The sequence below is a fragment of the Actinomadura hibisca NBRC 15177 genome (genome assembly GCF_001552635.1).
Classification (GTDB): Bacteria; Actinomycetota; Actinomycetes; order Streptosporangiales; family Streptosporangiaceae; genus Spirillospora; species Spirillospora hibisca.
Genome location: NZ_BCRO01000045.1, coordinates 1 through 111314 on the forward strand (window position 1 = coordinate 1; position 111314 = coordinate 111314).

A 111314-nucleotide genomic window follows, 5' to 3' on the forward strand; every position below is an offset into this window, starting at 1 on the left:
ACTCTGTCCCCCGCGCGCCCCTGGCAAGGGGCTCTGCCCCCTGCACCCCCGTTCCCGGTGGCCGGGGTTGTCGGTCAGGTTCGGGCGTGGGGTCGGGCATGGGGGTGTGCGGCTGGGGGGGCTTTGCTTCTGGGGGGGACGCTCTACCGCGGGCGGGAAGGGGCTTGCTGGGGGCCGCCCGCGGTGGAGCGTGGTGTTCGTGTGCCCTTCGGGCGGGGCCGGAGGGGCGCGTGAACGTCGCTACATCTTGCGCAGTACCGCCACCACCCGGCCCAGCACCGACGCCTCGTCGCCCGCGATCGGCTCGTAGGCCGAGTTCGCCGGCATCAGCCAGATGTGGCCGTCCTTGCGCTTGAAGGTCTTGACGGTCGCCTCGCCGTCGATCATGGCGGCGACGATGTCGCCCTGCTCGGCGACCGGCTGCTGGCGGACGACCACCCAGTCGCCGTCGGCGATGGCGGCCTCGATCATCGAGTCGCCGGACACCTTCAGCAGGAAGTGGGTGCCCTCGCCGACCAGCTGCTTGGGCAGCGTGAAGACGTCCTCGACCGCCTCCTCGGCCAGGATCGGGCCGCCGGCCGCGATCCGGCCCACCAGGGGGACGTAGGCGGGGGCCGCGTGCGCGGGGGGCTGCTCCTGGCCGGGGTACGGCTCGTCCTCGGTGCGCACGGGGGTCGCGCCGGGGACGCGCACCTCCACCGCGCGGGGGCGGTTCGGGTCGCGGCGCAGGAAGCCCTTGCGCTGCAGGGCGCGGAGCTGGTGCGACACGCTGGAGGTGCTCGTCAGGCCGACGGCCTCGCCGATCTCGCGCATCGAGGGCGGGTAGCCGCGCCGCTGCACCGAGTCGCGGATGACCTCCAGCACCATGCGCTGCCGTTGGGTCAGGCCGCTCTCGTCGCTCGGGCCGTCGGGCAACTCCCGGACCTTGCTCATCGCTCGTCGCCTCCCGGCGCTCGGTCGGTCACTCCTTGTCATGGAACGGTATCGCGTCCGGAGCCGATGATCAAACAATTGTTCGAAGAATGTCCTCGCAATTCGGCGCGGCGCGCGCTAGACATCGTACAGGTGTTCGATCGAAAATTCATTCGAGCATCAATGATCGGTGAGGGGGCTCGGTATGGCGGTGCCACGGCGGCGGCAGGTCGCACGGCACGGGGCGGCCGGAGTGCGGTCGGGGATTCGGTGCGGGGTGCAGGGCGGGCCGCGTTTTGTTGATCGTCCTCGGGAGGGACGGGCCGTCGCGCCCCCGCCGCCGGGTGGGGTGCGGCTGACGCGGCGTGGGCGTGTCGTCCTTGTTTCGTTCGTTGCGGGGGTTCTGCTCGTTCTGCTGTGGTTGACGGTGGGGGGCGGTGCTGGAGCGCAGGACCGGGGGACGCCCTCGGGGGGTGGCGGGCATAGGGTGGAGTACGTCGTGGTCGAGCCCGGACAGACGCTCTGGGAGATCGCCGTGCGGGCGTCGGGCGACGGGGATCCCCGGCTCACCGTGCAGCGCATCATCGACCTCAACGGCCTCTCCGGACCCGTCGTCCAGCCCGGTCAGCGGTTGCGGTTGCCCGCGCGCTGACCTGCGGCGGGACGCCGACACGCCCGGGTTGTGACGCGTATTGCTCCCTGTGACCAGGGTCTACGCGCGTGTCGCGCGTTCCAGGTTGCGAAGGCATTCGCCGCCCCTTACGGTTGACCACAACATCTAGTAGTCACACCGATGTCATTCACCACAAGTTGTGTTCTTGTGGCGCTGTTCCGTAGGTGTGGCTGGTTCTGTCAGGGAGGTCGGACCGCGTGCACTGCCCGTTCTGCCGCAACCCTGACAGCAGGGTGATCGACAGCCGCTCCACCGACGACGGGGCCGCCATCAGGCGGCGGCGGTCGTGTCCGGAGTGCGGCAAGCGGTTCACCACGCAGGAGAACGTGCTCCTCATGGTCGCCAAGCGCAGCGGCGTTACGGAGCCGTTCTCCCGGGAAAAGATCATTGCCGGGGTGCGCAGGGCCTGTCAGGGCCGCCCGGTCGACGAGGACGCGCTGGCCAAGCTCGGGCAGCGGGTCGAGGAGGCCCTCCGGGCGACCGGATCGGCCGAGATCCCCTCGCACGAGGTGGGACTGGCGATCCTCGGGCCGCTCGGCGAGCTCGACGAGGTCGCCTACCTGCGATTCGCTTCGGTCTACCGGAGCTTCGAGTCGCTGGACGACTTCGCGCGGGAGATCGAGCAACTGCGTCAGGCGGGTTCCTCGGGGGAGCCCGCCCGGCCCCGGTAGGGGCGATAACAGCGAGTGCACTGGTAAGGCCCCCGGCCGGGATGACCCGGCCGGCGGGCGAGGTTGTCCTGGACAGGGCCCGGCGGGAGGGCCCGATGGAGGGGGAAGGCGATGACGGAGACGGTGAGCGGCTCGGCCCGGCGCGGCAAGGGGGGCCGCAAGGGGCTGAAGATGGAGCGGATCTTCACCACGCCCGGTGTGCATCCCTACGACGAGATCCGTTGGGAGCGTCGTGACGTCGTCATGACGAACTGGCGCGACGGCTCGGTCAACTTCGAGCAGCGCGGCGTGGAGTTCCCCGACTTCTGGTCGGTCAACGCCACCAACATCGTGACGTCCAAGTACTTCCGCGGGGCGGTCGGCACGCCCGCGCGCGAGTGGAGCCTGAAGCAGCTCATCGACCGCGTGGTCAAGATGTACGTCGGCACCGGGCTGCGGGAGGGCTACTTCGCCTCCGACGCCGACGCCGAGGTCTTCGAGCACGAGCTGACCTACGCGCTGGCGCACCAGATGTTCAGCTTCAACTCGCCGGTGTGGTTCAACGTCGGGACCAAGTCGCCGCAGCAGGTGTCGGCGTGTTTCATCCTGTCGGTGGACGACACGATGGAGTCGATCCTCGACTGGTACAAGGAAGAGGGCGTCATCTTCAAGGGCGGCTCGGGGGCCGGCCTGAACCTGTCGCGCATCCGCTCGTCCAAGGAGCTGCTGTCGTCGGGCGGCACCGCCAGCGGCCCGGTGTCGTTCATGCGCGGCGCCGACGCCTCCGCCGGGACGATCAAGTCGGGCGGCGCGACCCGCCGGGCCGCCAAGATGGTCGTGCTGGACGTGGACCACCCGGACGTGGCCGAGTTCATCGAGACCAAGGCGCGCGAAGAGGACAAGATCCGCGCGCTGCGCGACGCCGGGTTCGACATGGACCTCGGCGGCAAGGACATCGGCAGCGTCCAGTACCAGAACGCCAACAACTCGGTCCGGGTGTCCGACGAGTTCATGCGCGCGGTGGAGGCCGACGGGGAGTTCGGCCTGCGCGCCCGCATGACCGGCGACATCGTCGAGACCGTCCGCGCCAAGGACCTGTTCCGGCTGATGGCCAAGGCGGCCTGGGAGTGCGCCGACCCGGGCATCCAGTACGACGACACCATCAACGACTGGCACACCAACCCCGAGACCGGCCGCATCACCGCGTCCAACCCGTGCTCGGAGTACATGTCGCTGGACAACTCCTCCTGCAACCTGGCCAGCATCAACCTGCTGAAGTTCCTGGGCGAGGACAACGTCTTCGACGTGGCCCGGTTCGTGCGGCTGACCGAGCTGATCATCACGGCGATGGACATCTCCATCACCTTCGCCGACTTCCCGACCGAGAAGATCGCGCAGACCACCCGCGACTACCGGCAGCTCGGCATCGGCTACGCCAACCTCGGCGCGCTGCTGATGGCCACCGGCCACGCCTACGACTCCGAGGGCGGCCGGTCGCTGGCGGCGGCCATCACCTCGCTGATGACCGGCGTCGCCTACCGCCGCTCGGCCGAGCTCGCCGGCGTCGTCGGCCCGTACGTCGGCTACGCCCGCAACGCCGACGCCCACAAGCGCGTCATGCGCAAGCACGCCGCGGCCAACGACGAGATCCGCACGCTGGACACGATGGACAAGTCGCTGCACGTCGCGGCCACCAAGCAGTGGGCCGAGTGCCTGAAGGCCGGCGAGAAGCACGGCTACCGCAACGCCCAGGCGTCGCTGCTGGCCCCGACCGGCACCATCGGCCTGATGATGGACTGCGACACCACCGGCATCGAGCCCGACCTCGCGCTGATGAAGTTCAAGAAGCTGGTCGGCGGCGGCTCCATGCAGATCGTCAACCACACGGTGCCGCGCGCCCTGGACCAGCTCGGCTACCAGCAGGAGCAGGTCGAGGCGATCGTCGAGTACATCGCCGAGCACGGCCACGTCGTCGACGCGCCGGGCCTGCGCCCCGAGCACTACGAGGTGTTCGACTGCGCGATGGGCGAGCGCGCCATCAGCCCGATGGGCCACGTCCGGATGATGGCGGCGGTGCAGCCGTTCCTGTCGGGCGCCATCTCCAAGACCGTCAACATGCCCGAGCAGGCCACCATCGAGGACATCGAGAAGGTCTACTACGAGGGCTGGAAGCTCGGCCTGAAGGCCCTGGCGATCTACCGCGACAACTGCAAGGTCGGCCAGCCGCTGTCGGCGGCGGGCAAGAAGGCCGAGGCCAAGCCGGCGGCGGCCCCGGTCGCCGCGCCGGCCGAGCAGGCCCGCCCGGTCCGCAAGCGCCTGCCCAAGCAGCGCCCGGCCACCGTCACCCGCTTCTCGGTGGCGGGCGCCGAGGGCTACATGACCGCCTCGTCCTACCCCGACGACGGCCTGGGCGAGGTCTTCCTCAAGCTCGGCAAGCAGGGCTCCACCCTGGCCGGCGTGATGGACGCCTTCTCCATGGCCATCTCCATCAGCCTCCAGTACGGGGTGCCGCTGGAGACCTGGGTGGAGAAGTTCACCAACATGCGGTTCGAGCCCGCCGGCATGACCGACGACCCCGACATCCGCATGGCGACCTCGGTGATGGACTACATCTTCCGCCGCCTGGCGCTGGACCACCTGCCCTACGAGGAGCGCGCGGGCCTCGGCATCTTCACCGCCGAGGAGCGCGCGATGCAGGCCAACGGCGGCGACCCCGCCACCCTGCACGCCGAGGCCGAGGAGGTCGTGGAGACCCTGGCCCAGACCGCCGAGATCACCTCCGGCGCCGCCGCACCGCAGGCCGTCGAGGCGCCCCGGCCCGCCGAGGCGCACTCCTCGATGGAGGTCATCGAGAGCCGCCAGGGCCGCACCGCCGACGCGCCGCTGTGCCTGACCTGCGGCACCAAGATGCGCCCGGCGGGCAGCTGCTACGTCTGCGAGGGCTGCGGCTCCACCAGCGGCTGCAGCTGACAACGAACGCTTCCGGGGCGTGAGCCCCGGGCGTGAGAGCACGGGACAGGGGCCCGGTGCCGGTCGGAAGACCGGTGCCGGGCCCCTGTCGTATCCGCGTGACGGTACCTGGGACGGTCTTGGCTCATCCGTGCGGGGAACTCATCGTCGCTGGTTCCCTCAGCAGGATCTCGCTGGCTGGGCGTGCCGCAAGGCTCGTCCGGTGATGGGGCCGGTCGGTTCGGGAAGCGCGGGATCGGATGGTGTCGGGTGAGGTGGGGCGCGGGTGGTGCTCTTTTCGTGGAGTGGGGTTGGTTTTTCTGGGTTTTTTGCTGCGGATCGTTCGAGGCAGAACGGCTTGAGGGTTGCGTCTCTCGGATAAGGGCTCGGCTTGTATCAGATCTTCTTTATTTGTTTCCGGAGAGTTAAGTCGCCGCCTTGATCTGGGTTGAGGTCGTGCTGGGGTGGGAATCTTTCGAGTAAGAATCCATCCACACTTCAGGTGGGGAAATGCGGCGGCGGTACGGCCTGCCGGGGAGTCTGGGGCATCCCTCTTTAGCGGCCGGTGTTCTTCCTGCTCGTTCGGGCTCCGGGTGAGGTAGCCCGCGTCGTCGGCGGTCTCTGGCTTCACTTCGTGAACGGTCGGTGGCTGCCTGTTCGGTGGCGTGAGCCATCTTTTGTTTTCACATGGCCTTGCCTTTTGGCGGCCGTTTTGAAAGGGCCCCTCTTGGGTCTTCGTGCTGCCCCGGCCGTCGTGCTGGGTGTTCTTGTCCTGCTTGTTTCGTTCGCCGTTCCAGTTCTGGGCGCTCCTGGTGCGGTGGTCGTCGCTGAGAGCGTTGTCGCGCCTCGCACCCTGGACCTCACCATCGACTCGCCTGCGCTGGGGGAGCGGCGCAAGGTCCGGCTGCTGACGCCGCGCGGGTGGTCGCGTGGTGCTTCCCGTACCTGGCCGGTGCTCTGGCTCCTGCACGGCGGTGTGGACGACTACACCGCCTGGACCCGTGAGACCGATGTCGCGCAGCTCACCGCTGCGTCCGATGTTCTCGTCGTCATGCCGGACGGTGGCCGGTGCGGCAACTACTCCGACTGGTGGAACTACGGGCGTGGTGGGTCCCCGGGCTGGGAGACCTTCCACATGAGCGAGGTCCGGCGCATCCTTGAGCGCGACTACCGGGCCGGTAGCGCGCGGGTCATCGCCGGGAACTCCATGGGCGGGCTCGGTGCCATGGCTTATGCGGCGCGGTTCCCCGGCATGTTCCGGGCGGCGGCCTCGTTCAGCGGCTACGTGCACACTCTGTACGGGCACCAGGTCGGGGACGACTCCACCGGGTGGGGGCCGTCGTTCGCCTGTCCCGGTACCGATTGGCGACGCGTCTGGGGCGACCCCGATGACCAGGCCGCGATCTGGCACGCGCACAACCCCTACGACCTCGCCGACCGGCTGCGCGGGGTGCGGCTATGGGTGGCCAGTGGGGATGGGCGGGCCGGTTCGCTCGGAGGACTGCCGTTCACTGATCCGGTGGAGGCGGGTACCTATGAGCACGCGCAAGCTTTGCTCGGGCGGTTGAACTCGCTGGGCATTCCGGTGACCGCGCGGCTCTACCAGGGCCAGCACCAGTGGCCTTACTGGGAACGCGAACTCCACCGGGCCTATCCCATGCTCCTGGACGCGCTCGGGCGCTGATCGTCGAAGTGCGCTGTGGTTCGGGCATTCTGGCTGTTGAGGACAGTCGGAGGGGGAGCGGGATGAGTGATCTCGATGTGCGGCCCACGCCGGTGCAGTGCGGTGGGCGCGAGGACGTGTCGGGCGGGCCGGTGCACGAACTGTTGAAGCCCCGGCTCACCGATCTGGGCGCTGGGATGGTGGTGCGGCGGCTGCTGCCCACGCTGGGGCGTCGCATGGTCGGTGCGTGGTGCTTCGTCGATCACTACGGGCCCGACGACATCGCCGAGCAGCCCGGTATGCAGGTCCCGCCCCATCCCCACATCGGGTTGCAGACTGTGAGCTGGCTCCATGAGGGGGAGGTCCTGCACCGCGACAGCCTGGGCAGTCTTCAGACCGTGCGGCCCCGTCAGCTCGGGCTGATGACCTCCGGACGGGCCATCTCGCACTCGGAGGAGTCGCCGCGCGAACATGCCCGCTTGTTGCACGGTGCGCAGTTGTGGGTCGCGCTTCCGGACGCGCACCGGCACACCGACCCGGCGTTCGAGTTCCACGCCGATCTGCCCGTCGTCACCGGTGGCGGTTTGAGCGCCACCGTCATCATGGGTGAGATGGACGGCGCGGTCTCGCCGGGCACGGCCTACACCCCGATCGTCGGTGCCGACCTCACTCTGGATGGTGACGTCCGTGTGCCGGTGGAGCCCGACTTCGAGTACGCCGTTCTCACCATGTCCGGGATTGTGGAAGTGGACGGGGTTCGGTTGGAGCCTGCGTCCATGTTGTATCTCGGGTGTGGCCGTCGGGAGTTGCGGATGCGTTCGGACGGTCCTAGCGAGCTGATGTTGCTGGGTGGCGAGCCGTTCGAGGAGAAGCTCGTCATGTGGTGGAACTTCGTCGGGCGTACTAGCGAGGAGATTTCGCAGGCGCGTGCCGACTGGATGGACGGCGCGCGCTTCGGGGCCGTGCACGGCTATGACGGTCCGCGCACGCCCGCCCCGACGCTGCCCGACCTGCCGCTCAAGCCGCGCGGTCGTACCCGGTAACGGTGTGGCGCGTCCCGTCCGCGGCGGCCTCGCGGATGGTGTCCAGGAGGCGGTGGAGTTTTACAGCGTGCGCGAAGTCGGCCACCGTTTGCCCGCCGGTGTGTAGGTCGTGGGCGAACGCCTCGTACAGCAGGCGTACGTTCTGGGCCGACTGCTCGGCAGAGGGGGCGGGTGTCCGTAGCTCTTGCCAATCGCTTTCGCCCAAGCGCGCGCCTAGCAGGCGTGGTTCGCCGATCTGGATCTGGGCCGCGCGCAGGTCGTGCGCGTCGGTGACGACGGCCAGGTCGCCCTCGGTGCCGGAGAACTCCAGTCGGGTGCGGGAGTTGCTGGCCTTGCCGTTGGCCAGGTGGATCGAGGCGACCGCGTTGTTTGTGAGTGTTGCGCTGACCAGGACTTGAGCCGGGGAGGTGGGACGGACCAGTTCGTCGGTCTCGGCGATGGTGAGGTTCGGTCCTGGCGGGCCAAGGATCGCTGACAGGGCGGTGAGGTCGCCTGCCAGGAAGTTCAGGACGTCCAGGCTGTGCCCGCCGGTGACCTCCAGCAGGCCCGCGCCGTTGGCCCGGTCGAAGGTGTAGGCGGCCTCGGCGGGGATCGTGCCGCCCGCGCCGCGCGCGATCGCCGCGTACAGCGTCGCCGAGGTGATCTCGCCCAGGTAGCCGTCGGTGATCAGGCCGCGGGCGTGGCGGACGGCGGGGGAGTGGCGGGCCTGGAGCCCGATCGCGGTGCGGACCCCGGCTGCTCGGGCCTTCTCGGTCAGGTTCTCGGCTTCGGCGGTGGTCAGCGCCAGGGGCCATTCCGCCAGCACGTGCTTGCCCGCGTCCAGGGCCGCGTCGATCAGTTCGGCGTGGTGCGGCACCTTCACCGTCACCACGACCAGGTCGACGTCGGGGTGCGCGGCCAGCGCGTGCGGGTCGGTGAAGGCGTGCTCGGCGCCGAACCTCCGGGCCGCCTCACGGGCGCTGTCGGGCCGTCGCGTGCCGACCGCCGTCAGCGCGTAGTCGGGCAAGGCGTGCAGGGCGGGGACGTGGGCTGCGGCTGCCCAGCCGCGCTCGGGGTTCGCGCCGATGATGCCGACGCGGACGGGGGTGCGCATGGAGACCTCCGAGGGATAAGCGGACTGGTTTCGTCCGTTTGAGGACCGTAGTTCAAGCGGACGCTATTCGTCCACTTAATCCGGAGGGTGGTCGTCCGTTTGTTAGGCTGCCCCGCATGACCGCCCCGCCCCGCGCCGTGGACCGCCTCCTGGCCGGCCGCCGTCCGCGCGCCGACGCCCGCCGCAACGTCGAGCGCCTGGTCGCCGCCGCCCGCCAGACCGCGGCCGAGGTCGGCGGCGAGGTCACCGCGCACGAGATCGCCCGCCGCGCCGGGGTCGGCGTCGGCACCTTCTACCGGAACGCGGGCTCGCTGGAGGCGCTGCTGGAGGCGGTCCTCGAAGAGATCATCGGCGAGATCCTGGCCGAGGCCGACCACGCGCTGGCCGATCCCGACCCGTGGGAGGGGCTGTGCCGCTTCGCCGCCTCCTACGCCCGCCTCCGCAACGAGCTGTGCGACATCAACGAGGCCCTCGGCGACGCCCTCGGCCAGGCACGCGGCGAGCTGCGCGACCGCATCGGCCGCGTGGTCGTCCGCGCCCAGGACGCCGGAGCCGTGCGCGCCGACGTGACCTGGCAGGACGTCGCGTTCCTCCTGGTGTCGGTCAGCACCGGCCCGCACACCCTCGGCCTGCGCGCCGGGGACCGCCAGTGGGAGCGGAACCTGCGGATCGTCCTGGACGGCCTGCGCACCACCGCCCCGGGCGAGCTGCCCGGCGAGCCACCGGCCGTCCCCGATCAGGCACCCGAGCCCTCGCTCCGTCGTTAGGCAGGCGACGAGCGCGCCCCGGTTGTCGCACCGCGGGACGATGAGTCATAGGTTGGTCAGGTCGGACGAGGAAGGGGAGCGGTATGTCGATGCAGAAGGGCTCCAACACGCCGGTGCCGGTGTCGGCGCTGCGCGTGGAACTGGGCTGGCAGGGTGGTCCGGGGGTGCCCGACGCCGACGCCTCGGCGCTGCTGCTGGCCCAGACCGGCAAGGTGCGCGGTGACGACGACTTCGTCTTCTACAACCAGCCCGCGCACCGGTCGGGCGCGGTCCGGTACGAGGGCAAGCAGCAGGGGCCCGCCGTCCGGGACGTGCTGGCGGTCGAGCTCGACCGCGTGGAGTCCGACATCGAGCGCATCGTGGTCGCCGCGTCCGCCGACGGCGGCACGTTCGGGCAGTTCACCGGGTTGTACGTGCGGCTGGTCGACATGCAGGGCGGCGAGGTCGCCCGCTTCGACAGCCCCGGCGCCACCACCGAGACCGCCTTCGTCCTCGGCGAGCTGTACCGCAGGCAGGGGACGTGGAAGTTCCGCGCCGTCGGCCAGGGCTACGACACGGGGCTGGCCGGGCTCGCCACCGACTACGGCATCAGCGTGGACGACGCGCCCGCTCCGCCGCCGCCCGCGCCCCAGCACCAGGCGCCGCCGCCTCCGACCCCGCAGTACCAGGCCCCGCCGCCCCCGCCGCAGCAGACCCCGCCGCCCTCCCCGCAGTATCCGCCGCCGCCGGGCCAGCACACCCCGCCTCCGCCGCCCGGCCAGTACACCCCGCCTCCGCCTCCGGGACAGTACGCGCCGCCGCCCCCGCCCGGGCAGTTCACCCCGCCCCCGCCGCCCGGCCAGTACCCGCCGCCGCCCGGCCAGTACGCCCCGCCGCCCCCGCCGCCGGGCCAGTACGCCCCGCCCGGCCAGCAGCAGTACGCGCCGCCCGGCCAGTACCAGCCGCCCGGCCAGCCGCCGCAGCCGCAGGGCGGCAAGATCTCGCTGACCAAGAACTCGCCGTCGGTGTCGCTCACCAAGCACGGCGCGACCTCGGGCAACATGCGGGTCAACCTCAACTGGACCGCCCGCGAGGGCGTCGCCAAGGGCCGTCTCGGCAAGCGCCGCCGCGGCGTGGACCTCGACCTCGACCTGTGCTGCCTGTGGGAGCTGCAGGACGGCCGCAAGGGCATCATCCACGCGCTCGGCGACATGGGCGCGCTGGACCGCGCGCCGTTCATCCAGCTCGACAAGGACGACCGCACCGGCGCGATCGAGTCCGGCGAGAACATGACCATCAACCTGGACCACACCGCCGACTTCAAGCGCATCCTGGTGTTCGCCGAGATCTACGACGGCGCCGACGACTTCCGCGGCCTGGACGCGATCGCCACCCTGTACCCGGTCGGGTCGCCGCCCATCGACATGCGCATGGACGACTGCTCCGACGCCTCCCGCGACGCGGTGCTCGCGCTGATCGAGAACGTCGGCGGCGAGCTGACGGTCCGTCGCGAGGGCCGGTTCGTCCTGCCGCCGCCCGGCCGCCCCCGCTGGGGCAAGATGGCGGTGGACCAGGCCTACGGCTGGAACCTGGAGTGGGTGGCCTCGCGCGGCAAGGACTGACCACCCGCTTGGTGTGATCTTGCTCTTGCCGGAGCGCGGACGGCCGGGATAGGACGGTGCCATGAGCACCCAGCCGCAGGCCCCCTACCCGGCCGTGCCCGCCCCGCGCTTCGACGTGCCCGGCACCGAGGCGACCGAGCGGGCCCGCGCGTTCGCCGACACCATGACGCTGCGCCGCACCGTCCGCGACTTCGCCCCGGCGCCGGTGCCCGAGCGGGTGATCGACGAGGCGGTCCGGGCCGCCGCCACCGCTCCGTCTGGGGCCAACCTCCAGCCCTGGCGGTTCGTGGTCATCACCGACCCGGAGCGCAAGCGGCGACTGCGCGAGGCGGCCGAGGCCGAGGAGCGCGAGTTCTACGAGCGGCGCGCCTCGCCGGAGTGGCTGGAGGCGCTCGCGCCGCTGGGCACCGACTGGCGCAAGCCGTTCCTGGAGGACGCGCCCGCCGTCATCGTGGTGTTCGAGGTGCACAAGGGCCCGCACACGCCCCGCCCCTACTACGTGAAGGAGTCGGTGGGCATCGCGGTCGGGTTCCTGCTGGCGGCGCTGCACCAGGCGGGCCTCGCCACGCTCACCCACACCCCGAGCCCGATGCGGTTCCTGAACGAGGTGTGCGAGCGCCCCCAGGAGGAGCGCGCCTACGTGGTGATCCCGGTCGGCTACCCGGCCGACGACGCGATGGTGCCCGACATCACCCGCAAGCCGGTCGAGGAGGTCGTCGTCCGGTTGTGAACGGCGACCTCCCCGGTGGGAGCGTCAGCCCTTGAGCAGGGTGTCGGCCAGCTTCTTGTCGCGCGCCACGCGCACCAGCGCCGCCGCGAACCTCGCCAGGTCCTTCTCAGGGACCTCGTCGGCCAGCTTCTTGGGGTTGGCGGGCAGGCCGAGACGCTCGGCGCCCTTGAGCGTCTGCGCGTCGAAGTAGGGGCGCAACCACGGCCACATCGCCTGCGCCTCCCGGCAGAAGATGTCCACGCCGGTCGGGCCGATGCCGGGGAACTCCTTCAGCAGCGCGGCGGCGCGCTCGCGGTCGCGTTCGGCCTGGATGGGCAGCCGCCGCAGGTCACCGCCGTACTTGTCCTGCACCATCTCGGCCATGTCGCCGAGCCGCGTCGCGGTGCTCTCGTCGTAGCGCACGTAGTGGGCGCGGCCGAGCGCGTCCACCCGCTGCTGCCAGGTGAGACGGTCCAGGCCGCGCGCGGTGCCGCCGCCCGCCTCGAACAGTTCCCGCGCCGCCGCCATCGCGATGTCGGACGAGATGCGGGTGCTGAGCAGGTTGGCGAGGACCAGCAGCTTGAACAGCGCCGCGGGCTGGTCCTTCAGGGGGATCCCGGCCTCCTCGGCGTAGGTCCGGCCCGCCTCGCGCAGCAGTCTCCTGACGACAGTGCCCATGCCACCCACCTCCCGTTGGTCGCGATCTACCCACGGGGGCGTGGTTGACTCCGGGCGAGGAGGGGATCAGAGCAGGCTGAGTTGGCCTTCCCCGGCCATCGGGTCGCGGTGTCTCTTCAGGTGCCGCCACCGGGGCAGGTCGTCCAGGTACGACCACGACATGCGGTGGTGCGGGGTGGGCCCGTGCTCCTCCAGCGCCTTCTGGTGGACGGGCGAGGGGTAGCCCGCGGCCTCGGCGAACCCGTAGCCGGGGAACCCGGCGTCCAGCCCGGCCATCAGCCGGTCGCGGTGCACCTTGGCCAGCACCGACGCGGCCGCCACCGTCACCGAGCGCAGGTCGGCCTTGATCTCGCAGCGCACCCGCCAGGGGCGGCCCAGGAAGTCGTGCTTGCCGTCGAGGATCACCACGTCGGGCGGCTCGGGCAGCGCCTCCAGCGCGCGCACGGCCGCGCGGCGCAGCGCCGCCGACATGCCCAGTTCGTCGATCTCGGCGGGGGAGGCCGCGCCGATGGCGTGCCCGGTCAGCCAGCCCGGCAGGACCTCGGCGAACGCCTCGCGCCGCCGCTCCGACAACATCTTGGAGTCGGTGAGGCCCTCCGGCGGCGGCGACAGGTCGGTCACCGCCGCGCATACCACGACCGGACCGGCCCAGGCGCCGCGCCCGACCTCGTCCACGCCGGCGATGCGCGGGAGGCGGCCGGGTGTGGCCAGGGCGGTGCGCAACTCGTCCTCGATGGCGTATCCCGCGACGCGCGGGATCTCAGAGGCGGCGGCGTCGGGGCCCGGGGCCAGGCCGGGCAGGGCGTCGGTCAACGGGTCTCCTGGGCGAGGCGGGCGGTCGCGGCCGGCCCCCGTCCTCGCGGAGGCGTCCGGCCCCGTCGATGGTAGGGCGCGGTGGGCGGCCGTCGCTCACAACCAGCCGTTGTGCCGGGCGGTCCCGACGGCCTCCATCCGGTTGCGCGTGCCGGTCTTGCCGATCGCCGACGACAGGTAGTTGCGGACGGTGCTCTCCGACAGGTGCAGCCGTCCGGCGATGTCGGCGACGGTCGCGCCGTCCGCCGCGGCCGTCAGGACGTCGCGCTCGCGCTCGGTGAGCGGGTTGGGGCCCACCGACAGCGCGGCGGTGGCCAGCGCGGGGTCCACGACCCGCTCCCCGGCCAGCACCCGCCGGACGGCCGCCACCAGGTCCTCGATCGGGCCGTCCTTGACCAGGAAGCCCCCGGCCCCGGCGTCCATCGCGCGGCGCAGGTAGCCGGGGCGGCCGAACGTCGTCACGATCAGCACCTTGCACGAGGGCAGCTCCCGGCGCAGGTCGGCGGCCACGTCCAGGCCGCTGCGGCCGGGCAGTTCGATGTCCAGCACCGCGACGTCGGGCCGGACCGCCAGCGCGGTCTCCAGCACCGCCGAGCCGTCGCCGGTCTGGGCGACCACCTCGATGTCGTCTTCCAGGCCGAGCAGCAGCGCCAGCGCGCCGCGCATCATGCCCTGGTCTTCGGCGAGCAGGACTCGGATCACGCCTGTCATTGTCCCGGCCCCAGCGCGGCGGTCAGCACGAAGCCGCCGCCGGGCGCGGGCCCGGCCTCCAGCGTCCCGCCCGCCTCGGCCATCCGCTCGGTGAGGCCGTGCAGGCCGTGCCCGGGGGACGGCGGCGGCGCGGCGGCCCCGTCGTCGCGGACCTCCAGGACGGCGCCCCCGCCGCCGGCCCGCAGCGTGATCGTGCAGGTGCGGGCGCCGCTGTGCCGGATGACGTTGGTGACGCCCTCGCGCACGGCCCAGCCCAGCGGCATGTCCTGCTCGGGCGGCGGGGGCGGCCCGGAGCGGCGGATCACCGGTTCGATCCCGGCGTCGGCCAGCGCCGTGCGGGCCGCCTCCAGTTCGGCGTCCAGGCCCCGGCCCCGGTAGCCCGCCACCGCCTGCCGCACCTCGCCGAGCGCCTGCCGCCCGACGGTCTCGATGTCGGCGGCCTGCCGGGCGGCCGTCTCCGGGTCGCGCGCGGCGATGATCCGCACGGCCTGCGCCTTCACCACCATCAGCGACAACGTGTGCCCCAGCAGGTCGTGCAGGTCGCGGGAGAAGCGCAGCCGCTCCCGGGTGACGGCGGCCTCGGCCAGCTCCTCGCGGGCGGCCCGCAGCAGCCCGATCACCGCGAACAGCCGCAGGACGACCGCGGTGACCAGGGCGGCGGTGGCGGTGCCGTACCCGATGCCGAGGATCGTGTCGCCCTCGGCGCCGCGCGCCCACAACGTCAGTACCGTCGCCAGCGACACCCCGCCGATGATCAGCAGCAGCGGGGCCTCCGGACCCCGGCCACGCTGGCGGGCGTGCCCGGCGACCGTCCCGGCGGCGATGCCCGCCATGACGAACAGCGCGTCCCACTCCTGCCACCACGCCAGCGCCGCCGCGGCCGCCGTGAGCGCGGCCAGCAGCGCCACCGGCACCCGGAACGGCACCCGCGCGTCGAACGCCGTCCACACCGTCGCCAGGTACAGGACCGCGAACAGCACGAGCGCCGCCACGCACGCCGCCACCGGATGGGAGCGTCCGTGCAGGAGGTCGGCCACCGGCCAGCCGAGGACCGCCAGCCAGAGGGAGAAACCGGCGGGCTCGGGACCGTCGCCGCCGATCCGGTCCAGGGCGATCTCGGGACGGCGCCGCTCGACGGGGCGGATCATCGGTCGCTCTCCTCGGTCACGGGCCCACGCCATGCCGGTCGCGGAGCGCGGGACCCGGCGGCGGCTGGACCGTTCCGGATCGTTCGGTGATCCCGTGGTTCGTCACCGCGTCGTCGTCGTTCACGTCCCCGACGTTACGAAGCCGGGCGGGGGTCGCGGCAGGGCCGAACATCCGCGTTCGGGCAGGACAAATGTACTTTCCGGGGATTTTGGAAACATTCTTACCGACTTGTACGAGTCAACGAACCCGGCCCGGGGAGTCCCGTTCACGCGGGTCCTGCGCTTTACTCGGCAGTGATGGCATTGTTCGGCGGCTCCCGCTCCCGCCCGGCGGTGGCGACCGCGGCGCGGGATCTGTTCGAGCGCCTGCGGGTGCGGTACTTCCAGATCGTGCCGGGGCTGCGGTTCCTGGGCGGGCTGGTGCTGGTGGCCGCCGTGCTGGCGGTGGTGGTCGCGCTGGACGGGCCGGTCCCGGCGGCCGCGGCCTTCACCCTGGTCCTGCTGGTCGTGGCCCACCTGACGTTGCGGTCCCCGGCCGGGATGGCGGTCGTCACGATGATCGTGTGCTGGCTGGCGGCGGCGGTGCCGCTCGGCCGCCTGTACCCGCACGAGGGCGCGGGGCCGTGGCATCTGAGCGAGGCGCTGCTGCTGGCGGTTCTCGCGCTGCCGGTGGCGTCCGTGGCACTGCGGTTGCGCGGCTACGCGCCCTGGCGCACGGTGCTGCTCGCGCTGACGGCGGCGGCCGCGGCGGCGGTGGTGACCGCGCAGACGCTGCCCGCCGCCAACGTCGCGACCGCGTGGGCGGCGGCGCTGGCGGTGCTGGCCTACCGGTGGGTGCAGTCGCGGCGCTCGGTGACGGCCCAGGCGTACGAGACCGGGTGGGTCCAGGAGCAGGCGAGCCCGAAGGGGGACGGCATGACGGTGCCCGGCAGGCCCGAGGGCCGCGACCGGCGCGAGGGCGATCCGGCCGCCGCCCCGTCCGTGGTCCAGGCCGTCCCGGAGCAGCGCGCCGCGGGCGAGGCCGCCGAAGCCGAGGCCGAGGGCACGCCGCGGATCTCGGTGGCCGAGGCGCTGGCCGAGCTGGAGTCGATGATCGGCCTGGAGCCGGTCAAGCGGCAGGTCCGCTCGATCGCCGCCTCCATCGAGGCCGCGCACCTGCGGGCCGCCGCCGGGGTGCCGACCGAGAAGCCGATGCGCCACTTCGTGTTCGTCGGCCCGTCGGGCACCGGCAAGACCACCGTGGCCCGCGTCCTCGCCCAGATCTTCTACGCGTTCGGGCTGCTGCCCACGCCGGGCGTGGTGGAGGCGCACCGCGCCGACCTGGTCGGCGAGTTCCTCGGCGCGACCGCGATCAAGACCAACCGGCTCGTCGACTCCGCGCTCGGCGGGGTGTTGTTCGTCGACGAGGCGTACGGGCTGAACAACGCGGGCGAGGGCCAGCCCGACCGGTTCGGCAACGAGGCCGTGCAGACCCTGCTGAAGCGCGCCGAGGACGACCGCGACAACCTGGTCATCATCCTGGCCGGGTACGAGGCGCAGACGGACGAGCTGCTGGACTCCAACCCGGGCCTCGCCTCCCGGTTCGGCACCCGGGTGCACTTCCCGTCCTACCGGCCCGACGAACTGCTGCGCATCGCCGAGTACCACGCCGGACGCCGCGACGACCGGCTGGACGAGGCGGCCCGCCGCCGCCTGGCCGACCGGTTCGCCGAGGTGGAGCGGCGCGGCATCGTGGACGAGCTGGGCAACGGCCGCTTCGTCCGCTCGCTGACCGAGGCCGCCGCGCGCGCCCGCGACGTGCGCGTCGTCGGCGCACCCGACCCGCCCACCGCCGACGACCTGGTCACCCTGCGCGCCGAGGACATCGACACCGCCTTCGCCGAGGTCACCGAGCGCTACCGGGGCTACGCCGAGACCCCCACGCTGGACGAGGCGCTGGGCGCGCTGGAGTCGATGATCGGCCTCGCGCCCGTCAAGCGGCAGGTCCGCGAGATCGCCGCGCAGCTCCAGGTGGCGCGGCTGCGCCAGGAGCAGGGCCTGTTGACGCGCCCGCCGACCCGGCACCTGGTGTTCACCGGCCCGCCCGGCACCGGCAAGACGACCGTGGCGCGGGTATTGGGCGGCGTCTTCGCCGCCTACGGCCTGCTCGCGCGCCCGCACGTCGTGGAGGCCCAGCGCGCCGACCTGGTGGGTGAGCACCTGGGCGCGACCGCGCTGAAGACCAACAAGGTGATCGACTCGGCGCTCGGCGGGGTGTTGTTCGTCGACGAGGCCTACGCGCTGACCAACCCCGGCTACTCGGGCGGCGACGCGTTCGGCGCGGAGGCGGTGCAGACCCTGCTCAAGCGCGCCGAGGACGACCGCGACCGCCTGGTGGTGGTGCTGGCGGGCTACCCCGCCGACATGGAGCGCTTCCTGTCCAGCAACCCGGGTCTGGCCTCCCGGTTCGACGTGCGGGTGGACTTCCCGTCCTACGGGCCCGACGAATTGCTCCAGATCGCGCAGATCATCGCGGCCGAGAGCGGCGACCGGTGGGAGGAACAGGCCCTGGACGACCTGGCGCTGGTGTTCCAGCACGTGGTGGGCCAGGGCCGCGTCGACGAGCTGGGCAACGGCCGGTTCGCGCGCTCCCTGTACGAGAAGGCGTGCGCCTGCCGCGCGCTGCGCGCCGCCGAACTGGGCCGCGCCGCCACGCCCGCCGACCTGACGACCCTGACCGCCGCCGACGTCCGCGACGCCTTCGCGGACCTGTCCCACCGCCTGGGCTGAACTGTCGGACGGTTGCGCTTGAATAGGCCCATGCCCTCGGTGACCTGGCCCCAAGTCCTCGCCTGGCGCACGCGCCGCCAGCACGTCGAGACCCCCGGCGACGCGCCCACCGCCGACGTGGTGCGCCGCCTCGCCGGAGTGCAGGCGCAGGTGGCGTCCGCCGCCGAGATGGCGGTTGCGGTGCGGCAGGAGAAGCCGCAGGGCGACGTGCCCGACGCCCTCTGGCGGGACGGGACGCTGGTCAAGACCTGGGCGGTGCGCGGCACGCTGCACCTGCTGCCGGCCGACGAGGCGGGCGCGTACATGCGGCTGTGCGCGCAGGCGCGCCACTGGGAGAAGCCGAGCTGGCAGAAGACCTTCGGCGCGACCCCCGCCGACCTGGAGGCGATCGCCGCCGCCGCGACGGCGGCGCTGGCGACGGGCGAGGCCCTGACCCGCGAGGAGCTGACCGGCGCGATCGTGGCGGAGACCGGCTCCACCCACCTGGCCGAGGTGCTGGGCTCGGGCTGGGGCACCCTGCTGAAGCCGCTGGCCTGGTGGGGCGTGCTGCGCTACGGGCCGTCGCAGGGCAGCAAGGTGACGTTCACGGCCCCCGACTACGACGTGCCCGACGTGGCGTCGGCGGCCCGCACGGTGATCCGCGCGTACCTGGGAGCGCACGGCCCGGCGACGCCGGAGATGTTCGACACCTGGCTGATGCGCAAGGCCAACCGCAAGAAGGACGTGAAGGAGTGGTTCGCGTCCCTCGCCGACGAGCTGACCCCGGTCTCGGTGGACGGCGTCGAGATGTACACGCTGACCGAGCACCTGGACGAACTGCTGGACACCACGCCGACAAGCTCGGTACGCCTGCTGGGGGCGTTCGACCAGTACGTCCTGGGCGCGGGCACAGGTGAGACCAACCTGCTCCCTGCGGACCGCCGCAAGGAAGTGAGCCGGACGGCAGGCTGGATCTCCCCGGTAGTGCTGCACGAGGGCCGCGTGGCGGGCGTCTGGGAACCCAAGGACGGCGACGTGTCGGTGACGCCGTTCGAGGAGATCCCACCCGCCCCGTTGGCCGCCGAGATCGACCGCCTACGCCCTCTGTTGGCCTGACCGGCCCGCCGCGCTGCCTCCCCGGGCCGAGGACGCCGGTTGCCCGCGCTCTTACGGAAGGCGGGCAACCGGCGGGTGGTGTTGCCGTCATTTCAGGCGGCGGGTGATCGGGCGGGGGAGGGGATCCCTGCGGGGTTGGGGGCGGGTGGGCCAGTGGGTGGGGCGCCAGTCCTTGCCGTCGCGGCTGTCGGCCGTCCACAGGCCCGTGAGGCCGAAGAATGCCAGCGTGCTGAGAAACGCCAGCACGAACAACACGTCCATGCGTTGACAGTGCGCTTGATCAGGGGAGGTTCATAGGGCCATACGGGATGTGTCGTCGTGGACCATCAGCGGAAGCGCACGTGTTGGCCGGGGCGTAGCTGGGCTGCTTGGGGGATCGACGCGGCGGTCAGCACAGCGATCACCGGGTAGCCGCCGGTGGCGGGGTGGTCGGCCAGGAACAGGATCGGCAGCCCGTTCGGCGGGACCTGGATCGCGCCCGTCACCATGCCCTCGCTGCCAAGTTCGCCCTCGCGCGCCCGTGGCAGTGGCGGTCCCTGGAGGCGGACGCCCACCCGGTTGCTCTCGCCGGACACCTCGTACGGCCCGGACGTCAGCTTCCCCAGGGCCTCGGCCGCGAACCAGTCGTCGCGTGGGCCCGGCACGATCCGCAGCGTTGGTACCTCGGGCAGCGGCGCGACCGGCGCGACGTCCACCAAGAGGTCGGCGAGGCCGGTGACCGGGCCGATAGGCAGGCGGTCACCGGGTGACAGCGGTGCCGGGCCGAGGCCCGACAGCAAGTCGGTGGAGCGGCTGCCCAGCACCGGTTCGACGGCCACGCCACCGCGCACGGCCACGTAGCTGCGCAGGCCGCTCGACGGCGCGCCCAGCTCCACCAGGCCGCCCGCCGGGACGTGGCAGGGCGCGTTCGGACCGTGCGGGCGGCCGCCGATCCGCACTGTGAGAGGCGCGCCCGTCACCGCGATCCATGCGGCCTGATCGAAGCGGAACGCGGCCCCGCCGAACGTCACCTCGATGGCCGCGCGCTCCTCGGGGTTGCCGACCAGCCGGTTCGCCAGCCGGAACGCGCGCACGTCGGCGGCCCCCGACCCCGGCACCCCCAGATGCGCGAGCCCCGGGCGGCCCAGGTCCTGCACGGTCGCCAGCGGGCCGGGTCGCACCACCTCGATCACGGGGCGGCCACCGTGAACCGCACCCGCGCCCCGGGCCGCAGCGGCGACGGCGGGTCGCGCGTCACGTCCCACATCGTCGCCGACGTGCGGCCCAGCAGCCGCCACCCGCCCGGCGACCGCGACGGGTACACCGCCGCGTACGGCCCCGCGATCGCCACCGCCCCGGCGGGCACCGCCGTGCGCGGCGACTCCCGGCGCGGCACGTGCAGCGCCTCGTCCAGCCCCGTCAGGTACCCGAACCCGGGGGAGAAGCCCAGGTAGGCGACGGTGTACTCGGCCGCCGAGTGCCGCCTGACCACCTCCTCGGGCGTCAACCCCGCGATCTCGGCGACCTCGGCCAGGTCCGCGCCGTCGTAGACGACGGGGATCTCGACCGGGTCCGCGGCGGCGGCGGTCGCGTCCGGCAGCGGCAGTTCCGGCAGGCGGGTAGCCAGCCGTCCCAGGTCGCACACGGCCGGGTCGGCGGTCACCAGCACGGTGTGCTCGCCCGGCACGACGTCGACGATCCCCGCCAGGCCCGCCGCGCGGATCGCCGCGTCCAGCCGGTGCGCGGTGGCCAGGTCGCCGGTCTCCACCAGCAGCCCCGCCTCCCCGGCGCGGTGCACCTTCATGCGAACGGCTCCGCTTCGACCCCGGCCTCCGCCAGCGCGGCGCGCACCGAACGCGCCAGCTCCACCGCGCCCGGGGTGTCGCCGTGCACGCAGATCGACCGTGCGTCGAGGGCGACCTCGGTGCCGTCGGCCGCCGTCACGGTCTTGTCCACCGCCATCCGCACGGCGCGGCGCGCCACCGCTTCCGGGTCGTGCAGCACCGCGCCCGGCTCCCGCCGCGACACCAGCGTTCCGGTTGAGGTGTAGGCGCGGTCGGCGTAGCACTCGGCGATGATCGTCAGGCCGTCCGCGACCTCGTACACCGCCGAGCCCGGCAACGTCAGCACCGGCAGCGTCGCGTCGTAGGCGCGCACCGCCGCCACGACCGCGCGGGCCTGCACCGCGTCGCGCACGATCCGGTTGTACAGCGCGCCGTGCGGCTTGACGTAGGCGACGCGGCCGCCCTCGGCGCGGGCGACGCCGTCCAGCGCCGCGATCTGGTACAGCACCTCGGCGGTCAGCTCCTCGGGCGCCACGTCCATCTCCCGGCGGCCGAAACCGGCCAGGTCCCGGTAGGACACCTGCGCGCCGATCGTGACGCCGCGCCCCACCGCCGCCGCGCACACCCGCCGCAACGTCAGCGGGTCCCCGGCGTGGAAACCGCACGCCACGTTCGCGCTGGTGACCACCTCCAGCAGCGCCGCGTCGTCGCCCAGCCGCCACACGCCGAAGCCCTCACCGAGGTCGGCGTTGATGTCGATGACCGCCATGGCACCAACAACTATCAGGGCAGCGGCGGCACCGCGTCGGCGCGGTCGGTGATGAACATCCGGCCGGGCGCGTGCGTGATCGCGAAGTCCGGGCGCGCCGCCAGCGCCACCGCCTGCGCCGTGAGGCCGCACGCCCAGAAGACCGGCACGTCGCCGGGCGCGAACTCCACCGGGTCGCCGAAGTCGGGACGGTCGAGGTCGGCGATCCCCAGCTCGGCCGGATCGCCGATGTGCACCGGCGGCCCGTGCGTGGCGGGGTACCGGGCGCTGACCTGGATCGCGGTCTCCACCATCTCCGGGGGCATCGGCCGCATCGACACCACCAGCGGCCCCGCCAGCCGTCCCGCCGGGACGCACTCCCGGTTGGTGTAGTACATCGACACGTTGCGGCCCTGCCCGATGTGCCGCACCGGCACCCCGGCCGCCGCGAGCGCCGCCTCGAAGCTGAAGCTGCACCCGATCAGGAAGGAGACCAGGTCCTCGCGCCAGTATTCGGTCGCGTCCGGCACCTCCGCGATCAGCTCGCCGTGCTCGTGCAGGTGGTAGGCGGGCAGGTCGGTGCGCAGATCGGCGGACGCGGCGACCTCGCGCGGGTGCGGGTCGCCGGGCTCGGTGGCCTCCAGCAGCGGGCACGCCTGGGGGTTGCGCTGCGCGAACAGCAGCACGTCGAACGCCAGCTCGTTCGGCACCGCCAGCAGGTTGGCCTGCGCATAGCCCCGGCACCAGCCGCCGGTCGTCTGGGCCAGCGCGCCCGTCCGGAACAGCGCGCGGGCCTGGGTCGGGGTCAGGACGGGCGGCTGGTCGAAGGACTCCTCGGGCAGGCTCATGCGTTCCCCGCTCGTTCGGCAGGCCGGTGGGACGCGCCGGTTATGCCCGCCCGGGGACGTTTTCCACGCGTCCGCCTAGACGATCTCCTCGTGCACGTCCTCGACCTCGCCGCGCGGCGCCCACGCCTGGTACACGCCCCGGTCGAACGGCTCCAGCCCGAGCCGCTCGGCGACCGGCGCCTTCCCGCCGGTGTACTCCACCCGCAACCAGGTCTCGTGCTCGCCCAGCACCACGAACGGCTGCCCGCGCCAGGTGCAGTAGGTGCTGATGTAGGCCAGGCGCTCGATCTCGCCGATCGGCACCACGCGCACGTACCGGTCCTTGACGGCCTCGGCGAACCCGTCGGCGGGGCCCGGCCGGTACAGCCGGACCTGCGCGCCGTCCGGGCTCGCCTCGTAGTCGGCCCCCTGCCAGCGCGCGTAGAACCCGTGCCGGATGCTCATCCCCGTCCCTCCGCCCGCGGCAGCCGGATGCGCCACCGTCGCAGGTCGGCGTCGTACTCGGCGACCAGCGACACCGCGCCGGCCCGGTCCACCCGGTACAGGCCCGACCCGTGTGGCAGCCGCTGGCTGTTGATCTTGAATTCGGGGATCGACGGCCCCTCGCCGGGCGCGTAGCCCGATCCCGGGAACGGCGCCTTCTCGATGACCCAGCCGCCCGGGATGATCTCCATGCTCCACTCGTCGATGCCGCCCAGCGGCGTCCGGAACAGCGCGGGCTTCAACGCCGGCCACCGGATCACGTGCAGCGCCTCGTCGGCGGGGCTGAACGGCGAGCCCTCGTAGACCAGCCCCAGCACGCGGACCAGCTGCTCGGGGGTGGTCAGCTCGGCGACGTCCTGGGCCCGGTGCACGTACCCGGCGACGCGGTCGTACCCGCCGTCCAGGTAGTGCGGCACGTGCTCGGGCCGCACGACCTTCTGCATGACCACGGCGTCGATCGCCGAGGGCTTCTGGGTGGCGCTGGGGGCGACCGCGTCGGGCCGCCGCTGCGCGGGCGCGGGAGCCTTGGGCGCGGCCTGCGGGGTCCGGGCGGCGGGACGGCGCTGCGCGGGCCGCTGCACGGTGCGGCGCGGGGGCCGCGCGACGGCCGGGCGCTCCGGCGACGCCACCGCGCCGGCGGGCTCGGGCTTGCTCTCGGGCTCGGGCGCGGCCGGACGGGCGTGGGCCCCGACGCTGCCGTTGGCGGGCGTCTGGTCCGCCAGGTACCCGAGCAGGAGGTCGGAGTCCAGGTAGGCCCCGCTGGGAAGGCCCGGATTGACGGCGAGCCGCCATTCGGCGTTGGGCCACGTGCGCGCGAGGTCCAGCAGGGACGCGGGGCGGTGGTGGACCGCCTGGCCGCGCAGGGACTGCTCCATGGCCTCGGGCGAGGTGAAGGCCAGCACGAACGTGCCGTCGCCGAACATCGCGGTGGCGTAGGCGGGCGTGCCGTCGGCCCCGGGCGCGCCGGGGGAGGGCAGGCACAGGGTGGTGCGGGCGAGGAGCTGGAGGTATTCGCGCTGGTCACCGCGTTCGCGGGCGGCGGTGAGGGAGGCTTCCAGGTCCGCGCCGGAGGCGGCGTGCTGCTCGGCCTCGGGGATGGCGACGGGGATGCCCAGGGCGGGCAGGGCGAGGCCGCCGCCGCTGGTGCGCCCGGCCTGGTAGACCAGCTCCAGCGGCGAGCCGGTGCCGTAGACGTCGCGGAACGCGCCCGCCATGCGGGCCGCGAGCCGTCCGCACGCCTCGGTCTGCGCGTCCGAGGCGCGGTCGGCGCTGACGGGCATGGAGATGCGGTCCCACCAGTTGTGCCGCTGCTCCTCGTCCGGCTCGTGCCAGCCCAGCGCGGCCAGCCGCCGCTGCTGGCGGCCGTTGAGGGGCCGGGGGAGGAACTCGCTGCCGACGGCCTCGGCGTCCAGGAAGCCGGGGGAGCGCATCGCCTGCACGTACGGCAGGCCGCCGGCTCCCTGCACGATGAGGAACGACCGGACCGGGAGCCGCATCAGCTCGACGGCCAGCCGTTCGGCGAAGTCGTTCCAGTCCAATGGGGCCCCAACCCTCGCGTGCGTGGCGGTTCTGATTAACCAGACGGTAGCGCCCCGGCGGGACTCGTCGTGCCCGGCCCGGCGCTCAGTCGGCGCGCGGGGCGGGCGCGGCGTCGGCGCGCACGGACGTCCAGGAACCGTCGATCGCGTCGTACACGGCGACGGGGGTCTCCGCGCCGTCGTCCCAGTGCCACAGCCGGGCGCCGTGCGGGGGCCGGACGGCCGGGACCGCATCGGGCTCGGGAACGGTGTCCGGGCTCACCGGAGCGGCCAGCGGCAGGGCGGGCACGGCCTCGCGCGCGTCCGCCCGCTCGAAGGAGGGCCGCCCGGCGGGCGGTTCGCCGAAGAACTCCGAGTGCCCGGCGGCGGCCACGGGCGGCGCCACGATCTGCTCGGGCGCTTCGACGGGGCGGGGCGCCGCGGCGGGGATGTCGCCGTAGGGGAGGGACGGGGGGAACGGTGGCACGCTCGGCTCGGACGGCCCGGGGGTGGGGGCGACCGGCGTCTCGGCGGCACCGGGGGGCACGTCGCCGTAGGGCGGGGGCGCGGACGGCCCCGTTGGCTCGGGCGGCGGCGCAGCAGCGGGCTCCCCGGCCTGGAAGGGCGGTACGGGCGGCAGCGGTCCCGCAGGCTCAGGCAGTGGCGGGGCAGTGGGCTCCGTGGCCTGGAAGGGCGGTACGGGCGGCAGGAACTCCGCGGCCGGTACGGGTGACGTGGGCTCTACGGGCGGCACCGGGGGTGCGGGCTCCGCAGCGGGCATGGGCGGCGTGGGTTCCGCCGACGGCGGGGGCGGCGTGGGCTCCGCCGTCTGCACCGGCGGCAAAGGCAGGTCGGGCAGGGGCGGCGGGCCGGAGGAGGTGTCGTGGCCGTTCATCGAGGCCGCCGACGGCGTGTCGAACGGCGCGAACGTCGTCGTCACCGTCGGGTCGCCCGCGTGGTGGCCGTTCGGCGACGGCGGCGCGCCCGCCGCCAGCGCCCGCAGCCCCGACTCGCGCTGCTGCGCCTCCAGCCGCGTCACGGCCGCCAGGTCCAGGTGCACCTCGCTCGCCAGGCCGGGGTTGACCGCCAGCTGCCAGGACGGGTCCGGCCACGACGAGCGCAGCCGCGCGAACGTCGTGGGCACCGACGGGCCGGGCCGCGAGCGCATCAGGGCCTGCGGGGAGGTGAAGACCGTGATGTAGGTGCCCGAGCCGATCGTGGTCGTGGGCAGCGCCGCGTCGGCCACCGCCGGCAGCACCAGGTCGGCGGTCAGCAGCAGCTCGAAGTAGGTGGTGTGGTCGCCGCGCTGCTTGGCGTCGGCCAGCCGCGGCTCCAGGTCGTCGGGGAGGGCGGGGACGGCGGGGGCCGCGGGCAGCGGGGCCTCGGCGGGGACGGGCCCGTCCGGCGCGAGCGGGGGCGTGGGGCGGCTGCGGGTGACGCGGGAGGCGTCGGCGATCTCCAGGCCGAAGTCGAGCAGCTCGATCAGGCCCGTGCCGTGCCGGTGGAACGACTCGTACACCAGGTCGGCGGGCCGCCGCACGCCCTGCACGTCGCGCAGCGCGGTCACCATCACCTCGGCCAGGCGGCCGTGCTCGGCGCCGGAGGCGAGGTCGGGCAGCTCGGTCCACCAGTTGCGCGGCGCGGGGTCGGCGGGCGGGCGCCAGCCGGCCTCGCTCATGACCTCCTCGTCGGCGAGGGTGAGCAGCAGCGGGCCGTCGAGGAAGTTGTTGCTGACCGCCTCGGCGTACAGCCGGTCGGGCTCGCGCATCGCCTGGACGTAGTGCCGGCTCTCGTCGCGCTCGCGCACGATGAGGATGGTGTCCCGTTCGAGACCCGCCAGCTCGCGCCCCAGCCGACGGGCGAACTCGGACCACTCCAACAAGATCACTCCCTATGTCCGGGGCGGCCCCCGGACCCCCGCGCGCACCCATGCCCGAGATCCCGATGATTGTCGCCCCGGACGCCTTCTGGCAAACCGGGCGTCACTGTGGTGGCGGTTCGTGACGCAGCACACGCAGCGCCGCGCGCAGCTCGTGCGGATCGTCGCCCGCGCGGTCCAGGACGGCGATCAGCTTGTGCAGGATGTCGTGCCGCTCGTAGCCCACGTCCAGCAGCGCCTGGGCGGTCTCCCACAGCTGCGGCGGGTCGCCGTCCCAGAGCCGCGCGGCCAGCCGCTCGTGGGCGTCCAGGTGCGCCGGGTCGGCGCCGGGGTGCTCGAACTCCAGCATGACGCGCCGGTCGGCGGGGTCGGCCGGGTCCAGCGCGGACAGGTCGATCGAGCCGTGCCGCCCCGACACCCGGTGGGTGCCCGACAGGAACGGCAGCGCGAACGCGCGGCGCGGCAGGGCCTCCAGCTCGCCGTCGGGCAGCAGCCGGTCGACCAGCTCGCGGTCCAGGCCGAACGCCGCCGGGTCGCGGTAGGCGCCCGCGAACTTGCCGGTGGCGTCCCACACCGCGTCCAGCGTGGCGCGCACGCCCTCCTCGGGCAGCCCGGTGCGCTTGCCCGCCCAGCGCACCCACGCGGCCAGCACGTGCGGGACGGCCTCCTGCTCGGTCGGCGACAGCAGCACCTTGCGCGGCAGCCAGTCCAGCAGGAACATCTCCGCCTTGATCGGGCTGACCCGCAGCGGGCGGCCGAAGTCGTGCGCGCACCCGTAGTCGATGATCCGGTCCACGCAGCGGATGGCGGCCGACCGGTCCGACAGCCCCTCGGCCTCGTCGGAGGCCAGGAAGCGCGTGGCGATCATGGCACGCCGCTCGCGGCCGTACAGCACGGGCTGCGGGACGCGCCCGCCCGGCGGCAGCGCCCGCACCCGCGACCGCACGAACGCGTGGTAGGAGCCGAAGTTCTCGTTGACCGGCGGGTCGTCGGTGGCGTTGGTGTGCTCCAGCGCGCGCTGGAGCATCGCGCGGGTGTCGCGCGGGTCGAGCTGCTCGAACCGCATCAGCGGGTTGTCGGCTCCGTCGCGGCGGCAGTGGTCGAGCAGCTTGTCCACCCGCGAGGAGACCCACGCGTCGCGGACCATCCCGCAGGCGGGGGGACGGGCGGAGCGCCCCGGGCCGGGCGCCGGGACCGTCCCGGCCTTGGTGCGGTCGACCAGCACCACCAGGGCGTGCCGGTCGGCGCCGCCGTAGGTGTAGGTGCACACGACCGAGTCCTGGTCGCCGTAGACGTCGCGGGAGACGTAGCACTCCCCGGCGGTGACCATGCCGACCCGGCCGGCCCAGCCGGGCCGCGCGACGCCGCGCTCCATCAGCTCCAGCGCGGCCTCCTCGGCGCGCACCGCCTGCCGCCGGGTGCCCAGACCGGCCATTCCGGTCAGCAGCGCCAGCGCGGCCGGGGTGCCGGCCCGCGCGGCGTGGTCGATCAGCGACTCGCCGATGACCTCCTCCACGTCGCCGCCCGCCACGCGGTGCCCCCACCAGGAGCCCAGGATCTCGCTGACGATCAGTTCGGCGTCCAGCGGGCTGCGCACCGCCAGCAGCTCGCGGGCGTGCCGCAACATCCCGTCGAAGATCGCGGTGACCTCGCCGGACGCGGGCGGCCGACCCCCCGCCGGATCGCCGGAGGGGCGGCGGCTGCTGCGGGAACTCACGCCCTATAGCTTCGCAGATCCGGCGGGGCGCGTTGTCCAGGACGCGGGCGGCGGCCGAAAGGGGACGCGCCGGAATCCGTCGCGCGCCGTTCCGGACCGGACCGATTTCGGGGGATGCGTTCCGGAAAGCACCGGATTCAGCCGTCCACCGCGCCCGCCCCACCCCCGGCCGCCCGGGACGGCCGGGCCGCCGGGGCGCCGATCCGGCCCGAGGGCGGCTCGGACTTGACCATCCCCACCAGATGCTCGCGGGCCATGCGTTCGACCAGCGCGGGGGTGGGATCGAGGCCGAGATGGGTCGCGCACGCCTGCACGTCGGCGACGCAGCGCTCGACGGTGTCGGCGGAGAAGATCACGAACTCGGCGGTGAGGCGGCGCGCCAGTACGGCGCGCGTCTCGTGGAAAGCGTCGGGACGGTTGCCTTGGCGGTGGCTGGCGAGTGCGGGCATGGTGCACACCTTCCGCGTTCGAAAGGTTCCGGCGGACGGGGGTGAACCGCCGGCTCGGGGAGAGGACGACGGCGCACAGGAACCGGAAGGAGACGTACCGCAATCACCGAGCTGCCCAACCTCGCCCCGATGCCCATTCCAACGTGTATCCGGGGAGAGTCAACCCTTTCCCGGGGGAGGATTCACAGACTCCGCGCCGTGAGCGTCCGGTGACGCTTCCACGCCGTCCAGCCAGGCAGGCTGGTGCCGCGCCGCCCAATCGCGCGGCACCAGCCCCGTACGCATCCCGGTGAGCGCGCCGCGATCGCGCGACGCCTCCCACAGGTGCCCCGCCGTCACCACCAGCACCACCAGGAACAACCAGTCGTGCACGAAGGTCGCGCCGGTCCGCCACCGGTCGGCGAACGGGCCGGGGAACGTCAGCATCGCGCCGGTGCCGAGCATCACCAGCACGGCCCCCGCCGTGAACGCCGCGTTCAGCTTCTGCCCGGCGTTGAACTTGCCCACCGGGACCACCCCGCGCCCCGCGCGCACCGCCCGCCGGTCGCGCCGCCGCAACCACGCCCAGTCGTGCGGCCCGAACCGGTTCAGCCGCCCGAGATCGGCCCGGAACGCCCGCGACGCCAGCCCCAGCACGATCGGCACCGGCAGCGCGAACCCGCACCACACGTGCACGGTCCGCACCAGAGCGCGCCGCCCCACCAGCGCCGACAGCGGCGGGAAGTACAGCAGCGCCGCCGTCCCCAGCGCCACCAGCATCAGCAGCGCCGTGGCGTGGTGCACCCACCGCTCGGCGCGGCCGAACCGCTCGACCACCTCACGTGGGCTCATCGGACCGCCCGTTCGACCGCCCGACCCACGCGTCCACGTCGTACCCCTGCCGCTCCCAGTAGCCGGGCACCACCCGGTCGGTGACCTCGACGCCGCCGAGCCACTTCAGCGACTTGTAGCCGTACATCGGCGCGACGAACAACCGCACCGGCCCGCCATGATCATGGGTGACCGGCTTGCCGAGCATCTCGGTCGCCACCAGGACGTCCCGCCGCCGCGCCTGCTCCAGCGTCAGCGACTCGGTGTACTCCCCGTCGAACGACCGGAACCGCACCGCCTTCGCCCCGGGCTTCACCCCGACCGCCGCCAGCAGATCCGGCAGCGCCACCCCGGCCCACATCACGTCGGGCACCCGCCACCCGGTCACGCACTGGAAATCGCGCGTGATCCGCGTCTGCGGCAGCGCGGCCAGATCCGCCGCCCCGAACGCCCGCGGCTTGTCCACCAACCCGTGCACGGTGATCCTGTGCTCGGCCAGGGTGCGCTTCCGCACCGACGACACCACCGAGTAGTAACGGAACCCGCCCGCCGCAGGCAGCACGTCCCCCAACGGCGCGACCGGCGCCAGCGCCTTGTTCACGCCCTCCTGAGCCGACGCGCCCACCGCGATCCCGGCCGCGCCCAGCCCGAGCATCCCGAGCACCACCCGCCGCCCGACCGGCGCTCCACGTTCCTCGTCCACCCTCCCATTCGAGCACCGCACGGCCCGCCCCGCCATGCCACAGGCCCCCGCGTAAGACAACCGTCAGATCTAAGCTGTCGCGCATGCCCACCGTGCACCTGGCCCAACGCCCCGAAGCCGACGCCCTCCTGGGCCGCAGCCCCCTGGCCGCCCTGATCGGCATGCTGCTCGACCAGCAGATCCGCAGGGTGAACTCGGCTGCGGCCTGACACGGGAGACGAAGCCTGCTGGAGGGACGGGGACTCGCCGCCGCGACCGCTACGGTGGTGGAGCGCTGCGGCTCAGACGGAGACGGGGAGCGGCGCGATCATAGGAATGAGGGATGATGCCGATCTCGCTGCCGATCGACGCCGGCGCCAACGCACTGCTGAACCGGAGTCCGCTGGCACTGTCGATCGCGATACTGCTCGATCAGCAGATTCCCCTCGAACGGGCCTTCGCCGCCCCTGTCGAACTTGAGCGGCGGCTCGGGAGCGACCTCGACGCCGAAGTGATCGCGGACTACGCCCCTGAGGCTTTCGTCAAGCTGTTCGGGGACAAGCCTGCCCTGCACCGCTTCCCCAAGTCGATGGCCGCCCGTGTGCAGTCGCTCTGCCGCGCCATGGTCGAGTGGTACGACGGCGACGCCGAAGCCGTCTGGCAGGGTGCCGCCTCCGGGCAGGAGCTGTACAGCCGTGTCGCAGAGTTGCCGGGCTTCGGCGCCCAGAAGGCGCAGATCTTCGTTGCCCTCCTCGGTAAGGGCTTGGGCGTGCAGCCGCCAGGCTGGCGGGAGGCGGCCGGCGCCTACGGAGAGGAAGGCTCCCACCGGTCGGTCGCCGACATCGTTGACGAAGAGTCGCTGGCCAGGGTCCGTGCGTACAAGCAGCAGATGAAGGCAGCGGCCAAGGCCTAGAATCTTGGTCGCTGTCGCCGGCCCTACTGGATGGTGACCTTCATCTTGATCAGAAGGACATGCATTCATGTCAGCTTTGCGACAGCAAGGTTCCTAAGCGCCGGTGGTGTTTCAGCTACAGACGGTCGACGAGTTCCTGCACCGCATTGATGCAATTGTCGAGGTACTCCCGGTCGACGCGGACGCGCTTGCCCATGACGTCTAGCTTGCCGGGGCGCTGCGCGTAGAGCGGACAGCCCCGGGCGAACGCGACGACACCCGCCGTCTGGAAGTCGCGGATGTGCACCACACCTTGGTCGACATTTTCGAAAGTGAACATCTCCGGATTAGCTTCCAGGAGGCGGTCCACGTCGCTGTCGATCGACCGCAAGACGGCGGAGTAGGCCGAGGCCGGACCCATGTACTGGGTGAGGCGGTTCTTTGCGATGACATGCACCTTCGGCAGTTCGCGCCCGCCGTCTTGGAGTCGCGTGGCGAAGGCGTACGTGGAGTAGATCTCCGATGGGAGCTTGAGTCCGTAGACAAGCGAGAAGGCGTTCTGGATGGCGCGGCGCGATGAGTCATCCGCCATAACGGGCAGGACGAGGCGGTCGGCGCAGGACAGTGCGATCTGCGTGTAGATCGAGAAGGACGGGTTCGAGTCGATGAAGATGACGTCGTAGTGGTCCTTGAGTGGGTCGATCAGATCGCGTAGCCAGTCGATCACGGCTAGCCAGGCGTTCGTCCCGGGTAGCTGCGTACTGGCGAGTGTCGAGATTGCGTTGGACTGGAGCTCCAGCAGTGGATCCCCCGCGATGAGGTCGACGTTCTTCGGGATGAGGGGGTTCGCCTCGTGCGGGGTGCAGATGAAGTCCGTAGCCGAGACGGTCGGCATCGTGAATGGCGACGGCAGGCGGCGCTCGAAGTAGCCACCGAGCGTGCGGCGGGGGATTTCGCCCTGCTGAGCCAGGAGCTTGAAGCTCCCGTCGTTGGTGAGGCCACCGAGGAGCAGTTCGGAGAGATTGGCTTGCGGGCACACGTCGACCGCGAGGATCCTCTCGCCCGGATGCTGTTCGGCGTAGAAGGTAAGGCTCTGGAAAGCGAGGCTCGTCTTTCCGGTGCCACCTTTGTTGTTCCAGTAGGCATAGACAGTCATGGAGTCACCATCATCCGTAGTTGCGTCCAATGCGTACGAGGCACAGTACTCCATGGACATCATTGCGTCCAATATGGACGCACGTGGGGGCATCTCCGTCCCCGGGCATTCTGGCTGGGTGTATGACGCTTTCGCCTTTAGTGTCCCAATTATCCCCAGAGGTGCCCCATGCTGCCTCTCGGGTCGTCGCAGTTTGGAGTCGACTTGACACGTGCGTCGGTGTCTTCCTTGAACATGTATCCGCGTGAGTGTTGTGACCAGCAGATCCCCATGGAGTGGGCGTTTGCGGGGCCCTACACGATCGTGCAGCGGTTGGGGAGTGACGAGCTGGACGCGCACGAGATCGCCGCCTACGACCCCGATAAGTTCGCCGTGCTCCTGTCGGAGAAGCCCGCCGTGCATCGTTACCCCGGGTCCATGGCCAAGCGTGTGCAGCAGCTCTGTCAGGCGCTGGTGGACGACTATGACGGGGACGCCGCCGCTCTCTGGAGTGAGGTCGGCTCCGGCAAGGAGCTGTTGCGGCGGTTGAACGCGTTGCCCGGGTTCGGCAAGCAGAAGGCCCAGATCTTCCTGGCGCTGCTCGGCAAGCAGTACGGCGTGTGCCCCGAGGGGTGGCGCGAGGCCGCGGGCGCGTACGGGGAGGAGGGTTCGTATCGTTCGGTCGCCGACATCACCGGGCCCGAGTCGCTGGCCCAGGTCCGCGCGTTCAAGCAGGAGCAGAAGGCCGCCGCGAAGGCCAAGAAGATCGCCTCCTGAGGGCCGCCCCGACCGCCACGCCCGGATCCCGGGCCGCTTTACCTTCTTTTTGCCGAGGGATTCGGGCAGGCCGTCGCGGCATTGCCGGTGACCGGAAACAGGGGTGTCCGGTGGGGCGCCTTCTGGCCGCCGTGCCTGCGGCGTAGCATCTCCTGCCTGCCGTGGGCACGGTCCCTCCGACCGCCCGCGCGGCGGCGTCCGAATCGGCGCCGCCGCTGGGGTCGGTGTGACAAGGATGCTCATCAGGGCTTCCGTCCACGGCTTCTCATCGGGATGATGAGAACCTGACTCGACCGGTGTTGTGATGGAGGCGGGAGCGCTAGCCTGCTCCCATTCACGCAAAGTGATGAGAACTTGCCGCGCGGTACGGGAGCCCCAAGGGCGGAGGTGTTGTCGATGAGCACCGAGACGTCCGTTCCGCATCCCCGGATCTCCGCGGTGGAGGGCCAGCCCATGGACGCGTCCGACGCCGCGCTGTACGCCACCCTGATGAAGCGGTCCCCGGCCGGCTTCGCCTACTTCGACGCCGACCTGCGCTGCCGCCGGGCCGGCGACGCCCTGGCCGCGCTGCTCGGCGCGCCCGGCGCCGACCCGCACGGCGCCCGCCCCGCCGAGGCGCTGCCCGAGCCGGTGGCCGGGCAGGTCGAGGCGGCGCTGCGCGAGGCGCTGGCCGGCGACGGCGCGCCGCTGGAGACCGAGCTCGCCGTCCCCGGTGCGGAGGCGGGCGCCGAGGAGCGCGTGCTCGCCTGCCTGTGGCTGCCCGCCCGCGGCGCCGACGGCAAGCTCCAGGGCGTGGCGCTGGCCGCGATGGAGATCACCGAGCGCCGCCGCGCCGAGGAGGTCATCCGCCGCAAGGAGCAGCGCTACCGCTCGCTGGTGGAGGCCAGCTCCCAGGTGGTGTGGGTCGCCGCCCCGGACGGCACCGTGATCGACGACGCCCCCGAGTGGCGCGCGATCACCGGCCAGACCCCCGACGACTACGCCGCCGGCGGCTGGCTCGCGGTCGTCCACCCCGAGGACCGGCAGCGCATCGAGGAGATCTGGCGCGAGTGCGTCGCCGACAACCGGGTCTTCGAGACCGGCTACCGCATCCGCACCAAGAGCGGCAGCCACCGCCACTTCGACGTGCGCGCGGTGCCGATCCGGCGCGGCGACGCCGTCGTCGAGTGGGTCGGCGCCAACACCGACGTCACCGGCCAGCGCGAGGCCGAGGAGATGCGCGGCCGCCTCACCGAGCAGCTGTCGGCCGCCGCGCTGCGCACCGCGCGCCTCCAGCAGGCCACCTCGATGCTGGCCGAGGCGCTGACGGTCTCCCAGGTCGTGCAGGTGATCACCGAGGTCGGCCGGTCGGCGATCGGCGCCGACTACTCGGCGGTGGCGCTGCTGGACGACGACAAGCTGCGGTTGTCGCTGGTCACCCCGTCGCCGACCGCCGACCAGGCCCCCAGCGACACCCCGCGCCGCGCCTCCCGCGAGGACATCAAGGTCAGCGACCAGACCGTGATGTCGGTGGCGGTCCGCGAGAGCCGCCCGTTCCTGGCCCAGCACCCCGACGAGCTGCGCCTGCAGCTCGGCCGCGACGAGACCGGCCTGTTCGCCCACCACACCGAGGAGCGCGCCTGGGTGGGCCTGCCGCTGCTGGCGGCGGGCGCGGCGATCGGCGCGCTGCGCTTCTCCTTCACCCGCCCGCGGGAGATCACCGAGGAGGAGCGGGTCTTCCTGGAGGCCCTGGCCGGCCAGTGCGCGCTGGCGGTGGAGCGCGCGCTGCTGTTCGAGCGCGAGCACAAGACCGCCGAGGAGCTCCAGCGCAGCCTGCTGCCCAGCGACCTGCCGCAGCTGCCCGGCATGGTGCTGGCCGCCCGCTACAACCCTGCGACCCGGCACGTGCAGGTCGGCGGCGACTGGTACGACGTGTTCCGGCTGCCCGACGACCGGCTGGCGGTCGCCGCCGGCGACGTCATGGGCAAGGGCGTGCTCGCCGCGGCCGGAATGGGACGCGTCCGCAACGCGCTGCGCGCCCTGGCCCTCAACGACCCGCGCCCCGCCGCCGTGCTGGCCGGGCTCGACCGGCTGTTCAGCGCCACCGAGGACGAGGAGCAGTTCACCACCGTCGCCTACGCCGTCATCGACCCCGAGACCGGCCAGGGCGCCTTCAGCAACGCCGGCCACCCGCCGCCGCTGCTGATCTCGCCCGACGCGCCCGCGCGAGTGAGCAACAACGAGCCGGGGACGCCCCTCGGCTGGCCGTCGCAGCGGCAGCAGACAAGTTTTTCCATCGAGACCGGCAACACTGTGGTGTTCTATTCCGATGGACTTGTGGAGAACCGTAGGCGTGGGGTGGACGCCGGCCTGGAGGAACTGGTCGCCGTAGCGGCGGACGCCCCACCTGAAGTGGTAGGAGATCCCGAGAGACTCGTCGACTTCCTGGTCGATCGGATGCTTGCAGGCTACGAGCAAGTGGACGATGTGACCGTACTCGCCCTGCACGTTCCGCCCAAGTCCGCCTAATCCCCGCAGGAGCGGGGCGCACCGTCGGAGCCGCACGTACGAAGGACCGCTCCGCGCCCTCTAAGGTGGTGTGTTACCGGGCAGACTTCAGAAGCGGAATGCGCAGCCGTGCCAGAATGCTTGACCCTAGTGAGAGCGGGTACGCTGCGGTCCCGCACTACGGTGGCCCGCTCGGTGTGTGGTCCCACCCCGTGTGAGGCCGGGCCCGTCAGGGCACTTGGGTCAACCAAGCCACACGTTCGTTCGAGAGGTATTTGTGTCGCCTGCTAGCTCGACCTCGAAAGCGTCAGATCTGCACGAGCACGTCATCGCGCAACTGATCGAGCGTGGACGGTCCCAGGGTTACCTCGAAGCCGACGACGTACGCCGTACGTTCGAGGAGGCCGACATCCCCGTGTCGAAGGCCTCCAGCATCCTGCGGAGCCTCAGCAAGGAGGGTGTGACCGTCGTGGTGAGCGCTGCCGACTCCGCGGCGCCGAAGCGGCCGCGCAAGCGCGCGGCGCCGCCGGCGCGTAGGCCCAAGACCGCCGCTGCCGCCAAGGAGCAGCAGCCCGAGACCGTGACCGCCGTCGTCAGCGACGACGAGGAGGCCACGCCCAAGCCCCGCCCGCCCGCGGCGAAGAAGGCCGAGCCCAAGAAGGGCCCGGCCAAGCCGAAGAAGGCCGCCGCCAAGACGCCCGCCGGCGAGACCGCCAAGGGCCCGGTCAAGAAGGCCAAGGACGGCGACGACCCCGAGCTCGAGGACGACGTCGACGTCACCGACCTCGACGAGGACCTGACCGACCTGGAGGTCGAGGTCGAGCTGGAGGCCGAGACCGAGGAGCCGGAGGAGGCCGAGGAGGCCGCCGCCCCGGCCGCCGCCGCCAAGGGCGCCAAGCCCGCGGCGCCCGGCGTCCCGGTCAAGTCCGACGACGAGACCTTCGTGCTCGGCGACGACGACGAGGACGCCCCGGCCCAGCAGATCGCCGCGGCCGGCGCCACCGCCGACCCGGTCAAGGACTACCTCAAGCAGATCGGCAAGGTCCCGCTGCTCAACGCCGAGCAGGAGGTCGAGCTCGCCAAGCGCATCGAGGCCGGCCTGTTCGCCGAGGAGCGCCTGGCCACCGACGGCCCGGCGATGTCCGAGGACGACCTGGAAGACTTCGAGTGGATCGCCGAGGACGGCCGGCGCGCCAAGAACCACCTGCTGGAGGCCAACCTCCGCCTGGTGGTCTCGCTGGCCAAGCGCTACACCGGCCGCGGCATGTTGTTCCTGGACCTGATCCAGGAGGGCAACCTCGGTCTGATCCGCGCGGTGGAGAAGTTCGACTACACCAAGGGCTACAAGTTCTCCACCTACGCCACCTGGTGGATCCGGCAGGCGATCACCCGCGCGATGGCCGACCAGGCCCGCACCATCCGCATCCCGGTGCACATGGTCGAGGTCATCAACAAGCTGGCCCGCGTGCAGCGCCAGATGCTCCAGGACCTGGGCCGCGAGCCCACCCCGGAGGAGCTGGCCAAGGAGCTGGACATGACCCCCGAGAAGGTGGTCGAGGTCCAGAAGTACGGCCGCGAGCCGATCTCCCTGCACACCCCGCTGGGCGAGGACGGCGACAGCGAGTTCGGCGACCTGATCGAGGACTCCGAGGCGATCGTCCCGGCCGACGCGGTCAGCTTCACCCTGCTCCAGGAGCAGCTGCACTCGGTGCTGGACACCCTGTCCGAGCGCGAGGCGGGCGTGGTGTCGATGCGCTTCGGCCTGACCGACGGCCAGCCGAAGACGCTGGACGAGATCGGCAAGGTGTACGGGGTCACCCGCGAGCGCATCCGGCAGATCGAGTCCAAGACCATGTCCAAGCTGCGCCACCCGTCCCGGTCCCAGGTCCTGCGCGACTACCTGGACTGAGCCGTCTCCGGCGCCGCCTAAAGATCGTTCGGTAGGACCCCCGTTCCCTCGTTGGGACGGGGGTTCTGCGCTTGGTGGGCGTCCGCGCAGGCCGGGTTACGGCCGTGTGTACCCTTTCCGGTCACTCCGGTGAGACTTTCCGCTGACCTGGTGAAAAATCCCAGGTCAAGTTACCTGTCGGCATGTAACACACTATTTACATTGAAGTAGCGTCCGCCGCCCCGCCCCTTCCTACGCTTGCGGTCCTGTGGGAGTCACCGAGCTTGACCGGGCACCTGGAGGTGCGGTGGAGCGGAACCTGCCCGGCGGGGTCGTCGCGACCCGCCCCCGCGCGATGCGAGTGATCGACGGGCGTCCCTGGCTGGACCCCGTCCTGGACCGGGCCGTCAGCGCCGTCGCCGACCGGCACCTGCGGTTCGGCGCGCACGTCCTGGCCGAGACCGGCCAGAATCCCGAGCTCCGGTCGGTGCGCGTGGAGGCGCTGGCCAAGGCCGCGGTCGGCTGGAGCCGGGGCATCGAGGCGCTGCTGGCCGAGAACCCCGCCAACCCCGACCTGTGGTTGTGGCTGGGCCGCACCCGGGTGGAGGAGGCGTGGCGCGTGCGGCCTGACGCGCGCGCCCGCGCGGTGCAGGCGGCCGGTTACACGACCTACACCCGGCTGATGCAGGCGGCCCGCGAGCCGCTGATGAACGCCGCCGAGCTGCGCCCCGACGACGCCGTCCCGTGGGAGGCGATGTTGTGGCTGGCGCTCGGGCTGGATCTGGAGCGTGCCGACAAGGACGCGTTGTGGCGGCAGGTGGTGCGCCGCTGCCCGACGTTGTACGGCGCGCACGTGGCGCGGGTGGTCAGCCTGTCGCCGCAGTGGGGCGGGATGCCGGAGGAGATGTTCGACTTCGCGCGGGTGGCGATGGGCACCGCCGATCGTCGCGACCCCCGGGCGGCGCTGGTGCCGCTGGCCTACTTCGAGTACTTCGTGCAGGAGCGGACCGGCGTGCTGCGCGGCGCGTCGTCGTGGTTCGCGGCCGAGGAGATCAGGGACGTGACGGAGGCGGCGCGCGGCTGGTTCGAGGGGCCGCGGCCGCATCCGCGCACGGTGGAGGCGCACAACCTGTTCGGCGCGGCGTTCCACCTGGCCGACGCGCGGCGGCCCGCCCGCCAGCACCTGCTGCGCACCTTCGGCCGGCCCAGCGGCCTGCCGTGGACCTACCTGGGCGGCAACGTGGCGGGCCAGTACCTCAAGGCGTGCCGCCACCTGAACGTGCTGGCGGAGCAGCCGGTCACGCGGTCAGGATGACGTCCAGGTCGGTGCCGTTCAGCTCCACCGTGTGCCCCAGTTCGGCGACGGCCTTCTGGAGCTCCTCGGGGGTGCGCGGGTCGGCCCCGGCCGCCAGGAGGTCGTGGGCGATCTTGCCGCGGGTGGCCTTGGCCATGTGGCTGACGACGGTGCGCTTGGGCACCCCGCCGAGGATGCGTTCCCGGAACACCCGCACCGCCACGGCGGGTTGCGGGGCCTTCCACGCGGCCGCGTAGGGGCCCGAGCGCATGTCCACGACCAGCCCGTCCAGGCGGAGGGCGTCGTTCAGCGCGGGCCGCCAGACGGCCGCCAGCCTGCCCTCGGGCGGCAGCGTGACGTTCATGGCCAGGCGGTACGGGGGGATGCGGTCGGTGAGCCGCAGCGCGCCCCACAGCCCGGAGAACACGATGATCTGCTCGGCGGCGCGGTCGGCGTCCAGGGCGGCGAGGTCCAGGTTGTCGTAGAGGACGCCGGTGTAGAGGCGCGCGACGGGCAGCGTGGGGGCCTCGCGGAGCTCCTGGTTGCGGGCCAGGGCGTCGGCGATCTGCCCGTTGGGCAGGCCCAGCACCTCCGGGGCGTCGGGGCGGCAGCAGACCTCGCCCAGGGCCGCGAGCACACGCCCGCGGGTGGGGTTCAGCTCGGGGAAGCTGAGTTTCGCCAGGTCGAGGGGAGGCTCGTCTCCGATGCCGGCCTTCTTCTCCGACGGCGGCAGCAGAATGCGCACCGATCCCCCCGAACGACTAGGAAATCCCGAATACGGGCGCGACCGAACGCGCGCCCGCCGTCGACCAGGATAAGAGGCGGGAAGGAGGGGCCGGAGAAGCGTGCACTTAATTAGTTACAGATTGTGGTCGCGTTGTTACACATTGTCGTCTCCGCTGCGAAGATCGGCTGCGGAAATGCGAACGGCGGTCACCGTCTCCGGTGACCGCCGTTCCGCGATTCATTTATGTTCAGGGCTACTGGTCGTCGGCGACCAGTGCCGGCTTTTCATGCAGCCTGTCGCTCTCGTCCTGAATGTCGGCCCCGTTCTCACGGAGCGCCTCTGCGTACTTGCGTCCGTGGTGGGCGCAGAACAGAAGGTCGCCGCCGCCTACAAGGACAGCTCGGACGTAGGCCTGGGCGCCACAGCGGTCGCAACGGTCTGCGACGGTCAGCGGCTTGGTCGGGGCAAGGGCTCCAGTCACGGCACCTTCCTCATGCTCGGGGTCGGTACTTAGGAGAACATCTAACCCGACCAGGACGTTCCCAATCTGGTTCCGCGTACGCCCAGAGCAGAATGGGCCCCTAAGTGACCGAGGTCACATCAACGCGGGGTGTTCGCCCGTTAAGCGGAGTCCCAGCGGAACAGGCGCGCCGCGACCAAAGCGCCCACGACCGCCACGCCCAGCAGTATCGCGATCTGCGGAAGTGCCGACGCGGGGCCGAGACCGCGGCCCATGACGTTCAACATTCCCTCGTTCAGATAACGCAACGGGAAGATGTACGACAACGTGCGCATCCAGGTCGGGGAGGCGTCCAGCGGGAAGAAGGACCCGCCCAGGAACGCCATCGGCAGCACGACCGCCTGGGTGACGGTCTGCGCGGTCTCCTGCGTCTTGGCCCACGCCCCGATCACCATCCCGATCGCCAGGAACGCCAGCACCCCCGACAACACCAGCGGGATCGCCATCCACCAGGCGTCCCGGAGCTGGAGCCCGAAGAACGGCAGCTGCGCCACGCCCAGGAACAGCGCCAGCTGCACCATCGCCACCACCAGGCTCACCGCCACGCGGGCCCCGAACACCGTCGGGATCGGCACCGGCGACAGCCGCAACCGCCGCAGGATGCCCTTGGTCCGCCAGTTGACCAGCGTCTGGGAGGCCCCGAAGACGCCCGCCGAGGCCAGCGCCCAGCCCAGCAGGCTCGGCGTGAAGAACTGGATCGCCGTCATGGACTCGTCCTCGACCCGCTGGGAGGTCAGCGAGTAGACGGGGGGTTTGCCCGAGGCGGCCTGGTTGGACGCCTGCACGATCGAGTTCATGAGCCCCTGGACGGTGCCCGACTTGACCTGGTCGGCCGCCGAGAAGCGCACCGCCAGCGTGTTCCCCTGCTGCTGCACGACCGCGTCGGCGTCGCCCTTCTTGACCTTGCGCACGGAGCCGTCGAGATCGTCGCTGCGCTCGACCCTGAGCACCTTCGCCAGCTCGCCGCCGCCGTGCGCCATCGCCCGCTCCAGGACCGGCGCGGGCCCGACCTGCACGACGGTGACCTTGGAGGTGGTCTGGCCGCCGAACACGCCGCCGAAGACCACCAGGAACATCAGCGGGAACAGGACGGTGAAGAACAGCGCCCCCCGGTCCCGCAGGAAGCCCAGGAACATCGCCCTGGACAGGCTCTTGAAACCGCTCATGCCCGGTACTCCCGTCCGGTCAGGTCGAGGAAGACGTCCTCCAGGGTCGCGCCCTGGATGCGCACGCCCGTCAGGGCGTCCTTGGCCGACAGCGCCGCCACCACCGCCGAGGGGTCCCGCGTGGAGATCACCAGGGAGACGCCGTCGTCGGCCGCGTCGTCGGCCCCCGGCAGGGCGCGCGCCTCGGCCGGGGCGAGCGTCCCGGCCGCCACGCTGATCCGCGTCGGCGCGTCCAGGCCCCGCACCAGCGCCGCCGGCGGGTCCAGCCGCAGGATCCGGCCCGCGTCCATGATCGCCACGCGGTCGCAGAGCGCCTCGGCCTCGTCCATGTAGTGCGTGGTCAGCACGACGGTGCGGCCCTCGGTGTTGATGCGGCGCAACACGTCCCACAGGTTGCGGCGCGCCTGGGGGTCCAGGGCGGCCGTGGGCTCGTCCAGGAAGACCAGCTCCGGGTCGTGGACCAGCGCGCACGCGATCGACAACCGCTGCGCCTGGCCGCCCGACAACTTCTCGACGCGGACGTCGGCCTTGTCGGTGAGACCGACCTCCTCCAGCATCGCGTCGGCCTTCTGGCCGGGGACGCCGTACAGGGAGCCGAACGTCCGCAGCTGCTCGCGCGCGGTCAGCCGCTCGAAGAACGACGACGCCTGGAGCTGCACGCCGATCCGGGGCAGCAGCGCGTGGTTGCGCGGCCACGGCGACAGCCCCAGCAGCGACACCTCGCCCTCGTCGGCCTCCCGCAGCCCCTCGATGATCTCCAGGAGGGTGGTCTTGCCCGCCCCGTTGGGGCCGAGGATGCCGAAGAACTCCCCGGACCCCACCTCGAAGGCGACGTCGTCGACCGCCCGCACCCGCCCGTAACGCTTGCGCAGCCCGTGCACGCTGATGGTGTGTGCCATGATGCGGACACTAGGCACCGGGCCGCCGCGGAACACCCGCCCACGGGTGGAGCCGGGGATCTCCACCCGGGCCGCGCACCCGGCCGGACGCCCCAGGCGGCGAGCCTGCGCGTGGAATGTCGGAGCCCGGGGGTACCCTCGTGGCGATCGTCCTACCCCCGAGGAGCACACGCAGTTGACCGCCGCCACAGCCGAACCCGTGACCGACGACCCGCAGGGCTACTCCGCCCGGCACCTCTCGGTGCTGGAGGGGCTGGAGGCCGTCCGCAAGCGCCCCGGCATGTACATCGGGTCCACCGACAGCCGGGGCCTCGCCCACTGCCTGTGGGAGATCGTCGACAACTGCGTCGACGAGGCCCTGGCCGGGCACTGCACCCACATCAGCGTGATCATGCGCGCCGACGGCTCCTTCGAGGTCGGTGACAACGGCCGTGGCATCCCGGTCGACATCGAGCCGAAGACCAAGCTGCCCGGCGTCGAGCTGGTCATGACCCGCCTGCACGCCGGCGGCAAGTTCGGCGGCGTGTCCTACACCGCCTCCGGCGGCCTGCACGGCGTCGGCGCCTCGGTCGTCAACGCCCTGTCCGAGCGCATGGACGTCGAGGTCGACCGCGACGGCGCCACCCACGCCATCAGCTTCAAGCGCGGCCTGCCCGGCGAGTTCGCCGACGACGGCCGTCCGAACGCGCGCTTCAAGAAGCGGTCCGGCGTGCGCACCGTCCGCAAGATCGCCCGCCGGGTCACCGGCACCCGGGTCCGGTTCTGGCCCGACCTGCAGATCTTCCTCAAGGACGCCACCGTCGAGCAGTCCCTGGTCATGGACCGGATGCGGCAGACCGCCTTCCTCATCCCGGGCCTCACCATCGACGTGCGCGACGAGCGCGGCGAGCAGGCGGTCGAGGAGAGCTTCCACTTCGAGGGCGGCATCGGCGAGTTCACCACCTACCTCGCCAAGGACAACCCGATCGTCGACGTGCTGCGGCTGCGCGGCAGCGGCCACTTCACCGAGACCGTGCCGGTGCTGGACGAGCAGGGCCACCTGATCCCCACCGACGTGGCCCGCGACCTGGACGTGGACGTCGCGCTGCGCTGGGGAACCGGCTACGACACCAACGTGCGCTCGTTCGTCAACGTGATCGCCACCCCCAAGGGCGGCACCCACGTGCGCGGCTTCGAGCGCGCCCTGCTCCGGGTGCTCAACGAGCAGCTCCGCGCGGTCAAGCTGCTGAAGAACGGCGACGAGGACGTCATCAAGGAGGACGTCCTGGAGGGCCTGACGGCCGTCATCACCGTCCGGCTGCCCGAGCCGCAGTTCGAGGGCCAGACCAAGGAGATCCTCGGCACCTCGGCCGCCACCCGCATCGTGTCCGCGGTGGTCGCCAAGGAGCTCAAGGCGATCTTCGACAACCCGTCGCGCAGCCAGAAGCAGCAGCTGCGCACCGTGCTGGAGAAGGTCGTCGGCGCGGCCAAGACCCGCATCGCCGCCCGCACCCAGCGCGACAACCAGCGCCGCAAGAACGCCCTGGAGAACTCGGCGCTGCCCGCCAAGCTGGTCGACTGCCGCACCGCCGACGACCGCAGCGAGCTGTTCATCGTCGAGGGCGACTCGGCGCTCGGCACCGCCAAGCTCGCGCGCGACTCGGAGTTCCAGGCGCTGCTGCCGATCCGCGGCAAGATCCTGAACGTGCAGAAGGCGTCGGTCGCCGACATGCTCAAGAACGCCGAGTGCGCCGCGATCATCCAGGTGCTGGGCGCGGGCTCGGGCCGCTCGTTCGACATCGACGCCGCCCGCTACGGCCGCATCATCCTGATGGCGGATGCCGACGTGGACGGCTCGCACATCCGCTGCCTGCTGCTCACCCTGCTGTACCGCTACATGAACCCGATGCTGGCGGCCGGGCGGGTGTTCGCGGCGGTCCCGCCGCTGCACCGCATCGAGTTGGTGCGGCCCAAGCGGGGCCAGGAGAAGTACGTCTACTGCTACAGCGACGCCGAGCTGCGCCGCAAGCTGGTGGAGTTCGAGCGCAAGGGCCAGTCCTGGAAGGAGCCGGTCCAGCGCTACAAGGGCCTGGGCGAGATGGACGCCGACCAGCTGGCCGAGACCACCATGGACCCGCGCCACCGCATCCTGCGCCGCATCCGCATCGAGGACGCCGAGGAGGCGGCCAAGATCTTCGACCTGCTGATGGGCAGCGAGGTCGCGCCGCGCCGCGAGTTCATCACGGCGGGCGCGTCCGAGCTGGACGCCGAGCGCATCGACCTCTAGACGGTGTTCATTGAAGTCTCGGCCCAGCGGGCTCGCCTGGCGGCTCGCCCGCTGACCGTGCCTTGGCGAGTGCCGCATCGCTTCGCGATCTGTCCCGGCGGGGCTCGCCTTTGGCTTCGCCCCGCCGGGACAGTTAGTCACTCGCGCGACGGCTGAGGTCTTTGAGACAGGCCCTAGGCCCGTCCGGAGGCCCTGCCGAACCCTTGCCAGGCCCCCGCCGCCCCTCCGGGCGGCGGGGGCCTGGCGCGTTCGGCGGCCGATGCGCCGTTCCGCTGCCCTCGCCGCCGATATGCACGCATTTCGGTGGGTAGTCCTTCCGCACGGAAAGGGACCTGAGGAGTGGTCGCATGGCGGACGCGTCGGTCGAACCGGTCGACCCACGGCAACTCGACGGCGGGCTGCGGCGCGTCATCGGGCGCAAGGTGCTGATGTTGTTCGTGGTCGGGGACATCCTGGGGGCGGGCATCTACGCCCTGGTCGGGCAGGTGTCGGAGAAGGTCGGCGGGGCGGTGTGGATCCCGTTCCTGGTCGCGTTCGTGCTGGCGGCGCTGACAGCCACCGCCTACGTGGAGTTGGTCGGCAAGTACCCGCAGGCGGCGGGCGCGGCGCTGTACACCAACCGGGCGTTCGGCGTCCCGTTCGTGACCTTCATCGTGGCGTTCGCGGTGATGATGAGCGGCATCACCTCCGCCAGCGCGGCGGCGCGGGCGTTCGGCGGTGAGTACCTGGCCGAGTTCGTGTCGCTGCCCACACTGGTGGGCGCGCTGGGCTTCCTGGCGCTGGTCACGCTGGTGAACCTGGCCGGCATCTCCGAGTCGATCAAGGTGAACGTGGCGCTGACGCTGGTGGAGGCGTTCGGGCTGCTGGTCATCATGGTGATCGGGGTGTTCGCGCTGGTCACCGGGGACGGCGACCCGGGCCGGGCGCTGGAGTTCCACCCGGCCAACGGCGCGTTCCTCGGCGTGCTGGGCGGCACGGCGCTCGCCTTCTACGCGCTGCTCGGCTTCGAGGACTCGGTCAACCTGGCGGAGGAGGCCAAGGAGCCCGCGCGCGACTTCCCGGCGGCGCTGTTCGGCGGCCTGGCCGTCACGGTGGTGATCTACGTGGCGGTGGCGTTCACCGCGACGATGCTGGTGGAGACCGAGACGTTGCGGGAGTCCACCGGGCCGCTGCTGGAGGTGGTGAAGGCCGCCGGGCTGAGCTTCCCGCCCAAGCTGTTCGCGCTCATCGCGCTGCTGGCGGTCGGCAACACCGCGCTGATCAACATGATCATGGCGTCGCGGCTGGTCTACGGCATGGCGCGCGAGGGCATCGTGCCGAAGGCGCTCGGGGTCGTGCACCCGGCGCGGCGCACGCCGTGGGCGGCGATCCTGTTCACCGTGGGGCTGGCGGCGATCCTGGTCAGCACCGGCGAGGTCGGCGGGCTCGCCGACACCACGGTGCTGCTCCTGCTGGTGGTGTTCGCGGTGGTGAACGTCTGCGTGCTGGTGCTGCGCCGAGAGAGCGTCGAGCACGAGCACTTCCGGGCCCCGACGTGGATGCCCGCGCTGGGCGCGGTCGCCTGCCTGGTCCTCACCCTGCCGATCACCGGGCGGGAGGGCGCGGTCTACCTGCGGGCGGCGGTCCTCATCGCGGTCGGGGTCGTGTTGTGGCTGGTCAACCGGCTGCTGATCGGGCGCACGCGCACGGCGGACCCCGGCGCGGCGGGCGGGAAGTGAGCCGGGGGTGGAGCTAGTGCCACCCCAGGTCGGACATCTCCGTTACCGACGGGCCCACCCCGGCACCGGCACCGTGGTGATCACGGTGTTCGGCGGGTGGGAGCGGTGATGGAGACGGTGTTGCTGGACTGGTGGACGGCCGCGGAGAAGGCGGCCGGGCCGTGGCTGGCGCTGCCGCCGGTGGCGGTGGCGCTGCTGGGCTGGCGGATCTGCTCCAACGCCTCGATGGCCGGGGACGTGCTGGTGGCGGCCGGGCACCGCCAGGTCGTCGCGACGCTGCTGGCGGCGCTGTGGCTGGTGCCGTGGACCGGCCTGCTGCGGCGCGCGCTGGAAATGTCGTTGGACTGGCGGGCGGCGGGGAGCGCCGAACTGCGCTCCCCGCGCCGTCCGCGTCAGGGCGCGACCGGAAGCGCCACCCAGGACGGGTTCTTCGGGTCGTGCCAGATCTTCAGCCCGTTGCCGACGCTGTTGCCGAGCTGGGGGAGCGACGGGAACAGGTGCGGGAAGTCGGCGGTCTGCACCGACAGCCGCAACTTGTGGCCGGGCTTGATCTCGGCGGCGATCGGGAAGACCTCCACGTCCACCGCCACCGGCCTGTTCTTCGGCATGGCCTGGGCGGACGCCTTGGTGAAGGGGTGGTACGGGCGCGCGATCAGGCCGTTCTGCCGCAGCGTCTTCGCCTGGTCCAGCTTGCGCAGCGACAACACCTGCCAGCCCGCGGTGAGCTGGGTCGCCTTCCCGTTGGGCGCGACGTCCTCGACCCGCACGGTGAGCTGGCCGTCCTTGGCGGCGCTGGAGACCGTCAGGTGCGCGTTGATCGGCCCGGTGAGGCGCAGCGGCCTGGTCACCGGCATGTCGTAGACGACGCCGAGCTTGTCGTTCTGGCTGTTGTCGTGCTCGCAGGACAGGCCGAAGTACTTCAGGAAGCCCGCGCCCGCCCACTGCACGGTGGAGCGGCTGCACAATCCGGCGAGCGGGTTGTAGGGCACGGCCGACGGCGTTCCGGTGCCGGTTCCGGCGGTGAGCTTGCCGGGCCGTCCGGGCGCGGCCGGGCCGCTGAGCCGCAGCGCCTGGTAGCGGACCCCGGCGGGCGGCCACTGCCCGGCGCCCTTCCACTTGCCCGAGCCGTTCTCGAAGTAGGTGACGGGCGGGACGTCGCGGTCCAGGCCCGCGTCGGCGGCGCCGCGCACGTACCGGTCGAACCAGCGCAACATGAGGTCGGCGAGCGGCGGTCCGGGCGGCGTGGGCGTGCCCGGGATGGTGAGGCCGAGCGCGGGCGCGGCGCCGTCGATGTGGTACCAGGGCCCGTACACGAACTTCGCCGGGACGCGCTTGGCCAGCCGCTGGTAGAGCATCGGCTCGCTGCGCTGGAAGATGTCGAACTCGCCGCCCACCACGAAGGTCGGCACGTCGACCTTGTCCACGACCTCCAGCGGCGACCGCTCGCGGTAGAACGGCCCGTCGAACGCCTTGGGACCGCCGGTCAGCGCGTCGAACAACATCCGGATCTGGAAGTCGCCGATGTTGCCGAAGTGCTCCTCCAGCACCTTGCGGGCCTTGGCCGGGTCCGCGCCGGAGTAGGTCGGCGGCAGCAGGCCGAGCCCGCCGACCCCGGCCAGCCACAGCGGCACGAAGCCGAGGCCGAGCTGGCCGCCGGTGCCGATCACGTCGCGGTAGGCGTCGCCCATCGGCACCACCGGGAACAGCGCCTTGAGGCCCTTGGGGCGCTGCGCGGCGGTGAAGATCTGGTTGATGCCGCCGTAGGACGCGCCGACCATGCCGACCCGGCCGTCGCTCCAGGGCCGTTTGGCGGAGGCGGCCCACTCCACGATCTCCTTGCCGTCGCGCTGCTCGCGGGCGCTGAACGCCTCCCACTTGCCGCGCGAGCCGCCGGTGCCGCGCACGTCGGCGACGACCTGCACGTAGCCGCGCTGCACCAGGAACTGGCTGGCCATGTTCGCGCCGGGCAGGGTCTTGTTGTACGGCGTCATCGTCACGATCACCGGGAAGCGGCCGGGCGCGGCGCGGCCGCCCTTGCCGGGCCGCAGGACGTCGGCGACCAGCTCGGTGCCGTCGCTCATCCTGAGCACGACGTCCTTCTCGGTCACCACCTCGTAGGCGGCGGGACGCGCCGTCCACCTGGCGGCGGGCGCGGCCCGCGTCGGGGCGGGGGCGGCGGCGCTCCAGGCGGGCGGCGTCGCCGTCGCGGCGAGCGCGACGGTGGCGAGCGGGGTGGCGAGCGGGGCGGTCCAGCGAATCACACGGCGCATCAGCGCTACCTCCGGGCGGCGGGGTTCCCGGCCGTAACGTAATGGATCACTTACTTCGCGGCAAGTATTGACCCACTGTCCAGTAACGGCCGCGCGCCGGGTGGAGGCGCGGTCTCCACCCGCACTCCGATGCCCCGGCCCGCGCATGGCCCTTACCGTCGTGGCGTGAAGCTCGCCAGATCCGGCCCCCTCCCCGTCCGCCCCCTGCTGATCGCCTTCGTCGTGACCTGGACGCTGGCCCTCTACGCGCGCTCGGTGTGGCTCGGCGACCCGCGCCCGGCCCTGCACGGGACGGGGCTGGCGATGGTGGTGCTGAACCTGCTGTCCCCGGCGCTGCTGGCCGCCGGGTTGTGGGCGTGGCGGCCGCCCTGTGCCGGGCGCGGCTCCTGGCTACGCCGCCACAGGTGGGCGGGGCCGGTGCTGATCCTGGCGGGCATGGCCGCCGCGCTCGCCCTGTACGCGGTGGCCCCGGACAACGCGGGCGGTGTCTTCCTGCTCGGCACCGGCGTGTGGGCGCTGTCGCAACGCCTGCCGATGGGCTGGGCGCTGGTGTTCGGCACGGCGGCGCTGTTCGTCGTCTGGATGGTGCGGGACGTCGTGCACGGCAGGGAGCCCGACTACGGGCTGCTGGCCGGGTTCATCGGCGTGGTGCTCGGCGCGACCGCCGCCCGGCAGCGCAGGTCCGCCGAGGACGCCACCCGCCAGGCCGAGGCCGCCGCGCTGATGCTGGACGAGCGCACCCGCATGGCCCGCGAGATCCACGACATCCTGGCGCACTCGTTGTCGGCGCAGCTCGTGCACCTGGAGGGCGCGCGGCTGCTGCTGTCGCGCGACGCCGACCGGACCCGCGCGCTGGACCGCGTCGAGCGCGCCCAGAACCTGGCCCGCGCCGGGCTGGAGGAGACCCGCCGCGCCCTGGCCGCCCTGCGCGGCGACGCGCCGCTGGTGGCCGAGGCGCTCGCCGGGCTGGCCGAGGAGTTCCACGCGGCCACCGGCCGTCCGGCGAACGTGGCGGTGACCGGGGCGCAGCGCGAACTGTCGCCGCAGGCCGGGCTGGCGGTGGTGCGCACCGCGCAGGAGGCGCTCACCAACGTCCGCAAGCACGCGCCCGGGGCCCGCGTCCGGATCGTGCTGGACTACCGGCCCGCCGAGGTGGCGCTGGAGGTCACCGACACCGGCAGCACCGAACCCGGCCTGGACGCGGTGGGCGCGGGCCTGACCGGGGCCGGTTACGGACTGGTCGGCATGAGGGAGCGCGCCGAGCTGATCGGTGGCACCCTGGAGGCCGGGCCGGAGGACAAGGGATTCCGGGTGGCGTTGAAGGTGCCGGCTTGAGCGAGCGAACGCGGGTCCTGGTGGTCGACGACCAGACGGTGGTGCGGGAGGGCCTGGTCCTGCTGCTGGAACTGCTGCCCGAGCTGGAGGTGGTCGGGGCGGCCGGGGACGGCGAGCGGGCCGTGGAGCTGGTGGCCGAGCTGCGCCCCGAGGTCGTGCTGATGGACCTGCGGATGCCCCGGGTGGACGGCGTCGAGGCGACCCGGCGGATCCGGCGCGACCACCCCGGCGTCGAGGTCGTCGTGCTGACCACCTACGCCGACGACGAGTCGATCTTCGCCGCGCTGCGCGCCGGGGCGCGCGGCTACCTGACCAAGGACGCCGGGGCCGAGGAGATCGCGCAGGCGGTCGCGGCGGTGCGCGGCGGCGCGTCGCTGCTCGACCCGGCCGTGCAGCGCCGCCTGGTGGAGGCGGTCGCGGCCGACGAGCGCGCCGCGCGCGCCGGCCGCACCGACCTGCCCGACGGGCTGACCCGGCGCGAGGCCGAGGTGCTGGCGCTGATCGCGCAGGGCCGCTCCAACGCCGAGATCGCCGGTGACCTGTTCATCAGCGAGGCGACGGTGAAGACCCACATCAACAACCTGTTCGCCAAGGCCGGGCTGCGCGACCGGGCGCAGGCGGTGACCTACGCGTTCCGGCACGGCCTCGCTTCCTGAGCGGCCAGGGCGGCGCGCAGGGCCGAGAAGACCGCGTCCTGTGCCTGCGCGGCGGACGGCAGGGCCTGGTCCAGGCTGAAGAAGCCGTGGAAGGCGTTGTCCGCCCGCAGGGTCTCCACCGGGACGCCCGCCTCGGCGAGGCGCGCCGCGTACGCCTCGCCCTCGTCGCGCACCGGGTCGCACTCGGCCGTCAGGACGTAGGCGGGCGGCAGGCCCGACAGGTCGGCGGCCCGCAGCGGCGACGCCTGCGGGTCGGCCGGGTCCGCCGGGGCGTACTGGTCCCAGTACCAGCGCATGTGCGCGGCCGTCAGGAAACCGCCGGTGGCGTGCTCGCGGTAGGACGCGGTGTCCTGTGCGGCGTCCAGCACCGGGTAGATCAGGAGCTGGTAGGCGATCGGCGGGCCGCCCGCGTCCCGGGCGTGCAGGCACAGGCCCGCCGCCAGGTTGCCGCCCGCGCTGTCCCCGGCGACCACGACGCGGCCGGGGTCGCCGCCCAGCTCGACGGCGTTGGCGTGCGCCCAGGCGAGCGCGGCGCGCGCGTCCTCGGCGGCGGCGGGGAAGGGGTGCTCGGGTGCCAGCCGGTAGTCGACCGACACCACGACGGCGCCGGTGCGGGACGCCAGGACGCGGCACAGCCGGTCGTGGCTGTCCAGGTCACAGAGCACGAAGCCGCCGCCGTGGAAGAAGACCATCAGTGGCGGGGGAGGGGCGTCCGGCCCGTCGGGATCGGGCCGGTAGATCCGGACGGGCAGCGGTCCGGCCGGGCCGGGGATCATGCGATCCTCGACCCGGCCGACCGGTGGTTCGGGAGTGGCCGGACGCGCCGAGGCCGCCAGCACGCGGCGGGCCTCGGCGGCGTCGATGCCGCCGGCACCGCCGATCGGGGGGAAGGCGGCCGTCATGATCTCGACGACCCTGGTGGTGTGCGGGTCCAGCGGCATGGCCGGGTTCCTCCTGGTTACTGGGGGATCTGCTGCATCATGACGACCTCGCCGGCGGTCCAGCCGCCGTCCACGGCGACCTCGGAGCCGGTCATGTACGAGGCCGCGTCGGAGATCAGGAACGACACCGCCTCGCCGATCTCCTCGGGCACGCCGACCCGGCCGAGCGCGGCCAGCGGGAAGCCGCCCTCGCCCACCTGCGCGCCGTGCTCGGCGGTCATCGGGGTGTAGGTCATGCCGGGGTGCACCGAGTTCACCCGGATCCTGTAGTGGCCCAGCTCCACCGCCGCGATCTTGGTGAGGCCGCGCACGCCCCACTTGGACGCGCCGTAGCCGGAGGTGAGCGGCAGCGCGGTCAGGCCCGCCGCCGAGGAGATGTTGACGATCGAGCCGCCGCCGACGGCCTTCATCGGCCCGATGACCGACTTCATGCCGAGGAAGACACCGGTCAGGTTGATCTTCAAGACCTTCTCGAAGTACTCCAGGCTCTCGTTCTCGATCAGCGAGTTGGAGGCGATGCCCGCGTTGTTGACCAGGCCGTCGATCCGGCCGTAGCGCTCGACGGCGGCGTTCACCACGGCCTGCCAGTCCTCGGCGCTGGTCACGTCGTGCCGGACGAACAGGCCGTCGATCCCGGCGGCGGTCTTCTCCCCCTCCTCCGCGAGCAGGTCGGTGATCACCAACCGGGCCCCGTCGCGCGCCATCCGCTCGGCCGCCGCGGCGCCCAGGCCGCGCGCTCCGCCAGTGACGATCACTACCTTGTCCTGCAGTCCGGACATCGTTGTCTCCTCGTTGATCTATGCGGTCACCGGAAGCGGGGGATGATCTTGTCCCCCCACTGCCGGATGGTCTCCAGACAGGCTTCCTGTGGAACCGTGCCCATCTGGATCAGGCACATCACCTCGTCGGCCCCGGCCGCGGCCAGGCGTTCGACGTAGGCGACGGCGTCCTCGGCCGAGCCGTAGGCGTGCTCGGCGTTGAAGGTGGCCGTGGTGTGCGGCCCCACCGGGATGCGAGCCTCGTGCAGGTAGGCGACCTGCTGCTCGGCGGCCCGGCGGATCTCGGCGGTCTCGTCCGCGCCGGGCCGCACGGCCTCGTCGGGCGGCGGCGCGCTGCCGTACCAGTGCGCGATCGACTGGGCGAAGAAGCGCTGGCCGCGCGTGCCGACGCGGATCGCCTCCGCGCGGTCGTCCAGCACGATGGTGGGGCACAGCGCGGCGAAGTGGTCGTTGACGACGGTGGACACCTGCCGCTCGCCGGTGCGCGCGGCGATCGCCTCGTCGTACACGCGGCGCATCCCGGCGACCTGCTCGGGCCCGGCGAAACCCAGCACCAGCGCGCCCACGCCGTAGTCGGCGGCGAGCTTGAGGGTGTCGCGCTTGGAGCAGGCCAGGAACAGCGGGGGATGCGGCGTCTGGACGGGCCTCGGCAGGATGGGGTGCGGCGGGATGTCGAGCAGGTCGCCGTGCCACTCCAGCTCGTCCTCGCGCCAGGCGGAGGCGATGACGCGCAACGACTCGTCCAGCTCGGCGTAGGTGCGGGCGGGGTCCACGCCGCACAGCGTGGTCTCCTGGCGGGTCGCGCCGCGCCCGGCCCCGAGGTCGAGACGGCCGCCGGACAGGACGTCCAGCATGGCGGCGCGCTCGGCGACCCGGGCGGGGTGGTTGAAGTTGAACGGCAGGCAGACCACGCCGTGGCCGAGGCGGATGCGGCTGGTGCGGGCGGCGACGTAGGTCAGGAAGATCTCCGGGGCGCTCATGTGGGCGTACCAGCGGAGCGAGTGGTGCTCCACGGCCCACACGCGGTCGAAGCCCACCTGTTCGGCGAGCACGGCCTGCTCGACGCAGTCGTGCAGCACCCGGCGCTCGTGCTCGGCGGTCGGGTCGGCGAGCTGCGCCTCGAAGATCATCGAAAACCGCATCGTGCCCCTCATCGGTCGTCGCTTCTTTTGTATTCCAATTTGGAACACATCGCCCACTCGATCAAGCCCTTGCTCGGTTACCGCCCCGGCGGCCCGGGCCGGGGCTGGCTACGCTGACGCCATGTCCCCATCCGCCGACCGCACCTCCGGCGAGGCCCCGCCGCCCGCCGAACCACCCGCCGCAGAGCCGCCCGCCGGGCCGTCCAGCACCGGGGCGCCCGTCGCCAAGTTGCCCGCCACCGCCTGGGCCGTGCTCGGCATCCTGTCGTTCGGTGAGGAGCTGACCGGCTACGAGGTCCGGCAGTGGGCCGACCACATCCTGCGGCTCTTCTACTGGAGCCCGGCGATGAGCCAGATCTACAGCGAGCTCAAGCGCCTGGAGCAGGTCGGTTACGCCTCCTCCCGCACCGAGACCGCCGAGGACGGCCGCTCCCGCCGCCTCTACACCGTCACCGACGCCGGGCGCGCGGGCCTGGCGTCCTGGGTCGGCGGTGCGCCGGTCGAGCCTCCGGTCCTCAAGCACGGGCCGATGTTGCGGGTGTGGCTCGGTCACGTCGCCGACCCGCAGCGGCTCCGCGAGATCGTGACCCGCTACCGCGACGACTGCGCCCGGATGCGCGCCGAGGCCGAGTACTCCCGCGACTCCGCCGCCGCCGTGCCCGGCTGGGGCTACCCGGAACTGACCGCCCGCTGGGCCGCCCGCCACTACGCCGCCGAGCACGAGCTCGCCGGGCAGTTGCTGGACGACCTGGACGAGCTGGCCGCCTCCGGACGCGTCCCGAGGGCCACCGCTCCGGCGGAGGACGCAGGCACCGTCCCGGGCCGCTAGACCGCGCTCCCCACCACCTCCTTCGGGGGCACGCCGAGCACGGCGTCGCCCAGCCGGGCCCGGTGCCAGGCCGGGTCGCCGAACAGCAGCGCCGAGCCGTGCGCCCGCTTGAAGTACAGGTGCGCGTCGTGCTCCCAGGTGAAGCCGATACCGCCGTGCAGCTGCACCGTCTCGGCCGCGACGGTGGTGAACGCCTCCGAGCAGTACGCCTTGGCGAGCGCGGCGCGCGTCCCGGCGTCCGGCGCGTTCTCGGCCAGCCCGGCGGCGGCGTGATAGCTGGCCGACCGCGCCGACTCCACCAGCACGTACAGGTCGGCCAGCCGGTGCTTGACCGCCTGGAACGAGCCGATCGGCCGCCCGAACTGCACCCGCGTCTTGGCGTACGCGACGGTCATGTCCAGGCAGTGCTGCGCGCCGCCGACCTGCTCGGCGCTGAGCGCGGTGGCGGCGACGGCCAGCAGCCGGTCCAGCAGCGGCGCGGCGTCAGCGGTGAGCCGCCGCGCCGGGGTTCCGTCCAGGACGACCCTGGCGAGCGGGCGGGTCGGGTCGAGCACCGGGGACGCCTCGACCACCAGCCCCGGCGCGCCCGCCTCGACCAGGTACAGCCCCAGGCCACCGGCGGCGGTGCGCGCGGGCACCAGCAGCAGGTCGGCGTCCGCGCCGTCCAGGACGTAGTCCTTGACGCCGGTCAGCCGCCCGTCGCGCTCGGTGGCGGCGATCGACGCGGTGTCCCACGTGCCCTGCTCGGCCCACGCCAGCGTCGCCACTTTTTCCCCGGCGGCCAGCTCTGGCAGCACGTCGGCGGCGTCGTAGGCCAGCAGCGCCTCGGTGGCCAGCACCGCCGACGCCAGGTAGGGGACCGGGGCCAGCGTGCGGCCCAGCTCCTCGCACACCACGTGCGTCTCGGCGAGCGTGCAGTCCGCGCCGCCGTGCTCCTCGGGGATCAGCAGCGCGCACGCGCCGACCTGCCCGGCCAGCGGCGTCCACACCGCCCGGCCGTCGCGGTGCGGCCGCTCCGGCTCGGGCCGGGCGACCGGGTGGCGGGCCAGCAGCCCGCGCACGACGGCGCGCAGCTCCTCCTGCTCCGGGGTGGTGATCATGCCTGTCTCCTCAGCTGCTGCTTGAGCACCTTGCCGCCGGCGTTGCGCGGCAGGGCGTCCACGACGTGGAAGTGCCGGGGCACCTTGAAGTTGGCGAGGCGCTCGCGCAACCACGCGGTCAGCTCGGCGGGCTCGACGGGCGCGCGGGTCACCAGGAACGCCGCGCCGGTCTCGCCGAGCCGCGCGTCGGGCACGCCCACCACCGCGGCCTCGACGACGGCCGGGTGCGCGGCCAGCACGCCCTCGATCTCGGCGGGGTAGGCGTTGAAGCCGCCCACCACGAACATGTCCTTGATCCGGTCGGTGATCCGCAGGTAGCCGCGCTCGTCCAGCACACCGACGTCGCCGGTGCGCAACCAGCCGTCCGGGGTGATCGCGCGGGCGGTGGCGTCGGGGTCGTCCAGGTAGCCGCGCATCACGTTGAAGCCGCGGACCAGGATCTCGCCGGGCTCGCCGGTCGGCAGCGGCGCGCCGTCGGGGCCCGCGATGCGGATCTCGGTGCCGGGCAGCGCGACGCCGGTGGTGTGCGCGATCGTCTCGGGGTCGGCGTCCACCGGGCACACCGACACCACCCCGCACGACTCGCTCAGCCCGTAGGCGGTGAACACGTCGGGCACGCCGAGGTCGGCGCGGATGCGGCGGACCAGCTCGGCGGGCACGGTGGCCGCGCCGGTCCCGGCGAGGCGCAGCGTGCCGGCGGGCCGGCCGGGCCGCTCCAGCAGCGACGTGAAGATCGTCGGCGGGCCCATCAGCACGGTGACCCGCTCGGCGGCGATGCGCTCGACGGTCCGCGCCACGTCGAACACCGGCTCGGGCACCATCGTCGCGCCGTTGAGCAGGCACACCAGCACCCCGAACTTGTAGCCGAAGGTGTGGAAGAACGGGTTGATCAGCAGGTAGCGGTCGCCGGTCCGCAACGTCACCGCCGCCGACCAGGCCGCGAAGGTGCGCAGGTTCTGGCCGTGCGCGGTGACCACGCCCTTGGGCCGCCCGGTGGTGCCGGAGGTGAAGATGACGTCGCACGGGTCGTCGGGGCCGACCGCCGCCGCGCGCTCGCGGTAGGCCGCCTCGGGCACCGCGTCGCCGCCCTTGAGGTAGGCGTCCCAGTCCGGCGCGTCGTTCAGCAGGACGGTGCCCTCCAGCGCGGGCAGCTCCACGCCGGTGGCGGCCAGCATCTCGGGGTAGTCGTTGCCGAGGAACCCGCGCACGGTGAACAGCAGGCGGGCCCTGGTGCGCAGCAGGATGTCGGCGGCCTCGGGCCCCCGGTACCGGCTGTTGAGCGGGACCAGGACGGCCCCGGCGCACACCGCGCCGACCGCCGCCACGATCCACTCGCGGCTGTTGGGCGCCCAGACGGCGACGCGGTCGCCGGGCCGCACGCCCCGGGCCAGCGCGGCGCGGGCGGCGCGCTCGATCTCGGCGCACAACCGGCCGAACGTCCAGCGCACCTCGTGGTCGACCAGCGCCTCGCGGTCGCCGTACGCCGCGGCGGCGTGGGCGACCAGTTCGGGGATGGTCCCGGGAAGCGGGGACATGGTGCTCTCCTTCGCCAGGGTGGGCGAGACCGGCCGGACCGGACACGGGGGACGGCCGGGGCGATCTCGCGGCCTTGACATCGAACCACACCGATGCTTCTAATCGGAATGTTTCTAATCGAAATATCTCGACCGGTGTTCGGAATCTGGGAGGCGTCATGGTGGACGGTGAGGCGATGCGGCGGGTGCTGGGGGCGTTCGCGGGCGGCGTCGTGGTGGTGACGGCCACGAGCGAGAGCGGGGAGCCGGTGGGCATGGCCTGCCAGTCGTTCTCCTCGTTGTCGCTGGACCCGCCGCTGGTGATGTTCTGCCCGGCGGAGACCTCCACGACCTGGCCGCGCATCCGCGCGGCGGGCCGGTTCGCGGTCAACGTGCTGGCCGAGGACCAGCGGGAGACGTGCGCGGCGATGGCGCGCGGCGGGACGGGCGGCGCGGGCAAGTTCGCGGGCGTGCCGTGGCGTCCGGCGCCCGGCGGCTCACCGCTGCTGGACGGCGCGCTGGCCTGGATCGAGGCCGACATTGACCGAGAGCTGGCGGGCGGCGACCACTCGGTGGTGATCGGCCGCGTCACGGCGCTGGACGCCGGGCGCGACGCCGGGCCGCTGCTGTTCTTCCGCAGCCGCTTCGGCGCGCTCAGCGAGCCGGTGGGCGTCTAGCCGCCGGTGTCCGTCCGGGTGCCGCCAGCGTCGCCGGCACCATCGCTTTCAGAAGGGCCGGTACGCCCCTTCGCCTCCATCTCGGCCAGGTCGGCGAGCATCTGCCGCGCCAGGTCGCGTTCGGCGGCGTAGTAGCGCTCGGACCAGCGCAGCACCAGCTCGGTGTAGGCCCACTCGGGGTTCTCGGCCGCGCCCTCGGCGTCGACCTCGGCGCGGCGGCGCATCTTGTCGGCGTACTCGCCGTGCTCTTCGAGGATCCGCCGCAGCCGGTCGGGGGCCATCAGGTGGCCGAGCCAGGCGCGCAACATGACGCCGTGCTTGAGGACGGGCGGCTCGACCGGGGACCGGTCGGCCCAGCGCGCCACCGCGTCGCGGCCCTCCCCGGTGATCCGGTAGACGCGCTTGGCGCGCGTGCTCTCGGTCAGCTCGACGCGGGAGGTGGCGAACCCGGCCTTCTCCAGCCGCTTCAGCTCGCCGTAGATCTGGCTGAACGACGGGCTCCAGTAGAAGAACTTCAGGCTCCAGTCGGCCCACTTCTTCAGGTCGTAGCCCGACAGCTCCTCGCCGAACGACAGCAGTCCGAGCACCGCCCAGCTCGTCGGCGGCAGCTCCGGCAGGCCGGTCTCGGGGGCGTCGTCGGTCGTCGGGGTCACCGGGCCAGCCTAGCGGCGGGTGGACCGGATCGGAGTGTGGCGCTCCTCGCATATATCTGTTAGGAATATGCCTAATCGAAATATAGGAGGCCCCCGTGAAGTTCTCGATGATCTTCGAGGCGCAGCTCACCGATCCCACCCCCGCGCGCGAGCGGCAGGTGATCCGGGACTGCGTCGACCAGGCCGTCTACGCCGAGCAGATGGGCTTCGACCGGATCTGGGCGGTCGAGCACCACTCGCTCTACCGGTACGCGCACATGAGCGCCTCGGAGATCTTCCTGACCTGGGTCGCCGCCCGCACCAGCCGCATCCGCATCGGGCACGGCGTGGTGACGATGCCGTTCGGCTTCCAGCACCCGGTCCGCGTCGCCGAGCGCGCCGCGATGCTGGACGTGTTGTCGGGCGGCCGGGTGGACATCGGCGCCGGGCGCGGGGCCACCCGCCAGGAGATGTCGATGTACGGGGTGCAGCCCAAGGACACCTACCCCCAGATGGAGGAGGCGCTGCGCATCTTCGGCAAGGCGTGGCAGGAGGAGGTGTTCGAGTGGCACGGCTCCATCGACATCGGCCCCGGCCGCATCCTGCCGCGCCCCGTCCAGGACCCGCACCCGCCGCTGTTCCTGGCCTGCTCCAAGCACGACACGTTGCGGCTGGCGGGCGAGTGGGGCGTCGGCGCGCTGGTGATGGGCTTCGCCGGGGCCGACGACGTCCGCGAGATGCGCAAGGTCTACGACGAGGCCGTCGCCACCCGCACGGGCGACAAGCTGGTCGCCTCGGTCGCCAACGACCACTTCGCCGCGTTGTGCCCGACCATCGTGCTGGACGACGCCGCCGAGGCGTTCCGCATCGGGGCGCGCGGCCAGCGGTTCTTCGCCGAGTCGATCGCGCACTGGTACGGCAACGGGCCCGAGCCCAAGGAGGACACCGAGCACGACGACAACGCCGCCGAGATCCGCAAGGACAAGGAGGCGCTGGTCGCCAAGCTGCACGAGGCCGCCATCCCGGCCCGCCCGTCCGACACCGGCACCTACAACGTGGACCACGCCTACGGCGACGCCGACACCGCCATCGCCTACGTCGAGCGCCTGGCCGAGATCGGCGTGGACGAGGTGAACTGTCTGATCCAGATGGGCACCGTGCCGCAGGAGGTCTGCATGGAGACGATCCGGCAGTGGGGCGAGAAGGTCATCCCGCACTTCCGCGCGAAGGAGAACGCATGAGCCTCGAAGGCAAGGTCGCGGTCGTCACCGGCGCGGCCCGGGGCCAGGGCGCGGCCGAGGCCCGCCTGCTGGCCGAGGCCGGGGCGAAGGTCCTGGTCACCGACGTCCTGGACGAGGGGCGCGAGGTGGCCGCCGAGATCGGCGCGGCGGCGCGCTTCGTCCACCACGACGTCACCGACGCCGCTTCCTGGGCCGAGGTCGTCGCCACGGCCACCGGCGAGTTCGGACGGCTGGACGTCCTGGTCAACAACGCGGGCATCTGGCGCACGGCCCCCATCGACCAGGAGACCGAGGAGCGCTTCGAGCAGATCCTCCGCATCAACCTGATCGGGCCGTTCCTCGGCATCCAGGCCGCCGTCCCCGCCATGCGCGCGGCCGGCGGCGGCTCGATCGTCAACATCTCCTCGACGGCGGGCCTGCGCGGCATCCCCGGCCACAGCGCCTACGGGGCCTCCAAGTTCGGCCTGCGCGGACTGACCCGCTCGGCTGCACTGGACCTGGCCGCCGACGGCATCCGCGTCAACTCGGTCCACCCCGGCGCGATCGACACCCCGATGGTCGCGGCGGCGGGCTTCGAGCGCGGCGAGGGCAAGTACGAGCGCGTCCCGCTGCGCCGGGTGGGCGTTCCGGAGGACGTGGCGGGGCTGGTGCTGTTCCTGGCCTCCGACGCGTCCTCCTACATCACCGGCACCGAGTTCGCGGTGGACGGCGGCCTCACCACGAACTGACCGCCGCGACGGCCGCCCGATTCCCTGTGGGGGAGCCGGGCGGCCTTTCCTTACGTCAGCGCACGGCCAGGGCGATGAACTGGGAGACCTGCGGAACACCAGGGATCTCGCGAGCGACGAAGTTGTCATCGGCCACCAGAACGAGCGTGCGCTCGCCCGTACGCAGCGACGGACCCCACGTCATCCCCTCGACGATGCCCGCCTGCTGGAGGCCCAGGGCCGTCAGGTCGGCGAGCAGATGCTTCCGGACGGGCCGCACCCTCTTGGCGTCGGCCAGCGAATCGCGCCGATAGACGTCAGTGGCTCCGCGCAGGGACGCCTCGTAGATACGGATGCGGTTTCCCTTACCGAGCACGACGGTGCGTTCCAGCACCAGGTAACGCTGCGGGTCGCGAGGATCGGCCAGGATCGCCGCCGCGCCGTTCTCGCCGTTCGCCCCGCCGACCGCGTCCAGCTCGTAGGCGTACTGGCCGACGACCCTGCCCTGGCGCGACTGCACCGTGAGCCGGGTGAACCCACCCTTGTCCACAGACGGCGCAGGGCCGTCCTGCAGAAGCGGGCCTTCCACGATGCTGGTGACCAGACGGCCGTGGTCGGCGAAGGTGAAGCCCTCGATGCCGAGATTCGCGCGCGGGCCCTTGTTCTCAGTGGTGATGTGGTAGTTGCGAGGAAGCGGGAGCTGGCCCCGGTACGAGCCGTCTGACGTGGTGCTGCGGATCGAAGGGTCGTTCACGAGCGGGGTGCCGCCCATCGGCAGTTGCCGGTCGCCCTCCTGGCTCCACCACAGCCTGGAGCTGCGCGGGTCGAATCGGATGTCCTCGGGATCGACCGTGGCGAGCCGGTCGCATCGGACCCTGGGAGCGGTGCACGGCTCGGCCTGCCACTGCGCCGGGGAGGGGTAGGGCTTGCCGTCGATGCGCTTGAACGGCTTCGTGTCCACGAGCCGGACGCCGATCCCCTTGGCGGAGACGTCGATCGCGGCGGTGTAGAAGCGGGCCGGGTTGAGCTGCGACCGGTCGTCGCTGATGAGCGCGTACCGGCCGGACCTGGGGTCGCGGTCGATGCCGGACAGGCCCCCGACGGTCGTGCCCTGGAAGGTGAGCTTGGCGGGCAGCGTGGTCGTTCCCAGCAGCCTGACCCGCTGGTCCGCCTGCGCGGAAGCGGCTCCGAACACGGAGATGGCGGGGGCGAGGACGGCCACGGAAGCGGCGACTGCGATGAAGCTTCGGGGGGTCATGCCGGGATAGCAACACATTCGCAGGCCGGTTCCCAAGTCGATCCCACTCAGCGGGACAACTCTTCAGACCGCATGAGGCCGGATGCCCGCGCGCGGGCGCGCGCAGGCGTCCGGCCTCATGCTCACAGGGCGGCGAGCAGGCGGGCCCGGTGGACGGAAGGGGAGCCCCACGCCGTGTGCAGGGCCCGTGCCTTGCGGATCCACAACGACGGGTCGTACTCGTCGGTGTAGGCGATCGCGCCGTGCACCTGGAGGGCCGTCTTCGCGGTGCGGTAGGACGCTTCGGACGCCGCGACCTTCGCGGCCGACACGTCGCGGGCGAAGTCGTGAGAGCCGTACGACAGGGCCGCCGCGTGCACCAGGGGCCGGGCGTACTCCAGTTCCACCAGCGCGTCGGCCAGATGGTGCTTCACCGCCTGGAACTCACCGATCGGGCGGCCGAACTGCTGGCGCGCCTTGGCGTACTCCACCGACACCTCCAGCAGACGGCGGCCCACGCCGATCTGCTGGGCGGCACAGGCCAGAACGCCGAGGTCGAGCCCGTTCTCGGGCACAGGGCCCAAGACGCGGACCGGGGTCGCCTCGAACAGGCGACGGGCCGGGTCCAGCGACGTGCGCGGCGTCCCTCCCGGCTCCGCGACGTGGACATGCCCGTCCTGCACCACCAAGACCAGATCGGCGACGTCGGCGTCCAGCGCGTACGGATGCGCCACCGAGACCAGCGCCTCCCCGGCGGCGACGCGCGGCAACCACTCGGCCGCGGTGTCGCCGCCGACCGCCGCCAGCAGCGTCGTCGCGGCGACCGTCTCCACCACCGGACCGGGCACCGCGTGCCGGCCCAGCTCGTGCAGGGCCGTCACCAGCTCCACCGGCAGGACGCCCGCGCCGTCGTGCTCCTCCGGCACGGCCAGCGCGAACACGCCCGCCTCGGCGAGCGCCTTCCAGAGGCGGCGGCCCGGCGCGTGGTCGCCCGCCGCCCAGGCGCGGACCGCCCCCGGCGTGTCCGAACGCTCCAGGAGCTTGTGCAGGCTGTCGGCGAACAGCCGCTGGTCGCCGTCCAGGACGAACCTCATCGCGATCCCCTCGGCAGGCCGAGCACGCGCTCGGCGATCACGTCGCGCTGGATCTCGTTGGTGCCGGCGTAGATCGGCCCGGCCAGCGCGAACACGTAGCCCTCCAGCCACTCGGAGTCGAGCTCGCCGTCGGTGTCCAGCAGGTCGAGGGCCGTCTCGTGCAGCTCGATGTCGAACTCCGACCAGAACACCTTGTTGAGGCTCGCCTCCGCGCCGATGTCGTCGGTGCGCGAGATGGTCTCGAAGCCCTTGAGCCGGTAGGCGCGCGCCTTGATCCAGGCGTCGGCGACCCGGTCGCGCAGCGCGGTGTCGGACGGGTCGGCGCGCCGCCGCCACAACTCCAGCAGCCGGTCGGCCGCCGCCGTGTAGCGGCCGGGGGAGCGCAGCGTCAGGCCGCGCTCGTTCCCGGCGGTGGACATCGCGACGCGCCAGCCGCCGCCCGGCTCGCCGATCACGTCGGCATCGGGCACGAACACGTCGTCCAGGAACAGTTCGGCGAAGGCGGGCTTGCCGTCCAGGCGGCCGATCGGGCGGACGGTGACGCCCTCCGCGTCCAAGGGGAACATCAGGTAGGTCAGGCCCTTGTGGCGGCGCGACTCGGGGTCGGAGCGGAACAGCCCGAAGCCCCGGTCGGCGAACGCGGCGCGCGAGCTCCAGGTCTTCTGCCCGTTCAGCCGCCAGCCGCCGTCCACGCGGGTGGCGGTGGCGCGCAGCGCGGCCAGGTCGCTGCCCGCGCCCGGCTCCGACCACGCCTGCGCCCAGATGACCTCGCCGGAGGCCATCGACGGTAGGACGCGGGCGAGCTGCTCGGGGGTGCCGTGCTTGAGCAGGGTGGGGGCCAGCAGGTTGACGCCGTTCTGGCTGACGCGGCCGGGCGCGCCCGCCGCGTAGTACTCCTCCTCGAAGACCAGCCAGTCGAGCGGCGAGGCGTCCCGGCCGCCGTACTGCTCGGGCCAGGTGATCGCCGACAGGCGGGCCTCGCCGAGCCTGCGCTCCCAGGCGCGGTGCGCGGCGAAGCCCTCCCGCGTCTCCAGCGATGGCAGCGGCTCGGCGGGGACGTTGGCGCGCAGCCACTCGCTTACCTCGGCGCGGAACGCCTGCTGCGCGGGCGGGAACTCAAGATCCATTGCTGGCCGCCTTCATCGCGCGGGGGTCCATGCCCGCCAGGGGGTCGGCGGAGGTCTCGGCGTTGTGGGCGTGCGCCAGGTGGTGCAGGCCGAACACCGAGTCCATCCCGGCGTGCAGGCCCTGGAGGTCCTCGGCCTGGTTGACGGCCTTCTTGGTCAGTGCCAGGCCGAAGCGCGGCATCTGCGCGATCTTCCCGGCGAGCGCGAACGTCCGCTCCTCCAGCTCCTCGCGCGGCACCACCTGGTTGACCCAGCCCAGCTCGTAGGCGCGGGCGGCGGTCATGCGGTCGCCGGTGAACAGGAACTCCTTGGCCACGCGCGGCGGCATCACCCACGGGTGCGCGAAGTACTCCACGCCCGGGATGCCCATGCGCACCACCGGGTCGGCGAAGAACGCGTCCTCGCTCGCCACGATCAGGTCGCACACCCAGGCCAGCATCAGCCCGCCCGCCACGCACGCGCCCTGCACCGAGGCGATCATCGGCTTGGGCAGCTCCCGCCAGCGGCGGCACATGCCGAGGTAGACCTCCGACTCGCGGGCGAAGCGGCTCTCGCCGCCGCCCTTGCCGACGTGGTCCCACCACAGCCCGGCCCGGCGCGGGAAGCTCTGGTCGGCGTCCCGGCCGGGCGTGCCGATGTCGTGCCCGGCCGAGAAGTGCGGGCCCGCGCCCGCCAGCACCACCACCGCGACGTCGTCGTCCTCGGCGGCGCGGTAGAACGCCTCGTCCAGCGCGTAGGTCATGGCCGAGTTCTGCGCGTTGCGGTACTCGGGCCGGTCCATCGTCACGACCGCGACAGGGCCCCGCCGCTCGTAGCGGACGACCATACGTCCCCCTTTTGATCTAACAACTGTTTGGTAGATTAAAACACGGGGCGCTCAGCGGGTCGTCAGCCGGTGGCGCAGCTCGGCGGCGGTGCGGCCGTCCACGCCCAGCCCGACGCGGAGGTAGCGGTCGAGCGAGCCGTAGCTGCGGCGCGCCTGGTTGAGCGCCGCGTCCAGGTAGTCGGTCCGCACCTCCTGCACCGGTGCCAACAGCTGCGGGTCCTGCATGTAACCGGCCGCCTTCAACTGCTCGCGGACCTTGGCGTCGGTCTCGGCGCGGTAGGCGTTGGACAGCAGGTAGTCGCGCTCGGCCGTCCGGTGGTCCACGCCCAGCACGCGCAGCAGCAGGTAGGTGGTCCAGCCGGTGCGGTCCTTGCCGCTGGTGCAGTGGAACACCAGGGGAGTGGTGCGGCGCCCGGCCATCTCGCGCAGGGTCGCGCCGAACGCCGCGCGCGACCGGGCGTCGGTCACGAAGCTGCGGTAGACGCCGTGCAGGAGCGCCGCGCCACGGTCGCCGCCCAGCACCTGCTGCTGGCGTACGGGGTCCTTGGAGCCGATCGCGCCGTTGACGGTGACGTACATGCCGGTGTCGTCGATCGGCCGCGCGGTCACGGCGAGGCCGGACGGGAGCTGGTCGGGGCCGTCGCCGCCGACCTCGGTCGGGGTGCGGAAGTCCACGATCCGCCGCACGCCGAGCTTGGCCAGCGCCGTCCGGTCGGCGTCGGTGAGCTTGTTGAGGGCGTCGGAACGGTAGATCACGCCGCTGCGCACCCGCGCGCCCCACCAGGTCCGGAGGCCGCCCACGTCGCGGAAGTTGGCGGTGCCCTGGAAGCGGTCGGCGGGCTGCGAGGGCGCGGGGACGCGCGGGTGGGCGACGGGCGCGGCGGCGTGGGCGGGGACGGCGACGCCCGTGGCGAGGACGGCGGCCAGGGCGACACCGGCGGCGCGGGTGGCGTGAGCGGATCGAGCGCGCATGAGAGCGGCCTCCCAGGGGTGAGGGGTGATGAGGGGATGTAACCCGGATCACAGTGCGTCCGCTAAGGAGCGCTCCCGATGAGCGGGATCCCGTGCGGCTTTTGTGAACGCCTGGTGCGTAGCGTCACGCCATGCTCACCGACGAAGAACGGCGCACGGCGGCCGACCGGCTGCTGGCGGCCGAGCTGGACCGCGTGCCGACCGCCCCGCTGACCGAGAGCTGGCCGGGCATCGACGCCGCCGACGCCTACCGGATCCAACTGGTCAACATCGAGCGCCGCCTGGCCGCCGGGGCGACCGTGCGCGGCCACAAGGTCGGCCTGTCTTCCAAGGCGATGCAGCAGATGATGGGCGTGGACGAGCCCGACTACGGCCACCTGCTCGCCGACATGGAGCTGCGCCCGGACGAGGCCGTCCGGCTGCGCGACTACTGCTGGCCGCGCGTGGAGGTCGAGGTCGGCTTCGTCCTCGGCGCCGACCTGCCCGGCGAGGGCTGCACCGAGGCCGACGTCCTGGCCGCCACCGAACGCGTCGTCCCCGCGCTGGAGCTGATCGACAGCCGTATCGAGGACTGGCGCATCGGCCTCGCCGACACCATCGCCGACAACGCCTCCTCCGCCGGTTTCGTCATCGGCGAGGGCGTCGCGCCCGACGGCCTCGACCTCACCCGCATCGAGGCGACGCTGTACCGCGACGGCGAGCGGCTCGTGGCCGGGCGCTCGGACGCGGTGCTGGGCGACCCCACCACCGCCGTCGCGTGGCTGGCCCGCACGGTCGCCGGGTTCGGCGTCCGCCTCAAGGCCGGGCACCTGGTGCTGCCCGGCTCCTGCACCCGCGCCGTCGACGTGGTCGCGGGCTCCACCTACACCGCCGACTTCACCGGGCTCGGCCCGGTCGCACTGACCTTCGTCTGAAAGAGGGACCATGGCCACTGCCGCCATCGTCGGGCCGGGCAACATCGGCACCGACCTGCTGTACAAGCTGCTGCGCAGCCCGCACATCGAACCCCGCTACATGGTCGGCGTGGACCCGGCCAGCGAGGGCCTCAAGCGCGCCGCCGACCTGGGGCTGGAGACCAGCCACGAGGGCGTCGACTGGCTGCTGGACCGGCCCGAGCTGCCCGACCTGGTGTTCGAGGCGACCTCGGCGTACGTGCACCGCGCCGCCGCGCCCCGCTACGCCGAGGCCGGGATCCGCGCGATCGACCTGACCCCGGCCGCCGTCGGCCCGGCCGTCGTGCCCCCGGCCAACCTGCGCGCCCACCTGGACGCGCCCAACGTCAACCTCATCACCTGCGGCGGCCAGGCCACCATCCCGATGGTGCACGCGGTCTCGCGGGTGGTGCCGGTCGAGTACGCCGAGATCGTCGCCTCGGTCGCGTCGGTGTCGGCCGGGCCCGGCACCCGCGCCAACATCGACGAGTTCACCCGGACGACGGCGCGCGGCGTGGAGACGATCGGCGGCGCGGGCACCGGCAAGGCGATCATCATCCTCAACCCGGCCGAGCCCCCGACGATCATGCGCGACACCGTGTTCTGCGCCGTGCCCGCCGACGCCGACCAGGCGGCGATCACCGCCTCGGTCGAGCGGGTCGTCGCCGAGGTCGCCGGGTACGTGCCCGGCTACCGGCTGCGCACCGCGCCGCAGTTCGACGAGATCGACGGCCGCGCCCGCGTCGCGATCTTCCTGGAGGTCGAGGGCGCGGGCGACTTCCTGCCGCCCTACGCGGGCAACCTCGACATCATGACCGCCGCCGCGACCAAGGTCGGCGAGGAGATCGCCCAGCACCTGAAGGGGGCCTGACCATGGCTTACTCCGACACCCTGGACATCCGGATCACCGACTCCTCGCTGCGCGACGGCTCGCACCACAAGCGCCACCGCTTCACCGTCGCCGACGTCGAGGAGATCGTCGGCGCGCTGGACGCCGCCGGGGTCCCGGTGATCGAGGTCGCGCACGGCGACGGCCTGGGCGGCTCCTCGTTCAACTACGGCTTCTCGGCCACCCCCGAGCAGGAGCTGATCAGGGCGGCGGTGCGCACCGCGACCCGCGCCCGGATCGCGTTCCTGATGTTGCCGGGCGTGGGCGTCAAGGACGACATCCGGCAGGCCGCCGACAACGGCGCGTCGATCTGCCGCGTCGCCACGCACTGCACCGAGGCCGACGTGGCGGTGCAGCACTTCGGCCTGGCCCGCGAACTGGGCCTGGAGACCGTCGGCTTCCTGATGATGTCGCACTCCCAGCCGCCGGAGGTCCTGGCGCGGCAGGCCCGGATCATGGCCGACGCGGGCTGCCAGTGCGTCTACGTCGTGGACTCGGCGGGCGCCCTCGTCCTGGAGCAGACCGCCGACCGCGTCGCCGCGCTGGTCGCCGAGCTGGGCGGCGACGCGCAGGTCGGCTTCCACGGCCACGAGAACCTGGGCCTGGGCGTCGCCAACAGCGTCGCGGCCGTCCGCGCGGGCGCGCTCCAGATCGACGGCTCGGTGCGCCGCTTCGGCGCGGGCGCGGGCAACACGCCGGTCGAGGCGTTCGTGGCCGTCTGCGACAAGCTCGGCGTGGCCACCGGCATCGACGTGTTCGCCGTCGCCGACGCGGCCGAGGACGTGGTCCGCCCCATCATGGGCCAGGAGTGCCTGCTCGGCCGGATGGAGCTGATGATGGGCTACGCCGGGGTCTACTCCAGCTTCCTCAAGCACGCCGAGCGGCTGGCCGCCCGCTACGACGTCTCCGGCGCGCAGATCCTCATGGAGGCGGGCCGCCGCAAGCTGATCGGCGGCCAGGAGGACCAGCTCATCGAGATCGCGGTGAACCTCGCCGCCGCGAACTGACCCCGTCGCCGGTGCGGTGGTGACGCGCCCCGCACCGCACCGGCGGCGGTACTACATCCAGTCGGAACGGCGGGCCCACAGTGCCAGCCGGTCCAGCGTGCCCGGCGGCAGCTCCGCCGAGGGCTCGGGAGCGGCCTGCGCCGTGGCGGGGGGCCGTCGCGTCCGCTGGACGTCGGCGGCCTGCGGCGCGGCGGGACGCACGCCCTGCGCGGAGCGGTGCGGGGTCGCCAGTGCACGGCAGATCGCTCCGGCCGCCCCCAGCAGCAGTGGCGTCAGCCGCCGCACGTCCGTCTTCGTCACCGGACCGCACAACGAGATCGCCGCGACGGGACGGCCCGTCGCGTCGCGCAGCGCGGCGGCCAGCTCCACCGTCCCGCGCCGGGTCTCCTCCCGGTCCACCGCCACCCCGTGCTCGCGGACGCGCGCGATCTCCCGCCGCGCCGCCTCCACTTCGACGGTCCGGCGCGACACCCGCTCCGGAGGCGCGCCATGCGGCCGTCCCGCAGCACTGGCCAGATGCGCCCGGCGATCCGGCCCGGCGTGGCCGACGCCGCCATGGACACGGGGACCGGCCGCACCGCTGCGCCCAGCAGCGCGGACGATCGGACGAGGCGGCGCGGCCGTCAGGACGGCCTCCACCAGGTCCCGGTCGGCGTAGGCGAGCATCGCCCGGCCCGCCGCCGTCCACACCGCGTGCTGCCGCCCGCCCACCAGCGTCCCGGCGGGACCGGCGTCCGCGCCGGGCAGCGCGCCGATCTGCTCCAGCCAGACCACCTCGTGCTCGTCCGGTACGCCCAGCCGCACCACCGCGCCGGTGGTCTCGCGCAGCATGCGCAGATGCGGCAGGGAGATCGTGCGCAGGCGGTTCTGGTGGGCCGCCAGCGTGCCCAGCTCCACCAGGCTCAGCCCCAGCCGGTACCGCGAACCGGCGCGTTCCAGGGCCTTCAGCTGCACGAGCTGGTCCAGGATGCGGTGCGCCGACGAGCGCGGCAGGCCGGTCCGGCGCACGACGTCGGTCAGCGACAGCTCGGGCGGCGCGTCGGCGAAGGTGTAGAGGATGCGGGCCGCGCGGGCCAGCATCGACGCCTCCAGGACCGGCTCCGTCGCCGCTGCGGGAATGCCCATGGTGCCCTCTTCCTCCCGCCGGCGGCGGGGTGCGGGGGACCGCGTTGCCGGGGTCACGAAAGTAAGCGCTCGGTCTCCCGCTCACCGGGAAACCCCTTATTTCTAATTGGAACACCGCAGGTAGCGTGCTCGCAACCCCCGCCGGTGACCTGGCTCACGCCCGGCCCTCCCGGCCGGCCGACCCGGGCCGTCCCGGCGCCACCCCAAGGAGCGAGCATGAGCGACAAGGTTGTCGAGGCCGTCCGCGACCTCGTCCCGGTCATCCGGGAGCGCGCCGACGAGGCCGAGCAGGCGCGGCGCATCCCCGACGCCACCATTCGCGAGCTGACCGAGACCGGCCTGTTCCGGATGCTCCAGCCCGCCCGCTACGGGGGCCTGGAGGCCGACCCGGTCGCCTTCTACACCGCCGTCCGCGAGATCGGCGCGGCCTGCGGCTCCACCGCCTGGGTCGCCTCCGTGCTGGGCGTGCACCCCTGGCAGATGGGCCTGTTCCCCGTCCAGGCGCAGGACGAGGTGTGGGGGCAGAACCCCGACGCCCGGATCTCCTCCTCCTACGCGCCGACCGGCCAGGTCACCAAGGTCGAGGGCGGCTACCGGATCAACGGCCGCTGGAACTTCTCCTCCGGCTGCGACCACGCCGACTGGGCCTTCCTCGGCGGCCTGGTGCCCGGCGCGGACGGCCAGATCGTGGACGCCGGGACCTTCGTCCTGCCCCGCGCCGACTACCGCGTCGACGACGTGTGGGACACCGTCGGCCTGCGCGGCACCGGCAGCAACGACATCGTCGTGGAGGACGCCTTCGTCCCCGAGCACCGCATGCTGAGCTGGGCGCGCACCTCGGTCTGCGACTGCCCCGGCCACGAGGTCAACACCGCGCCGCTGTACAAGCTGCCGTTCGCGGCGGTGTTCACCACCACGATCTCCAGCCCCATCGTCGGCATGGCGCAGGGCGCGATGGACGCCTACATCAAGGCCACCCGCGAGCGCATCCGCGCCTCCTACGGCGGCCAGAAGGTGGCCGAGGACCCGCACGCCCAGGTCCGCATCGCCACCGCCGCCAGCGACATCGACGCCGCCTGGCTGCTGATGGAGCGCAACATCGCCGAGCTGATGGAGTGCGCGAAGGCGGGCGCGGAGTTCCCGCTGAAGTTGCGCCTGCGCACCCGCCGCGACCAGGTGCTGGCCACCCAGCGCGCCATCCGCGCGGTGGACCTGCTGTTCGAGAACGCGGGCGGCCGCGCGCTGAAGAACGGCAACGCCGTGCAGCGGTTGTGGCGCGACGCCCACTCCGGGCGCGTCCACGCCGCCAACGACCCCGAGCGCGCGCTGGAGCTGTACGGCAAGGGCGCGCTCGGCCTGGACGTCCAGGACGTGATGATCTGATGGCCCTCACCTACGAGAGCACCTCGCGCACCGGCAAGGCGGGCGAGCTGACCCTGCACTACAACGAGGCGGGCCCTGCCGATGCTCCGGTCGTCGTCATGCTGCACGGCGGCGGCCCCGGCGCGTCCGGCTGGAGCAACTTCGGCCCCAACCTGCCGGTGTTCGCCGAGCACTTCCGCACGCTGCTGGTGGATCAGCCCGGCTACGGCGCGTCCGACAAGCCCGAGCGCTTCAGCAAGCAGTTCTTCACCGCCTCCGCCGACGCGGTCGTGGCGCTGCTGGACGGCCTGGGCATCGCTAAGGCGCACCTCGTCGGCAACTCCCTCGGCGGCGGCACCGCCGCCCGCATGGCCATCGACCACCCCGACCGCGTGGACCGCCTGGTCCTGATGGGCCCCGGCGGCGTCAGCCTCAACGTCTTCTCCGCCGACCCCACCGAGGGCATCAAGCGGCTGTTCGAGTTCTCCGCCTCGGCCGAGCCGACCCGCGAGCGCCTGACCGCGTTCCTGCGCACGCTGGTGGTGGACCAGTCGCTGGTCACCGACGAGCTGATCGAGGAGCGGTTCGCGCAGGCGATCGACCCCGAGTCCCGGCGCGGCAACGCCGCCATGGCCGCCACCTTCGCCGACCCGGACATGGTCGCCGACTCGATGTTGTGGAGCCAGGCGTACCGCATCCGGCACCAGACGCTGCTGACCTGGGGCCGCGAGGACCGCGCCAACCCCCTGGACGGCGCGCTGGTCGCGCTCAAGACCATCCCCAACGCCCGCCTGCACGTGTTCCCGCACTGCGGCCACTGGGCGCAGCTGGAGCAGTTCGACGAGTTCAACCGCCTCACCCTCGACTTCCTGAAGGACGCCCGATGATCCACTCCCTCGGCTACCTGCGCTTCGAGACCGCCAAGCTCGACCAGTGGCGCTCCTTCGGCGGCGAGGTCCTCGGCCTGGCCGAGACCTCCGGCCCCCGCGAGGACGCGCTCTACTTCCGGATGGACGAGCACGCCCACCGCTTCGCCTTCCTGCCCGGAGAGACCGACCGGCTGCTCGCGATCGGCTGGGAGATCGCCAGTCGCGCCGCGTTCCGCGCCACGGTCGAACGCCTGGAGAACGCCGGCCACGCCGTCAAGCCCGGCACCGCCGAAGAGGCCGCCGACCGCCGCGTCGAGGAACTCGCCCACGTCGACGACCCGCACGGCAACCACCTGGAGCTGTACTACGGCCCGGCCCTGGACCACAGCCCCGTCGTCACCCCGCACGGCGAGCGCTTCATCACCGGACCGCTCGGCCTCGGCCACGTCGTCGTCACCGCGGGCGACATCGACGCCTCCTACGACTTCTACACCGAGCTGCTGGGCTTCCGGCACCGCGACTCGATCCGCTTCCCGGCCGCGGCCATGGGCGGCACTCCCGAGGACGGCCTGAACTTCGTCCGCTTCCTCGGCTGCAACCCCCGCCACCACAGCCTCGGCCTGTGCGAGGCCAACGCCCCCGCCGCCATCGTGCACTTCATGCTGGAGCTGGAGACCCTGGACGACGTGGGCCGCGGCATCGACCGGTTCACCAAGGCCGGGATGCCGATCCTCCAGTCCCTGGGCCGCCACACCAACGACAAGATGGTGTCGTTCTACGCCGCCACCCCCGGCGGGTTCATGGTCGAGTACGGCTTCGACGCGATCCTGGTGGACGACGCCACCTGGTCCGCTAAGGAGATCACCGAGGACGCCTACTGGGGGCACCAGTGGAGCGCGTGACCGGCGACCGCGACCCGGCCGACCTGTCCCGCACCTTCCGCGACGTGCTGGGCCGGTTCGCCTCCGGCATCACGGTGGTGACCTCGCTGGCCGACGACGGCCCGGCCGGTTTCGCCTGCCAGTCGTTCGCCTCGCTCTCGCTGGACCCGCCGCTGGTGCTGTTCTGCGTCGCCAAGACGTCCACGAGCTGGCCGCGCATCCGCGCCACCGGCCGGTTCGCGGTCAACATCCTGGCCGCCGACCAGCGCGACGAGTGCCGCGCGTTCGCCGTCCCCGGCGGCGACAAGTTCGCCGGGACCGCCTGGAGCCGCTCGGTGCACGGCACCGCCCACCTGGACGGCGCGCTGGCCGTCGTGGACTGCCTGATCGACGACGTCCACGAGGCGGGCGACCACCACGTGGTGATCGGCGCGGTCCGCGACCTGCGCGACCACCGCGACCACCCGCCCCTGCTGTACTTCCGCGGCGCCTACGCCGACGGGGTCTTCACCTGAGGAGAGCCATGGACTGGGATCACGAGTACGACGTGGTGGTGGTCGGCTCCGGCGCCGGCGGGCTCACCGCCGCGACCACCGCCGGGCTGCACGGCCTGTCGGCGCTGGTGGTGGAGAAGGCCGGGGTGTTCGGCGGCTCGACGGCGCTGTCGGGCGGCGGGGTGTGGATCCCGCGCAACGTCTTCCTGGAGGAGGCCGGGGTCCGCGACACCGCCGAGGACGCCCGCGCCTACCTGGAGGCCACCGTCGGCGACCGCGTCCCCGCCGAGCGCAAGGAGGCGTACCTGACGCGCGGCCCGGAGATGATGCGGTTCCTGCGCGACGGCACCCGCTGGATGCGCTTCACCTGGGCGAAGGGCTACTCCGACTACTACCCCGAGGCGCCCGGCGGCCGTCCGACCGGCCGCTCGGTCGAGCCCGCCATCGTCGACGGCAAGCTGCTCGGCCCGGAGTTCGCCCGGATGCGCCGCGCCGGGCTGCCCACCTACGGCATGACGATGACCGGCTACGAGTTCGGCAAGATCAACATGATCACCCGGACGTGGCGCGGCAAGACCACCGCGATGCGCGTCGGGCTGCGCGGCGTGCGCGCCCTGCTCACCGGGCGCAAGCCGCTGTCGCTGGGCGAGGCGCTGGTCGCGCGGCTGCGGTTGTCGCTGGCCGACGCGGGCGGGCACCTGTGGCTCGACTCCCCGTTCCGGGACCTGGTGATCGAGGACGGCGCGGTCACCGGCGTCCGCGTCCGGCACAAGGGCCGCGAGGTGACCGTCCGGGCCCGGCGCGGCGTCGTCCTGGCGGCGGGCGGCTTCTCCCTCAACCAGAAGTTGCGCGAGAAGTACCTGCCCAAGCCGACCCGCGCCGAGTGGTCGCACTCCTCCGAGGGCCAGGTCGGCGACGTCCTGGAGGCGGGGATCAAGGCCGGTGCCGGACTGGATCTGATGGACAAGGTCTGGGGCGCGCCGTCGGTCCCGCGCCCCGACGACAAGCCGTTCTTCCTGGTCGCCGACCGGGCCGTGCCCGGCATGATGATCGTGGACGGCGACGGGCAGCGCTACCTGAACGAGTCGTTGCCGTACCACGAGTTCGTGGACCGCATGTACGCCCACGGCGAGCCCGCCATGAACTCCTGGCTCATCGTGGACAAGCGGGCCAAGAACCGTTACATCGTCGCCGGGCTGTTCCCGGGCCAGCCCTTCCCGAAGAAGTGGCGCGAGGGCGGCACCCTGCGCGTCGGCTCCACCGTCGCCGAGCTGGCCGAGCAGATCGGCGTGCCCGCCGACCGGCTCGCCAAGACCGTCGAGCGGTTCAACCGCTTCGCCGAAGAGGGCCGCGACGCCGACTTCGGCCGCGGCGACAGCGCCTACGACAACTACTACGGCGACCCGACCCTGCCCAACCCCAACCTGCTGCCGCTGGCCAAGGGCCCGTTCTACGCCGTGCGCGTCGTCCCCGGCGACCTCGGCACCAAGGGCGGCCTGGTCACCGACCCCGACGCGCGCGTGCTGCGCGCGGACGGCACCGCCATCACCGGTCTGTACGCCACCGGCAACTGCTCGGCCTCGGTGATGGGCGAGACCTACCCCGGGCCCGGCGCGACCCTCGGCCCGTCCATGACCTTCGGCTACGCCGCCGTCACCCACCTGCTCGCCGACGCCACTGGAGGGAAACGATGAACCACCGAGTGATCGAGGCGGCCCCGCCGCCGGAGCGGTTCGCCCGAGGCTGGCACTGCCTGGGCCTCGCCGACACCTACAAGGACGGCAAGCCGCACGCCGTGGAGGCGTTCGGCACCAAGCTCGTCGTGTTCCAGGGCGAGGGCGGCGGCCTCAGCGTCCTCAACGGCTACTGCCCCCACATGGGCGGCGACCTCACCCAGGGCACCGTCAAGGGCGACGCGATCGCCTGCCCGTTCCACGACTGGCGCTGGGGCGGCGACGGCAAGTGCGCGGGCATCCCCTACGCCAAGCGCGTCCCGCGCGGCGCGCGCACCCTGGCCTGGCCCACCCTGGAGCGCAACCAGCAGCTCTACGTGTGGAACGACCCCGAGGGCAACCCGCCGCCCGAAGGCGTCACGATCCCCGAGATCGCCGGGGCCGGGTCGCCCGAGTGGAGCAACTGGACCTGGAACACGATGCGGGTCGACGGCTCGCACTGCCGCGAGATCGTCGACAACGTCGTGGACATGGCGCACTTCTTCTACATCCACTACGCGCTGCCGACCTACTTCAAGAACGTCTTCGAGGGCCACGTCGCCACCCAGTACTACGAGGGCGTCTCCCGCGACGACGCCTACCTCGGCTTCGTGCCCGGCACCGAGAACCAGAAGATCGCCCAGCGCTCCGAGGCGGCCTACCACGGCCCGTCCTACATGATCGACTACCTGTGGAACGAGGCCGAGGGCACCACGGTCGAGACCGTGCTGATCAACTGCCACTACCCGATCGGCCGGAACGCCTTCATGCTCCAGTGGGGCGTCATCGTCAAGAAGTTCCCCGGCATGGACGACGCGACCGCCGACGCCATGGCCGCGCAGGTCGCCGAGGGCGTGGGCCTCGGCTTCATGCAGGACGTCGAGATCTGGAAGAGCAAGGCCCCGATCGACAACCCGCTGCTGTGCGACCAGGACGGGCCCGTCTACCAGCTCCGCCGCTGGTACGAGCAGTTCTACGTGGACGCCGCCGAGGTCGCGCCGGAGATGACCGACCGGTTCGAGTTCGAGATCGACACCGCCCGCGCCGTCCAGGTGTGGGAACAGGAGGTGGCGGCCAACGTCGAGGCCGGGATCTCCTACTCGATGATCCCCAAGTCGATGCGGGCGGGCTGAGGTGCGGCCGGTCGACTGCCGGGCCTGCGGCGTGCGGGTCCTGGTGGAGAAGCGCAGCCTGCCGCACACCAGCGTCCAGTGGCCGACCGGCGCGGCCGCCGCCTGCGCGGAGTTCGCCCCGCGGGTGGCGGCCGGGCGCGCGACCGCCCTCATCCCGCACTGCGCGGCGCTGCGCGCGTCCATCGAGCAGGCCGTGCGCGACGGGTCGCTGGAGGTCCCGGCCGATGTCTGAGCCCCGCGCCCTGACGGTGGCCGAGGTGATCCGCGAGACGCCCGACGCGCACTCGCTGGTCTTCGACGCCACCCCGGCCGAGCTGCCCTACCGGCCCGGCCAGTTCCTCACGCTGCGGCTGCCGGGCGGCGCGGCCCGCTGCTACTCGCTGGCCAGCTCGCCGCACGACGGCGGGCGGCTCAAGGTGACCGTCAAGCGGGTGCCCGGCGGCCGCGCCTCCAACTGGATCTGCGACAACGTGACCGCCGGGACGGTCCTGGAGACGCTGCCGCCCGCCGGGACCTTCACGCCGCGCGCCCTGGACACCGATCTGCTGCTGCTCGCGGCGGGCAGCGGCATCACGCCGGTGATGTCGATCCTGACGTCGGCGCTGCTGGCCGGGACCGGCCGCGTCACGCTGGTGTACGCCAACCGCGACGAGACCTCGGTGATCTTCGCCGTCGCCCTGCGCGAGCTGGCCGCCGCCCATCCCGGCCGCCTCACGGTGGTGCACTGGCTGGAGAGCGTGCAGGGCCTACCCGCCGAGGCCGCGCTGACCGGCCTGCTGACCGGGCTGGACGGTGAGTTCGCCGAGGCGTTCGTGTGCGGCCCGGCGGGGTTCATGGACGCGGCCACGGCCGCGCTCACCGGGCTCGGCGTGGCCCGCGTCCACACCGAGCGGTTCCGCTCCCTCGCGGAGGACCCGTTCGCCGCGCCCGCCCCCGTCACCGGGGAGACCGTCGCCCGCATCCAGGTGGATCTGGACGGTGCGGTCAGCGAGCACGACTGGCCCGCCGAGGCCCGGCTGCTGGACGTGCTGCTGGCCGCCGGGCTGGACGCGCCGTTCTCCTGCCGGGAGGGCGCGTGCAGCGCGTGCGCCTGCCGCGTCGTGGAAGGAGAGGTGAAGATGCTCGCCAACGAGATCCTGGACGAGGCCGACCTTGCGGACGGGTGGGTGCTGGCCTGCCAGTCGCTCCCGCTCGGCGAACGGGTCCGCGTCACCTACGAGGAGGACTGATCGTCAGCCCGGCTCGTTGCCGGGCCGCCACTTGATCCCGCAACCGAGGCTCGGCACGTGCGGCTCGGGCACCGGCTCACCGGCCAGCACCCGGTCCAGGGCCGCCCGGAGGGACGAGCCGTCCGCCGGGACGTCGTTGCGCGGCCGGGCTCCGTCGAACTCGCCCCGGTAGGCGAGCCGCCGCTCGGCGTCGAACAGGAAGAAGTCGGGCGTGCAGGCCGCCTTGTAGGCCAGCGCGACCCGCTGGTCCTCGTCCACCAGGTAGGGGAAGCCGAACGACGCGCGGGCGGCCTGCTCGGCGAGGTGCTCGGGACCGTCGTCGGGGTAGCGCGCGACGTCGTTGCTGCCCACGCCGACGGTGGTCAGGCCGCGTTCGGCGTACTCCTTGGTCACCGCGCCGATCGTGGTCTCGATCCGGCGCACGTAGGGGCAGTGATTGGAGAGGAAGACCACCAGCAGGGCCGGGGAACCGGCCAGAGAGTCGAGTGAGACCGTCCTTCCGTCGAGGTCCGGCAACGAGAGGCCGGGCGCGGGCGTGCCGAGCGGGACCATGAACGATGCGATCGCCATGCGCCCCATTGTCGCGCCTCGTCAACCAACCATGCGCTTGCTAGATTGGACGACCATGCCCTCCCAGGACCACATGAAGCAGACCCTCCAGCGCTATGTCGACGGCTTCGCCAAGGGCGACGCCGCCGCGCTCGCCGACCTGTTCGCCGCCGACGCGGTGGTGGTGGACCCGGTCGGGCACCCGCCCGTCCAGGGCCGCCCGGCGATCGACGAGTTCTACGCCAACGCCGTCGCGGCCGGGACCCGGCTCACCCTGGACACCCCGATCCGCGGCTCGCACGGCGACCGCGCGGCGATGGCGTTCACCGTCGAGGTGCCGGGGATGAACCTGCGCATCCGCGCCATCGACGTGATGACCTTCGACGCGGACGGGAAGATCAGCCGGATGGAGGCGCACTGGGGGCCCGACGACATCGAGCAGTGACGGCCCAGGTCATGGCCGTTAAAGGCCGGATCGCCCCGCCGAGCCGCGCCGTCCCCTCTAGGATGCTGGGAAACGCCGCCAGAAGGACCTTTGCGGAGCGAACGCCATCAACAGGCTTTACCAGTCCCTGCTGCGTGACCCGGGCCCCGACCTCGGCGGACGGCTGCACCGAGCGTTCACCGCTTGGCTGGCCGGGCGCGGGTTCCCGGCGCTGCCCGCCGAGCGCCGCGTCGAGCACCAGCAGGAGGGCGTCGCCGTCCTGCTGGAGACCGAGCGGGGCTGCGGCCGGTTCGTGGCCGAGGCCGGGGGGCTGCGCACCCGCGTCACCTACGGCGAGACCGGCGCGGGCCCGCACGGCTGGGCGGTGGTCACCGTCGAGCAGACCGGCGAGCGGCACGGCGATGCGTACGCGCCCGGCTTCGTGCCCGCCTACCTGCGCACCGGCCGCATCACCGACGGCGGCGTGCACCTGCCCGACACCGCCGCCGAGCTGGACGAGGACGGCGTCGCCTACTTCCTGCCGGAGCTGACCCACCGCAACCGGCGCGTCCCGGTGATCGTGGTGGCGGTCGACCCGCAGGCCCGCGCCCGCGCCGAGCACCTGGCCGCCGCCGTGGCGGGCGCGGCGTCGGTCGCGTGGCTGGCCGACCTGCCCGCGCAGGACCGCTTCAACGCCACCGTGGGCGACGACCTGGCCGTCTACGGCGGGGGAGTGCGCACCTACCTGCCGAACCTGGACCTGGCCCAGGAGAGCTACCCGATGCGGCACCGGGTGACCGGCGGCTCCACGGTCCGCGACCGGGGGATGCGGGCCCTGGACGCGCTGGCCGACCACGTGATGGGGGAGACCGCGCACAAGCGGCTGCCCGACGACGTGCGGTCGGCGCTGCGCACGACGGCCCGCATCCTGACGGGCGTGGAACCGCCGGAGGCGCTGGCGGCGGTGCCGAGCCCGGCGCTGTCGCAGGAGACGAAGCGGAGCGAGGAGCTGCGCCAGGCGTTGATGGCGATGGTGGCGGCGAACCCGGCACCGCAACAACGCGACCCGGAACCGCCGCCCCCGCCCTCGGAACCGGAGCCCGTCCCAGAACCGGAACCGACACCCGAACCCGAACCCGAACCGGAGATCGACGCTCCGCCCCCGGCTCCCGCCCCTGCCCCCGTTCCGGCTCCGGCTCCCTCCGTCAACGTCGAGGAACTGGCCGCCTCGGTAGCCGACATCGTGGCCGACCGCCTCCGCGACGAGCTGATGGCGGCCCTCGACCTGGCGGCGGGCCAGTTCGCGGGCCGCGACGAGCTGCTCAGCCAGATGCGCACGATGGCCACCCACATGGGAGCCGTCGGCAAGGCGCTGGACGCGGCCAGCCACGCGGGCCGCGAGGCCGAGACCGAGTCCGACCGGCTCGAACGGGAGCTGGAACGCCAGCGCAACCACAACACCACGCTGGAACTGGAGCTGGAGGAGTCGGCCCGCCAGGCTCGCCGCCTGGCCGAACGGGTCCGCCGTCTGGAAGCCCGGCTGGCCGAGACACGCCAGGCGTTCCCCGACACCGCCATCGACCTATTCGAGCCGACGCACCTGGTGGACGCCCTCTACCACGCGCAGGACAACCTGCCCTACGTCGAGATCGGCGACACCTTCGACACCGCCGCCGAGTTGGACCTCGGCTACCCCGGCCAGTGCGCGGGCTGGGCGGCCAAGGCGTGGGACGCGCTCCAGGCCCTCAACGACTTCGCCGAGGCCCGCTCGTCGGGCGCATTCCAGGGCGGCTTCTACGAGTGGTGCCGTGACGACACCGGCGGCCGCCGCGTCATCCCCACGACCGTGGTCTCCCTGAAGGAGTCGGCGACCGTGACCGGCCGCGAGAAGCTGAGCCGCCCGCGCGTGTTCCCGGTCCCCGAGTCGGTGAACCCGAAGGGCCACCAGTACATGCCGGCGCACATCAAGCTGCGCCGCGTCGGCGTCCCGGCCCCGCGCATCCACTTCCACGACGACTCGTCGGGCGCGACGGGCAAGATCTGGGTCGGCTACGTGGGCGACCACCTGCCGAACACCCGCACGAACTGAGGCGGCCCATAGCGAAATGATCTTGGTCGCTGCTACCGTGCCTGCGGCAGATCGGGGCAGAGACGTACGAAACGGAGACCCATGCGCACGTCACAGCGGACGGCGGCCCTCGCGCTCAGCGCTCTGGGCATGGTCGCGGGAACGGTGACCGTGACCGCTCCCGCCGAGGCGGCCACGACGCCGAGCGGGGCCTGCGGCAGCGGCTACTACCAGATCGACCGGCACGCCCTCGGCTCGGTGGCCGACATCTACCTGTTCTACAACGGGTCGAGCAACTGCGCCGTCACCTGGGTGCGGAGCCCGAACGGGACCAGGACCTACGACCTGCGGGTGCACATCCAGCGCAAGAGCGACCTCAAGACGGACCCCGACGCCGGGTTCTACAAGTTCTACGCGGGCCCGGTGCGGCTCAGCGCCGCGAACACGTGTATCTCGTGGGGCGGCTCGGCGCAGGGCATCAGCTGGGCGTCCGGCTGGGAGCACTGCGGCTGATCGGTGCGGGGTGTTCGGTCGCGCGGCGACCGAGCACCCCTTTGCCGTCTCAGGGCCGAGGCCAGGGACGGCCGGTGAGGCGCTCGATGTCGGTGTTGAAGCGCTTGAGGTAGGCGGCGAACTCCGCCGCGTCCTCCTCGGGCCAGTCGGCCAGCACCTTGTCCAGACCGCGGACGACCTCGTCGCGGTGCTCGTCGAGGCGGTGCCCGCCCTCCTCGGTGATGCGGAACTTGCGGGCGATGCCACCGTCGGGATCGGGGATGCGCTCCAGGAGGCCGACGCGGGTGAGCGCGGCGGTCTGGCGGTTCAGCGTAGAAGGATCCAGGGCGAACGCTTCGCTGAGCTGCCGGATCGACATGGGGCCCTCGACACGGACCCGGCTGAGCAGGATGTAGGCGCTGCGCTCCAGGCGGCCGTCCCTGCTCTCGGGGGCCGAGGCGATCAGATGGCTGTGCCTGCCGAGCAGCATCGACTCGTACTCGATCCGGTGGGCGGGATCGTCCACGCTGCCTCCTTTCCGCCTGCGGCGATTCTCCCACGCCCCACGATGTGCATGACGCACACCTTATGCAAAGAGCACATGATGTGTATGGTGCACAGGTCTTGAAACGACGAACGGGAGACACGACGTGGACGAAGCGACCCCCGCGGCGCGGTCCGGCGGGATCGTGACGGTGCTGGCGGTCGCCGGCATCGTCGCGGCGCTGATGCAGACGCTGGTGGTGCCGCTGATCGGCGAGCTGCCCCGGCTGCTGGACACCAGCGCCTCCAACGCCACGTGGGTGGTGACCGCCACGCTGCTGGCCGCGGCGGTGGCGACGCCGGTGAGCGGGCGGCTCGGCGACCTGTACGGCAAGCGCCGGATGTTGCTGGCGTGCACGGTGCCGCTGATCGCGGGCTCGCTCCTGTGCGCGGTGGCGTCCTCGCTGATCCCGATGATCGTCGGACGCGGCCTGCAGGGCGTGGGCATGGGCCTGGTGCCGCTGGGCATCAGCGCGCTGCGCGACCTGGTCCCGGCCGAGAAGCTGGGCTCGTCGATCGCGCTGATGAGCGCGTCGATGGGCATCGGCGGCGCGCTCGGCCTGCCGCTGTCGGCGGCGGTGGCCGAGCACCTGAGCTGGCGGGTGCTGTTCTGGGGCGCGGCGGTCCTGAGCGCGCTGATCTCCGTGCTGATCTGGCGGCTGGTGCCCGCCACGCCGGTGCAGAGCAGAGGCGGCTTCGACGTGATCGGCGCGCTGGGTCTGGGCACCGGCCTGGTGTGCCTGCTGCTGGGCGTGTCGAAGGGCGCCGACTGGGGCTGGAGCAGCGCGACGACGCTGGGCCTGCTGGCGGCCGCGGCCGTGGTGCTCCTCGTCTGGGGCTGGTGGGAACTGCGGCACTCCGACCCGCTGGTGGACCTGCGCGTGACCGCACGTCGCCAGGTGCTGCTGACGAACCTGGCGTCGATCGTGGTGGGCTTCGCGATGTACGCCCAGTCGCTGATCGTCCCGCAGCTGCTCCAGCTGCCGAAGGCGACCGGCTACGGCCTCGGCCAGTCGATGATGGCGGCGGGCCTGTGGATGTTGCCGGGCGGGCTGATGATGATGGCGATCTCACCGGTGGGCGCGAAGTTGTCGGCCGCGCGCGGCCCGAAGGTGACGCTGGGCGTCGGCGCTCTGATCATCGCGGCGGGCTACGGCTCCTCGCTGGCGCTGCTGGGCTCGACCTGGGGCCTGATGCTGATCACCTTCATCTGCGGCACCGGCGTCGCGTTCGCCTACGGCGCGATGCCCGCCCTGATCATGAGCGCGGTACCCCCGTCGGAGACGGCCGCCGCGAACAGCTTCAACACGCTGATGCGCTCGGTGGGCACCTCGGTCTCGGCCGCGGTGGTGGGCGTGGTGCTGTCGCAGATGACGGTGACGATGGGCGGCCACACACTGCCGTCGGAGAACGGCTTCCGGACGGGAATGCTGATCGGCTGCGGCGTGGCCCTGGTAGCGGCCCTGATCACCCTGGGCCTCCCCACCCGCCAACCCCGCCCGGCGACAGAGAAGGCTCCCACCGAAGAGACGGTCTCCACTCCCCAACACTGACCCAACAGCGGCCCGCCGGAACTCACGTCCCGGCGGGCCGCCGCAGTCCTACGCCCGGAAGGCCCGGTCACCGAAGATCGAGCCCACCACCCTTGACCTGGTCGATGAGGCCCGACCAAGCGGCCCGACTGAGCGAGAAGACCGGCCCCTCCGGGTCTTTGGAGTCACGCACAACGCGCCGTTCCCGGTGTCCGCCCACTTCGACGCAGCCGTTACCGCCATCGCTGTAAGAACTCTTGAGAAAGGTAAGTCGATCTGAAGATTGGCTAATCACTGGAACCCCCTCGTACTGCTGGTTGAGCAGGTGTTCCAGCAGGTTAATGGTTTTACCGGGACTGATGGCCGTTGCTTGCATTTCGGAAACTGGAAGATGGCGATCGGGTCAGGGTGCTCGGCTACACCCTGGCGTCGGCCGGCATCGCCTGGGGGCCATGTGGGCCACTGCGGCTGAGGCCGGGTGCCGAGAGCGGGCGCGGCTTCGAGATCGTCAACGCGCTCACGGCCGAGCACGGCGGACGGTGGGGCGTGCACCGCAGCCGCTCGTGGCTCGGAGCCGCGCCGCTCCCCGGCAAGGTCACCTACTTCAGCCTGCCGATCCCGTGGAACGACGGCGTTCAGAGTCCGGCGCGAGACGCACGGCAGACCGCACGCGAGTTGGAGTCCTCGCTTGCAACGCGCGGACTCGGCCCGCTGACCCGTTGCGAGGGATGGGACATGGCCGTGGTGTCGGTGCGAGCCGAGATCACCGTCTGGGCGCGGCCGCGCGGGATCTTCTTGACGACGCCGTGCGCCGGAACCGTCCGCTACTCCCTGGAGGAAGTCACCGAGGTGGCCGAAGTGATCGTCCGCTGCAACGAGGATCTGGACGCCCGCTGACAGGCCCCGCCGGAGAGTTATCCACAACCCCCGTAAGTGGATGCGGCGCGTGACCATCTGACCGCATCCTGGAATCCCGGTGCCGCGCGAGGCACCACGATCACGAGAGGGACTACCTACCATGGTGTTGCGGAACAGCGAGATCAAGGCACGTCTGTACGCCCTCGAAAACTTCGTGGGCCTGACGGAGGGACGCGGTGGCATGACCCTCACCGCCCGACTGGACGCCCAGCACGATCTGCTGCTGGCCCTCAACCAGAACCACGCCGACACCAACCGCCGCCTGATCGGCCTCGAAGAGCGCACCACCAGCGTCGAAGGACGGCTGACCGGTGTCGAGGGACGGCTGACCGGTGTGGAGGAACGCTTGACCGGCGTTGAGGATGTGCTCGGCAAGGTGTTGTGGGGCATGACCGAGATCAAGAATCTGCTTCGAGAACCCGGGCCGCCGTCCGGGGACTGAGCGTGCCGGTGGCCGTCCCGCCGCTGGCGGCGGTGGGACGGCCACCGGGGGTGCTAGTCGTCGGCCGGGGTCGTTTCCTCGGCGCCCACCGCGCCCAGGGGGCCGCCCACGGCGGTGATCGGCTTGGTCAGGGGTTCGCCGGAGCCGTCGCGGCGGCCCAGTTCCTCGGGCAGCGCGATCGGCTTGCCGTTCAGCGTGGACGCCTTGATCGGCGTCTGGCCCGCCCACGCGAACAGCAGCACGTCCTCGCCCTTCAGGAAGCGGTGCGAGCGCACGCCGCCGGTCGCGCGGCCCTTGGCCGGGTAGTCGGCGAAGTCGGCGATCTTGAGGGCGCCGTTCTGGGTGCCGGGCAGGGCCGTGGAGGAGCCCGACACCGTCACCACGCGGCCCTCGCGGGACGGGTCGATCGCGCCGAACCAGATCACCTTCGCGCCCGCGCCCAGCTTGATGCCCGCCATGCCGCCCGCCTGGCGGCCCTGCGGGCGCACGTTGGCGGCCTTGTAGTGCAGCAGCTGGGTGTCGTCGGTGATGAAGACCAGGTGTTGCTCCTCGGTCTCCAGGTGGGCGGTGCCGACGACGCGGTCGCCGTCCTTGAGGGCGATCACCTCGAACTCGTCGCGGTTGGCGGGGAAGTCGGGCACCACCCGCTTCACCACGCCCTGCTCGGTGCCCAGCGCGAGACCCGCGCCGGTGTCGGTCACCGCGCCGAGGCCGACCACGGTCTCGCCGGGTTCCAGGTCCACGTATTCGGTGACCGGCGCACCGCCGGCCAGGGAAGGAGGTGAGGCGCTCGGTGGCAGAGTGGGCAGGTCGACCACGTTGATGCGGATCATCCGGCCCGCCGAGGTGACCGCGCCGACCTGGCCGCGCGCCGTCGTCGGCACCACCGAGGTCAGCACGTCGTGCGAGGAGCGCCCGCCTTGGGTGGGCAGCGGGTCGGCCGACCCGGTCTGCGCCAGCAGGCCCGTGGAGGACAGCAGCACCAGCAGCGGGACGTCGGGGATCTCCAGGTCGACGGCCGGGGCCGCCTTGGCGTGGCCCGACGACTCCAGCAGCACCGTGCGGCGCGGGGTGTCGAACTCCTTGGCCACGTCGCGCAGCTCGCGCGACACCACGCCGCGCAGCTTGCGCTCCGACTCCAGGATCGCGGTCAGCGCCGCGATCTCCTTGGCGAGCTGCTCCTTCTCCTTCTCCAGCTCCAGGCGGTCGAAGCGGGTCAGGCGGCGCAGCGGGGTGTCCAGGATGTACTGCGACTGGATGTCGGACAGGTCGAAGACGTCCATCAGGCGCTGCTTGGCCTGCGCCGAGTCGTCGCTCTCGCGGATGACCTGGATGACCTCGTCGATGTTGAGCAGCGCCACCAGCAGGCCGTCCACCAGGTGGAGGCGGGCCTCGCGCTTGGCGCGGCGGAACATCGAGCGGCGGCGCACGACGTCGATGCGGTGGTCGACGTAGACCTGGAGCAGCTCGCGCAGGCCCAGCGTGCGGGGCTGGCCGTCGACCAGCGTCACGTTGTTGATGCCGAACGACTCCTCCATGGGGGTGAGCCGGTACAGCTCCGACAACACCGCCTCGGGGTTGAAGCCGTTCTTGACCTCGATGACCAGGCGCAGGCCGACGTTGCGGTCGGTCAGGTCCTTCAGGTCGGCGATGCCGTTGAGCCGCTTGGCGTTGACCAGTTCCTTGATCTTGGCCTTGACGCGCTCGGGGCCCACCGCGTACGGCAGCTCCGACACCACGATGCCCTTGCGGCGCGGGGTGACGTTCTCGATGGTGGTGGTGGCGCGGGTGCGGAAGGTGCCGCGGCCCTTCTCGTAGGCGTCGCGGATGCCGTCCAGGCCGACGATCTTGCCGCCGGTGGGCAGGTCGGGACCCGGCACGAAGCGCATCAGGTCGTCGAGGGTGGCGTCGGGGTGGTCGATCAGGTGCCGGGCCGCCGCCACGACCTCGCCGAGGTTGTGCGGCGCCATGTTGGTGGCCATGCCGACCGCGATGCCGGACGCGCCGTTGACCAGCAGGTTCGGGAAGGCCGCCGGCAGCACCTCCGGCTCGTTCTCCTGGCCGTCGTAGTTGGGCCGGAAGTCGACGGTGTCCTCGTCGATGGAGGCCACCAGCTGCATCGCCTCGCGCGACAGCCGCGCCTCGGTGTACCGCATGGCGGCGGGCATGTCGTCGCCGCCGAGCGAGCCGAAGTTGCCGTGCCCGTCGACCAGCGGCATCCGCATCGCCCAGGGCTGGGCCATGCGCACCATCGCGTCGTAGATGGCGCTGTCGCCGTGCGGGTGCAGCTTGCCCATCACCTCGCCGACCACGCGGGCGCACTTGACGTGCCCGCGGTCGGGGCGCAGCCCCATCTCGTTCATCGAGTACAGGATGCGGCGCTGCACGGGCTTCAGCCCGTCGCGCGCGTCCGGCAGGGCCCGCTGGTAGATCACCGAGTAGGCGTACTCAAGGAAACTGCCGCGCATCTCCTCGGAGACATCGACGTCGACGATGTTCTCTTCGAAGTCCGGCGGCGGGGGAGGGGCTTGGGATCCGCGTCGTGCCATGTGGAACATTGTGTCCCGTCCCAGGGACAGAATCGCACCGTACGGTGCGGCGCGCCGCTTCAGGAGGGTCGTATGAGCGCTTTGGCCGACTTCCAGAACGAGATCTACCTGAAGGGCCTGGGCGACGTCCTGCCCGAGCTGCCCACCGACCTGACCAGGCTGGAGGCCCTGGCCGAGCGGCGGTTGTCGGCCCAGGCGTTCGGCTACGTGGCCGGTTCGGCGGGCAGCGAGTCGACCGCGCGGGCCAACCGGACGGCCTTCGACCGCTGGCGGATCGTGCCCAGGATGTTGCGCGACGTCTCCGAGCGCGACCTGTCGGTGGAGATCCTCGGCACCCCGATGCCCGCGCCGGTGCTGCTCGCCCCGATCGGCGTGCAGTCGATCTTCCACCCGGAGGGCGAGCTGGCGGTGGCGCGCGCGGCGGCCGCGACGGGCCTGCCGATGGTGCTGAGCACGGCCGCGTCCTTCACCCTGGAGGAGGTCGCCGAGGCCAACGGCGCGGGCCCGCGCTGGTACCAGCTCTACTGGCCCAAGGACCGCGACCTCGCCGTCAGCCTCCTGGAGCGCGCGAAGGCCGCCGGGTACACCGCGCTGGTGGTGACGCTCGACACCTTCACGCTCGCGTGGCGGCCCCGCGACCTCGACCAGGCGTACCTGCCGTTCCTGCGCGGCATCGGCGTGGCCAACTACTTCGCTGACCCCGTCTTCCAGCAGGCGATCGGCGGCCCCGTCACCGCCGCCAACCGCGACATGGCCCTGCTGCACTGGGTCGCCAACTTCGGTGACCCCTCGCTGACCTGGGACGACCTGGCGTTCCTGCGCGAGCACTGGGACGGCCCGATCGTGCTCAAGGGCATCCAGCACCCCGACGACGCGCGCCGCGCCGTGGACGCCGGGATGGACGGCGTCGTCGTCTCCAACCACGGAGGCCGCCAGGTCGACGGGGCGATCGCCTCCTTGGACGCCCTCCCGCCCGTCGCCGACGCCGTCGGCCACCAGACCACCGTGCTGTTCGACAGCGGCGTCCGCACCGGCGCCGACATCGCCAAGGCCCTCGCGCTCGGCGCCAAGGCCGTCCTGGTCGCGCGCCCCTACGCCTACGGGCTGGCGCTCGGCGGCGAGGCGGGCGTGCGGCACGTCCTGCGCTGCCTCCAGGCCGACCTGGAGCTGACCATGGCGCTGGCGGGCCTGCGGACCCCCGCCGAGGTGACGCTGGACGCCCTGGTCCGGGACTGACCGCCGAGTTCTTACGGGTGGCGAACATCCCGCCCATATCCCCTCCCGGCGGGCGGCGCGGTCGCTAGCCTCGATCAAGAATGATCTTGATCGAGGGGGAGCGATGCATGACGGATGTCACGGGTGGGCCCAGCGGATCTCACCCCCGGTTCCTGACGCCTGTGACTGCCCGCGGGAACGCCCGGCGGCCAGCATGGAGGGCATGAACGGGAATGTGATCGAGGTGACCGGCCTGACCGTCCGCTGCGGCGGGACCGAGGTGCTGCGCGAGGTCTCGTTCGCCGTCGCCGCGGGGCGGGTGTACGCGGTGCTCGGCCGCCACGGCTCGGGCAAGACCACGCTGCTGGAGGCCGTCGCGGGCCTGCGGCGGCCGATGTCGGGGCGCGTCCGGGTCCGGGGGGCCGACCCCTACGAGAGCGCCCGGGACGCCCCGGTGGCCGCCGTGTGGTCCGACGGCGGCCTGTTCCCCGGCCTGACCCCGCGCGAGATCGTCGACACCTGGCGCCGCTGGACCTGCGACCCGCTGGACCGGGACGAGGCGCTGCGCCTGGTCGGCCTCACCGGCGCGGCCGACGTCCCGTTCGAGCGGCTGACGGCGGGCCAGCGGCGGCGGCTCGACCTGGCGCTCGCCCTGGTCGGCCGGTCCGACGTGCTGCTGCTGGACGAGCCCACCTCGGGCCTCGACGAGGCCGACCGGTGCGCCATCTGGACGGTGCTGCGCACCCTGGCCGCCGCCGGGACGACCGTGCTGCTGGCCACCCGCGACGCCGCCGAGGCGGCCTGCGCCGACCAGGTCGGCGTGCTGGACGAGGCCCGCCTGCCCGTCCGCCGCGCGACCGGCAGCATGGCGGCCTGAGAAAGCGGCCCGAACGGCGCGTACCCTGTGGAACCCGCATGACTCCGGAGACAGGGGAACGGGTGCACCCCAGGATTCCTCGCCCCACCGTCATCGCCGCGATCATCGTGGCGATGACGCTGGTGGCCCTGGCCGGGTTGTTGCTGTCGCCGCTGTGGTACGAGCTGTTCGAGCGCCGCGACCTCGGCCGGATCGCCGTCGCGACGGTGCTGTGCGCGACGGTGTTCGGCCTGTACGGGCGGTTGTTGTGGCTGAACCTCATGCGCCGCACCGCCCCGGTGCACCGGCTCGGCCTCGCCGCGATCATCGCCGCGTCGTGGGCGCTGCCCGCCCTGCTCGGCGCCGGGCACGGCTGGGGCAACGCGCTGATGTTGCCGGTCGGGCTGATCGCGGTGGTGCTGCCGGTGCGCGAGGCGACGGTCGTCGCGGCCGCCGCCACCGTCGCGACCCCCGTCTACGGCATGGTGCTGGGCCTGCCGCTGCTGAGCGCGGTGTACGAGCTGGCGGCCGTCCCGATGGCCACCTTCTCCGGATACGTCCAGGTCTGGTTCTTCCACGTCGTCCAGGAGCTCCAGGAGGCCCGCGCCGAGCTGGCCCGCTCGGCGGTGGGGGAGGAGCGCATGCGGTTCGCCCGCGACCTGCACGACGTGCTGGGCCACAGCCTCCAGGCCGTCGCGCTGCGCGCCGAGGTCGCCGAACGGTTCCTGGACCGCGACCCGGGCCGGGTCCGCAAGGAGCTGACCGAGATCCAGACGATGGCGCGCGACTCGGTCCGCGACGTGCGCGAGGTCGTGCGCGGCTACCGCACCACCTCGCTGCGCACCGAACTGGAGGGCGTGTCGGCGGTGCTGCGCGCCGCCGGGATCGTCTGCGACCGCCCCGACGTCGCCGCCGACCTGCCCGCCCACGTGCACGAACCGCTCGGCTGGGTCGCCCGCGAGGCCGTCACCAACGTGCTGCGGCACGCCAGCGCGTCGTGGTGCCGCATCACCGTCGCCCGCGACGGCGACGCGCTCAGCCTGGAGATCGTCAACGACGGCGCGGGCCGCCGCGCCGCCGAGGGCGGCAGCGGCCTGGCGGGCCTCGACGAGCGGCTGCGCGCGGCGGGCGGGGCACTGGCGGCCGGGCCCGCCGGGGACGGTACGTTCCGGGTGGCGGCGCGGGTGCCGCTGGAGGGGGCGACATGATCCGGGTGCTGCTGGCCGACGACCACCTGCTCATCCGGGAGGCGCTGGTCCTGCTGCTGGAGACCGAGGACGGCATCGAGGTGGCCGCCGACGTCGGCCGCGGCGACGAGGCGGTGGACCGCGCGCTGGCCCTGCGCCCCGACGTCGCCGTCCTCGACATCGACATGCCGGGCCTGGACGGCCTGGCCGCCGCCGAGCGCCTGTCCCGCGACCTGCCCGGCTGCCGCCTGGTGATCGTCACCGCGCACGGCCGCCCCGGCAACCTGCGCCGCGCGATGGCCGCCGGGGTGCGCGGCTTCCTCGGCAAGGACGCCCCCGGCGCGCGGCTCGCCCAGGTGATCCGCCAGGTCGCCGCCGGCGCCCGCTACATCGACCCGCAGCTCGCCGCCGACGCGCTGGCCGCCGAGGAGTGCCCGCTGACCCCGCGCGAGCTGGACACCCTGCGCGCGGCGGCCGACGGCGCGCCGGTGTCGCGCATCGCCCGCTCGCTGGGGCTGTCGGAGGGGACCGTGCGCAACTACCTGTCGGCGGCGGTGACCAAGCTGGGCGTGGACAACCGGCACGCCGCCGTCCGCGCGGCCCACGACCTGGGCTGGCTGTAACCGCGCGGTCAGCGGCGGGCCAGCACCAGCGCGCCCCGCTTGGTCACCGGCAGCGGCGTGCGCACCCGGCCCGCCAGCGCCGCCGCCTCCTCCCGGGGCACCCGCCGCGCGATCAGGTAGTCGCGGACGGCGGCGGTGTCGGGCAGCGTCAGCAGCGGCGCGTCCCAGCGCTCCACCTCCACCTCCCCGAACACCGACGCCACCAGGGCAGGCGCCTCCTCGGCGTCGAACGGCGTCGGCGCGCGCCGCCACAGGTGCGCGAGCTCCGGCCCGTCGTCGCGCGCGATCGCCGACGCCGCGAACTGGCCGCCCGGCGCCAGCACCCGCCGCGCCTCGCGCAGCGCGGGCCGCGGATCGTCCAGGTGGTAGAGCATGTTGATCGCCACCGCCGCGTCGAACACCCCGTCCCGGAACGGCAGCCGCGCCGCGTCCGCGCGCACGGCGGGCCGGGGATGGGCGCACAGTAACGTCGCCGACAGGTCCACGCCCACCAGGTGGCCGGACGCCGACCAGGCCGCGCTGAGCGCGCCCTCGCCGCAGCCGATGTCCAGGACGCGGCCAGGCCGTACACCGTCCAGGATTCCGGCCAGACGGGTGTGGAGGCTGCGGCTTCCGATCAGGTAGCGGGCGGTGACCCGCGACCCGAGCCGGAACCGCTCGGGGTCGGTGTCGTAGTCCGGTGGCACGGCCATGCCTCCAGTGAAACAGGCCCCGGGCCGGAAAGCAGGAGGCGCGTTCAGGGCGCGATGTCGCGCGGCTTGTCCACCTCGACGCGGGGCCTGGGCGCGCCCACGCGGCCCTCCGCGACCTGCGCGCTGAGCTGCTCGATCCGGGTGAGCAGCGCGGCCCGGTCCTGCCGAAGCCCGGCGACCTCCTGGCGGCTCTCGGTCAGCTCGCGCCGCAACATGATCAGCAGCTGGTCGGCGGTGTTCACCGCGAGCGACTCGCTCTGCCGGTCGAGCTGGCGCAGCTCGCCCCGGCGGCGCAACACCGCGACCACGGCCTGCACCAGTCCACCGCCCGCGACGATCTGGGCGATGGCGACGAGGGCGTCCCCGCTGGTCATGCGGTCTCGCCCCCGGCCGCCTCCGGCGTGGCCGCGCCCACCTGGCGGGCGCGCACGGTGATCGCGTGCGCCTTGAGCAACCCGCCCGCGGCGAGACCGCCGGAGATTACCCCGGCGGCCAGGCCGTGCTGCTTCAGGCCGGTGAGCACCGTCAGGCAGTAGAACGCGTAACCGCCGGCGACCAGGTACAGGCCCGGCAGCTCCAGCGTGACGCGCCGCGCGTACAGGCCGTACAACGTCAGCGCGCCGCCGGTCGCGAAGATCAGGCCCCACAGGTGGGCGATCGCGTTGGCGTGGCCCGCCAGGCTGTCGGTCATGCCGCGGCTGACGCCGTCGCCGATGATCATTCCCAGGGCGCCGAGCACCACCGCGGTCAGCGCGACCATGGTGGCGAACGGGTTGCCGGAGAGCTGTGCCCGCCATCCCGCCATGGGACCCTCCCCTCCGAGCGTGCCGGATCGTCCGAACGTGCCGAGCACGGCGAAGTTAGCACGGAGAGCGACGGTCAGTTACGCAAAGTTATCGGTTCGATACGGAGGCTTGGCGGGTACCGCGCGTTCCGCCGCCGGTCAGGCGGTCGCGCCGCCGTCGATCACGTGGTCCTGGCCGATGACGAAGCTCGCCTCGTCGGAGGCCAGCCACAACACCGCCGCGGCGACCTCCGCCGGGTCGGCGACCCGGCCGAGCGCCACGCCCGCGCCGAGCCGGGCGTCCAGGTCGGCGCGGCTCTCGCCCGGCTGCAGGGTCATGGGCGTCTCGATGGGGCCGGGGCTGACGGCGTTGATCCGCACGCCCTCGCCGATGTACTCGCGGGCGGCCCCGCGGGTGAGGACGGCGACGCCCGCCTTGGCGGCGGCGTAGGCGTTCAGGCCGCTCGGCCGCTGGTGCAGGCCGATGTTGGAGGCGGTGTTGACGATCACTCCGCCGCCGTGCGCCCGCATGTGCGCGATCTCGTGCTTCATCGACAGGAAGACGCCGGTGAGGTTCACGTCCAGGACGGCGGCCCAGTCGTCCTCGCCCAGGTCGGCCAGGGGGCCGAACGGGCCGAGGACCCCGGCGTTGTTGAACGCGACCTCCAGGCCGCCGTGGCGCTCCACGACGGTGGCGACCATCCGCGCCACGTCGGCCGAGTCGGTCACGTCCGCCGTGACGGCACTGGCGGTGCCGCCCTCGGCCTCGATCAGCTTGACGGTCTGCGCCAGGGGCTCGGCGCTCCGGCTCGCCACCGCGACGGTCGCGCCCTCGCGGGCGAAGGCGAGGGCGGCGGTACGGCCGAGGCCGCTGCCGCCACCGGTGACGAGGACGACCTTGCCGGCGAAACGGGCGGTCATGGGGGCTCCTTATTCGAGAACGAACGGTCTAATATCAGGGCCGGAAAAAGCCCGCACCCCGGAAGGCGCGGGACGGGTTCCGGCTCAGTCCAGCAGGGCGAGGGCCTGCTCGGCGGCGTCCCGGAGGCGCGCGGTGTCGGCCGGGGCCCGGCCCAGCACCCGCATCCCCTGGAACAGCACCAGCAGGAACCGGGCGAGCGCCCGGGGGTCCTTGTCGGCGGCCAGCTCGCCCTGGGCTCGGGCGCGCAGCAGCGCCGAGGTCAGCGCGGTCTCCAGCGTCGTCCAGCTCGCCTCGACCAGGCGGGCCGCCTCGGGATCGCGGGCCGCCAGCTCGACGGCGGTGTTGACGACCATGCAGCCGCGCCGGTCGACGTCGCCGGCCGACTCCTCGGCGTACCGCCCGACCAGCTCGCGCACCGCCGGGAGCGCCGGGCCGGGGGCGGCCAGCGTCGCCATGATCTGGGGATCCATGAGCTGCGCGTACCGTTCCAGCGCCTTCAGGTACAGCTCGTGCTTGCCGCCGAAGGTGGCGTAGACGCTCGCCCGCGCGACACCCAGGCGCGCCACGAGGTCGGCCATCGAGGTCGCCTCGTAGCCGCGTTCCCAGAACAGCTCCAGCGCACGCTGGAGGGCGGCGTCCGGGTCGAACTCCTTGGTTCTCGCCATGCCCGGAACCTTAGAGCTTTCAAGAACGAACAGTCAAATATTGGAGCGCGCCATTATCCGGCCGCGCGACGGCGGCGGGTCAGGGGCGGCGGCGGTTCAGGTCGACCTTGTCGAGCACCGCGCCGTCGGCGTCCAGCGCCTCGGCGACCGGGCCCCGGCGCGCGCCCCACGCCACCACGACGTGGCCGTGCTCGGGCACCTCCAGCAGGCGCTTGCCCACCCGGACCTGCGCCACCTCGGGGGCGGCGCGCAACCGTGCCTGGTAGACGAACTTGGCGCCCCACGGCAGCAACCGCCCGGCGTTGCGCACCGTGCTGCCCGATCCGTACAGGCGCAGGTGGCGACCCATCTCGGCGGCCGACCGGCGGATCAGCGGCTGCTCGGGGGCGAGGCCGCCCCCGCCGCCCAGCGCCATCCACTCGCCGTTGTGCCGGTGGAAGGTCCAGCCCTCGATGAAGAAGTCGCCCGGCACGCCGTCGCCCTCGGGCAGCAGCAGGGAGACGACGGCCACGTCGCCTTCCACGTCGAGGGCGAGCGGCAGGAAGCCGCGATCGTCCTCGAAGGCGGTGGGCGCGGGGGTGGGCAGACCGTCGCGCAGGAGCCGGAGGAACTCCTCGGTCACCTTTTCGTCGTTCATGTTCCGGGACCTCTGTGATAGCGCAGGCAGAGAGAAAGGCCCTCTGCTGGAGAGGGCCCCGCGGCACACTCTAAACGTCCGAGTCGTGGTCTTTCATCCAGTTGACACTGTTGCGTCACTCGGGTCTCAGCGGACGTCCATCCGGCCGTCCGTCGCGGCCGCCTCGCGCGGGCGCAGCGCCCGGACCGCCAGGACGCCGCACAGTGCCGCCAGCGGCAGTTCCGCGCCGACCGCCAGCAGCAGCGCCGTGGCCCGCGCGCCGCCATCGGCCGAGGTGAGGACGTCGAACCAGGCGTCCATGAGCAGCAGCGCGCCGGTCGCGGCGGCGGTCAGCCCGTGCCGGGCGTCGCGCCGCGCCAGCAGCACACCGGTGCTCAGCAGCCCGGCGGCCAGCATGGCGTCCAGCCCGACCCAGGCCGCCGACCAGTTCGACACCTGCGCCGTGGCCGGGAGCTGAACCGCCAACGTGTACATCCACGGCACCAGTGCCGTCCCGGCGGCGATCAGGCCCCAGCCGAGCAGGCGGCTGCGGGAGACGGCCGGACGCGGCGCGGCGGGGCGCAGCGCAACCGGACGCAGAGCAGCAAGACGTGGTGCAGCCGGATGCGATGCGCCCGAGCGCGGCGCGGCAGCGGACGGCGCGACCGGACGCAGAACTGCGGGACGCGGGGCGGTGAAGCGCCGGCCGGCGCGGCGGGGACGGGCCGGGCTGACGGCGGTGTCCATGGGGTGATCTCCTTCGGCGGGACGTGTCCCCAGCCTGGCCGGACGCGCGGCGACGCACAGTAACGCGCCTATCCGGCCGGGGGTGGCACTAACTCCACCCCCGCCCTGCAACCAGCGGCATGGCAGCGCCGCGATCCGGACAATACGGTGCCTTCATGGCATCCACTCAAGGGCCGGGACGTGCGCGCCCGCACGCTCCGTGGTCATCGGCGGCCTGGCGCGACACGGCCTTCACCGCCTCCGGGGTGCCGCTGCACTTCGCCGGATGGGCGATCCTGGGCGTCCCCTGGTGGGGGCTCATGCCGGTGAACGCCACCCCGATCCTGCTGCTCGTGGCGGCCACGGCCCTGCCCGTCCTGCTGCTGGCCCGCCCCGCCACCCGCGCGCATCGCGAGCGCGCCTGGGCGATGCTCGGCCTCGACGTGCCGCCCCTGCCCGAATGGCCCGACGGCCCGTTCCGGAGCCCGCTGCGCGCCCTGCGCACCGCCGAGATGTGGCGCGAGCTGCGCTACCACCTGCTGGTCGGCCCGCTGCTGGCCTGCGGCGCGCTGCTGGTTCTGGCGTGCTGGACGGCCGGGCTCCTGCTGAGCACCGTCGTCCTCTACGCGTGGGCCCTGCCCGATGGCAGCACGCTGTCGCTCGGCACCCACGCGGTGCGCACCGCCCTCCTGTGCGCGCTCGGCGTGCTGCTGCTGGCCGCCGCGCCGCTCCTGGCGTCGGCCGTCCGAGCGCTGGACGTGGCCGCCGTCACGACGCTGCTGGCCCCCGACCGCGCCAAGGAGCTGGAGCGCCGCGTCGAGGACCTGGCCGAGAAGCGCGCCGAGGTCGTGGACGCCGCCGACCTGGAGCGCCGCCGCATCGAGCGCGACCTGCACGACGGCGCGCAGCAGCGCCTGGTCTCGCTGGCGCTCAACCTCGGCCTCGCCCGCGAGACCCTCACCGGCGTGCCCGACGACGCCATGAAGGTGATCGTCGAGGCGCACGAGGAGGCCAAGGAGGCGCTGACCGAGCTGCGCACCCTGATCCGCGGCCTGCACCCGGCCGTGCTGGAGGACCGGGGCCTGGACGCGGCGCTGTCGGGCGTGGCCGCGCGCGTCCCGGTGCCGGTGCGGCTGCGGGTCGAGGTGCCCGAGCGCGCGTCCTCCACCGTCGAGGCCGTCGCGTACTTCGTGGTCTCCGAGGCGCTCACCAACGTCGTCAAGCACGCCCGCGCCACGTCGGTGGAGGTCGCGGTGCTCCGCGAGGGCGCGACTCTGCGCGTGGTGGTGGGCGACGACGGCGTGGGCGGCGCCGACCCCGCGCGCGGCACCGGCCTGACCGGCCTCGCCCGGCGGGTGCGGTCGGTGGACGGTACCTTCCGGGTGACCAGCCCCGCCGGGGGGCCGACCACCCTCACCGTGGAGTTGCCGTGCGCGTTGTGATCGCCGAGGACTCGGTCCTGCTGCGGGCCGGGCTGATCAAGCTGCTGGAGAGCACCGGCTTCGAGGTCGCCGCCGCGGTCGGCGAGGCCGACGGGCTGCTGGCGGCGGTCGCCGAGCACCGGCCCGAGCTCGCGGTCGTGGACGTGCGGATGCCGCCCGGCTACACCGACGAGGGCGTGCGCGCCGCGCTGGTGATCCGGCGGGAGCACCCGGAGGTGGCGGTGTTGCTGCTGTCGCAGTACGTCGAGGAGCGCTACGCCGCCGACCTGCTGTCGGCCCACACCAGCGGCGTCGGCTACCTGCTGAAGGACCGGGTCGCCGACGTGTCGGCGTTCCTGGACGCGCTGCGCCGGGTCGCCGCGGGCGGCACCGCGCTCGACCCCGAGGTGGTGTCCCAGCTGCTGCTGCGCCGCCACAACGACCCGCTCGGCCGGCTCACCCCGCGCGAGCGCGAGGTGCTCGGGCTGATGGCCGAGGGCCGCTCCAACGCCGGCATCGCCGCGGCGCTGGTGGTCAGCGAGAGCGCGGTCGCCAAGCACATCAACAACATCTTCACCAAGCTCGACCTGCCGCACGCCGAGGGCGACCACCGCCGCGTGCTGGCGGTGCTGCGCTTCCTGGACGGAGAGACATGATCGACACCCGGCCCCCCGCCGCCGACCCGCCGCCGCCGCCCGCCCGGCCGCGCCGCCGCGCCGTCTGGATCGTGCTGGCGGCCTGCACCGCGCTGGTGCTGGTGGTGCCGGCCGCGCTGGAGATCACGGGCCGGGTGCTGACGCAGACGCGGGAGACGCCGGTCGTCTACACCCGGGCCGTCACCGAGATCCGGATCGACGCCGACGACGCCCGGGTGACGTTCGGGCGGGGCGAGCCGGGCCGGGTCCGGTTGCGCGAGCGGCTCACCTGGGCCGTCGACGAGCCGAAGGTGCGGCGGTTCTGGCAGGGCACCGTGCTCTGGGTCCAGGTCTCCTGCGAGGAGCCGTCGCAGTTCTTCACCGGCCTGGAGTGCGGGGCCGACCTGGACTTCCAGATCCCGCCCGACGTGAAGGTGATGTCGACCTCCTCCTCCGGCAACATCGTGGCGCGCGGCCTGCCGGGCGGCATCGAGATGCACACCCGCAGCGGCTCGCTGGAGTTGGACGACGTCCAAGGGCCGGTGGTGTTCGAGGGCACCTCCGGCGAGCTGCGGGGCAGGAGCCTGCGGTCGCGGGAGGTGCGGGCCAAGGTGGGGTCGGGTTCGGTGAACCTGGAGTTCGCCGGGGAGCCCGCGGACGTCGAAGTGCGCACGGGCTCGGGATCCATCGAGGTCACCGTCCCGGCTGGCACGCACTACCGGACGCGCGTGCGCTCGGGCTCGGGCGGCCAGGAGATCGACTCCGCGCTGGACGACCCTGCCGCGCCGGGCCGGATCGACCTCAGCGCGGGGTCGGGTTCGATCGAGATGCGGTATCCGCGCAGGTAGACGCCGGGGTGCACGGGACACCCCGATTTGACGTCATTTGCCATCTCCGGGTTTACTGATGACCATGACCGCCGTACGCCCGTGCCCGAAGCGCCGCCCGCAGCCCCTGCGGTCCGGCGGGTGCGCGTGTCGCCGTCGAATGTGTGACCGCTGAGGGCCCCCGCCTGAGCCTCGCGCCCCGAAGCGAGCACTCTCTCCGAGACCCGAGTCGCACATGATCTTCCAACGCCACCTGCTGAGCCACGCGCCGTACCCGCCCGGCCTCGCCTAGGCCGCCGGGCCGAACGACCGCGCCGGGCCGTATCGGGCCCACCTGCAGCAGGTTCCCCTTTCCCGCTTTTCCGCGCCGCCGCCTAGCCAGGCGACGGATACCCGCACGGATGATTCCCTGTGATTCAGATAGAAAAACTCCGAAAGGTCTACCGTAGCGGCGACCGCACGGTGACCGCCGTCGACGACGTCGATCTGACCGTCCGCGAGGGCGAGGTCTTCGGCGTCCTCGGCCGCAGCGGCGCCGGCAAGAGCACCCTGCTGCGCTGCGTCAACCTGCTGGAGCGCCCCGACTCGGGCCGCGTGCTGGTCGACGGGCGGGACCTGCTGGCCCTCAAGGGCGGCGCGCTGCGCGAGGCCCGGCGCGGCATCGGCATGATCCACCAGCACTTCGGCCTGCTGTCCAGCCGCACCGTGGCCGGGAACGTGGCCTTCCCGCTGGAGGTCATGGGCGTGCCGCGGGCCGAGCGCGCCGGGCGCGTCGCCGAGCTGCTGGAGCTGGTCGGCCTGACCGAGCACGCCGGGGCCTACCCGGCGCAGATCTCCGGCGGCCAGAAGCAGCGCGTCGGCATCGCCCGCGCGCTGGCGGGACGGCCCAAGGTGCTGCTGTCGGACGAGGCCACCTCGGCGCTGGACCCCGAGACCACCGCCTCCATCCTGGAGCTATTGCGCGACCTCAACCGGCGGCTCGGCCTGACGGTCCTGCTGATCACCCACGAGATGGAGGTGGTCAAGCGCATCTGCGACTCGGCCGCCGTCATGCGCGCGGGGCGGTTCGTGGAGTCGGGGCCGGTGCAGCGGCTGCTGATGGAGCCCGGCTCGGAGCTGGCGCGCGGCCTGTTCCCGCTGCCGGAGCCGGACGTGCGGCCCGGCACGACCGTTGTGGACGTCACCTTCGAGGGCGACAGCGCCGACCGGCCATTCGTGTCGTCGCTGGCCCGCACCTACGCCATCGACGTCAACATCCTCGGCGGCGCGGTCGAGCAGATCGGCGACACCCGCATCGGGCGGCTGCGCGTGGAGCTGCCCGGCGACCCCGAGCTCAACGCGGCCCAGCTCGCGCACCTGCGCGAGTCCGGGCTGACCGTCGAGGTGCACGGCACGAGCCTGGAGGGCGCGCGATGACCTGGGCCGAGATCTGGCCGCTGCTGCGGCAGGCGACGGTGGAGACCCTGTACATGGCGGGCGTCTCGGCCGCCCTGACCGCCGCCTTCGGGCTGCTGGTCGGGGTGCTGCTGGTGCTCACCGACCGGCGCGGGTTGCTGCCGCAGCCGCTGCTCAACAAGGTGCTCGGCCTGGTCGTCAACATCGGGCGCTCGTTGCCGTTCCTGATCCTGATGGTGGCGATCATCCCGTTCACCAAGCTGGTCACCGGCGGCGTCAGCATCGGCACCACCCCGTTCCTGGTGCCCCTCACCATCGGCGGCATCCCCTTCTACGCCCGCCTGGTGGAGATCGCGCTGCGCGAGGTCGAGCCCGGCGTGGTCGCCGCCGCGACCGCGATGGGCGCGACCCGCCGCGAGATCGTCACCAAGGTGCTGCTGCGCGAGGCCCGGCCCGGCCTGGTGTCGGGCCTGTCGGTCACCGTCATCGCACTGATCGGCTACACCGCCATGGCCGGCGCGCTCGGCGGCGGCGGCCTCGGCTACCTGGCCATCAGCCACGGCTACGAACGCTTCGAGGGCAGGGTCATGCTCGCCACCGTGCTGCTGCTGATCGTGATCGTGCTCGCCGTGCAGGCCGTGGGCGACCTGGTCGCCCGGCGGCTGAGCCACAAATAGACCCCACCCCGGAAACCCCACCAAGCCCGCCACCCGGGCTCCAGAGAAAGGCACTCTTCGTGCTTCGTAAGATCGCAACCACGCTGGCCGCCGTCGGACTGCTGGCCGGGCTGACCGCCTGCGGCTCGTCCGAAGCGTCCAATGACAAGGACGCTCCGCTGAAGGTGGCCGTCAACCCGGTGCCGCACGGCGACATCCTGAAGTACGTCAAGGACAACCTGGCCGCCAAGGCCGGGCTGAAGCTGGAGATCGTCACCTTCGACGACTACGTGCAGCCCAACAACGTGCTGAAGGACAAGCAGGTCACGGCCAACTACTTCCAGCACGTGCCGTTCATGCAGGAGTTCGAGAAGAGCTCGGGCACCAAGCTGGCGTTCGTGGCCCCGGTCCACCTGGAGCCGCTCGGCGTCTACTCCAAGAAGGTGAAGGCGCTGACCGAGGTCAAGCAGGGCGGCACCGTCGCGCTGTCCAACGACCCGGCCAACCAGGGCCGCGGCCTGAAGCTGCTGGCCGACAACGGCCTGATCACCCTCAAGGAGGGCGCCTCGACCGCGGCCACCCCGAGCGACGTGGCGACCAACCCCAAGGGCCTGAAGTTCAAGCCGCTGAAGCCCGCCCAGCTCCCGCGCGTGCTGGACGAGGTGGACCTGTCGGTCATCAACGGCAACTACGCGATCTCCGCCGACCTGAAGCCCGCCAAGGACGCGCTGGCGCTGGAGAAGGCCGAGGGCAACCCCTACGCCAACGGCCTGGTGACCCTGCCGGAGAACAAGGACGACCAGCGCGTGGCGACGCTGGTGAAGCTGCTCCAGGGCCCCGAGGTGAAGAAGTTCATCCAGGACAAGTACGAGGGCTCGGTGCTCCCCGCCGCCTGACCCCGTGATCCCCGCCCGGCCCCGGACCTTCCGTCCGGGGCCGGGCGTTCCGCGGCCGGGCCGACGGGCCGAAGTTCTGTGATTGGGGCGGTACTCTCGGTGAGAGAAGGTGCCGGTTGCTAACCTGGGTTGTTGTTCGGAATGAGCGCCGGATGACTTCCCTGGAGGACACCATGTCGGCGGAACCCGTGCCTGAGTACATTCCAGAGCCGCCCGCCAAGCGGGAGCGAGGGCAGGAAGCGCCGTGCTGGCCCGTCCCTCCCGAGGGCGGCTTCACCGCAGAAGACCTCGACCGCCTTCCGCAATTGCCCGCTCACACTGAGCTAATAGATGGCAGTCTGGTCTTTGTGAGCCCCCAGGCCAACTTCCACATGTTGACCGTCTCGCTGCTGGAGAACACCCTGCGTCGGCTGGCCCCGGCCGAGTTGCGGGTACGACGCGAGATGACGGTCACGCTCGCCAAGCGGCAACGTCCGGAGCCGGACGTGCTGGTGTTGCGCGCCGAGGCCGTCAAGGGTCCCGAACAGAGCAACTTCGCGCCGGAAGATGTTGTCCTGGCGGTAGAAGTCGTCTCGCCGGAATCGGTGGAGCGCGACCGCGAGCGCAAGCCGCAGCTCTACGCCAAGGCCGGCATCCAGCACTTCTGGCGGGTCGAGAACATCGACGGCCGTCCCGCCGTCTTCGTCTACGAACTCGACCCCGCCACCGCCCAGTACGGCCTGGCCGGTGTCCACCACGATCGGCTCAAGCTGACCGTGCCGTTCGACATCGACATCGACCTCACGGAGATCGACCGGCTCTGAACGGCCGGAGGTTGCGGGTTTGTCGGGACGGACTGATAGGACAGTCCCGACAATCCTCCGGAAGGGACCTCCATGACCGTCAACGAGCACCTGCTCGCCTACGCCGGACTGCCGGTACTCGACTTCGGGCCGGACGGCGACGACGACCTGGAACAGGAGCTGCGGGCGGCGGGCGAGCACGCCTGGCGCGTGGCCACCGAGTTCGACGGCGAGTCGTTCGACGAGGTGTTCGCGCGCTTCCTCGACAGCGCCGACACCGAGCAGGTCACGGCGCTGGTGATCGGGTACTGGGGCGCCTCCTACGACGACCAGCAGGCCGACCCGGTCGCGCTGCTGACGGCCGCCGCCGACCGGCTGCCCCGGCTGCGGGCGCTGTTCCTCGGCGACATCGTCATGGAGGAGTCGGAGATCTCCTGGATCGAGCACACCGACATCTCCCCGCTCTTCGCCGCCTTCCCGAACCTGGAGCGGTTCGACGTGCGCGGCTCCGAGGGCCTGCGGCTGGAGCCGATCAAGAGCACCGCGCTGCGCAAGTTGCGGTTCGAGTCCGGCGGGCTGCCCGGCCACGTCGTGCGCGCCGTCGCCGCCAGCGAGCTGCCCAACCTGGAGCACCTCGACCTGTGGCTCGGCACCGACAACTACGGCGGCGACGCCACCGTCGCCGACCTCGCGCCCCTTCTCAGCGGGGAGCGGCTGCCCGCGCTGCGCCACCTCGGCCTGGAGGACGCCGAGATCCAGGACGAGGTGGCCGAGGCCGTCGCGGGCGCGCCGGTCGTGGCGCGGCTGGAGTCGCTGAGCCTCGCCATGGGCGTGCTGACCGACCGGGGCGCCGAGGCGCTGCTGGCCGGGCAGCCCCTCACCCACCTGCGCGAACTGAACCTCCAGCACCACTACCTGTCGGAGGCGATGGTCGAGCGGGTGCGCGCCGCGCTGCCCGGCGTGCGGGTCGACCTCGACGACCGGCAGGAGCCGGACCGCGAGTGGCGCACGATCGCCGTGTCCGAGTAGGGAACCGGTGACGTTCACCGTCGTCGGCGCGCCCGGCGACCGGCGCGTGACGCTGTTTGCCGCCGCCTGCCGCGCGTCCGGCCTGCCCGAACCCCGCGTGGTCGGCTGGCCGGACGTGCTGCGCGGCGTCCCGCTGGACTTCGCGCCCGGCACCCTGCTGCGCATCGACTCGCCCGGCGACGACCCCGAGGCCGACGCGCTGCTGCGCGGCCCCGGCGACCCGACCCGCGTGGGCGGGGGAGCGGCCTGGTACCGGAACTTCACCCGGGCGCTGGACCGGATCGGGGCCGCCGCCGCGGGCACGCGCCCACTCGGCGACGTCGGCGAGATCGCGGTGATGTTCGACAAACGCCGCTGCCACGCCCGGCTCCAGGCCGCCGGCGTGCCCGTCCCTCCCGCGTTGCCCGAGGTCACCGGCTACGCGGAGCTGCGGGCGCGGATGGCCGAGGCGGGGGAGCGGCGGGTGTTCGTCAAGCCCGCGCACGGCTCGTCGGCGTCCGGCGTCGTGGCGCTCCAGGCCGCCGGTGACCGGATCAAGGCGACCACCTCGGCCGCGCGCGACCCCGGCGGGTACCACAACTCGCTGCGCGTGCGCTCCTACGAGACCGAGGCCGAGGTCGCCGCGCTGATCGACGCGCTGGGGCCGGACGGCCTGCACGTCGAGCGCTGGCTGCCCAAGGCGGCGCTGGACGGCCGGGCGCTGGACCTGCGGGTCGTCGTGGTCGGCGGCGTCCCCACGCACGCGGTCGTCCGCACCAGCCGTGCGCCGATGACGAACCTGCACCTGGGCGGGCTGCGCGGCGACCTGGACGCCGTTCGCCGCGCCCTCGGCGAGGACGGGTGGCGGCGCGCCCTGGACGTCTGCGCGCAGGCGGCGGCCTGCTTCCCCGGCACGCTGGCGGTCGGCGTCGATCTGCTGGTCGGCATCGGCTGGCGGCGGTTCGCGGTCGGCGAGGTGAACGCCTTCGGCGACCTGCTGCCGGGGCTGACCGGTCTCGCCGACGGTCCGGCGGCCGGGGTCGACACCTACACTGCGCAGGTCAGAGCCGCTTTGTCCCGAGAAGGCAGTCCATGCGCGACATGAACGCGATCATCGGCGGCCACGACGTGCTGCTGGTGACGCTCGACACCCTGCGCTACGACGTGGCCGCCGAGCAGGCCGCCGCCGGGGCAACGCCCACGCTGGCGGGCCTGCTGCCCGGCGGACGCTGGGAGAAGCGGCACACGCCCGGCAGCTTCACCTACGCCGCGCACGCCGCGATGCTGGCCGGGTTCCTGCCGACGCCCGCCGAGCCCGGACCGCATCCCCGGCTGTTCGCGGCGGCGTTCCCCGGCAGCGAGACCACCGCCGCGGGGACCTGGCAGTTCGACGCCGCCGACCTGCCCACGGGGCTGGCGCAGGCGGGCTACCACACCGTCTGCGTCGGCGGCGTCGGGTTCTTCAACAACCGGACGGCGCTCGGCTCGGCCCTGCCGTCGTTGTTCGCCGAGAGCCACTGGGAACCGGAGTTCGGGGTCACCGACCCCGCCTGCCTGGAGAACCAGATCGTGCGCATCGGGCAGATCATCGCCCGCCAGCCCGCCGACCGGCGGCTGTTCCTGCTGCTGAACGTCGCGGCGCTGCACCAGCCCAACCACTTCTACCTCGACGGCGCGACCGGCGACTCGCCCGCCAGCCACGCCGCCGCCCTCCGGTACGTGGACCGTCACCTGGGCCGCCTGTTCGCGCTGCTGCGCCGCCCCACGTTCGTGATCGTGTGCTCCGACCACGGCACCGCCTACGGCGAGGACGGGCACGTCGGGCACCGCATCGGCCACGAGACCGTGTGGACCGTTCCCTATGGAGAGTTCGTACTGACATGACCGGCCCCTACCAGGGATACGTCTACGCCTATCCGCACAAGACCGCCTACCGCCCCCTCACGCCGGAGCCCACGCTTGAGCAGGTCTGGGAAGGCGAGGACAAGAACGCGCTGTTCCTCTACCTACACGTGCCGTTCTGCGAGATGCGGTGCGGATTCTGCAACCTGTTCACCCGGACGGGCGCGCCGGAGGAACTGACCAGCGCCTACCTGGACGCGCTGGAGCGCCAGGCCGCGCGCGTGCGGGACGCGCTGGGCGAGGCGACGTTCAGCACGGCGGCGTTCGGCGGCGGCACCCCGACGTACTTCACCGCGCCGGAGCTGGAACGGCTGTGCGACATCGCGGACGGTTTCGCGGACCTGGCCGCCGTCCCGCTCGGCGTGGAGACGTCCCCGGCGACCGCGACCACCGACCGCCTGACCGTGCTGGCCGAACGCGGCACCACCCGGATCTCGATCGGCGTGCAGAGCTTCATCGACGCCGAGGCGCGCGCCGCCGTACGTCCCCAGAAGCGCGCCGAGGTGGAAGCCGCCCTGGACCGCATCCGGGCGGTGGGCTTCCCGACGCTCAACATCGACCTCATCTACGGGATCGACGGCCAGACGCCGGTCACGTGGCTGCACTCGCTGGACGCGGCGCTGGCATGGCGGCCGGAGGAGATCTACCTCTACCCGCTGTACGTGCGCCCCCTGACGGGACTGGGGAAGCTGGGCCGGGACTGGGACGACCAGCGCCTGTCCCTGTACCGCCTGGGCCGCGACCACCTCCTGGCACAGGGGTACGAACAGGTCTCCATGCGAATGTTCCGTCTCCCCGGGACGGGCACCGGCACCGAGTACTGCTGCCAGACCGACGGCATGGTGGGCCTGGGCTGCGGCGCGCGCTCCTACACCGGCGACCTGCACTACTCGTTCGAGTACGCGGTGGGCGCGAGCCAGGTGCGCGCCATCATCGACGACTACGTACAGGCCAGGGAGTTCGGGACGGCGCGGGTGGGATTCCGGCTGGACGAATCCGAACGCCGCCGCCGACACCTGATCCAATCCCTGCTCCAGAACGAGGGCCTGGACCGTGCCGCCTACAAGGCCCGCTTCGGCAGCGACGCCGCAGCGGACTTCGCCTCCGACCTGAGCGCGTTCGCGGATCGGGGCTGGCTGAACGAAACCGCGTCCGCGCTGCGCCTGACGCCCGAGGGCCTGGCCCATTCCGACGCGATCGGCCCCGCGCTCTTCTCGCCAGACGTACAGAATCTCATGAACGCCTATGAGGCACGCTGATGGGCCCGGACCACCTGACGATCCTCTACCGGGGCCCGCTGGCGAGCTGCGACTACGACTGCCCGTACTGCCCCTTCGCCAAGCGACGCGACACACCCGAACAGTTGCGCGCCGACCGCGCCGCACTCGAACGCTTCACGGCCTGGGTCGCCGCGCAGGACCACCCCGTGTCGGTCCTGTTCACGCCGTGGGGCGAGGGCCTGGTCCGTTCCTGGTACCGGCGCGCCCTGGTGGAACTGAGTCACCTGCCGCACGTCGAACGCGTGGCGATCCAGACCAACCTGAGTGCCCGGACCACCTGGACGGCCGAAGCGGACCCGTCCCGCCTGGCGTTGTGGGTGACCTACCACCCGGGCCAGGTGCCCTACGAACGTTTCCTGGCCAAGACCCACGAGCTGGCGACCCGGGGCGTCCGTTTCAGCGTCGGGATCGTGGGTCAGCCGGAACACCTGGAGGCCGCGCGCCAGCTCCGCGCCGACCTCCCCACCGGCACGTACCTGTGGGTGAACGCCGCCGAAGGCCGCACCTACACCGACGCGGAGGCCAGCGAGTGGACGGCCGTGGACCCGCTCTTCCACTACAGCCGCGATCCGCACCCGAGCCGGGGCCTGCCCTGCCGGACCGGTGACACCGTCATCTCAGTGGACGGTGAGGGCACGGTGCGCCGCTGCCATTTCGTCCCCGCGAAGCTGGGCAACCTCTACGACGGCACCTTCCGCAAGGCACTGCGTCCCCGGCCCTGCCCGGTGGCGGTCTGCGACTGCCACATCGGCTACGTCCACCTGGAGCCCACGGGCCTGTACGACGTGTTCACCAACGGCGTCCTGGAACGGATTCCGCACCTCCTGTAAGCCCGCCCGCGCGTGAACCCGGAGGCGGCCTGGCGGCGATACATCGCCGACAAGCCTCAGCAGAAGGGTCACAAGTGGACGTCCTGAAACTGCTCCGCGATCTCGGGCTCCGGCTGGAGCACCGTCCGCCCGCCGCCCTCGCCCGGCAGCGCGACCGGCTGCTCGCGGCCATCGCGGGCCGATGAAGGCCCTGCTGCGGCGGCCGCTCGGCTGGTTGTCGATCGCCCTGGCGGTCGTGCTGGTCACCGGCGGCCTGTCGGCCTACGGCTACTACTGGCGGTTGCAGGGCAGCATCGACCAGTAGGACACCGACAAGCTGCTCGGCGGCGACCGGCCGAAGAAGCTCAACGGCGCGCTCAACATCCTGCTGATCGGCTCCGACACGCGCGCGGGCGCGAACGCCAAGTACGGGCACGGCCTCAAGGACAAGCCCCCGGCCTCCGACACGATGATCCTGCTGCACCTGTCGCCGGGCGGCGGGCAGGCGTTGGCGATCAGCTTCCCGCGCGACCTGCTGGTGCCGATCCCCGAGTGCACCCGGCCCACCGGCGGCGCGGTGCCCGCGACGGCGCGGGCCATGCTCAACGAGGCCATCGCGCGCGGCGGCCCGGCCTGCACCATCGAGACGCTCGAAGGCATCTCCAAGATCCGGATCGACCACTTCGTGCAGGTGGACTTCGTCGGCTTCAAGGACATCACCACGGCGGTCGGCGGCGTGCCCATCTGCCTGGACAAGGACGTGGACGACCGCGCCTCGGGCTTCCGCATGACCAGGGGCCCGCACCGGGTCAAGGGCGAGGACGCGCTCGCCTACGTCCGCATCCGCAAGGGCCTCGGCGACAACTCCGACACCCAGCGCATCAAGCGGCAGCAACGTTTCCTCGGCGCGCTGGCGAAGGAGGCGATGAGCGCGGGCGTGCTCACCAACCCGGCCAAGATGAACGACCTGCTCACCGCCTCGGCCAAGTCGCTGAGCACCGACAAACGGTTCAACGTCGGCGCGATGCTGAAGGTGGCCAACGGGATGCGGGACCTCACCGCGGGCAAGCTGCGCTTCGTCACCGTCCCGTCCGGGCCCTACGCCCTGGACCAGAACAGGGTGGTGCTGACCCAGCCCGACGCGGCGAACTTCTTCGCTGCCGTCCGCAACGACCGGACGGTCCCCGAGCCGGTGAAGCCGCTCCCGACGCCGGTGAAGGTGCGGGTGTTCAATGGCTCGGGCGTGCCCGACCGTGCCGCCCAAGTCGCTGAACAGCTCAAGGAGCAGGGCTTCACCGTGACCGGCGTGGGCAACTACAAGCGCACCGTCCCCGCCACGCAGATCCGGCACGCCGCCGCCGACCGCGCCCTGGCCGGAAAGCTGGAGGCCAAGCTGACCAGGACGGCCGTGCTGCCCCGCGCCAAGGCCGTCCCGGGCGTGCTGGACCTGGTGATCGGCACGGACTTCACCGGCCTGCGCACGGGCGGCATCCCGCGCCAACGCGACGAGTACCGAGCCAGCGACAACGTATGCGCCCACACATAATGCCCCTGATGGCGTGAAAGTGGCCTGCTCAGGTCTCCTTCTGCGGGTGGTAGTCGGCCTCGGAGACGCCGAACGTCCACGCCACGCCCTCCCGCGCGGTCCGCGTCGTCGGCGGCACCCGCAGGTAGTAGGTCCGGTACGTGCCGTCCGGCTCGGGTGTGGAGTTGACCACCTCGACCATCGCCACCGGCTCGTCGTCGGCCAGGTCGATGCGCCACAACACGCCGGTCTCGTCGCGGTGCACCGGCTGCGCGCCGACCTCGGCCAGGTACCGGTCGTAGCCGAAGATCTCCAGCATCACGCGGCGCAGCTCGGCGTTGTCCTGGGCGTCGATCCGGGCCGGGCTGAGGTCGGTGAGGGAGTCGATGAACCCGGCCGGGACCGGCATCCCGCGCCAGGCGTGCAGGGCGAAGCCGTCGGCGTGGGCCAGCGCCGGGCCGTCGCCCCGGTGCAGCCGGCCGGGCTCGTCGCGGTGCAGCTCCGACGGCCGCTCCGACACGATCACCAGCCGCTCGTAGGGCCACCACCAGCCGGTCTCGCGCGCCGCCTCGGCGAGGCCCGGCGGCAGGTGCCCGAGCCGGTCGAACAGCGCCAGCCACGGCGCGTCGTGCTGGCCGAGCACCGCGTCCAGCGTCGCCGCGCGCAGGATCGACTCGGCCCTCGACCCCTCCGGGGCCAGGGCCCCGATCGCCTGCCGCACCCGCGTGACCAGGTTCTGGACCTGGTCCCACAGCGGCGCGCCCGTCTCACCCCAGGCGTGCGCCCAGCGTCGCGGGCCCAGCGCGGTGTGCAGGGCGGTGCGGGCCGTCTCCCACGGGCGCGTCCGCACGGCGTCGCGCACGCACGCCCCGGCGTCGCCGAGATCTGCGACTTCGGTCCGCGCGCGTGCGAGCAGGTCGCCCAGACCGGCCTGTGCCAAGGCCGCCGAGTGCCCGGCGAGCAGGGCCGCCAGCACCGCCCCGTGCGCGGGCGACGGCACCCACAGGAAACGTTCGGGAGCGGGAAGCCCGGCGGCCTCGTAGGCGGCGGTGATCCCGGCCTCGGCGCGCCCGCGGTCGCCGGGGCCGGTGGCGAAGGCCGCGCTCTGCCAGGTCTCCATCAGGACGGCGTGGTCGAGGGTGTCCATGCCCGTGCTCGAGCCCGTGTCGACGTTCGTCTCCATGATCGAATCTCCGTTCAGTCGGCGACGACGCGGACGCTGCCGGGCACGTACTCGCGCTGCCTGACCACCCGGTACCAGCCCCTGGGCAGGGAGATCGGCGCGTGCTCCTCGTGCACCAGCCGCCCGCCGGACGGCAGGTGCAGGTGGTCGGGGACCAGCGGGTGCGGGTCGCGCAGCAGCGCGCCCTCGGCGGTCAGCGCGTGCGCGTGCCCGGTCGCCTCGCCGAGCGCCAGCACCATGCGGCCCCGGCCGTCGCGCGGCGCGGGCGGCAGGTCGCGGACGTTCTGCGGCACGGCCTCCTCGGCCACGGGCACGATGAGGATGTCTCCCTGTCGGTACATGCCGAGCAAGGTAGAACGGGACACCGACAGAACGGCGTCGCCGCAGGTCGGCACGTTAGTAGCCGCGCGTGCGGCGGGCCGCCGGGCGGGCCCAGCGGCCGGAGGCGCTGAGGCCGACGGTCTGGAAGGCGCGCACCAGCTCCCCGCCGAGGTTGACGCCCGCGCCCAGCGCCAGCGCCACCGACATCGCCGCGACCAGGCTCAGCGCGCCCTCCTGCGCCGCCCCGGTGTTCAGCTCGACCATGCCCCGGTACAGGAGCGTTCCAGGCAGCAGCGGCGAGATCGCCGGGACGACGTAGGGCAGCGACGGCGCGTTGCGGCGGCGGGCCAGCATGTTGCCCAGCACCCCGATGATCACCGCGGAGATCGCCGAGGCCAGCACCGGCGCGACCGAGGCGGTCAGCAGCAGCACGTACACGACCCAGATCAGCGCGCCGCCGATCGCCGCCGGCACCAGCACGTCGCGCGGCACCGCCAGGCAGATCGCGAACGTCACCGACACCGCGGCCGCCGCCAGCACCGGCACCGGGCTGAGCAGCGCCGGGAAGTCGGGCAGGTGGGAGACGTTGATGTCCACGTTCAGCGCCACCGCGACGTAGACGGCCGCGCCGAGCCCGGCGACGATCGCGGCGATGATGAAGAACACCTCCAGCAGCCGCGCGCCCGCGCTGACCAGGTCGCCGGTGACGCCGTCCTGGACGCTGGCCACCAGCGGGCGGCCCGGCAGCAGCGCCAGGATCGCGCCGGTCACGATCGTGGAGGCGCGGCCGGGGCTGCCCATCGTCGCCACCACCAGCGCCGCCGCCGTCGCGCCGATCGCCGCCGCCAGCGACAGCTGGAAGAACTCCGCCACCCCGCGCCGGGCCAGGTAGGCGGCGGCGCGGTCGCCCAGCAGCGTCGCCACGAACGCGGTGACCGCCACCACCGGCCCGCCGCCGACCAGCACGCTGGCCGACGCCGCGATCAGGCCCAGCGACACCACCATCAGCCACGGCGGGTACGGGGCGCGCCCGTGCTTGATCTCCGCCAGCCGCTGGTGCGCCTCCGGCAGCTCCAGCATCCCGATCGCGGCCTGCTGCACCAGCGCGTGCAGCGCGTGCAGCCGCCAGAACGCCGGGGTGCGGCGGCGGATCGCCCGCGTGGCGGTGACGGGGGCGGCCCCGTTGCCCGGATGGGCCGACACCAGCAGGCTGGTGAAGGTCACCTGGACCTCGCAGCGCGGCAGCTCGTAGGCGACCGCGAGGCTGAGCATCGCCTCGTTGACGCGCTCGGTGGACTCGCCGCTGGCCAGCAGCAGCTCGCCGACCCGCAACACCAGGTCGATGACGCGGGGGTCGACGACCTCGCCGGGCTCGTCCTCGGGGGGTTCGGGTGGGGTGCCGTCCATCAGCACGTACCAGCTGCGCCGCAGGCGTTCCGCCGCCGTCCCCATACCGAACGTGCCCTCCGGCCTTCTCGTCCCGATCTTGCTCGCAGGCTACCCGCGAGCCACCGGTCCCTATCCCGGGATCCGGGTGTCCTTTTCCACACCACCGGTTTCGGAGGGGAACGGGCGACGTTATCCACAGAACAGGATTCTGTTTCCCGACCTGTCGTCCCGGACTGATAGCAAGGACCCATGAGCACTGCACTGCCGGACACCGCACTGCGGGACGAGGCCGAAGGCACCCTGCGCGCCCTCGCCGGCGACCACGCGAAGCTGCGCGACGACCAGTGGACCGCGATCCACGCGCTGGTGGTCGAGCGGCGGCGCGCGCTGGTCGTCCAGCGCACCGGGTGGGGCAAGTCGGCGGTCTACTTCGTGGCCACCCGGCTGCTGCGCGAGCGGGGCGCCGGGCCCACCGTGATCGTCTCGCCGCTGCTGGCGCTGATGCGCAACCAGATCGACGCCGCCGCGCGGGCCGGCATCCGCGCCCACACGATCAACTCCGCCAACACCGACGACTGGGACCGGGTGTTCGCCGAGGTCGAGGCCGGGGCGGTGGACGTGCTGCTGGTCAGCCCCGAACGCCTGAACAACCCCGACTTCCGCGACCAGGTCCTGCCCAAGCTGGCCGCCGGGGCGGGCCTGGTCGTGGTGGACGAGGCGCACTGCATCTCCGACTGGGGCCACGACTTCCGGCCCGACTACCGCCGCCTGCGCACCCTGCTGGCCGACCTGCCGCCCGGCATCCCGGTCCTGGCCACCACCGCCACCGCC

At 72.6% G+C, this 111314-nt stretch carries 111 protein-coding genes (1 of these 111 running past the window's edge); 60 read left to right on the plus strand and 51 right to left on the minus strand.

Translation table 11 applies throughout. The annotated features are described in order from the left end of the window. Positions 1-240: 240 nt before the first annotated feature. Entirely contained in the window at positions 241-933 is a 693-nt protein-coding gene (gene lexA, locus AH6_RS22130; protein ID WP_067482881.1) for a transcriptional repressor LexA, read from the minus strand. A 478-nt stretch (positions 934-1411) separates the two neighbouring features. Between lexA and AH6_RS44750 the strand changes: the two genes are divergently transcribed. The 5 genes from AH6_RS44750 (at position 1412) to AH6_RS22155 (ending at position 7890) form a co-directional block, all read left to right on the plus strand. Then, positions 1412-1564, plus strand: coding sequence for a LysM peptidoglycan-binding domain-containing protein (locus AH6_RS44750; protein WP_169807890.1), 153 nt, complete (start codon positions 1412-1414; stop codon positions 1562-1564). 218 nt (positions 1565-1782) lie between these two features. Continuing rightward, complete coding sequence (gene nrdR, locus AH6_RS22140) at positions 1783-2256, plus strand: transcriptional regulator NrdR (RefSeq protein ID WP_067482888.1); 474 nt, start codon at positions 1783-1785, stop codon at positions 2254-2256. Positions 2257-2367: 111 nt separating this feature from the next. Beyond that, on the plus strand, positions 2368-5205 hold the full coding sequence (locus tag AH6_RS22145; protein WP_067482889.1) for a vitamin B12-dependent ribonucleotide reductase: 2838 nt from the start codon (positions 2368-2370) through the stop codon (positions 5203-5205). A gap of 796 nt (positions 5206-6001) precedes the next feature. Further along, positions 6002-6868 (plus strand): alpha/beta hydrolase, encoded by an 867-nt coding sequence (locus AH6_RS22150; RefSeq protein ID WP_245679416.1) that lies wholly within the window; start codon positions 6002-6004, stop codon positions 6866-6868. 62 nt (positions 6869-6930) lie between these two features. Beyond that, complete coding sequence (locus tag AH6_RS22155; protein WP_067482890.1) at positions 6931-7890, plus strand: pirin family protein; 960 nt, start codon at positions 6931-6933, stop codon at positions 7888-7890. On the opposite strand, the gene AH6_RS22160 is transcribed toward AH6_RS22155, so the two are convergent. After that, on the minus strand, positions 7865-8983 hold the full coding sequence (locus AH6_RS22160; RefSeq protein WP_067482892.1) for a Gfo/Idh/MocA family protein: 1119 nt from the start codon (positions 8981-8983) through the stop codon (positions 7865-7867). The genes AH6_RS22155 and AH6_RS22160 overlap by 26 nt on opposite strands. Before the next feature lie 116 nt (positions 8984-9099). Here AH6_RS22160 and AH6_RS22165 point away from each other — a divergent pair, with 116 nt between their 5' ends. From AH6_RS22165 to AH6_RS22175, 3 genes are all read left to right on the plus strand, one after another. Beyond that, a complete protein-coding gene (locus tag AH6_RS22165) occupies positions 9100-9750 on the plus strand; it encodes a TetR/AcrR family transcriptional regulator (protein WP_067482894.1) in 651 nt (216 codons plus the stop codon). 83 nt (positions 9751-9833) lie between these two features. After that, a complete protein-coding gene (locus tag AH6_RS22170; protein WP_067482896.1) occupies positions 9834-11351 on the plus strand; it encodes a TerD family protein in 1518 nt (505 codons plus the stop codon). 61 nt (positions 11352-11412) lie between these two features. Continuing rightward, positions 11413-12081 carry a nitroreductase family protein gene (locus tag AH6_RS22175; protein ID WP_067482902.1) on the plus strand — a complete coding sequence of 223 codons (669 nt, stop codon included), beginning with the start codon at positions 11413-11415 and terminating at the stop codon, positions 12079-12081. 24 nt (positions 12082-12105) lie between these two features. Here AH6_RS22175 and AH6_RS22180 read toward each other — a convergent pair whose 3' ends face one another. From AH6_RS22180 to AH6_RS22195, 4 genes are all read right to left on the minus strand, one after another. Beyond that, the gene (locus AH6_RS22180; RefSeq protein ID WP_067482904.1) at positions 12106-12738 is read right to left on the minus strand and encodes an HhH-GDP family DNA glycosylase; all 633 of its coding nucleotides are present in this window, start codon (positions 12736-12738) and stop codon (positions 12106-12108) included. 66 nt (positions 12739-12804) lie between these two features. Continuing rightward, a complete protein-coding gene (rnhB, locus tag AH6_RS22185) occupies positions 12805-13497 on the minus strand; it encodes a ribonuclease HII (protein WP_157431633.1) in 693 nt (230 codons plus the stop codon). 150 nt (positions 13498-13647) lie between these two features. Continuing rightward, positions 13648-14253, minus strand: coding sequence for a response regulator transcription factor (locus tag AH6_RS22190; RefSeq protein ID WP_218005905.1), 606 nt, complete (start codon positions 14251-14253; stop codon positions 13648-13650). A 5-nt stretch (positions 14254-14258) separates the two neighbouring features. Beyond that, a complete protein-coding gene (locus AH6_RS22195; protein ID WP_067482908.1) occupies positions 14259-15410 on the minus strand; it encodes a sensor histidine kinase in 1152 nt (383 codons plus the stop codon). Positions 15411-15707: 297 nt separating this feature from the next. Here AH6_RS22195 and AH6_RS22200 point away from each other — a divergent pair, with 297 nt between their 5' ends. Both AH6_RS22200 and AH6_RS22205 read left to right on the plus strand, forming a co-directional pair. Beyond that, positions 15708-18179, plus strand: coding sequence for an AAA family ATPase (locus AH6_RS22200; RefSeq protein WP_083983345.1), 2472 nt, complete (start codon positions 15708-15710; stop codon positions 18177-18179). Positions 18180-18209: 30 nt separating this feature from the next. Beyond that, positions 18210-19274 (plus strand): winged helix DNA-binding domain-containing protein, encoded by a 1065-nt coding sequence (locus tag AH6_RS22205; protein ID WP_067482910.1) that lies wholly within the window; start codon positions 18210-18212, stop codon positions 19272-19274. An 87-nt stretch (positions 19275-19361) separates the two neighbouring features. Here AH6_RS22205 and AH6_RS43940 read toward each other — a convergent pair whose 3' ends face one another. From AH6_RS43940 to AH6_RS22260, 12 genes are all read right to left on the minus strand, one after another. Beyond that, positions 19362-19535, minus strand: coding sequence for a hypothetical protein (locus AH6_RS43940; protein WP_157431629.1), 174 nt, complete (start codon positions 19533-19535; stop codon positions 19362-19364). Between the two features lie 65 nt (positions 19536-19600). Then, positions 19601-20446 carry a 5-oxoprolinase subunit C family protein gene (locus AH6_RS22210; RefSeq protein WP_067482915.1) on the minus strand — a complete coding sequence of 282 codons (846 nt, stop codon included), beginning with the start codon at positions 20444-20446 and terminating at the stop codon, positions 19601-19603. After that, positions 20443-21057: a 5-oxoprolinase subunit PxpB gene (pxpB, locus tag AH6_RS22215; RefSeq protein ID WP_067482917.1), complete on the minus strand. Its 615-nt coding sequence runs from the start codon at positions 21055-21057 to the stop codon at positions 20443-20445. Before pxpB ends, AH6_RS22210 begins: the two co-directional genes overlap by 4 nt. Continuing rightward, positions 21054-21806, minus strand: coding sequence for a LamB/YcsF family protein (locus tag AH6_RS22220; protein ID WP_067482919.1), 753 nt, complete (start codon positions 21804-21806; stop codon positions 21054-21056). Before AH6_RS22220 ends, pxpB begins: the two co-directional genes overlap by 4 nt. Before the next feature lie 14 nt (positions 21807-21820). Then, positions 21821-22633 (minus strand): putative hydro-lyase, encoded by an 813-nt coding sequence (locus AH6_RS22225; protein WP_067482921.1) that lies wholly within the window; start codon positions 22631-22633, stop codon positions 21821-21823. Between the two features lie 75 nt (positions 22634-22708). Next, the gene (locus AH6_RS22230; RefSeq protein ID WP_067482925.1) at positions 22709-23077 is read right to left on the minus strand and encodes a UCP033725 family protein; all 369 of its coding nucleotides are present in this window, start codon (positions 23075-23077) and stop codon (positions 22709-22711) included. Next, positions 23074-24654, minus strand: coding sequence for an SseB family protein (locus tag AH6_RS22235; RefSeq protein ID WP_067482928.1), 1581 nt, complete (start codon positions 24652-24654; stop codon positions 23074-23076). The genes AH6_RS22230 and AH6_RS22235 overlap by 4 nt, the downstream gene beginning before the upstream one ends. An 85-nt stretch (positions 24655-24739) precedes the next feature. Next, positions 24740-26515 carry a TY-Chap domain-containing protein gene (locus AH6_RS46715; RefSeq protein ID WP_281180274.1) on the minus strand — a complete coding sequence of 592 codons (1776 nt, stop codon included), beginning with the start codon at positions 26513-26515 and terminating at the stop codon, positions 24740-24742. Between the two features lie 100 nt (positions 26516-26615). Continuing rightward, on the minus strand, positions 26616-28229 hold the full coding sequence (locus AH6_RS22245) for a hypothetical protein (RefSeq protein ID WP_083983335.1): 1614 nt from the start codon (positions 28227-28229) through the stop codon (positions 26616-26618). A 137-nt stretch (positions 28230-28366) separates the two neighbouring features. Then, positions 28367-28678, minus strand: a complete 312-nt coding sequence (locus AH6_RS22250) for a hypothetical protein (protein ID WP_157431630.1) — start codon at positions 28676-28678, stop codon at positions 28367-28369. Between the two features lie 159 nt (positions 28679-28837). Next, entirely contained in the window at positions 28838-29509 is a 672-nt protein-coding gene (locus AH6_RS22255; protein ID WP_083983336.1) for a cytochrome b/b6 domain-containing protein, read from the minus strand. Beyond that, complete coding sequence (locus tag AH6_RS22260; protein ID WP_218005906.1) at positions 29496-30191, minus strand: molybdopterin-dependent oxidoreductase; 696 nt, start codon at positions 30189-30191, stop codon at positions 29496-29498. Before AH6_RS22260 ends, AH6_RS22255 begins: the two co-directional genes overlap by 14 nt. 83 nt (positions 30192-30274) lie before the next feature. Here AH6_RS22260 and AH6_RS46720 point away from each other — a divergent pair, with 83 nt between their 5' ends. After that, positions 30275-30400 (plus strand): hypothetical protein, encoded by a 126-nt coding sequence (locus AH6_RS46720; protein ID WP_281180275.1) that lies wholly within the window; start codon positions 30275-30277, stop codon positions 30398-30400. Between the two features lie 113 nt (positions 30401-30513). Further along, positions 30514-31083, plus strand: coding sequence for an HhH-GPD-type base excision DNA repair protein (locus AH6_RS22265; RefSeq protein WP_067482940.1), 570 nt, complete (start codon positions 30514-30516; stop codon positions 31081-31083). A gap of 115 nt (positions 31084-31198) precedes the next feature. Here AH6_RS22265 and AH6_RS22270 read toward each other — a convergent pair whose 3' ends face one another. Further along, positions 31199-32218 carry a ParA family protein gene (locus AH6_RS22270; protein ID WP_067483083.1) on the minus strand — a complete coding sequence of 340 codons (1020 nt, stop codon included), beginning with the start codon at positions 32216-32218 and terminating at the stop codon, positions 31199-31201. Between the two features lie 234 nt (positions 32219-32452). On the opposite strand from AH6_RS22270, the gene AH6_RS22275 reads away from it, so the two are divergent. The 4 genes from AH6_RS22275 to AH6_RS22290 all read left to right on the plus strand — a co-directional run bounded on the left by AH6_RS22275 (position 32453) and on the right by AH6_RS22290 (position 38664). Then, a complete protein-coding gene (locus AH6_RS22275; RefSeq protein ID WP_218005907.1) occupies positions 32453-32974 on the plus strand; it encodes an HhH-GPD-type base excision DNA repair protein in 522 nt (173 codons plus the stop codon). 396 nt (positions 32975-33370) lie between these two features. After that, positions 33371-35482 (plus strand): SpoIIE family protein phosphatase, encoded by a 2112-nt coding sequence (locus AH6_RS22280; protein ID WP_067482941.1) that lies wholly within the window; start codon positions 33371-33373, stop codon positions 35480-35482. Between the two features lie 256 nt (positions 35483-35738). Next, positions 35739-37370 carry an RNA polymerase sigma factor gene (locus tag AH6_RS22285; protein WP_083983338.1) on the plus strand — a complete coding sequence of 544 codons (1632 nt, stop codon included), beginning with the start codon at positions 35739-35741 and terminating at the stop codon, positions 37368-37370. Between the two features lie 286 nt (positions 37371-37656). Then, on the plus strand, positions 37657-38664 hold the full coding sequence (locus AH6_RS22290; RefSeq protein WP_067482943.1) for a hypothetical protein: 1008 nt from the start codon (positions 37657-37659) through the stop codon (positions 38662-38664). On the opposite strand, the gene AH6_RS22295 is transcribed toward AH6_RS22290, so the two are convergent. The 4 genes from AH6_RS22295 to AH6_RS22310 form a co-directional block, all read right to left on the minus strand. Continuing rightward, positions 38648-39388 carry a YaaA family protein gene (locus AH6_RS22295; RefSeq protein ID WP_067482945.1) on the minus strand — a complete coding sequence of 247 codons (741 nt, stop codon included), beginning with the start codon at positions 39386-39388 and terminating at the stop codon, positions 38648-38650. The two genes, AH6_RS22290 and AH6_RS22295, sit on opposite strands and share 17 nt — an antisense overlap. A 235-nt stretch (positions 39389-39623) precedes the next feature. Continuing rightward, the gene (locus AH6_RS46030; RefSeq protein ID WP_067482947.1) at positions 39624-39851 is read right to left on the minus strand and encodes a DUF7455 domain-containing protein; all 228 of its coding nucleotides are present in this window, start codon (positions 39849-39851) and stop codon (positions 39624-39626) included. Between the two features lie 140 nt (positions 39852-39991). Next, entirely contained in the window at positions 39992-41056 is a 1065-nt protein-coding gene (locus AH6_RS22305; RefSeq protein WP_067482949.1) for an ABC transporter permease, read from the minus strand. Continuing rightward, positions 41053-41955 (minus strand): ABC transporter ATP-binding protein, encoded by a 903-nt coding sequence (locus AH6_RS22310; RefSeq protein ID WP_067482951.1) that lies wholly within the window; start codon positions 41953-41955, stop codon positions 41053-41055. Before AH6_RS22310 ends, AH6_RS22305 begins: the two co-directional genes overlap by 4 nt. 175 nt (positions 41956-42130) lie before the next feature. On the opposite strand from AH6_RS22310, the gene AH6_RS22315 reads away from it, so the two are divergent. Then, a complete protein-coding gene (locus AH6_RS22315; RefSeq protein ID WP_067482953.1) occupies positions 42131-44221 on the plus strand; it encodes a DNA gyrase/topoisomerase IV subunit B in 2091 nt (696 codons plus the stop codon). Positions 44222-44568: 347 nt separating this feature from the next. After that, positions 44569-45939, plus strand: coding sequence for an APC family permease (locus AH6_RS22320; protein ID WP_067482955.1), 1371 nt, complete (start codon positions 44569-44571; stop codon positions 45937-45939). Positions 45940-46019: 80 nt separating this feature from the next. Here the strand turns inward: AH6_RS22320 and AH6_RS43955 are convergent, their stop codons facing one another. Beyond that, positions 46020-46157, minus strand: coding sequence for a hypothetical protein (locus tag AH6_RS43955; protein ID WP_157431631.1), 138 nt, complete (start codon positions 46155-46157; stop codon positions 46020-46022). A gap of 174 nt (positions 46158-46331) precedes the next feature. Next, on the minus strand, positions 46332-48209 hold the full coding sequence (locus AH6_RS22325; RefSeq protein WP_067482957.1) for a CocE/NonD family hydrolase: 1878 nt from the start codon (positions 48207-48209) through the stop codon (positions 46332-46334). 165 nt (positions 48210-48374) lie between these two features. On the opposite strand from AH6_RS22325, the gene AH6_RS22330 reads away from it, so the two are divergent. Next, positions 48375-49544, plus strand: a complete 1170-nt coding sequence (locus AH6_RS22330; protein ID WP_067482959.1) for a sensor histidine kinase — start codon at positions 48375-48377, stop codon at positions 49542-49544. Beyond that, positions 49541-50200, plus strand: a complete 660-nt coding sequence (locus tag AH6_RS22335; protein ID WP_067482960.1) for a response regulator — start codon at positions 49541-49543, stop codon at positions 50198-50200. The genes AH6_RS22330 and AH6_RS22335 overlap by 4 nt, the downstream gene beginning before the upstream one ends. Here the strand turns inward: AH6_RS22335 and lipP1 are convergent. The 3 genes from lipP1 to AH6_RS22350 are packed head-to-tail and all read right to left on the minus strand — an operon-like array spanning position 50170 to position 53062. After that, the gene (lipP1, locus tag AH6_RS22340; protein ID WP_067482961.1) at positions 50170-51141 is read right to left on the minus strand and encodes a LipP1 family hormone-sensitive lipase; all 972 of its coding nucleotides are present in this window, start codon (positions 51139-51141) and stop codon (positions 50170-50172) included. The two genes, AH6_RS22335 and lipP1, sit on opposite strands and share 31 nt — an antisense overlap. Positions 51142-51158: 17 nt before the next feature. Beyond that, positions 51159-51920, minus strand: coding sequence for a glucose 1-dehydrogenase (locus AH6_RS22345; protein WP_067482962.1), 762 nt, complete (start codon positions 51918-51920; stop codon positions 51159-51161). Positions 51921-51946: 26 nt separating this feature from the next. Beyond that, a complete protein-coding gene (locus AH6_RS22350) occupies positions 51947-53062 on the minus strand; it encodes an LLM class flavin-dependent oxidoreductase (protein ID WP_067482963.1) in 1116 nt (371 codons plus the stop codon). Between the two features lie 121 nt (positions 53063-53183). Between AH6_RS22350 and AH6_RS22355 the strand changes: the two genes are divergently transcribed. Further along, the gene (locus AH6_RS22355) at positions 53184-53891 is read left to right on the plus strand and encodes a PadR family transcriptional regulator (RefSeq protein ID WP_083983341.1); all 708 of its coding nucleotides are present in this window, start codon (positions 53184-53186) and stop codon (positions 53889-53891) included. On the opposite strand, the gene AH6_RS22360 is transcribed toward AH6_RS22355, so the two are convergent. Together AH6_RS22360 and AH6_RS22365 are read right to left on the minus strand one after the other, a co-directional pair. Continuing rightward, a complete protein-coding gene (locus tag AH6_RS22360) occupies positions 53888-54991 on the minus strand; it encodes an acyl-CoA dehydrogenase family protein (protein WP_067482966.1) in 1104 nt (367 codons plus the stop codon). The two genes, AH6_RS22355 and AH6_RS22360, sit on opposite strands and share 4 nt — an antisense overlap. Further along, positions 54988-56526 carry a FadD3 family acyl-CoA ligase gene (locus AH6_RS22365; RefSeq protein WP_067482968.1) on the minus strand — a complete coding sequence of 513 codons (1539 nt, stop codon included), beginning with the start codon at positions 56524-56526 and terminating at the stop codon, positions 54988-54990. Before AH6_RS22365 ends, AH6_RS22360 begins: the two co-directional genes overlap by 4 nt. Positions 56527-56684: 158 nt before the next feature. Between AH6_RS22365 and AH6_RS22370 the strand changes: the two genes are divergently transcribed. Next, positions 56685-57182 carry a flavin reductase family protein gene (locus tag AH6_RS22370; RefSeq protein WP_067482970.1) on the plus strand — a complete coding sequence of 166 codons (498 nt, stop codon included), beginning with the start codon at positions 56685-56687 and terminating at the stop codon, positions 57180-57182. Here AH6_RS22370 and AH6_RS22375 read toward each other — a convergent pair. Continuing rightward, on the minus strand, positions 57179-57835 hold the full coding sequence (locus AH6_RS22375) for a PadR family transcriptional regulator (protein WP_067482972.1): 657 nt from the start codon (positions 57833-57835) through the stop codon (positions 57179-57181). The two genes, AH6_RS22370 and AH6_RS22375, sit on opposite strands and share 4 nt — an antisense overlap. A 95-nt stretch (positions 57836-57930) precedes the next feature. Here AH6_RS22375 and AH6_RS22380 point away from each other — a divergent pair, with 95 nt between their 5' ends. Next, a complete protein-coding gene (locus AH6_RS22380) occupies positions 57931-59055 on the plus strand; it encodes an LLM class flavin-dependent oxidoreductase (RefSeq protein ID WP_067482973.1) in 1125 nt (374 codons plus the stop codon). Continuing rightward, on the plus strand, positions 59052-59783 hold the full coding sequence (locus tag AH6_RS22385; protein WP_067482974.1) for a glucose 1-dehydrogenase: 732 nt from the start codon (positions 59052-59054) through the stop codon (positions 59781-59783). The genes AH6_RS22380 and AH6_RS22385 overlap by 4 nt, the downstream gene beginning before the upstream one ends. A gap of 55 nt (positions 59784-59838) precedes the next feature. Here the strand turns inward: AH6_RS22385 and AH6_RS22390 are convergent, their stop codons facing one another. From AH6_RS22390 to AH6_RS22410, 5 genes are all read right to left on the minus strand, one after another. Then, positions 59839-61020: an esterase-like activity of phytase family protein gene (locus AH6_RS22390; RefSeq protein ID WP_067482975.1), complete on the minus strand. Its 1182-nt coding sequence runs from the start codon at positions 61018-61020 to the stop codon at positions 59839-59841. A gap of 122 nt (positions 61021-61142) precedes the next feature. Further along, complete coding sequence (locus AH6_RS22395; protein WP_067482976.1) at positions 61143-62093, minus strand: acyl-CoA dehydrogenase family protein; 951 nt, start codon at positions 62091-62093, stop codon at positions 61143-61145. Beyond that, positions 62090-63220 carry an acyl-CoA dehydrogenase family protein gene (locus tag AH6_RS22400; protein WP_067482978.1) on the minus strand — a complete coding sequence of 377 codons (1131 nt, stop codon included), beginning with the start codon at positions 63218-63220 and terminating at the stop codon, positions 62090-62092. Before AH6_RS22400 ends, AH6_RS22395 begins: the two co-directional genes overlap by 4 nt. Then, positions 63210-64046: an enoyl-CoA hydratase gene (locus tag AH6_RS22405; RefSeq protein WP_067482979.1), complete on the minus strand. Its 837-nt coding sequence runs from the start codon at positions 64044-64046 to the stop codon at positions 63210-63212. The genes AH6_RS22400 and AH6_RS22405 overlap by 11 nt, the downstream gene beginning before the upstream one ends. A 51-nt stretch (positions 64047-64097) precedes the next feature. Further along, positions 64098-65018, minus strand: coding sequence for a tyrosine-protein phosphatase (locus AH6_RS22410; protein ID WP_067482981.1), 921 nt, complete (start codon positions 65016-65018; stop codon positions 64098-64100). Between the two features lie 131 nt (positions 65019-65149). On the opposite strand from AH6_RS22410, the gene AH6_RS22415 reads away from it, so the two are divergent. Genes AH6_RS22415 through dmpG form a run of 3 tightly spaced genes read left to right on the plus strand, consistent with a single transcriptional unit; the run spans position 65150 to position 67846 of the window. Continuing rightward, positions 65150-65932 (plus strand): 2-keto-4-pentenoate hydratase, encoded by a 783-nt coding sequence (locus tag AH6_RS22415; protein WP_067482983.1) that lies wholly within the window; start codon positions 65150-65152, stop codon positions 65930-65932. Between the two features lie 10 nt (positions 65933-65942). Beyond that, positions 65943-66821: an acetaldehyde dehydrogenase (acetylating) gene (locus tag AH6_RS22420; protein WP_067482985.1), complete on the plus strand. Its 879-nt coding sequence runs from the start codon at positions 65943-65945 to the stop codon at positions 66819-66821. Between the two features lie 2 nt (positions 66822-66823). After that, on the plus strand, positions 66824-67846 hold the full coding sequence (dmpG, locus tag AH6_RS22425; RefSeq protein WP_067482988.1) for a 4-hydroxy-2-oxovalerate aldolase: 1023 nt from the start codon (positions 66824-66826) through the stop codon (positions 67844-67846). Positions 67847-67897: 51 nt separating this feature from the next. Here dmpG and AH6_RS22430 read toward each other — a convergent pair whose 3' ends face one another. Continuing rightward, the gene (locus tag AH6_RS22430; RefSeq protein WP_067482989.1) at positions 67898-68971 is read right to left on the minus strand and encodes an IclR family transcriptional regulator; all 1074 of its coding nucleotides are present in this window, start codon (positions 68969-68971) and stop codon (positions 67898-67900) included. A gap of 216 nt (positions 68972-69187) precedes the next feature. Here AH6_RS22430 and hsaA point away from each other — a divergent pair, with 216 nt between their 5' ends. Genes hsaA through AH6_RS22470 form a run of 8 tightly spaced genes read left to right on the plus strand, consistent with a single transcriptional unit; the run spans position 69188 to position 76651 of the window. Continuing rightward, on the plus strand, positions 69188-70354 hold the full coding sequence (hsaA, locus tag AH6_RS22435; RefSeq protein ID WP_067482991.1) for a 3-hydroxy-9,10-secoandrosta-1,3,5(10)-triene-9,17-dione monooxygenase oxygenase subunit: 1167 nt from the start codon (positions 69188-69190) through the stop codon (positions 70352-70354). Beyond that, positions 70354-71220 (plus strand): 4,5:9,10-diseco-3-hydroxy-5,9,17-trioxoandrosta-1(10),2-diene-4-oate hydrolase, encoded by an 867-nt coding sequence (gene hsaD / locus AH6_RS22440; RefSeq protein ID WP_067482993.1) that lies wholly within the window; start codon positions 70354-70356, stop codon positions 71218-71220. Before hsaA ends, hsaD begins: the two co-directional genes overlap by 1 nt. Beyond that, a complete protein-coding gene (locus AH6_RS22445; protein WP_067482995.1) occupies positions 71217-72104 on the plus strand; it encodes a VOC family protein in 888 nt (295 codons plus the stop codon). Before hsaD ends, AH6_RS22445 begins: the two co-directional genes overlap by 4 nt. After that, the gene (locus tag AH6_RS22450) at positions 72101-72598 is read left to right on the plus strand and encodes a flavin reductase family protein (RefSeq protein ID WP_245679418.1); all 498 of its coding nucleotides are present in this window, start codon (positions 72101-72103) and stop codon (positions 72596-72598) included. The genes AH6_RS22445 and AH6_RS22450 overlap by 4 nt, the downstream gene beginning before the upstream one ends. Before the next feature lie 8 nt (positions 72599-72606). Next, on the plus strand, positions 72607-74271 hold the full coding sequence (locus AH6_RS22455) for an FAD-dependent oxidoreductase (RefSeq protein WP_067482999.1): 1665 nt from the start codon (positions 72607-72609) through the stop codon (positions 74269-74271). After that, complete coding sequence (locus AH6_RS22460; protein WP_067483001.1) at positions 74268-75422, plus strand: 3-ketosteroid-9-alpha-monooxygenase, oxygenase component; 1155 nt, start codon at positions 74268-74270, stop codon at positions 75420-75422. The genes AH6_RS22455 and AH6_RS22460 overlap by 4 nt, the downstream gene beginning before the upstream one ends. 1 nt (position 75423) lies before the next feature. Further along, positions 75424-75654: a hypothetical protein gene (locus AH6_RS22465; protein WP_067483002.1), complete on the plus strand. Its 231-nt coding sequence runs from the start codon at positions 75424-75426 to the stop codon at positions 75652-75654. Continuing rightward, positions 75647-76651 (plus strand): ferredoxin--NADP reductase, encoded by a 1005-nt coding sequence (locus tag AH6_RS22470; RefSeq protein WP_067483004.1) that lies wholly within the window; start codon positions 75647-75649, stop codon positions 76649-76651. Before AH6_RS22465 ends, AH6_RS22470 begins: the two co-directional genes overlap by 8 nt. 3 nt (positions 76652-76654) lie before the next feature. Here AH6_RS22470 and AH6_RS22475 read toward each other — a convergent pair whose 3' ends face one another. After that, entirely contained in the window at positions 76655-77221 is a 567-nt protein-coding gene (locus AH6_RS22475) for a thioredoxin family protein (RefSeq protein WP_067483091.1), read from the minus strand. A gap of 55 nt (positions 77222-77276) precedes the next feature. On the opposite strand from AH6_RS22475, the gene AH6_RS22480 reads away from it, so the two are divergent. The 3 genes from AH6_RS22480 (at position 77277) to AH6_RS22490 (ending at position 80205) form a co-directional block, all read left to right on the plus strand. Further along, on the plus strand, positions 77277-77645 hold the full coding sequence (locus AH6_RS22480; protein ID WP_067483006.1) for a nuclear transport factor 2 family protein: 369 nt from the start codon (positions 77277-77279) through the stop codon (positions 77643-77645). Between the two features lie 292 nt (positions 77646-77937). After that, positions 77938-79713, plus strand: coding sequence for a hypothetical protein (locus tag AH6_RS22485; protein ID WP_067483008.1), 1776 nt, complete (start codon positions 77938-77940; stop codon positions 79711-79713). A gap of 81 nt (positions 79714-79794) precedes the next feature. Continuing rightward, positions 79795-80205: a hypothetical protein gene (locus AH6_RS22490; RefSeq protein ID WP_067483010.1), complete on the plus strand. Its 411-nt coding sequence runs from the start codon at positions 79795-79797 to the stop codon at positions 80203-80205. Between the two features lie 49 nt (positions 80206-80254). Here the strand turns inward: AH6_RS22490 and AH6_RS22495 are convergent, their stop codons facing one another. Beyond that, a complete protein-coding gene (locus AH6_RS22495; RefSeq protein ID WP_245679419.1) occupies positions 80255-80710 on the minus strand; it encodes a MarR family winged helix-turn-helix transcriptional regulator in 456 nt (151 codons plus the stop codon). Positions 80711-80834: 124 nt separating this feature from the next. Here AH6_RS22495 and AH6_RS22500 point away from each other — a divergent pair, with 124 nt between their 5' ends. Further along, the gene (locus tag AH6_RS22500) at positions 80835-82280 is read left to right on the plus strand and encodes an MFS transporter (protein WP_067483011.1); all 1446 of its coding nucleotides are present in this window, start codon (positions 80835-80837) and stop codon (positions 82278-82280) included. A 67-nt stretch (positions 82281-82347) separates the two neighbouring features. Here the strand turns inward: AH6_RS22500 and AH6_RS42635 are convergent, their stop codons facing one another. After that, positions 82348-82635, minus strand: coding sequence for a DUF397 domain-containing protein (locus AH6_RS42635; protein ID WP_083983342.1), 288 nt, complete (start codon positions 82633-82635; stop codon positions 82348-82350). 32 nt (positions 82636-82667) lie between these two features. On the opposite strand from AH6_RS42635, the gene AH6_RS22505 reads away from it, so the two are divergent. Continuing rightward, a complete protein-coding gene (locus AH6_RS22505; RefSeq protein WP_067483013.1) occupies positions 82668-83156 on the plus strand; it encodes a hypothetical protein in 489 nt (162 codons plus the stop codon). 121 nt (positions 83157-83277) lie between these two features. Then, complete coding sequence (locus tag AH6_RS22510) at positions 83278-83619, plus strand: hypothetical protein (protein WP_067483015.1); 342 nt, start codon at positions 83278-83280, stop codon at positions 83617-83619. A gap of 53 nt (positions 83620-83672) precedes the next feature. On the opposite strand, the gene AH6_RS22515 is transcribed toward AH6_RS22510, so the two are convergent. Continuing rightward, positions 83673-86168, minus strand: a complete 2496-nt coding sequence (locus AH6_RS22515; protein ID WP_067483095.1) for a DNA gyrase/topoisomerase IV subunit A — start codon at positions 86166-86168, stop codon at positions 83673-83675. Between the two features lie 72 nt (positions 86169-86240). Between AH6_RS22515 and AH6_RS22520 the strand changes: the two genes are divergently transcribed. From AH6_RS22520 to AH6_RS22535, 4 genes are all read left to right on the plus strand, one after another. Next, a complete protein-coding gene (locus tag AH6_RS22520; protein ID WP_067483017.1) occupies positions 86241-87404 on the plus strand; it encodes a lactate 2-monooxygenase in 1164 nt (387 codons plus the stop codon). Positions 87405-87606: 202 nt separating this feature from the next. Next, positions 87607-88260, plus strand: coding sequence for an ABC transporter ATP-binding protein (locus AH6_RS22525; RefSeq protein ID WP_067483019.1), 654 nt, complete (start codon positions 87607-87609; stop codon positions 88258-88260). A 38-nt stretch (positions 88261-88298) separates the two neighbouring features. After that, entirely contained in the window at positions 88299-89447 is a 1149-nt protein-coding gene (locus AH6_RS22530; protein WP_067483020.1) for a sensor histidine kinase, read from the plus strand. Then, positions 89444-90049 carry a response regulator transcription factor gene (locus AH6_RS22535; protein WP_067483022.1) on the plus strand — a complete coding sequence of 202 codons (606 nt, stop codon included), beginning with the start codon at positions 89444-89446 and terminating at the stop codon, positions 90047-90049. Before AH6_RS22530 ends, AH6_RS22535 begins: the two co-directional genes overlap by 4 nt. Positions 90050-90057: 8 nt before the next feature. Here AH6_RS22535 and AH6_RS22540 read toward each other — a convergent pair whose 3' ends face one another. From AH6_RS22540 to AH6_RS45385, 7 genes are all read right to left on the minus strand, one after another. Continuing rightward, the gene (locus AH6_RS22540; protein ID WP_067483024.1) at positions 90058-90741 is read right to left on the minus strand and encodes a class I SAM-dependent methyltransferase; all 684 of its coding nucleotides are present in this window, start codon (positions 90739-90741) and stop codon (positions 90058-90060) included. Positions 90742-90785: 44 nt separating this feature from the next. Further along, the gene (locus AH6_RS22545) at positions 90786-91115 is read right to left on the minus strand and encodes a hypothetical protein (protein WP_067483026.1); all 330 of its coding nucleotides are present in this window, start codon (positions 91113-91115) and stop codon (positions 90786-90788) included. Beyond that, complete coding sequence (locus tag AH6_RS22550; RefSeq protein ID WP_067483028.1) at positions 91112-91546, minus strand: hypothetical protein; 435 nt, start codon at positions 91544-91546, stop codon at positions 91112-91114. The genes AH6_RS22545 and AH6_RS22550 overlap by 4 nt, the downstream gene beginning before the upstream one ends. A 138-nt stretch (positions 91547-91684) precedes the next feature. Continuing rightward, complete coding sequence (locus AH6_RS22555; protein ID WP_067483030.1) at positions 91685-92446, minus strand: SDR family NAD(P)-dependent oxidoreductase; 762 nt, start codon at positions 92444-92446, stop codon at positions 91685-91687. 84 nt (positions 92447-92530) lie between these two features. Then, a complete protein-coding gene (locus AH6_RS22560) occupies positions 92531-93112 on the minus strand; it encodes a TetR family transcriptional regulator (protein WP_067483032.1) in 582 nt (193 codons plus the stop codon). A gap of 79 nt (positions 93113-93191) precedes the next feature. Beyond that, complete coding sequence (locus AH6_RS22565) at positions 93192-93749, minus strand: nuclear transport factor 2 family protein (RefSeq protein ID WP_245679420.1); 558 nt, start codon at positions 93747-93749, stop codon at positions 93192-93194. 126 nt (positions 93750-93875) lie between these two features. Further along, positions 93876-94475 carry a hypothetical protein gene (locus AH6_RS45385; RefSeq protein WP_218005908.1) on the minus strand — a complete coding sequence of 200 codons (600 nt, stop codon included), beginning with the start codon at positions 94473-94475 and terminating at the stop codon, positions 93876-93878. A gap of 155 nt (positions 94476-94630) precedes the next feature. Between AH6_RS45385 and AH6_RS22575 the strand changes: the two genes are divergently transcribed. The 14 genes from AH6_RS22575 to AH6_RS22635 all read left to right on the plus strand — a co-directional run bounded on the left by AH6_RS22575 (position 94631) and on the right by AH6_RS22635 (position 107611). Then, on the plus strand, positions 94631-95896 hold the full coding sequence (locus tag AH6_RS22575) for a sensor histidine kinase (RefSeq protein ID WP_067483034.1): 1266 nt from the start codon (positions 94631-94633) through the stop codon (positions 95894-95896). Next, positions 95884-96531: a response regulator gene (locus AH6_RS22580; protein WP_067483036.1), complete on the plus strand. Its 648-nt coding sequence runs from the start codon at positions 95884-95886 to the stop codon at positions 96529-96531. Before AH6_RS22575 ends, AH6_RS22580 begins: the two co-directional genes overlap by 13 nt. After that, positions 96528-97358 carry a DUF4097 family beta strand repeat-containing protein gene (locus AH6_RS22585; protein ID WP_067483038.1) on the plus strand — a complete coding sequence of 277 codons (831 nt, stop codon included), beginning with the start codon at positions 96528-96530 and terminating at the stop codon, positions 97356-97358. The genes AH6_RS22580 and AH6_RS22585 overlap by 4 nt, the downstream gene beginning before the upstream one ends. Positions 97359-97748: 390 nt before the next feature. After that, on the plus strand, positions 97749-98753 hold the full coding sequence (locus AH6_RS22590; protein ID WP_067483040.1) for a methionine ABC transporter ATP-binding protein: 1005 nt from the start codon (positions 97749-97751) through the stop codon (positions 98751-98753). Then, positions 98750-99409: a methionine ABC transporter permease gene (locus AH6_RS22595; RefSeq protein ID WP_067483042.1), complete on the plus strand. Its 660-nt coding sequence runs from the start codon at positions 98750-98752 to the stop codon at positions 99407-99409. Before AH6_RS22590 ends, AH6_RS22595 begins: the two co-directional genes overlap by 4 nt. A 59-nt stretch (positions 99410-99468) precedes the next feature. After that, positions 99469-100284, plus strand: coding sequence for a MetQ/NlpA family ABC transporter substrate-binding protein (locus AH6_RS22600; protein WP_067483044.1), 816 nt, complete (start codon positions 99469-99471; stop codon positions 100282-100284). Positions 100285-100457: 173 nt separating this feature from the next. After that, positions 100458-101087: a Uma2 family endonuclease gene (locus AH6_RS22605; RefSeq protein ID WP_083983346.1), complete on the plus strand. Its 630-nt coding sequence runs from the start codon at positions 100458-100460 to the stop codon at positions 101085-101087. Between the two features lie 72 nt (positions 101088-101159). Beyond that, entirely contained in the window at positions 101160-102095 is a 936-nt protein-coding gene (locus AH6_RS22610) for an STM4015 family protein (protein WP_067483046.1), read from the plus strand. A 7-nt stretch (positions 102096-102102) separates the two neighbouring features. Continuing rightward, complete coding sequence (locus AH6_RS22615) at positions 102103-103179, plus strand: STM4014 family protein (protein ID WP_067483048.1); 1077 nt, start codon at positions 102103-102105, stop codon at positions 103177-103179. Next, positions 103167-103958 carry an STM4013/SEN3800 family hydrolase gene (locus tag AH6_RS22620; RefSeq protein WP_067483050.1) on the plus strand — a complete coding sequence of 264 codons (792 nt, stop codon included), beginning with the start codon at positions 103167-103169 and terminating at the stop codon, positions 103956-103958. The genes AH6_RS22615 and AH6_RS22620 overlap by 13 nt, the downstream gene beginning before the upstream one ends. Further along, positions 103955-105235 carry an STM4012 family radical SAM protein gene (locus tag AH6_RS22625; RefSeq protein ID WP_067483052.1) on the plus strand — a complete coding sequence of 427 codons (1281 nt, stop codon included), beginning with the start codon at positions 103955-103957 and terminating at the stop codon, positions 105233-105235. The genes AH6_RS22620 and AH6_RS22625 overlap by 4 nt, the downstream gene beginning before the upstream one ends. Beyond that, complete coding sequence (locus AH6_RS22630) at positions 105235-106086, plus strand: STM4011 family radical SAM protein (protein ID WP_067483054.1); 852 nt, start codon at positions 105235-105237, stop codon at positions 106084-106086. Before AH6_RS22625 ends, AH6_RS22630 begins: the two co-directional genes overlap by 1 nt. Before the next feature lie 181 nt (positions 106087-106267). Further along, complete coding sequence (locus tag AH6_RS46725; protein ID WP_281180276.1) at positions 106268-106390, plus strand: hypothetical protein; 123 nt, start codon at positions 106268-106270, stop codon at positions 106388-106390. 12 nt (positions 106391-106402) lie between these two features. Continuing rightward, complete coding sequence (locus AH6_RS22635) at positions 106403-107611, plus strand: LCP family protein (protein WP_507762059.1); 1209 nt, start codon at positions 106403-106405, stop codon at positions 107609-107611. 28 nt (positions 107612-107639) lie between these two features. Here AH6_RS22635 and AH6_RS22640 read toward each other — a convergent pair whose 3' ends face one another. Genes AH6_RS22640 through AH6_RS22650 form a run of 3 tightly spaced genes read right to left on the minus strand, consistent with a single transcriptional unit; the run spans position 107640 to position 110546 of the window. Further along, on the minus strand, positions 107640-108773 hold the full coding sequence (locus AH6_RS22640; RefSeq protein WP_245679422.1) for a DUF6745 domain-containing protein: 1134 nt from the start codon (positions 108771-108773) through the stop codon (positions 107640-107642). A gap of 14 nt (positions 108774-108787) precedes the next feature. Beyond that, positions 108788-109114, minus strand: coding sequence for a DUF8820 family protein (locus tag AH6_RS22645; RefSeq protein WP_067483056.1), 327 nt, complete (start codon positions 109112-109114; stop codon positions 108788-108790). Between the two features lie 55 nt (positions 109115-109169). Further along, positions 109170-110546 carry a threonine/serine exporter family protein gene (locus AH6_RS22650; RefSeq protein ID WP_245679423.1) on the minus strand — a complete coding sequence of 459 codons (1377 nt, stop codon included), beginning with the start codon at positions 110544-110546 and terminating at the stop codon, positions 109170-109172. Between the two features lie 186 nt (positions 110547-110732). On the opposite strand from AH6_RS22650, the gene AH6_RS22655 reads away from it, so the two are divergent. After that, a protein-coding gene (locus tag AH6_RS22655) for a RecQ family ATP-dependent DNA helicase (protein WP_067483058.1) crosses the window boundary here: on the plus strand, positions 110733-111314 show its 5' portion. Its footprint extends 1527 nt past the window's final position; the window shows 582 of its 2109 coding nt (coding positions 1-582); it begins with the start codon at positions 110733-110735; its stop codon lies off the right edge, out of view.

What these genes read in the sequence shown, in the direction of transcription:
- lexA (WP_067482881.1), bottom strand. Translation starts at nt 933, where the DNA reads ATGAGCAAGGTCCGGGAGTTGCCCGACGGCCCGAGCGACGAGAGCGGC.
- AH6_RS22145 (WP_067482889.1), top strand. Translation starts at nt 2,368, where the DNA reads ATGACGGAGACGGTGAGCGGCTCGGCCCGGCGCGGCAAGGGGGGCCGC.
- AH6_RS22155 (WP_067482890.1), top strand. Translation starts at nt 6,931, where the DNA reads ATGAGTGATCTCGATGTGCGGCCCACGCCGGTGCAGTGCGGTGGGCGC.
- AH6_RS22160 (WP_067482892.1), bottom strand. Translation starts at nt 8,983, where the DNA reads ATGCGCACCCCCGTCCGCGTCGGCATCATCGGCGCGAACCCCGAGCGC.
- AH6_RS22165 (WP_067482894.1), top strand. Translation starts at nt 9,100, where the DNA reads ATGACCGCCCCGCCCCGCGCCGTGGACCGCCTCCTGGCCGGCCGCCGT.
- AH6_RS22170 (WP_067482896.1), top strand. Translation starts at nt 9,834, where the DNA reads ATGTCGATGCAGAAGGGCTCCAACACGCCGGTGCCGGTGTCGGCGCTG.
- AH6_RS22175 (WP_067482902.1), top strand. Translation starts at nt 11,413, where the DNA reads ATGAGCACCCAGCCGCAGGCCCCCTACCCGGCCGTGCCCGCCCCGCGC.
- AH6_RS22180 (WP_067482904.1), bottom strand. Translation starts at nt 12,738, where the DNA reads ATGGGCACTGTCGTCAGGAGACTGCTGCGCGAGGCGGGCCGGACCTAC.
- AH6_RS22195 (WP_067482908.1), bottom strand. Translation starts at nt 15,410, where the DNA reads ATGATCCGCCCCGTCGAGCGGCGCCGTCCCGAGATCGCCCTGGACCGG.
- AH6_RS22200 (WP_083983345.1), top strand. Translation starts at nt 15,708, where the DNA reads ATGGCATTGTTCGGCGGCTCCCGCTCCCGCCCGGCGGTGGCGACCGCG.
- AH6_RS22205 (WP_067482910.1), top strand. Translation starts at nt 18,210, where the DNA reads ATGCCCTCGGTGACCTGGCCCCAAGTCCTCGCCTGGCGCACGCGCCGC.
- AH6_RS43940 (WP_157431629.1), bottom strand. Translation starts at nt 19,535, where the DNA reads ATGGACGTGTTGTTCGTGCTGGCGTTTCTCAGCACGCTGGCATTCTTC.
- pxpB (WP_067482917.1), bottom strand. Translation starts at nt 21,057, where the DNA reads ATGAAGGTGCACCGCGCCGGGGAGGCGGGGCTGCTGGTGGAGACCGGC.
- AH6_RS22220 (WP_067482919.1), bottom strand. Translation starts at nt 21,806, where the DNA reads ATGGCGGTCATCGACATCAACGCCGACCTCGGTGAGGGCTTCGGCGTG.
- AH6_RS22225 (WP_067482921.1), bottom strand. Translation starts at nt 22,633, where the DNA reads ATGAGCCTGCCCGAGGAGTCCTTCGACCAGCCGCCCGTCCTGACCCCG.
- AH6_RS22230 (WP_067482925.1), bottom strand. Translation starts at nt 23,077, where the DNA reads ATGAGCATCCGGCACGGGTTCTACGCGCGCTGGCAGGGGGCCGACTAC.
- AH6_RS22250 (WP_157431630.1), bottom strand. Translation starts at nt 28,678, where the DNA reads ATGCCCGCACTCGCCAGCCACCGCCAAGGCAACCGTCCCGACGCTTTC.
- AH6_RS22255 (WP_083983336.1), bottom strand. Translation starts at nt 29,509, where the DNA reads ATGAGCCCACGTGAGGTGGTCGAGCGGTTCGGCCGCGCCGAGCGGTGG.
- AH6_RS46720 (WP_281180275.1), top strand. Translation starts at nt 30,275, where the DNA reads ATGCCCACCGTGCACCTGGCCCAACGCCCCGAAGCCGACGCCCTCCTG.
- AH6_RS22265 (WP_067482940.1), top strand. Translation starts at nt 30,514, where the DNA reads ATGATGCCGATCTCGCTGCCGATCGACGCCGGCGCCAACGCACTGCTG.
- AH6_RS22270 (WP_067483083.1), bottom strand. Translation starts at nt 32,218, where the DNA reads ATGACTGTCTATGCCTACTGGAACAACAAAGGTGGCACCGGAAAGACG.
- AH6_RS22275 (WP_218005907.1), top strand. Translation starts at nt 32,453, where the DNA reads ATGTATCCGCGTGAGTGTTGTGACCAGCAGATCCCCATGGAGTGGGCG.
- AH6_RS22280 (WP_067482941.1), top strand. Translation starts at nt 33,371, where the DNA reads ATGAGCACCGAGACGTCCGTTCCGCATCCCCGGATCTCCGCGGTGGAG.
- AH6_RS22305 (WP_067482949.1), bottom strand. Translation starts at nt 41,056, where the DNA reads ATGAGCGGTTTCAAGAGCCTGTCCAGGGCGATGTTCCTGGGCTTCCTG.
- AH6_RS22310 (WP_067482951.1), bottom strand. Translation starts at nt 41,955, where the DNA reads ATGGCACACACCATCAGCGTGCACGGGCTGCGCAAGCGTTACGGGCGG.
- AH6_RS22320 (WP_067482955.1), top strand. Translation starts at nt 44,569, where the DNA reads ATGGCGGACGCGTCGGTCGAACCGGTCGACCCACGGCAACTCGACGGC.
- AH6_RS22325 (WP_067482957.1), bottom strand. Translation starts at nt 48,209, where the DNA reads ATGCGCCGTGTGATTCGCTGGACCGCCCCGCTCGCCACCCCGCTCGCC.
- lipP1 (WP_067482961.1), bottom strand. Translation starts at nt 51,141, where the DNA reads ATGCCGCTGGACCCGCACACCACCAGGGTCGTCGAGATCATGACGGCC.
- AH6_RS22345 (WP_067482962.1), bottom strand. Translation starts at nt 51,920, where the DNA reads ATGTCCGGACTGCAGGACAAGGTAGTGATCGTCACTGGCGGAGCGCGC.
- AH6_RS22350 (WP_067482963.1), bottom strand. Translation starts at nt 53,062, where the DNA reads ATGCGGTTTTCGATGATCTTCGAGGCGCAGCTCGCCGACCCGACCGCC.
- AH6_RS22355 (WP_083983341.1), top strand. Translation starts at nt 53,184, where the DNA reads ATGTCCCCATCCGCCGACCGCACCTCCGGCGAGGCCCCGCCGCCCGCC.
- AH6_RS22360 (WP_067482966.1), bottom strand. Translation starts at nt 54,991, where the DNA reads ATGATCACCACCCCGGAGCAGGAGGAGCTGCGCGCCGTCGTGCGCGGG.
- AH6_RS22365 (WP_067482968.1), bottom strand. Translation starts at nt 56,526, where the DNA reads ATGTCCCCGCTTCCCGGGACCATCCCCGAACTGGTCGCCCACGCCGCC.
- AH6_RS22370 (WP_067482970.1), top strand. Translation starts at nt 56,685, where the DNA reads ATGGTGGACGGTGAGGCGATGCGGCGGGTGCTGGGGGCGTTCGCGGGC.
- AH6_RS22385 (WP_067482974.1), top strand. Translation starts at nt 59,052, where the DNA reads ATGAGCCTCGAAGGCAAGGTCGCGGTCGTCACCGGCGCGGCCCGGGGC.
- AH6_RS22390 (WP_067482975.1), bottom strand. Translation starts at nt 61,020, where the DNA reads ATGACCCCCCGAAGCTTCATCGCAGTCGCCGCTTCCGTGGCCGTCCTC.
- AH6_RS22395 (WP_067482976.1), bottom strand. Translation starts at nt 62,093, where the DNA reads ATGAGGTTCGTCCTGGACGGCGACCAGCGGCTGTTCGCCGACAGCCTG.
- AH6_RS22400 (WP_067482978.1), bottom strand. Translation starts at nt 63,220, where the DNA reads ATGGATCTTGAGTTCCCGCCCGCGCAGCAGGCGTTCCGCGCCGAGGTA.
- AH6_RS22405 (WP_067482979.1), bottom strand. Translation starts at nt 64,046, where the DNA reads ATGGTCGTCCGCTACGAGCGGCGGGGCCCTGTCGCGGTCGTGACGATG.
- AH6_RS22410 (WP_067482981.1), bottom strand. Translation starts at nt 65,018, where the DNA reads ATGCGCGCTCGATCCGCTCACGCCACCCGCGCCGCCGGTGTCGCCCTG.
- AH6_RS22415 (WP_067482983.1), top strand. Translation starts at nt 65,150, where the DNA reads ATGCTCACCGACGAAGAACGGCGCACGGCGGCCGACCGGCTGCTGGCG.
- AH6_RS22420 (WP_067482985.1), top strand. Translation starts at nt 65,943, where the DNA reads ATGGCCACTGCCGCCATCGTCGGGCCGGGCAACATCGGCACCGACCTG.
- dmpG (WP_067482988.1), top strand. Translation starts at nt 66,824, where the DNA reads ATGGCTTACTCCGACACCCTGGACATCCGGATCACCGACTCCTCGCTG.
- AH6_RS22430 (WP_067482989.1), bottom strand. Translation starts at nt 68,971, where the DNA reads ATGGGCATTCCCGCAGCGGCGACGGAGCCGGTCCTGGAGGCGTCGATG.
- hsaA (WP_067482991.1), top strand. Translation starts at nt 69,188, where the DNA reads ATGAGCGACAAGGTTGTCGAGGCCGTCCGCGACCTCGTCCCGGTCATC.
- hsaD (WP_067482993.1), top strand. Translation starts at nt 70,354, where the DNA reads ATGGCCCTCACCTACGAGAGCACCTCGCGCACCGGCAAGGCGGGCGAG.
- AH6_RS22445 (WP_067482995.1), top strand. Translation starts at nt 71,217, where the DNA reads ATGATCCACTCCCTCGGCTACCTGCGCTTCGAGACCGCCAAGCTCGAC.
- AH6_RS22455 (WP_067482999.1), top strand. Translation starts at nt 72,607, where the DNA reads ATGGACTGGGATCACGAGTACGACGTGGTGGTGGTCGGCTCCGGCGCC.
- AH6_RS22460 (WP_067483001.1), top strand. Translation starts at nt 74,268, where the DNA reads ATGAACCACCGAGTGATCGAGGCGGCCCCGCCGCCGGAGCGGTTCGCC.
- AH6_RS22470 (WP_067483004.1), top strand. Translation starts at nt 75,647, where the DNA reads ATGTCTGAGCCCCGCGCCCTGACGGTGGCCGAGGTGATCCGCGAGACG.
- AH6_RS22475 (WP_067483091.1), bottom strand. Translation starts at nt 77,221, where the DNA reads ATGGCGATCGCATCGTTCATGGTCCCGCTCGGCACGCCCGCGCCCGGC.
- AH6_RS22480 (WP_067483006.1), top strand. Translation starts at nt 77,277, where the DNA reads ATGCCCTCCCAGGACCACATGAAGCAGACCCTCCAGCGCTATGTCGAC.
- AH6_RS22490 (WP_067483010.1), top strand. Translation starts at nt 79,795, where the DNA reads ATGCGCACGTCACAGCGGACGGCGGCCCTCGCGCTCAGCGCTCTGGGC.
- AH6_RS42635 (WP_083983342.1), bottom strand. Translation starts at nt 82,635, where the DNA reads ATGCAAGCAACGGCCATCAGTCCCGGTAAAACCATTAACCTGCTGGAA.
- AH6_RS22510 (WP_067483015.1), top strand. Translation starts at nt 83,278, where the DNA reads ATGGTGTTGCGGAACAGCGAGATCAAGGCACGTCTGTACGCCCTCGAA.
- AH6_RS22515 (WP_067483095.1), bottom strand. Translation starts at nt 86,168, where the DNA reads ATGGCACGACGCGGATCCCAAGCCCCTCCCCCGCCGCCGGACTTCGAA.
- AH6_RS22520 (WP_067483017.1), top strand. Translation starts at nt 86,241, where the DNA reads ATGAGCGCTTTGGCCGACTTCCAGAACGAGATCTACCTGAAGGGCCTG.
- AH6_RS22525 (WP_067483019.1), top strand. Translation starts at nt 87,607, where the DNA reads ATGAACGGGAATGTGATCGAGGTGACCGGCCTGACCGTCCGCTGCGGC.
- AH6_RS22530 (WP_067483020.1), top strand. Translation starts at nt 88,299, where the DNA reads ATGACTCCGGAGACAGGGGAACGGGTGCACCCCAGGATTCCTCGCCCC.
- AH6_RS22535 (WP_067483022.1), top strand. Translation starts at nt 89,444, where the DNA reads ATGATCCGGGTGCTGCTGGCCGACGACCACCTGCTCATCCGGGAGGCG.
- AH6_RS22540 (WP_067483024.1), bottom strand. Translation starts at nt 90,741, where the DNA reads ATGGCCGTGCCACCGGACTACGACACCGACCCCGAGCGGTTCCGGCTC.
- AH6_RS22545 (WP_067483026.1), bottom strand. Translation starts at nt 91,115, where the DNA reads ATGACCAGCGGGGACGCCCTCGTCGCCATCGCCCAGATCGTCGCGGGC.
- AH6_RS22550 (WP_067483028.1), bottom strand. Translation starts at nt 91,546, where the DNA reads ATGGCGGGATGGCGGGCACAGCTCTCCGGCAACCCGTTCGCCACCATG.
- AH6_RS22555 (WP_067483030.1), bottom strand. Translation starts at nt 92,446, where the DNA reads ATGACCGCCCGTTTCGCCGGCAAGGTCGTCCTCGTCACCGGTGGCGGC.
- AH6_RS22560 (WP_067483032.1), bottom strand. Translation starts at nt 93,112, where the DNA reads ATGGCGAGAACCAAGGAGTTCGACCCGGACGCCGCCCTCCAGCGTGCG.
- AH6_RS22565 (WP_245679420.1), bottom strand. Translation starts at nt 93,749, where the DNA reads ATGAACGACGAAAAGGTGACCGAGGAGTTCCTCCGGCTCCTGCGCGAC.
- AH6_RS45385 (WP_218005908.1), bottom strand. Translation starts at nt 94,475, where the DNA reads ATGGACACCGCCGTCAGCCCGGCCCGTCCCCGCCGCGCCGGCCGGCGC.
- AH6_RS22575 (WP_067483034.1), top strand. Translation starts at nt 94,631, where the DNA reads ATGGCATCCACTCAAGGGCCGGGACGTGCGCGCCCGCACGCTCCGTGG.
- AH6_RS22585 (WP_067483038.1), top strand. Translation starts at nt 96,528, where the DNA reads ATGATCGACACCCGGCCCCCCGCCGCCGACCCGCCGCCGCCGCCCGCC.
- AH6_RS22595 (WP_067483042.1), top strand. Translation starts at nt 98,750, where the DNA reads ATGACCTGGGCCGAGATCTGGCCGCTGCTGCGGCAGGCGACGGTGGAG.
- AH6_RS22605 (WP_083983346.1), top strand. Translation starts at nt 100,458, where the DNA reads ATGTCGGCGGAACCCGTGCCTGAGTACATTCCAGAGCCGCCCGCCAAG.
- AH6_RS22610 (WP_067483046.1), top strand. Translation starts at nt 101,160, where the DNA reads ATGACCGTCAACGAGCACCTGCTCGCCTACGCCGGACTGCCGGTACTC.
- AH6_RS22620 (WP_067483050.1), top strand. Translation starts at nt 103,167, where the DNA reads ATGCGCGACATGAACGCGATCATCGGCGGCCACGACGTGCTGCTGGTG.
- AH6_RS22625 (WP_067483052.1), top strand. Translation starts at nt 103,955, where the DNA reads ATGACCGGCCCCTACCAGGGATACGTCTACGCCTATCCGCACAAGACC.
- AH6_RS22630 (WP_067483054.1), top strand. Translation starts at nt 105,235, where the DNA reads ATGGGCCCGGACCACCTGACGATCCTCTACCGGGGCCCGCTGGCGAGC.
- AH6_RS46725 (WP_281180276.1), top strand. Translation starts at nt 106,268, where the DNA reads ATGAAGGCCCTGCTGCGGCGGCCGCTCGGCTGGTTGTCGATCGCCCTG.
- AH6_RS22640 (WP_245679422.1), bottom strand. Translation starts at nt 108,773, where the DNA reads ATGGAGACGAACGTCGACACGGGCTCGAGCACGGGCATGGACACCCTC.
- AH6_RS22645 (WP_067483056.1), bottom strand. Translation starts at nt 109,114, where the DNA reads ATGTACCGACAGGGAGACATCCTCATCGTGCCCGTGGCCGAGGAGGCC.
- AH6_RS22650 (WP_245679423.1), bottom strand. Translation starts at nt 110,546, where the DNA reads ATGGGGACGGCGGCGGAACGCCTGCGGCGCAGCTGGTACGTGCTGATG.